General features: G+C 71.0%; 98 protein-coding genes and 4 pseudogenes (1 of these 102 only partly in view). 54 read left to right on the top strand and 48 right to left on the bottom strand.

The window, feature by feature from the left end; all coding sequences use genetic code 11:
* Nucleotides 1–196 precede the first annotated feature (196 nt).
* Complete coding sequence (locus EKG83_RS26375) at nucleotides 197–496, top strand: hypothetical protein (protein WP_033434925.1); 300 nt, start codon at nucleotides 197–199, stop codon at nucleotides 494–496.
* A gap of 462 nt (nucleotides 497–958) precedes the next feature.
* Here the strand turns inward: EKG83_RS26375 and EKG83_RS26380 are convergent, their stop codons facing one another.
* The 9 genes and pseudogenes from EKG83_RS26380 to EKG83_RS26420 all read right to left on the bottom strand — a co-directional run.
* The gene (locus EKG83_RS26380; RefSeq protein ID WP_051766850.1) at nucleotides 959–2299 is read right to left on the bottom strand and encodes a helix-hairpin-helix domain-containing protein; all 1341 of its coding nucleotides are present in this window, start codon (nucleotides 2297–2299) and stop codon (nucleotides 959–961) included.
* Between the two features lie 398 nt (nucleotides 2300–2697).
* On the bottom strand, nucleotides 2698–3132 hold the full coding sequence (locus tag EKG83_RS26385) for a hypothetical protein (RefSeq protein ID WP_153278417.1): 435 nt from the start codon (nucleotides 3130–3132) through the stop codon (nucleotides 2698–2700).
* Complete coding sequence (locus tag EKG83_RS26390) at nucleotides 3125–3376, bottom strand: hypothetical protein (protein ID WP_033434927.1); 252 nt, start codon at nucleotides 3374–3376, stop codon at nucleotides 3125–3127. Before EKG83_RS26390 ends, EKG83_RS26385 begins: the two co-directional genes overlap by 8 nt.
* Nucleotides 3377–3385: 9 nt before the next feature.
* Entirely contained in the window at nucleotides 3386–6430 is a 3045-nt protein-coding gene (locus EKG83_RS26395; protein ID WP_033434928.1) for a hypothetical protein, read from the bottom strand.
* Between the two features lie 97 nt (nucleotides 6431–6527).
* A pseudogene (locus EKG83_RS26400) lies at nucleotides 6528–6899 on the bottom strand (helix-turn-helix domain-containing protein); the annotation flags it as partial.
* A 125-nt stretch (nucleotides 6900–7024) separates the two neighbouring features.
* Nucleotides 7025–7684, bottom strand: a complete 660-nt coding sequence (locus EKG83_RS26405) for a DUF6262 family protein (protein WP_063741512.1) — start codon at nucleotides 7682–7684, stop codon at nucleotides 7025–7027.
* Complete coding sequence (locus tag EKG83_RS48285; RefSeq protein WP_228122210.1) at nucleotides 7681–10269, bottom strand: tyrosine-type recombinase/integrase; 2589 nt, start codon at nucleotides 10267–10269, stop codon at nucleotides 7681–7683. Before EKG83_RS48285 ends, EKG83_RS26405 begins: the two co-directional genes overlap by 4 nt.
* Nucleotides 10266–11411 carry a tyrosine-type recombinase/integrase gene (locus tag EKG83_RS26415; protein ID WP_228122211.1) on the bottom strand — a complete coding sequence of 382 codons (1146 nt, stop codon included), beginning with the start codon at nucleotides 11409–11411 and terminating at the stop codon, nucleotides 10266–10268. Before EKG83_RS26415 ends, EKG83_RS48285 begins: the two co-directional genes overlap by 4 nt.
* A 163-nt stretch (nucleotides 11412–11574) precedes the next feature.
* Nucleotides 11575–13592 (bottom strand): annotated as a pseudogene (locus tag EKG83_RS26420) (PHP domain-containing protein); the annotation flags it as partial.
* A 259-nt stretch (nucleotides 13593–13851) separates the two neighbouring features.
* Here EKG83_RS26420 and EKG83_RS26425 point away from each other — a divergent pair.
* Entirely contained in the window at nucleotides 13852–14241 is a 390-nt protein-coding gene (locus tag EKG83_RS26425) for a hypothetical protein (RefSeq protein WP_033434930.1), read from the top strand.
* 529 nt (nucleotides 14242–14770) lie between these two features.
* Here the strand turns inward: EKG83_RS26425 and EKG83_RS49155 are convergent.
* The 3 genes from EKG83_RS49155 to EKG83_RS26440 all read right to left on the bottom strand — a co-directional run bounded on the left by EKG83_RS49155 (nucleotide 14771) and on the right by EKG83_RS26440 (nucleotide 19670).
* On the bottom strand, nucleotides 14771–17881 hold the full coding sequence (locus tag EKG83_RS49155) for a tetratricopeptide repeat protein (RefSeq protein WP_153278418.1): 3111 nt from the start codon (nucleotides 17879–17881) through the stop codon (nucleotides 14771–14773).
* Nucleotides 17882–18306: 425 nt separating this feature from the next.
* Complete coding sequence (locus EKG83_RS26435; protein ID WP_033434931.1) at nucleotides 18307–18834, bottom strand: hypothetical protein; 528 nt, start codon at nucleotides 18832–18834, stop codon at nucleotides 18307–18309.
* Between the two features lie 134 nt (nucleotides 18835–18968).
* On the bottom strand, nucleotides 18969–19670 hold the full coding sequence (locus tag EKG83_RS26440; RefSeq protein WP_033434932.1) for a hypothetical protein: 702 nt from the start codon (nucleotides 19668–19670) through the stop codon (nucleotides 18969–18971).
* A gap of 480 nt (nucleotides 19671–20150) precedes the next feature.
* Here EKG83_RS26440 and EKG83_RS26445 point away from each other — a divergent pair, with 480 nt between their 5' ends.
* The 3 genes from EKG83_RS26445 (at nucleotide 20151) to EKG83_RS26455 (ending at nucleotide 22874) form a co-directional block, all read left to right on the top strand.
* Nucleotides 20151–21131 (top strand): hypothetical protein, encoded by a 981-nt coding sequence (locus EKG83_RS26445; protein ID WP_033434933.1) that lies wholly within the window; start codon nucleotides 20151–20153, stop codon nucleotides 21129–21131.
* A 29-nt stretch (nucleotides 21132–21160) separates the two neighbouring features.
* Nucleotides 21161–22105 (top strand): hypothetical protein, encoded by a 945-nt coding sequence (locus EKG83_RS26450; RefSeq protein ID WP_153278419.1) that lies wholly within the window; start codon nucleotides 21161–21163, stop codon nucleotides 22103–22105.
* Between the two features lie 91 nt (nucleotides 22106–22196).
* A complete protein-coding gene (locus tag EKG83_RS26455; RefSeq protein WP_051766854.1) occupies nucleotides 22197–22874 on the top strand; it encodes a MucR family transcriptional regulator in 678 nt (225 codons plus the stop codon).
* 445 nt (nucleotides 22875–23319) lie between these two features.
* Here EKG83_RS26455 and EKG83_RS26460 read toward each other — a convergent pair whose 3' ends face one another.
* The 3 genes from EKG83_RS26460 to EKG83_RS26470 form a co-directional block, all read right to left on the bottom strand.
* On the bottom strand, nucleotides 23320–23844 hold the full coding sequence (locus EKG83_RS26460) for a hypothetical protein (protein ID WP_153278420.1): 525 nt from the start codon (nucleotides 23842–23844) through the stop codon (nucleotides 23320–23322).
* A gap of 796 nt (nucleotides 23845–24640) precedes the next feature.
* A complete protein-coding gene (locus tag EKG83_RS26465) occupies nucleotides 24641–25531 on the bottom strand; it encodes a hypothetical protein (protein ID WP_153278421.1) in 891 nt (296 codons plus the stop codon).
* A gap of 608 nt (nucleotides 25532–26139) precedes the next feature.
* Nucleotides 26140–26670, bottom strand: a complete 531-nt coding sequence (locus EKG83_RS26470) for a hypothetical protein (protein ID WP_153278422.1) — start codon at nucleotides 26668–26670, stop codon at nucleotides 26140–26142.
* Nucleotides 26671–27353: 683 nt separating this feature from the next.
* Between EKG83_RS26470 and EKG83_RS26475 the strand changes: the two genes are divergently transcribed.
* Nucleotides 27354–28604 (top strand): hypothetical protein, encoded by a 1251-nt coding sequence (locus EKG83_RS26475; RefSeq protein WP_153278423.1) that lies wholly within the window; start codon nucleotides 27354–27356, stop codon nucleotides 28602–28604.
* Nucleotides 28605–28741: 137 nt separating this feature from the next.
* Here EKG83_RS26475 and EKG83_RS26480 read toward each other — a convergent pair whose 3' ends face one another.
* Nucleotides 28742–29440 carry a hypothetical protein gene (locus EKG83_RS26480; RefSeq protein WP_033434939.1) on the bottom strand — a complete coding sequence of 233 codons (699 nt, stop codon included), beginning with the start codon at nucleotides 29438–29440 and terminating at the stop codon, nucleotides 28742–28744.
* Between the two features lie 540 nt (nucleotides 29441–29980).
* On the bottom strand, nucleotides 29981–31246 hold the full coding sequence (locus tag EKG83_RS26485; protein WP_153278424.1) for a hypothetical protein: 1266 nt from the start codon (nucleotides 31244–31246) through the stop codon (nucleotides 29981–29983).
* Nucleotides 31247–31751: 505 nt separating this feature from the next.
* On the opposite strand from EKG83_RS26485, the gene EKG83_RS26490 reads away from it, so the two are divergent.
* Nucleotides 31752–32960 (top strand): UDP-N-acetylglucosamine--N-acetylmuramyl-(pentapeptide) pyrophosphoryl-undecaprenol N-acetylglucosamine transferase, encoded by a 1209-nt coding sequence (locus EKG83_RS26490; RefSeq protein WP_228122212.1) that lies wholly within the window; start codon nucleotides 31752–31754, stop codon nucleotides 32958–32960.
* Here the strand turns inward: EKG83_RS26490 and EKG83_RS26495 are convergent.
* Genes EKG83_RS26495 through EKG83_RS26515 form a run of 5 tightly spaced genes read right to left on the bottom strand, consistent with a single transcriptional unit; the run spans nucleotide 32957 to nucleotide 37398 of the window.
* Complete coding sequence (locus EKG83_RS26495) at nucleotides 32957–33454, bottom strand: arsenate-mycothiol transferase ArsC (protein WP_084717072.1); 498 nt, start codon at nucleotides 33452–33454, stop codon at nucleotides 32957–32959. The two genes, EKG83_RS26490 and EKG83_RS26495, sit on opposite strands and share 4 nt — an antisense overlap.
* Complete coding sequence (locus tag EKG83_RS26500) at nucleotides 33451–34641, bottom strand: DegT/DnrJ/EryC1/StrS family aminotransferase (RefSeq protein ID WP_211269277.1); 1191 nt, start codon at nucleotides 34639–34641, stop codon at nucleotides 33451–33453. Before EKG83_RS26500 ends, EKG83_RS26495 begins: the two co-directional genes overlap by 4 nt.
* Complete coding sequence (locus EKG83_RS26505) at nucleotides 34638–35696, bottom strand: ATP-grasp domain-containing protein (protein ID WP_084717073.1); 1059 nt, start codon at nucleotides 35694–35696, stop codon at nucleotides 34638–34640. The genes EKG83_RS26500 and EKG83_RS26505 overlap by 4 nt, the downstream gene beginning before the upstream one ends.
* A complete protein-coding gene (rfbB, locus tag EKG83_RS26510; protein ID WP_153278425.1) occupies nucleotides 35693–36712 on the bottom strand; it encodes a dTDP-glucose 4,6-dehydratase in 1020 nt (339 codons plus the stop codon). Before rfbB ends, EKG83_RS26505 begins: the two co-directional genes overlap by 4 nt.
* 50 nt (nucleotides 36713–36762) lie before the next feature.
* Entirely contained in the window at nucleotides 36763–37398 is a 636-nt protein-coding gene (locus EKG83_RS26515) for a dTDP-4-dehydrorhamnose 3,5-epimerase family protein (protein ID WP_211269279.1), read from the bottom strand.
* Nucleotides 37399–37705: 307 nt separating this feature from the next.
* Here EKG83_RS26515 and EKG83_RS26520 point away from each other — a divergent pair, with 307 nt between their 5' ends.
* On the top strand, nucleotides 37706–38965 hold the full coding sequence (locus EKG83_RS26520) for a helix-turn-helix domain-containing protein (protein WP_051766855.1): 1260 nt from the start codon (nucleotides 37706–37708) through the stop codon (nucleotides 38963–38965).
* Between the two features lie 243 nt (nucleotides 38966–39208).
* Nucleotides 39209–39601, top strand: coding sequence for a hypothetical protein (locus tag EKG83_RS26525; protein WP_153278426.1), 393 nt, complete (start codon nucleotides 39209–39211; stop codon nucleotides 39599–39601).
* Nucleotides 39602–39670: 69 nt separating this feature from the next.
* On the opposite strand, the gene EKG83_RS26530 is transcribed toward EKG83_RS26525, so the two are convergent.
* The 4 genes from EKG83_RS26530 to EKG83_RS48300 all read right to left on the bottom strand — a co-directional run bounded on the left by EKG83_RS26530 (nucleotide 39671) and on the right by EKG83_RS48300 (nucleotide 44299).
* Nucleotides 39671–41839 carry an ATP-binding protein gene (locus EKG83_RS26530; RefSeq protein WP_194282936.1) on the bottom strand — a complete coding sequence of 723 codons (2169 nt, stop codon included), beginning with the start codon at nucleotides 41837–41839 and terminating at the stop codon, nucleotides 39671–39673.
* Nucleotides 41840–41925: 86 nt separating this feature from the next.
* Complete coding sequence (locus EKG83_RS26535) at nucleotides 41926–42765, bottom strand: hypothetical protein (RefSeq protein ID WP_033435936.1); 840 nt, start codon at nucleotides 42763–42765, stop codon at nucleotides 41926–41928.
* 425 nt (nucleotides 42766–43190) lie between these two features.
* Nucleotides 43191–43937, bottom strand: coding sequence for a hypothetical protein (locus EKG83_RS26540; protein ID WP_228122213.1), 747 nt, complete (start codon nucleotides 43935–43937; stop codon nucleotides 43191–43193).
* Complete coding sequence (locus EKG83_RS48300; protein WP_228122214.1) at nucleotides 43922–44299, bottom strand: helix-turn-helix domain-containing protein; 378 nt, start codon at nucleotides 44297–44299, stop codon at nucleotides 43922–43924. The genes EKG83_RS26540 and EKG83_RS48300 overlap by 16 nt, the downstream gene beginning before the upstream one ends.
* 182 nt (nucleotides 44300–44481) lie before the next feature.
* On the opposite strand from EKG83_RS48300, the gene EKG83_RS26545 reads away from it, so the two are divergent.
* From EKG83_RS26545 to EKG83_RS26570, 6 genes are all read left to right on the top strand, one after another.
* Nucleotides 44482–45321 (top strand): radical SAM/SPASM domain-containing protein, encoded by an 840-nt coding sequence (locus EKG83_RS26545; protein ID WP_051767078.1) that lies wholly within the window; start codon nucleotides 44482–44484, stop codon nucleotides 45319–45321.
* A 27-nt stretch (nucleotides 45322–45348) separates the two neighbouring features.
* Nucleotides 45349–46221 carry a phosphotransferase family protein gene (locus tag EKG83_RS26550; protein ID WP_033435938.1) on the top strand — a complete coding sequence of 291 codons (873 nt, stop codon included), beginning with the start codon at nucleotides 45349–45351 and terminating at the stop codon, nucleotides 46219–46221.
* A 309-nt stretch (nucleotides 46222–46530) separates the two neighbouring features.
* The gene (locus EKG83_RS26555) at nucleotides 46531–46926 is read left to right on the top strand and encodes a cyclic nucleotide-binding domain-containing protein (RefSeq protein ID WP_051767079.1); all 396 of its coding nucleotides are present in this window, start codon (nucleotides 46531–46533) and stop codon (nucleotides 46924–46926) included.
* A gap of 657 nt (nucleotides 46927–47583) precedes the next feature.
* On the top strand, nucleotides 47584–49821 hold the full coding sequence (locus tag EKG83_RS26560) for an ATP-binding protein (RefSeq protein WP_084717217.1): 2238 nt from the start codon (nucleotides 47584–47586) through the stop codon (nucleotides 49819–49821).
* 145 nt (nucleotides 49822–49966) lie between these two features.
* Nucleotides 49967–51775: a hypothetical protein gene (locus EKG83_RS26565; protein ID WP_228122215.1), complete on the top strand. Its 1809-nt coding sequence runs from the start codon at nucleotides 49967–49969 to the stop codon at nucleotides 51773–51775.
* 201 nt (nucleotides 51776–51976) lie between these two features.
* Nucleotides 51977–52465 (top strand): hypothetical protein, encoded by a 489-nt coding sequence (locus EKG83_RS26570; protein WP_153278427.1) that lies wholly within the window; start codon nucleotides 51977–51979, stop codon nucleotides 52463–52465.
* Nucleotides 52466–52499: 34 nt separating this feature from the next.
* Here EKG83_RS26570 and EKG83_RS26575 read toward each other — a convergent pair whose 3' ends face one another.
* Nucleotides 52500–53063 carry a hypothetical protein gene (locus tag EKG83_RS26575; protein ID WP_033435941.1) on the bottom strand — a complete coding sequence of 188 codons (564 nt, stop codon included), beginning with the start codon at nucleotides 53061–53063 and terminating at the stop codon, nucleotides 52500–52502.
* A 94-nt stretch (nucleotides 53064–53157) separates the two neighbouring features.
* Between EKG83_RS26575 and EKG83_RS26580 the strand changes: the two genes are divergently transcribed.
* On the top strand, nucleotides 53158–53451 hold the full coding sequence (locus EKG83_RS26580) for a hypothetical protein (protein WP_153278428.1): 294 nt from the start codon (nucleotides 53158–53160) through the stop codon (nucleotides 53449–53451).
* A 749-nt stretch (nucleotides 53452–54200) separates the two neighbouring features.
* Complete coding sequence (locus tag EKG83_RS26585; RefSeq protein ID WP_033435943.1) at nucleotides 54201–54719, top strand: hypothetical protein; 519 nt, start codon at nucleotides 54201–54203, stop codon at nucleotides 54717–54719.
* 15 nt (nucleotides 54720–54734) lie between these two features.
* Here EKG83_RS26585 and EKG83_RS26590 read toward each other — a convergent pair whose 3' ends face one another.
* From EKG83_RS26590 to EKG83_RS26625, 8 genes are all read right to left on the bottom strand, one after another.
* Nucleotides 54735–56858 (bottom strand): ATP-binding protein, encoded by a 2124-nt coding sequence (locus EKG83_RS26590; protein ID WP_153278429.1) that lies wholly within the window; start codon nucleotides 56856–56858, stop codon nucleotides 54735–54737.
* 122 nt (nucleotides 56859–56980) lie between these two features.
* Nucleotides 56981–57838, bottom strand: coding sequence for a hypothetical protein (locus tag EKG83_RS26595; RefSeq protein WP_051767101.1), 858 nt, complete (start codon nucleotides 57836–57838; stop codon nucleotides 56981–56983).
* An 870-nt stretch (nucleotides 57839–58708) separates the two neighbouring features.
* A complete protein-coding gene (locus EKG83_RS26600; protein WP_170191995.1) occupies nucleotides 58709–61423 on the bottom strand; it encodes an nSTAND1 domain-containing NTPase in 2715 nt (904 codons plus the stop codon).
* A 241-nt stretch (nucleotides 61424–61664) separates the two neighbouring features.
* Nucleotides 61665–62261: an IS630 family transposase gene (locus EKG83_RS26605; protein ID WP_153278430.1), complete on the bottom strand. Its 597-nt coding sequence runs from the start codon at nucleotides 62259–62261 to the stop codon at nucleotides 61665–61667.
* Nucleotides 62186–62725: a winged helix-turn-helix domain-containing protein gene (locus tag EKG83_RS26610; protein WP_033436072.1), complete on the bottom strand. Its 540-nt coding sequence runs from the start codon at nucleotides 62723–62725 to the stop codon at nucleotides 62186–62188. Before EKG83_RS26610 ends, EKG83_RS26605 begins: the two co-directional genes overlap by 76 nt.
* 61 nt (nucleotides 62726–62786) lie before the next feature.
* Nucleotides 62787–63613, bottom strand: a protein-coding gene (locus tag EKG83_RS26615) for an IS5 family transposase (RefSeq protein WP_153278431.1) whose coding sequence is annotated in 2 segments (ribosomal slippage) — nucleotides 62787–63259 and nucleotides 63259–63613 — 828 coding nt in all. Because the reading frame shifts where the segments join, the coding sequence is not laid out codon by codon here.
* A gap of 72 nt (nucleotides 63614–63685) precedes the next feature.
* The gene (locus tag EKG83_RS26620) at nucleotides 63686–64975 is read right to left on the bottom strand and encodes a tetratricopeptide repeat protein (RefSeq protein ID WP_153278432.1); all 1290 of its coding nucleotides are present in this window, start codon (nucleotides 64973–64975) and stop codon (nucleotides 63686–63688) included.
* 104 nt (nucleotides 64976–65079) lie between these two features.
* A complete protein-coding gene (locus EKG83_RS26625) occupies nucleotides 65080–66687 on the bottom strand; it encodes an ATP-binding protein (RefSeq protein ID WP_051766961.1) in 1608 nt (535 codons plus the stop codon).
* A 503-nt stretch (nucleotides 66688–67190) separates the two neighbouring features.
* On the opposite strand from EKG83_RS26625, the gene EKG83_RS26630 reads away from it, so the two are divergent.
* Nucleotides 67191–67490, top strand: coding sequence for a hypothetical protein (locus EKG83_RS26630; protein WP_033435427.1), 300 nt, complete (start codon nucleotides 67191–67193; stop codon nucleotides 67488–67490).
* Nucleotides 67491–67586: 96 nt separating this feature from the next.
* Nucleotides 67587–69512 (top strand): tetratricopeptide repeat protein, encoded by a 1926-nt coding sequence (locus EKG83_RS26635; protein WP_033435426.1) that lies wholly within the window; start codon nucleotides 67587–67589, stop codon nucleotides 69510–69512.
* 95 nt (nucleotides 69513–69607) lie between these two features.
* Here EKG83_RS26635 and EKG83_RS26640 read toward each other — a convergent pair whose 3' ends face one another.
* On the bottom strand, nucleotides 69608–69949 hold the full coding sequence (locus EKG83_RS26640) for an SgcJ/EcaC family oxidoreductase (protein ID WP_228122216.1): 342 nt from the start codon (nucleotides 69947–69949) through the stop codon (nucleotides 69608–69610).
* A 166-nt stretch (nucleotides 69950–70115) separates the two neighbouring features.
* On the opposite strand from EKG83_RS26640, the gene EKG83_RS48305 reads away from it, so the two are divergent.
* From EKG83_RS48305 to EKG83_RS26650, 3 genes are read left to right on the top strand one after another with little or no spacing between them, the layout of a single operon-like run.
* The gene (locus EKG83_RS48305; RefSeq protein ID WP_211269304.1) at nucleotides 70116–70400 is read left to right on the top strand and encodes a helix-turn-helix domain-containing protein; all 285 of its coding nucleotides are present in this window, start codon (nucleotides 70116–70118) and stop codon (nucleotides 70398–70400) included.
* 57 nt (nucleotides 70401–70457) lie between these two features.
* A complete protein-coding gene (locus EKG83_RS49780; RefSeq protein WP_407690789.1) occupies nucleotides 70458–70655 on the top strand; it encodes a helix-turn-helix domain-containing protein in 198 nt (65 codons plus the stop codon).
* Nucleotides 70580–70948 carry a transposase gene (locus EKG83_RS26650; protein ID WP_051766960.1) on the top strand — a complete coding sequence of 123 codons (369 nt, stop codon included), beginning with the start codon at nucleotides 70580–70582 and terminating at the stop codon, nucleotides 70946–70948. The genes EKG83_RS49780 and EKG83_RS26650 overlap by 76 nt, the downstream gene beginning before the upstream one ends.
* A 334-nt stretch (nucleotides 70949–71282) precedes the next feature.
* On the opposite strand, the gene EKG83_RS26655 is transcribed toward EKG83_RS26650, so the two are convergent.
* Nucleotides 71283–71966, bottom strand: a complete 684-nt coding sequence (locus EKG83_RS26655; protein WP_033435424.1) for an HNH endonuclease family protein — start codon at nucleotides 71964–71966, stop codon at nucleotides 71283–71285.
* 726 nt (nucleotides 71967–72692) lie between these two features.
* Between EKG83_RS26655 and EKG83_RS26660 the strand changes: the two genes are divergently transcribed.
* The 4 genes from EKG83_RS26660 (at nucleotide 72693) to EKG83_RS26675 (ending at nucleotide 78104) form a co-directional block, all read left to right on the top strand.
* On the top strand, nucleotides 72693–74129 hold the full coding sequence (locus tag EKG83_RS26660; protein WP_170191971.1) for a (5-formylfuran-3-yl)methyl phosphate synthase: 1437 nt from the start codon (nucleotides 72693–72695) through the stop codon (nucleotides 74127–74129).
* Nucleotides 74126–75244, top strand: coding sequence for a hypothetical protein (locus EKG83_RS26665; RefSeq protein WP_033435422.1), 1119 nt, complete (start codon nucleotides 74126–74128; stop codon nucleotides 75242–75244). The genes EKG83_RS26660 and EKG83_RS26665 overlap by 4 nt, the downstream gene beginning before the upstream one ends.
* A 122-nt stretch (nucleotides 75245–75366) precedes the next feature.
* The gene (locus EKG83_RS26670; protein ID WP_153278434.1) at nucleotides 75367–77091 is read left to right on the top strand and encodes an endonuclease/exonuclease/phosphatase family protein; all 1725 of its coding nucleotides are present in this window, start codon (nucleotides 75367–75369) and stop codon (nucleotides 77089–77091) included.
* A gap of 65 nt (nucleotides 77092–77156) precedes the next feature.
* Nucleotides 77157–78104 carry a carboxymuconolactone decarboxylase family protein gene (locus EKG83_RS26675; RefSeq protein ID WP_033435421.1) on the top strand — a complete coding sequence of 316 codons (948 nt, stop codon included), beginning with the start codon at nucleotides 77157–77159 and terminating at the stop codon, nucleotides 78102–78104.
* Between the two features lie 137 nt (nucleotides 78105–78241).
* Here EKG83_RS26675 and EKG83_RS26680 read toward each other — a convergent pair whose 3' ends face one another.
* Both EKG83_RS26680 and EKG83_RS26685 read right to left on the bottom strand, forming a co-directional pair.
* A complete protein-coding gene (locus tag EKG83_RS26680; RefSeq protein ID WP_153278435.1) occupies nucleotides 78242–78511 on the bottom strand; it encodes a hypothetical protein in 270 nt (89 codons plus the stop codon).
* Between the two features lie 132 nt (nucleotides 78512–78643).
* Nucleotides 78644–79813: an IS701 family transposase gene (locus EKG83_RS26685; protein ID WP_211269302.1), complete on the bottom strand. Its 1170-nt coding sequence runs from the start codon at nucleotides 79811–79813 to the stop codon at nucleotides 78644–78646.
* A gap of 10 nt (nucleotides 79814–79823) precedes the next feature.
* Here EKG83_RS26685 and EKG83_RS26690 point away from each other — a divergent pair, with 10 nt between their 5' ends.
* The gene (locus tag EKG83_RS26690) at nucleotides 79824–80819 is read left to right on the top strand and encodes a hypothetical protein (RefSeq protein WP_153278436.1); all 996 of its coding nucleotides are present in this window, start codon (nucleotides 79824–79826) and stop codon (nucleotides 80817–80819) included.
* Nucleotides 80820–80968: 149 nt separating this feature from the next.
* Nucleotides 80969–81748 (top strand): IS5/IS1182 family transposase, encoded by a 780-nt coding sequence (locus EKG83_RS26695; RefSeq protein WP_033435418.1) that lies wholly within the window; start codon nucleotides 80969–80971, stop codon nucleotides 81746–81748.
* Nucleotides 81749–81815: 67 nt separating this feature from the next.
* Here the strand turns inward: EKG83_RS26695 and EKG83_RS26700 are convergent, their stop codons facing one another.
* Complete coding sequence (locus tag EKG83_RS26700; protein WP_051766957.1) at nucleotides 81816–83186, bottom strand: helix-turn-helix domain-containing protein; 1371 nt, start codon at nucleotides 83184–83186, stop codon at nucleotides 81816–81818.
* Nucleotides 83187–83393: 207 nt separating this feature from the next.
* Between EKG83_RS26700 and EKG83_RS26705 the strand changes: the two genes are divergently transcribed.
* The 14 genes from EKG83_RS26705 (at nucleotide 83394) to EKG83_RS26765 (ending at nucleotide 97351) form a co-directional block, all read left to right on the top strand.
* Nucleotides 83394–83936, top strand: coding sequence for a DUF4254 domain-containing protein (locus EKG83_RS26705; RefSeq protein ID WP_170191970.1), 543 nt, complete (start codon nucleotides 83394–83396; stop codon nucleotides 83934–83936).
* Between the two features lie 5 nt (nucleotides 83937–83941).
* Nucleotides 83942–84250: a hypothetical protein gene (locus tag EKG83_RS26710; RefSeq protein WP_033435416.1), complete on the top strand. Its 309-nt coding sequence runs from the start codon at nucleotides 83942–83944 to the stop codon at nucleotides 84248–84250.
* Nucleotides 84243–84593: a hypothetical protein gene (locus EKG83_RS26715; protein WP_051766956.1), complete on the top strand. Its 351-nt coding sequence runs from the start codon at nucleotides 84243–84245 to the stop codon at nucleotides 84591–84593. Before EKG83_RS26710 ends, EKG83_RS26715 begins: the two co-directional genes overlap by 8 nt.
* A gap of 361 nt (nucleotides 84594–84954) precedes the next feature.
* The gene (fxlM, locus tag EKG83_RS26720; protein ID WP_033435415.1) at nucleotides 84955–86220 is read left to right on the top strand and encodes a methyltransferase, FxLD system; all 1266 of its coding nucleotides are present in this window, start codon (nucleotides 84955–84957) and stop codon (nucleotides 86218–86220) included.
* 9 nt (nucleotides 86221–86229) lie between these two features.
* Entirely contained in the window at nucleotides 86230–86436 is a 207-nt protein-coding gene (locus tag EKG83_RS26725) for an FxLD family lanthipeptide (RefSeq protein ID WP_211269301.1), read from the top strand.
* Nucleotides 86437–86519: 83 nt separating this feature from the next.
* A complete protein-coding gene (locus EKG83_RS26730) occupies nucleotides 86520–89573 on the top strand; it encodes a lantibiotic dehydratase (RefSeq protein ID WP_033435414.1) in 3054 nt (1017 codons plus the stop codon).
* Entirely contained in the window at nucleotides 89570–90793 is a 1224-nt protein-coding gene (locus EKG83_RS26735) for a lanthionine synthetase C family protein (protein WP_033435413.1), read from the top strand. Before EKG83_RS26730 ends, EKG83_RS26735 begins: the two co-directional genes overlap by 4 nt.
* Entirely contained in the window at nucleotides 90775–92949 is a 2175-nt protein-coding gene (locus EKG83_RS26740; RefSeq protein WP_063741544.1) for a thiopeptide-type bacteriocin biosynthesis protein, read from the top strand. The genes EKG83_RS26735 and EKG83_RS26740 overlap by 19 nt, the downstream gene beginning before the upstream one ends.
* Nucleotides 92950–93320: 371 nt before the next feature.
* On the top strand, nucleotides 93321–93827 hold the full coding sequence (locus tag EKG83_RS26745) for a hypothetical protein (RefSeq protein WP_033435412.1): 507 nt from the start codon (nucleotides 93321–93323) through the stop codon (nucleotides 93825–93827).
* A gap of 270 nt (nucleotides 93828–94097) precedes the next feature.
* On the top strand, nucleotides 94098–94220 hold the full coding sequence (locus EKG83_RS49160; protein WP_265590287.1) for a hypothetical protein: 123 nt from the start codon (nucleotides 94098–94100) through the stop codon (nucleotides 94218–94220).
* A gap of 232 nt (nucleotides 94221–94452) precedes the next feature.
* On the top strand, nucleotides 94453–94827 hold the full coding sequence (locus EKG83_RS26750; RefSeq protein ID WP_051766955.1) for a hypothetical protein: 375 nt from the start codon (nucleotides 94453–94455) through the stop codon (nucleotides 94825–94827).
* Nucleotides 94828–94960: 133 nt separating this feature from the next.
* Entirely contained in the window at nucleotides 94961–95839 is an 879-nt protein-coding gene (locus EKG83_RS26755) for a hypothetical protein (protein WP_153278437.1), read from the top strand.
* Between the two features lie 193 nt (nucleotides 95840–96032).
* Nucleotides 96033–96884, top strand: a complete 852-nt coding sequence (locus EKG83_RS26760) for a hypothetical protein (RefSeq protein ID WP_033435411.1) — start codon at nucleotides 96033–96035, stop codon at nucleotides 96882–96884.
* Nucleotides 96881–97351, top strand: coding sequence for a hypothetical protein (locus EKG83_RS26765; protein WP_153278438.1), 471 nt, complete (start codon nucleotides 96881–96883; stop codon nucleotides 97349–97351). The genes EKG83_RS26760 and EKG83_RS26765 overlap by 4 nt, the downstream gene beginning before the upstream one ends.
* On the opposite strand, the gene EKG83_RS26770 is transcribed toward EKG83_RS26765, so the two are convergent.
* From EKG83_RS26770 to EKG83_RS26785, 5 genes are all read right to left on the bottom strand, one after another.
* Nucleotides 97267–98085 (bottom strand): sigma factor-like helix-turn-helix DNA-binding protein, encoded by an 819-nt coding sequence (locus tag EKG83_RS26770; protein WP_033435410.1) that lies wholly within the window; start codon nucleotides 98083–98085, stop codon nucleotides 97267–97269. The genes EKG83_RS26765 and EKG83_RS26770 overlap by 85 nt on opposite strands.
* A 1-nt stretch (nucleotide 98086) precedes the next feature.
* A complete protein-coding gene (locus tag EKG83_RS26775; RefSeq protein ID WP_153278439.1) occupies nucleotides 98087–98383 on the bottom strand; it encodes a hypothetical protein in 297 nt (98 codons plus the stop codon).
* 839 nt (nucleotides 98384–99222) lie between these two features.
* Nucleotides 99223–99825 carry a tyrosine-type recombinase/integrase gene (locus EKG83_RS26780; protein ID WP_228122942.1) on the bottom strand — a complete coding sequence of 201 codons (603 nt, stop codon included), beginning with the start codon at nucleotides 99823–99825 and terminating at the stop codon, nucleotides 99223–99225.
* On the bottom strand, nucleotides 99738–101498 hold the full coding sequence (locus EKG83_RS48310; protein WP_228122218.1) for a tyrosine-type recombinase/integrase: 1761 nt from the start codon (nucleotides 101496–101498) through the stop codon (nucleotides 99738–99740). Before EKG83_RS48310 ends, EKG83_RS26780 begins: the two co-directional genes overlap by 88 nt.
* Nucleotides 101495–102610 carry a tyrosine-type recombinase/integrase gene (locus EKG83_RS26785; RefSeq protein WP_322746691.1) on the bottom strand — a complete coding sequence of 372 codons (1116 nt, stop codon included), beginning with the start codon at nucleotides 102608–102610 and terminating at the stop codon, nucleotides 101495–101497. Before EKG83_RS26785 ends, EKG83_RS48310 begins: the two co-directional genes overlap by 4 nt.
* A 107-nt stretch (nucleotides 102611–102717) precedes the next feature.
* Here EKG83_RS26785 and EKG83_RS26790 point away from each other — a divergent pair, with 107 nt between their 5' ends.
* From EKG83_RS26790 to EKG83_RS26815, 6 genes and pseudogenes are all read left to right on the top strand, one after another.
* Nucleotides 102718–103788 carry a hypothetical protein gene (locus tag EKG83_RS26790; RefSeq protein WP_051767105.1) on the top strand — a complete coding sequence of 357 codons (1071 nt, stop codon included), beginning with the start codon at nucleotides 102718–102720 and terminating at the stop codon, nucleotides 103786–103788.
* Between the two features lie 29 nt (nucleotides 103789–103817).
* Nucleotides 103818–104102: a DUF5983 family protein gene (locus EKG83_RS26795; RefSeq protein ID WP_033436046.1), complete on the top strand. Its 285-nt coding sequence runs from the start codon at nucleotides 103818–103820 to the stop codon at nucleotides 104100–104102.
* A 480-nt stretch (nucleotides 104103–104582) separates the two neighbouring features.
* Nucleotides 104583–106418, top strand: a complete 1836-nt coding sequence (locus tag EKG83_RS26800) for a ParB/RepB/Spo0J family partition protein (RefSeq protein ID WP_033436045.1) — start codon at nucleotides 104583–104585, stop codon at nucleotides 106416–106418.
* Between the two features lie 165 nt (nucleotides 106419–106583).
* Nucleotides 106584–106829 (top strand): hypothetical protein, encoded by a 246-nt coding sequence (locus EKG83_RS26805; protein WP_033436044.1) that lies wholly within the window; start codon nucleotides 106584–106586, stop codon nucleotides 106827–106829.
* 14 nt (nucleotides 106830–106843) lie between these two features.
* A pseudogene (locus EKG83_RS26810) lies at nucleotides 106844–107071 on the top strand (transposase family protein); the annotation flags it as partial.
* A gap of 265 nt (nucleotides 107072–107336) precedes the next feature.
* The gene (locus EKG83_RS26815) at nucleotides 107337–107612 is read left to right on the top strand and encodes a hypothetical protein (protein ID WP_033436051.1); all 276 of its coding nucleotides are present in this window, start codon (nucleotides 107337–107339) and stop codon (nucleotides 107610–107612) included.
* Between the two features lie 130 nt (nucleotides 107613–107742).
* Here the strand turns inward: EKG83_RS26815 and EKG83_RS26820 are convergent, their stop codons facing one another.
* From EKG83_RS26820 to EKG83_RS26830, 3 genes are all read right to left on the bottom strand, one after another.
* On the bottom strand, nucleotides 107743–108885 hold the full coding sequence (locus EKG83_RS26820; protein WP_170191998.1) for a transporter substrate-binding domain-containing protein: 1143 nt from the start codon (nucleotides 108883–108885) through the stop codon (nucleotides 107743–107745).
* A 427-nt stretch (nucleotides 108886–109312) separates the two neighbouring features.
* Nucleotides 109313–110284, bottom strand: a complete 972-nt coding sequence (locus tag EKG83_RS26825) for a restriction endonuclease (RefSeq protein WP_033436050.1) — start codon at nucleotides 110282–110284, stop codon at nucleotides 109313–109315.
* A gap of 174 nt (nucleotides 110285–110458) precedes the next feature.
* Nucleotides 110459–111220 (bottom strand): transposase family protein, encoded by a 762-nt coding sequence (locus EKG83_RS26830; RefSeq protein ID WP_153278442.1) that lies wholly within the window; start codon nucleotides 111218–111220, stop codon nucleotides 110459–110461.
* Nucleotides 111221–111280: 60 nt separating this feature from the next.
* On the opposite strand from EKG83_RS26830, the pseudogene EKG83_RS49785 reads away from it, so the two are divergent.
* The 6 genes and pseudogenes from EKG83_RS49785 to EKG83_RS26860 all read left to right on the top strand — a co-directional run.
* Nucleotides 111281–112066, top strand: a pseudogene (locus EKG83_RS49785) (DUF4192 domain-containing protein); the annotation flags it as partial.
* Between the two features lie 283 nt (nucleotides 112067–112349).
* On the top strand, nucleotides 112350–112895 hold the full coding sequence (locus EKG83_RS26840; RefSeq protein WP_033435689.1) for a hypothetical protein: 546 nt from the start codon (nucleotides 112350–112352) through the stop codon (nucleotides 112893–112895).
* A gap of 452 nt (nucleotides 112896–113347) precedes the next feature.
* Nucleotides 113348–113734 carry a hypothetical protein gene (locus EKG83_RS26845; protein ID WP_153278443.1) on the top strand — a complete coding sequence of 129 codons (387 nt, stop codon included), beginning with the start codon at nucleotides 113348–113350 and terminating at the stop codon, nucleotides 113732–113734.
* Nucleotides 113735–113833: 99 nt separating this feature from the next.
* Nucleotides 113834–114181 carry a hypothetical protein gene (locus EKG83_RS26850; RefSeq protein WP_033435687.1) on the top strand — a complete coding sequence of 116 codons (348 nt, stop codon included), beginning with the start codon at nucleotides 113834–113836 and terminating at the stop codon, nucleotides 114179–114181.
* Nucleotides 114182–114246: 65 nt separating this feature from the next.
* On the top strand, nucleotides 114247–114903 hold the full coding sequence (locus EKG83_RS26855; RefSeq protein WP_051767031.1) for a Crp/Fnr family transcriptional regulator: 657 nt from the start codon (nucleotides 114247–114249) through the stop codon (nucleotides 114901–114903).
* Nucleotides 114904–115140: 237 nt separating this feature from the next.
* On the top strand, nucleotides 115141–115343 hold the 5' end (the start) of the coding sequence (locus EKG83_RS26860) for an ATP-binding protein (RefSeq protein WP_051767030.1). It continues 1279 nt past the right edge of the window; only the first 203 of its 1482 coding nucleotides appear in the window; it begins with the start codon at nucleotides 115141–115143; its stop codon lies beyond the right edge, outside the window.

Consider the following 115343-nt stretch of genomic DNA (forward strand, 5'->3'; position numbering starts at 1 on the left):
GGGCATACCATCACCCCCGCGCAGCGACCCACACCGCACAACTACGGTCACAGCCGACCACCCGATACCGCGATCACGGCCCGCGCAACTTCCGCGAACCGGCCGACGACCAGGCACGACACCCGGAACACACGCCACTCCGCCACGTTGCAATTCCCTCTCGACGTGCATCAACACGCACATCCGATAGGGAAGGATGCCTCCCGGCCACGTCCGGGCGTTCCTCACCCGTGCCCAGGTCGCCGCCGTCCTGGGCGTCGACACCGACCAGGTCGACCGGTGGGCGGTCGACCGGAGCATCCACACCGGGGACGCCGTCTCCCCCGTCAACCCCGAGAGCACCGGCCGGTACGTGGCCGCCCGCTACCGCGACGGCAACCTGCCCTGGCCCGGTCCGGACATGATCGAACCCTGCTACGTCGGCATCGCCCACCTCGACGAGCGCGTGCCCCGACCCGACTGGGCCCGCGTCGTGCCGGCGTTGCGCAACGTCTGATCCCCGGGCCGGCCCCGAACATCGGAATGCAGCTCCGTCGTGGAATGCAGCTCCGTCCTGGTGATCGCGCGGCCGGTGACGAGCCCAGTCCCGGCCCGTCACCGGCCGCGCACGCCGAGTCCGGCCGGTGTGCTGGAACACGGCCGGGTGCCGGCCGCCGCCGTCGCCGAGGCCCTTTGCGGGCACACCGCGACCACCACGGCGGCCGCGACAACGGTCCGAGCTCCACCGACGGCGCTCGGAGCGCACGGGCCGGCGCCGGGACGGTGATCCGCGACCCGCCGACGGCCAGGAAAGCTCCGGGCGTGAGGCTGCGGGCGACCTTCCTGCCGCTGTCGCCGGCCGGACGGTGACGCGCCCCGGCCTCCGAGCACCGGCCGGCGGCCCTTGTCCCGGCCGCGACGGCCTGTCGACCGGGTGGGTCGGGGCCGTCGTCGTGCCCTCCGCGTCGACACCGGTCGTCTACCGGAAGTTCCTCGCCGTCGTGCCCGCCGCGCGGGGATCGAGCAGACGCAGTTGGTCGGCCAGTACGCCGAGCGGTCCGCTCGCGGTGTCGAGCATGCCGCGCACGAGCAGGGCGCCGGCGTCGCGGGCGTAGGGGCGGCTGGCACGCCACAGGCCGGGGCCGACGGTGACGTTGAGCATGCCGGTCTCGTCCTCCAGGTTGAGGAAGACCACGCCGCCGGCGGTGGGCGGCTGTTGGCGGTGGGTGACCGCCCCGGCGACGAGCACGCGGGTGCCGTGCGGGAGGTGGCGCAGCCGGTCGACGGGGACCGCGCCCAGCGTGGCGAGGTGGGCGCGCAGCAGCTCGACCGGGTGGCTGTCGGGGGTGATGCCGGTCCAGCGGATGTCGGCCGCGACCAGTTCCCACTGCGACATGCCGGGCAGCGCCGGTGCGCCCGCCGCGGCGGTGCCGGGCAGCGTGCCGGGGGTGCGTTCGCGGGCGGCGGCGCCGGCCTGCCACAGCCCGGTCCGGCGGTCCCCGGTGAGCTCGTCGACCGCGCCCGCGCTCGCCAGGGCCTCCAGGTGGGCGGTGGACAGGTCCGCGCGCCGGGCCAGCTCGCCCAGGCCGTGGTAAGGGCCGTCGGCCTGGCGGGCGGTGACGATGCGGTCGGCGGCCGCGTCGCCCAGGTCGCGGATCGCGGCCAGCCCGAGCCGGACCGCCTGCCCGCCGCGGCTGTCGGGATGCGGGTTCAGGGTGGCGTGGGCCAGGGCGGTGTTGACGCCGGCGCGCAGGATCCGCACCCCGTGGCGGCGGGCGTCGGCGACCAGCGACTGCGGGGTGTAGAAGCCCATCGGCTGCGCGCGCAGCAGCGCCGCGCAGAACGCCGAGGGGTAGTAGAGCTTGAGCCAGGCGCTGGTGAACACCAGGTGCGCGAAGGCCAGGGAATGCGACATCGGGAAGCCGTACCCGCTGAACGCCTTGACCTGGCCGAAGATCCGGTCGGCGAGTTCGCCGGTGACGCCGTTGCGCGCCGCTCCGGCGTAGAAGCGCTCGCGCAGGCGGTCCATCTTCGCCGAGGCCCGTTTGGAGCCCATCGCGCGGCGCAGTTCGTCGGCCTCGCCCGGGGTGAAGCCGGCGACGTCGATGGCGACGCGCATGACCTGCTCCTGGAACAGCGGCACGCCCAGGGTGCGGTCCAGCGCGTCGGCGAGCAGCGGGTGCTCGTGGCGCCACGGCTCGCCCCGGCGGCGTCGGAGGTAGGGGTGTACCGAGCCGCCCTGGATCGGGCCGGGCCGGATCAGCGCGACCTCGACCGCGAGGTCCCAGAACGTCTCCGGGCGCAGTCGTTTTTCAACCACCGGCGGCAGGGGCGTGCCTCCGACGTGGACTGTAGCGACGCGTACATGTCAGCCAAGTAGATGTCGCTCGCACGGCGTGTTGTCGTGTCGAAGTCGGTCACACCGCAGCGGTCGAACGAGCCGTGCAGTTGTGTGACCGCCGCGCTGGCAGCGCTGTAGAGCCGCTCGCAGTCGGCGAGGGTGGCCTCACGCGCAGCACCAAGTCCGTTGTACCTGGCGTTACCGGATCGTTGTCGCGTGCTGCGGCGACTGCGGCGTCACGCCAGGTGCACCACGCCCGGTCGCGCTGTGGTCCGGCAGCAGCGAGTGGGTGCGGGTCGCCGACGGCGCCGTAGCAGTGGCCGCGCAGCACGGTTTCTGGCGGGTGTCCTCCCTGCTGGCCGGTGGGCCGGTGCCGGTCACGGACCCGGCGCTGCGGTGAGGGCGGCCAGCACAGCCACCAGTCCGCAGATCGTCGCGACGGTGACCACCCCGAGGCCCACGTTGATCACCTGCTGGCGGCGCCGCGCCGCCCTTAGGAACTGCTCGACTACGTCGTCGTAGTCGTCGGGGCTGATCGCGAGGCGCTGCCCTCGCACCGCCCAGGAGAACAGCAGGGTAGCCGCCAAGAAGGCGAAGCAGGCGATCGCCAGTAGCACCGCCTTCCAACCGGCGAAATTCGTGCCCACCTTCAGGAATCCGGCCAGCGACAGCAGCACCCCGATCGCGGTCATCGCAGTAGTCGCCATGATCTTCGCGAACCCGGTGACCACGTCGTTGGACGTCTTCATCAGGTGCCAGGCGAAGGCCCGCTTGTCCTCGTCGTCATGCCCGACCGGCAGCACCTCACTCATCGGTCGTGTGGATTACGCGGCGGACCAGGTACGGCCGGCGCCAGGACGCCGACGGTGGCGAGAACGCCAGCTTCGCGGCACCGTTGCAGACCTCGCAGCGCAACCGCAGCGGGACGGGCGCGGGCAGCGTGCCGCCGCCGGTGTCGAACCCGAAGACCGGCGAGTTGTTGCCGGACACAACGACCTGGTGCGGGTGCCCGTTGAGCTCCACGTCGACCGTGCAGACGGTCTCCTCCGACGCCATGCGCCCTCCTCAGCGGCCTTCAAGGGTGGCCGCGAACCGATCGTAGTAGTCGATCGAGCCGAGTTCTGGTCTGCGGCGCAGCAGCGACCGGATCAGGTTCACCGCCCGAAACACCAGCGGGCGGTGGCCGGTCCCGTCAGGGGAGCCGTCGATCCGCACGGACAGATCCTGCCGCTCCTGATTCGTCGGCGTGTGTCTCCGCTGCCGCCGCACCTCGTAGGCGTATAGGCTGCGAAGCTGGATCGACATGGCGAGATACAGCTCATCAGCGCTGTCCTGGGCGGCGATGCCGTCGAGGAAGAACGCGTCGGCCTCCTCCTCGAGGGCGAGCGCTTCCCGTGCGGTCCGGGCGCCCGCCGCGTGGCCGTGGTGGGCGTGCCCGATCTCGTGGGCGATCACCCATTCGAGCAGGGCCCGTTGCCGGGCGCGTGCCTTCGTGGTCAGGACCGTGGCGGCCGCCTCCCACTCACTGCCAGCGAGGCTCTTCTGGATGATCGCCTCCTCGGCATCCCAGGTGAGTTCACCGGCGTTGAACAGGTCCTCCAGGTATGACAACGAGCAGACGATCATTTCGGACTCCGGGACGTACACGCAGCCGTGCAGGCCCGCTAGGTGGCCCTCCGGATCGGACTGGTAGAAGTAGACGTCCAGGCTGGCTCCGGGAACCGGCTGGTTGATTCGGGCTATGTCGTCGAACCGCGACAGCGCCGACCAGCGGTCGAGAACCGGCCCGAACACGGCCAGGTCGGGCAGCTGCCAGACGCCACGTTCGTGGTAGTGCGCGATCACTTCGCGCCAGGGCGCCCCAGCCGGCAGGCCCGGGCCGCCGGTCAGCGGGATCGACGCGATGCGGTTGGAGCGCGTTCTCCAGGCGTCCGCCTCATAGTCTCCAAACACCCGGCGCCCCATCAGCGGGTCGCCGCGTCTCGCGCCGGCGAGCGTGTCGATGAGGGCGTCGCCGAGCGCTTTCCATGTGGTGGGGATGAGCAGTCGGTGGATGTCCTCATCGGGCGCGCCGAGCCCGCGTAGGGTCTCGGCGAGCCCGGCCAGGTCCTTGTGCCGGGCGGGAGCCACCGTTTTGCCCGGCCACCGGGCCGCGGCCCGGCCAGCGGCAACGGCGGCGTGCCCGAGGCCAGCCCAGTCGTCGAAGCCGTCGGCCCTCCACGACGTCACCGTCTTGCGGGCGGCACCCCAGCGGTGTTCGCGGATTGCGCAAGCCACAAGGATCCGCTGCAGGGCGATTCGCTCGTCGTCGTCCATCTGGGTCTCCGGATCGGTGAGCATCCAGTTCGCCCGGTCGGCGGCGGCCGCGAAGTCGTCGAACAGGAACTGCGACTCGACCATCCCGCGGTTTACGTCGAACGCCACGTGGTCGTAATCGCCGGCGACGCCTCGCGCGTCCACGTCCATCTCGAGGACCAATCGGTCGGCGACAGTGGCGTACATCAGGGCGTCGCCGCGTTCCAGTTCCCGGAACACCGACGACAGCTGTTCGAGGGCGTAGGCCATGGAGACGATGTCATCGGTCGCGCGGAAGTCCTCGACCGCCCCCCGGAAGTGGTGCACTGCGGTCGGGAAGTCATCGTCGTAGTCATGGGCGAAGATGCCGGCCCGGAGCCGGAGTAGGCCGCGCAGCGCGCGGCTGCCGACCGCCGTGAGAAGCTGATGCGCCTCCCGGAACGCGGCTCGGGCGGTGTCCAGGTCACCCTGCTTCGAGCTGACCACCCCGAGGTTCACCAGGTCGTATGGCCGCCGGCCTGGCGGGCTCCCAGGTGTACGACGCTCGGCGAGTTCCTGGGCGATCTCGCGTTCGGCGGCCTGGTTCCCAGCCTGGGCCTGTGCGGTCAGCAGCAGTTCGAGGGCTCGGTCCCGCAGATAGCCTCGATGTCGTCCGACCAGCACGGTAAGCTGCGGAATGCCGGTGGTCTCCGCGAGTTCGGCCCAGTCCGCGTAGGCCGCCTCGACCCCGCGTTCCGCGGCGTCGGCGACCAGCCCGACCCTCCAGATCTCGTCGTCGGGCGCACGCCGGCGTAGCAGGTCCAGCGCGGCCTCGCGCCCAGCCATGAACACCTCGGTGGGTGCGGCCAACAGGATGTCGCGGGACGTCTCCAGATCCGGTGCGCTGACCGCCGCCAGCAGGTGATCCTCGGCGGCCGGGGTGCCGTGTTTCACCGGGTAACGTCGCTGCGCCTCGGTGGCCGCCGCCTCGATTCCGTGCTCCCAGGCGTCCTCGAGGACTTGGCCGTGCGCGTCGAGGACCGCCAGTTGCGCGGCCGTGTACCGGACGTCGCGCTTCATCCCGGCCAGGATATCGCCGGCCAGGTCACCACCAAGTTCGTCCGGGTACGCGCGGTGCACCTCGGCCGCCGCGGCCCAGGTGGGCGCGGACAGGAACGCCTCCAGCGCCTCCAGAACGAGGAACTCGCAGGTCGCGAAGGCGGCCGCCTGCCCGTCCTCGGTCGCCCGGACCACGAGATCCCGGACCGCGCGGACCACCCGCCGGCTATCCGGATTCGATAGGACCTCGACCGCCTCGTCCAGCCGGTCCCGGGTCCACGGGTCGCGCAGTAGGTCGAGGTGCCGGCGGATCGCGTCGCGCCGGGCCGTCCAGGTGCGCGCGTCCAGCAGCAGCCAGCTCAGCAGCTCATTGGCGGTCGGCTCGTCGGACGGCTCGTCGCGCGCGGCGAGCAGGCCGGTGACCGCGAGGTTGGCCGCGTTCTCCGCGCGGGTCAGCGACGCCTCCGCGAGCATCGCGTCGGCCTCGTCGCGCCCGTTCACCCCGATCCACAGCGAGAACCGCAGGTTCGTGTCGTCGACCGCCTCGTCGGGATGGAACAGCTGGTAGTGGGCTTGTTCGTCAGGGCTCAACGGCAGGCCGAGCAGGAAGAACCGGGCATCACGGCGGCGGAACTCGGCCTCGATCTCGGCGAGCCGATGACCGGCGGCCATCAGGTCGCGCAGCCGGAGTGCGACGAAGACGGCACCGGGGTGGCCGAGTTCCTCGTACTCGGCGCACAGCAGTCCAACCTCGCTGCTCAGACTGCCGCCTGTCACCAGCTCAACATATCGAATAGGTCAGTGGAAACCATGGACGACGTTGAGCACCGTCTGCGCCAGGTCACGCGCCGACGATTTGGTGGATCCGGGCGCGACCGGGCCACCGGGCGACGATCCGGCGGGCACACGGTTGTTCTCCCCGGTCGGGTCGAGGAACCGGCGGCCGTTGAGCCCGAGTGGTCCAGGTGTCGGCCGACGGTACGCACCGACACCGCCGTGCCCTCGGCGGCGAGTTCCAGCGCGATGCGACGGGCCGACCATTGGCGCTCCCGCCGCGGCCGCTCGATCCGGACTACCACCGCGGCCGGTGCGGCGGTGGGCTGCCTGCGCGGAGCACTGGGACGGTCGGGCAGCCCGGCCTCGTCGAAGCGGCGGTAGCGGTTGACCCATTTCGAGGCGCACTGCCGGAGATGCCCATCTCGGCCGCGACATGGGCGATGGGGTGGGTGCGGCAGCGTTGCACCAGGCGGTGGCTGCCTTCGACCGATAGCGGGGCGTTACCGTGAAGCGTGGACGGGTCTTTCTGCTCGGCGGATGTATTGGTCGCACTTCCATCCTGCCGCCGAAAGACCCGTCCCCTCGTGTCAGCCCTTAACGGCCGTCACCGACGTCATCACGCGCAACATCAGCAGTCCGACCTGACCGTTGGAGGCCGATTCCGGGCATGTCCGGGATCTCGTGGTGGAGCAGGCGTGCCTCCAGGTCGCCGAGCCGGCGGTCGAGGAAGCGGTTGTTGGAGCGTGCGGCTTCCAACCGCTCGGTGAGTAGTCGGTTTCCGTCGTCGAGTTGCCGGACCTGTTGTGCGAGCGCGGTGTTCTCGGTGACGAGTCGGTCGACGGTCGCCTGTGCGTCATGTGGGGCGAGGTCGCGGATGTGGCCCAGCAGTTCGGCGATCCGCCGGCGTTGCAGGGTGATCTCACGATGCGCGGCGGTCAGGGCGTCCTCGGCGTTGAGTGCCCGTTCCCGCCAGGACGATTCCGCTGTCCGGTCGTGGGTCTCGGTCGTCGTTCTGTGCCGTGCGCCAGCCGTCGCGATCGCGGCTTCGACCAACCGGCGTGCTTCGGCGTTCTCGTAGAGGAAGGTGCGGGAGACGCCCGCCCGGGTGGCGACTGCGCGGACGGTGACCCGGGAGCCGTCCTTGCGGATCTTCCGCAGCGCCTCCTCGACGTCGCGGAGCAGGCGGCCAGCGTGCTGGCGGCGTGCCATCACGGCGGCGGCGGTACGGTCACCGTTACGGGTCGCGCCGGTCATTCCGGAACCTTCTGACTGTTGTCGTGGTCAGTGGCGAGGTCGGCGGCAGGGAAGGAGGTGCTCCAGACCCGGTTGAAGAAGTCCTGCGGACGGCGCATGTCCAGGGAGAGGGCGTCGTCGAGCAGACCGAGCGCGGCCAGGGCCTTCTCGAGTCCATCGATCGCGCGACCGGTCGGTGCGAACACCTGGTGCAGGTAGTCCGCGGTGGCGTCGTCGGGGGCGCGTTCGGCGATAGCTCGCCACTGTTCGCGTTTGCGCCGCCAGTAGAGCAGGTCCGCGCCGGACAGCACGAACTTGTCGCAGTTGTGGCAGTCAAGATTCCACGGGCAGCGGTGACCCTGGACCACGGGCTGAAAGGTGCAGAATCCACCCTCGGCCGGAGTGCTGCGTCTCGCGAGATCCACGGCGAGAGCTTCGGCGCGGGCGCGGTCCATCGGCTCGATCCCGGTGGACAGCGCTTGGCCGGGGATGGGTGAGCCGGGGCCGGTGACCCAGACATGCTGGAGCACGTCCTCGATCTCGGACAAGGCGATCTTGGCGTACCGTTCGGTCATCCGTTCGGAGACGTGGCCGAGGTATCGGCGGATGTGCGACAGGCCCGCGCCGTGGCGCAGCAGGGCGGTGGCCAGGGTATGACGTGCCTGGTGGGCGACGAACCCGCCCAGATGCAGCCCGTCCATCCAGATCCGGAACGCTCGGTAGAACCAACTGTAGTCCAACGGCTTGGTGCCGAAGGGATTGCGGATGGGGGTGGGGAACAGCGCCAGGCCGGCGCGTTCGTCGACGCTTGGGTGGCGACCGTGGCGTTGGACGAACGCTGCGAGGGTCTTGCGGCGGCGTTCCTCCAAGCGGGCGTGCACCGATTGCGGAATGCGGATCGCCTCGTCGTAGTGGCCGATCTTGGTCTGGTCGTGCCACAGCAGCGGCAGTCCGTGGTGGACCTCCACGCACTCCAACTTCAGCCCGATCACCTCTCCGCAGCGGCGGCCGGTGGCGACGAGGGTCTCCCAGACGTCGCGCAGCCCTCGGTCGTCGGTGTCCAACGCGTCGAGGCGGTCGAGGTTGGCGGGGTCAGCCACCGCCTTGGCGACGTGGTCGGGGAACGGCCGCCGCACCCTGCCCCCGCGCGCTCCGGTCGCCGGTACGGCCACGGCGAACTCCCGGTCCAGACGGATCTGCTCCAACCGGCCCTGATTCCAGGCGTTGGTCAGCAGCCGGCGCAGGGCGTCGAGCACATCGGCGCGGGTGCCTGCGGTGACCAGGGCCGGTGTGCCGTCGCTGCGGATCAGCGCCGGGGAGGGTAGGCGGTCGCGTTCGCGGCGCCGGTAGTCGGCGACGAACCGGTCCATGTGCCCGGCCCGCAGCAGCGTGGGGTCGTGCCCGCCCTCGGGCGCGTCGCCGGCGAGGAACGCGCCGAGTTCGACGCAGGCCCGGCGCATGCGGTCGAACGGGCCTCGCTGCGGGCATTTCGGCGAGCGGAGCAGGGCCGCCATCGCATCCCAGCACAGATCCCGGAGCCAGCGCTGCGGGATCGCGGTGAGGCTGAAATGACTGGTGTTGCGACGGAACCGGACTCCGAAGTGGTCGGTTTCGATGAAACCCGCCTCGCGGGTGTCCTCCACGGTGAAGTAGACCAGCCGCAACTCGTCGAGGATCTCCCGCGCCACGGTCCGCGCGTAGGGGACGCAGTCCGCCAGCTCCAGGTCGACCAACGTCGTCACTTGTGCCTGCAGGCAGGCGTTGGCCAGCGCCTGCACCCACGCCAACGGCCACGTCGAGCGTGCACCGTCCTGGTGGCGGAACAGCCCCCACCTGATTTCGGCCGCGACCAGTGGATGCAGCCCCAGCAGGTTCGCCTGTCCGGGCACCGGCTCCACCGGCGCCCGGCGGCACCACTCACGGAACGCCGCGCGGTCCACGCAGGAGATCGGGACCGGCCTGCCGCAGCTCTCGAAGTACCGGAACCACCTCGCAGGGATTGCCATCCCGCCGGGCCGCCCGGCGCGTCCGTAGGCGCCCTCGTGCCAGCGACACAACCTCAACGGCGACCAGGCCAGATCCGGGCACGCGGCGGCCTGGCAGTCGCCGTAGCCGTCGAACGCGGCCTGGTCGACCAGCCACTGCTCCAGCGTGACCTCGGGGTGCTTCGGGGACCAGTGCCTCCACCGGTTGTAGTGCCGGTGGCAGAGGCGGTGGCCGTTGCTGCGGGCCGGGCGGACCAGGCAGATCCGGCACGGCACCTGCCCCACGTATCCGGCCGCCGTCAACGGCTGCGCCGTCAGCAGGAATTCGGCCCGGCCGGTCCCGGCGGCCCGTGCCTGCCGCCAGAGCCTGCCGTGCTCCCAGCAGTGGTTGAAGTTGCTGGTCTGTTCGTTCGGTCGTTCGCATCCGGCGACCACGCACATCCACCGGTAGGTGGGGTGGTCGGGTGGGAACCGCACGAGGTGCGGACGCAGGAGCGGGTCGAACGACGGCGCGGCGATCAGCGCCGTGAGCAGCTCCAACCGGTCACCGGGAAGACGATCCCTCTGAGGATCGCCGGGGTTGCGCAGCAGGTTCAGTCGCACCGTCGACGTGGTCGTCACCGCTGCCCCCAGACCGTGCGCAGTGCCGCGTCGAACGCCAGATCGTGCAGATCCACATGGGCGTAGATCTCGTCCACCATCGCCGTTGATGCCCACCCGCCCGCCTCGCGCGCCACCACCAGGTTCCCGCCGCTGGCCTCCAGCACCGCCGTGGCGAAACTGTGCCGGAACATGTGTGGCCGGACCCGGCCCAATCCCGCCCTGCGGCCCGCACGTCGCAGCATCCCCCGCGCAGCCGCGGGAGCCCACGCCTGCCCGATACCCGGCCCGGCCAGTTGTACCAGCAGCAGTTCGTGCCCGGCGGCGACGGTCCGCCGTTCCCCGACGATGTAGTCGAAGTAGGCATGCACCATCGCCGGACTGACCCGCTTGATCAACCCTCCGATGACCGTGCCGTCCTCGACCGACCACGGCACCCGACCTTTGGCCAGCGCGTCGTTGGGGTTGTCGTGCCGGCGGCACACGTGCACATGCGGCGACCGACACTCCCCGCACGCCGCGTCCGACCTCAGATGGAGGTCAGCCAGGTGCAGCCCGCACAACTCGCCGATCCGTAGACCGCCGTCCGCAAGCCACTGGACCACCAGCCGGTCCCGCGCATAGGTCAGGACCGGCAGCAGCTTCTCCTTCGCGCCCTCCGGCAGCATCTTCGGGTGGCGTCGTCGCACCCGCTGCGGCGCGAGAGGGTTGGCCGCGACCCGTCCTGTCACGTGGCCGAGCAGTCGGCGGCGCCGGTCCGCGCGGGTCGGCAGGCGCGACCGGTCCAGCTCCTCGGCCAGCGCCCGGTTCACTCCCGACTTCGCCTGCTCCAGGTAGAAGCCCTTCAGACATGCCGCCGCCGTCGACAGCGCGCTGTCCCCGTACGGACGCTTGCCCACCCGCCACGGCACACCGAGCGGACCTGGGATCTTCGCCCCGACCGCGCCCATGTACCGCTCCAGATCCCGCAACGTCACCCGTCCCGGCGCAAGCCCTTCGCGCACGCACCACCGCAGGTGGTCGACCAGGCAATACGCGTAGGTGCGCTGGGTTCCCGACCCGTCGTGGAGCGCCAAGAACCGGTCGGCACCCTCGTGCACCCGACCGTCCGCCTCCACGATCGTGAAGGACTTCCACCCGACCGACCGGTCGACCGACTGCACCCGCAACTGCCCGACCACCAATAGCCGACGTCCCACACACGCCTCCATCCCGGGGACGCCCGCACACCACGCACGTCCCGTACCAAGTCGGTAAAGAGGCACGCTGGCTTGAGGACAAGCCGGTCCGCGAACGTCACGAACACCCCAACGGGTGGTCGGAAAACAGTCGGGGCAGGGTGGACATCTGGGCCCGGCTCTCCACCTGGAACACCCCGACGGTGTCGGCGTCGCACAGCATCGCGTAGACGGCCGGGTCGGCGAGGTCGAGGCGTGCGAGGTCGACCCGGACGCCGTGGTGGGCGGCGATCAGGTCGCGGGCGTAGCGGACCGCGGAGAGCATCCCGAGCCCGAGCAGGTCGAACTTGACCAGCCCGGCGGTGGCGCAGTCGTCCTTGTCCCACTGCAGGACGGTCCGGCCCGGCATGCGCGCGCGCTCGACGGGGACCACCTCGGCCACCGGCCGGTCGCAGATCACCATGCCGCCGGAGTGGATGCCCAGGTGCCGCGGGAACCCCTCGATCCGGGCCGCGAGGGCGAGCACGTCGGCGGGCACCGGCGGCACACGTCCCGCCGCGCCGTCGCGCCCGGCCGCCGGCGGCGCGGCGGCGGCGTCGCGCACGGTGCCCCACGAGTCCGCGGTCCTGCTCCAGGCGTCCCGGCTGCCCGGCGGGTGCCCGAGGGCGTACGCGGCATCGCGGATCGCCGAACGGACCCGGTAGGTGACGACGTTGGCGACCTGGGCGGCGTGACGGCGGCCGTACTTGCCGTAGACGTACTGGATGGCCTGCTCGCGCCGGTCGGACTCGATGTCGAGGTCGATGTCGGGCGGTCCGTCCCGCCCGACGCTGAGAAACCGCTCGAACAGCAGGTCCCAGCGCACGGGGTCCACGTTGGTCACGCCGAGCGCGAAGCAGACCGCCGAGTTCGCCGCGGACCCCCGTCCCTGGCACAGGATGTCGTTGCGGCGGCAGAAGTCCACGATGTCGTGCACCACCAGGAAGTAGCCCGCGAAGTCCAGGCGCTCGATGACGTCGAGCTCGTGCTCCAGCTGCGCGTGGGCACGCGGGTCGGCATCGGGCGGCCCGTACCGCTCGCGGGCGCCGGCGAGGGTCAGCGTGCGCAGCCAGGACACCTCGCTGTGGCCCTCGGGCACCGGGAACGGCGGCAGCCGGGGCGCGACCACGCGCAGGTCGAACGCGCACTCCATGCCCAGCACGGCCGCGCGGGCCACGGCACCGGGGTAGCGGGCGAACCGCGCGGCCATCCGCTCCCCGGAGCGCAGGGCGGCCTGCCCGTGCGGCGGCAGCCGGCCCGCCATCGCCTCCAGCGGCAGCCGTGACCGCACCGACGCCAACGCCGCCGCGACCCGTCCGGCCCGCGGCTCGGCGTAGTGCACCGCGTTGGTCGCCACCACCGCCACCCCGACCTCGGCGGCCACCGCCGCCAACAGGTCGTTGCGCACCGAGTCGCCTGGCTGCGCGTGGTCGACCAGTTCCACCACGACGTGGTCGCGGCCGTACCGGTCCACCAGCGCGTGCAGCCGCTCGGCGGCCGCGGCCGGGCCGTGCTCGGCCAGGGCGCGGCGCACCGCGCCCTTGCGGCACCCGGTCAACACCAGCACGTGCCCCGCCAGCTCGTCGACCACCTGCTCCGGGTCGTAGACCGGCACCCCTTGTCGTCGCCGCGCAGGTGCGCGTCGCTGATCACCGAGCACAGCCGTCGGTACCCCTCCGGCCCGCGGGCCAGCACCAGCAGGTGCTCACCCGCCGGGTCCGGCACGCCGGTGCGCGGGGCACCGCCCAGGCCCAGCTCGGCGCCGTAGGCGGTGTGCACGCCGAGGTCCCGGGCGGCCTCGGCGAAGCGGACCACGCCGTACATGCCGTCGTGGTCGGTCAGCGCGACCACATCCAGGCCCAGCCGGGACGCCTCCTCCACCAGCTCCTCGGGATGGCTCGCGCCGTCGAGGAAGCTGAAGTTGGAGTGGACGTGCAGCTCGCCGTAGGGCACCCGGGCCAGGCCGGGCTCCTCGCGGGTCACCCGCCGCCCGGCCAGGTCCTGCGCCCGCACGTACCCGTCCCGGCCCCGCGGACCCGGCGACCGGTGCCCGACGGCGTCGACCCGCCCGGACAACGCCCCCGCCGGCTCGCTCCACGGCCCATCCGGCCGGCTGTCGAAGCCCACCGCACACCTCTCCCCCGACGACAACGCCGAGGGGAAGCCGGCATCCGCTGCTCGACTGGTCGAACACCAGTACGAGCGCGATTCTCACTCGCAAGGAATGCCGGTGCAACCGCTCCGTCTCGCGGACCACCTGCGCCGGACCCGGCCGCCTCCGGCCGGGTCCTCTGCTAACGTCGTGCGCGAACTCGCTCCCCGCGCCGGCGGGGGACAGGGCGCGTGCCGCTTCGCCGCGCCGCCGTCCCCACCCCAGGAGCGTTAAGTGGACGACCACGACACCACCGCCCCGAGCGTCGACCAGGACTTCTTCCTGCGCCCGGTCGAGGAGTGGACACCTGAGCAGTGCACGGCCTTCGGCGACGGCCTCGCCGACTGGATCGCGGGCCTGGTGAAGACGGGAACACTGGAAGCGCACGTCGCCACCCTGATCGTCAACACCGCCTCGCCACGCGAGTACGGGAAGCTCGTGCGGGTGCACACCGCCACAGCCCTGGCGCTCGGCCCTGCCCGTGCACGCGACTACCCGTCGCCGATGGTGCACGCGGGCATGGAGATCCTCCCCGCCCTGAACACCGCGAGCTCGCGCTCGCACCGGATCGTCGCCAGCCTCATGCAGGGCTTCTTCGCTCGCCAGTCGGAGTCGTCCGGCTGAGCGCGGTGTCGACACCAGATCACCGCGTGGGTGCACCGGGCCTGCCGATGCCGTACGAAGATCGGCTCTGATCAGGACGCGATCCGACGGTATGCCTCGACGGAGCAGTGGATTCCGCCGTAGGCGACATGATGCGGGCTGCCACCGAGAAGGGGCCAGGAGTCGGCCAAGGCGCGGAAGAAGTCGCCGACAACTGGACAGACCCCCTTTCGGTTCGCCGGTGTAGATCAGCAAGTGCCTTGCGTAGTCGCGGAGGGCGTCGTGGGCGAGCGGTTCATCGGGCAGTGGCCAGCACAGCATGAGCGCGCGGTGCGGGCATCAGGCCGCGACCCCCTGCCCGCCGCGCTCGACCGGGTGGTACCGGGGCCCGGCCGCGCCGTGGCGTTGGCCCTGGAAGTCGCGGACTGGCAACCGGACAGTGTTGCAAACCTGCGCAATTCTCCAGCGCGCAGTTGCGTTGGTTGGCCGAGCTCGACAGCCTTCCGAAGAGGAATCGTTGATCTGTCGGTGGCACCTGTCCGCTGGGGTCCTACCGGCCGGGGTCGTCGCGCTGGTCGGGCATGGAGGGCTGTGGTGCGTCGTCCCGGGTGGTCGCGGCGCAGTCGTCGACAGGCTCGGCGGCCAGGTCGAAAGCCACCGCGTGCTCGTGATGGCCTGTCAGGTTCAGGTCTCGGCGTAGTTGCGCCGCGGCGCGCTGGTAGCGCGCCTCGTACAGCTCGGGGTCTTGTTCGGCGCATTCCCGCCATAGCGTCACTGCTTCGTGTTGTGCACGAAGCGCACCGTCGAGGTCTCCCATCTCGCTCAAGATGACGCCGAGGCTGTACAGCGAGTGGGCCCGGTCGGGGCGGTGGCGGTCGGACTCGGCCTCGACCTCGGCCTCGGCCTCGGCCAACTCACGGTAGATGGCCACGGTCTGCTCGATGGCGGTCAGCGCCTCCCGCGCCCGCCCCACGTCCCGCAAGCAGATGCCGAGGTTGTACAGCGAATCGGCCAGGTCGGGGCGGTGGCGGTCGGACTCGGCCTCGACCAACTCACGGTAGATGGCCACGGCCTGCTCGACAGCGGTCAGCGCCTCCCGCGCCCGCCCCACCTCGCCCAGAATGGCGCCGAGGTTGTGCAGGGAGCTGGCCAGGTCGGCGCGGTGGCGTTCGGGCTCGGCCTCGGCCTCGGCCAGCACACGTCGGATGGCCACGGCCTGCTCGACAGCGGTCAGCGCCTCCCGCGCCCGCCCCACCTCGCCCAAGATGGCGCCGAGGTTGTGCAGGGACCTGGCCAGGTCGGCGCGGTGGCGATCAGGGTCGGCCTCGGCCAGCACACGGCAGTGATCCACGGCCTGCTCGGCGACGATCACTCCCTCCCGCGCCCGGCCCACCTCCACCAAGCAGGACCCGAGGATGTGCAGAGACCTGGCCAGGTCGGCGCGGTGGCGATCAGGGTCGGCCTCGGCCTCGGCCAGCACACGTCGGATGGCCACGGCCTGCTCGGCGGCGGCCAGCGCCTCCCGCGCCCGGCCCACCTCCACCAAGCAGGACCCGAGGTTGTGCAGTGACACGGCCAGGTCGGCGCGGTGGCGATCAGGGTCGGCCTCGGCCAGCACACGGTAGTGATCCACGGCCTGCTCGGCGGCGGCCAGCGCCTCCCGCGCCCGGCCCACCTCCACCAAGCAGGACCCGAGGTTGTGCAGTGACACGGCCAGGTCGGCGCGGTGGCGATCAGGGTCGGCCTCGGCCAGCACACGGTAGTGATCCACGGCCTGCTCGGCGGCGGCCAGCGCCTCCCGCGCCCGGCCCACCTCCACCAAGCAGGACCCGAGGTTGTGCAGCGATCGGGCCAGGTCGGCGCGGTGGCGATCAGGGTCGGCCTCGGCCAGCACACGGCAGTGATCCACGGCCTGCTCGGCGACGGCCAGCGCCTCCCGCGCCCGCCCCACCTCCACCAAGCAGGACCCGAGGTTGTGCAGCGATCGGGCCAGGTCGAGGCGGTGGCGGTCGGGCTCGGCCTCGGCCAGCACACGGTAGTGCTCGACGCGGAGACGGGCTTGGGCCAGGGACAGGTACGGCAGCTCTGGGATGTCGTCCAGTGTGATGAGGCGCGTGCGCAGGTCGCTGTCGGTGCCGTAGGTGTCGATCAGGGCGGCGAGGGCGTGGTCGAGGGTGCGGCCGGTGACGCCGGTGGCCAGGACGGCGGCCAGCGCGTCGGGCAGAAGGTGTGGTTGGCGGGTGAGCAGGGCGGTGAGGTGGTCGAGCGCGTCGGGGAAGCTGCTGTGGGCGCGGGCCAGCACCGGCGCCACGGCCGGGACGTCGTCGTCGCGGAGCAGGCTCGGGGTCCGGGTGAGGGTGTCGAGCACCAGTCGTTCGCCGACCAGGTGGGGCCGCAGGTCCAGACGGTGGTCGGGGCCGGGCGGGTAGCGTCGGTGCGCCCAACGCGCCACCGCGACCCGCGACTCGCGTGTGGTGTCGTGGGAGAACTGGGGCACCCGGCGCAGCAACTCCGCCGCCAGTTCCACACCCGCTGCCGGCAGCAGCGCCAACACGGCCACGGCCTCGGCCAGCACCTCCACATCACAGCCGGCCGGCAACCGCGGCAGGTCGGTCTGCCAGGAGCGCTGCTCCAACGTCACCAACTCGGTGACCAGGTCGGCCAGTGACCAGGTGCGGATGCCGCTGCGCCCCAACACCGCCAACAGCGCACGCGCGTGCAACACCAACGGGGTGTCCCCGTCGGCGCCGACCGGCCGGTCGGGCAGATCCGGGGCGGGCACACGCCACGCACGCGCGTAGGCCCGTACCGCCTCGGCGAACCACCGCTGTCGGTCCGATGCCTCGCCGACCGGGGCCAGCACCTCCGCACGGGCCACCCGGGGCCGCACCTCGTCCGACAACAACCGCAGCGCCGCGTCGGTACGCGCCAGCAGCAACACCCGGAGCAGGTCCGGATGCCGCACCGCGCCGGTGATCAGGGTTTCCAGGGCGGATGCCGCCACGCGGTCGGCGTCGTCGACGATCACCAGCGTGGGATCCCCCGCGGCGGCGGTCCGCTCCACCACACCGGCCCCGTCCCCCACCAGACGACCCGCCACCCACCCCGCCGGCAGCGCCTCCGCCACGGCCAAGGCCAGGCGGCTCTTGCCCACCCCCGCCGGACCCGTCACCACCCGCACCACGTCACCTTGCGGATCCGGGGCGACGCACCACGCCAGCAGATCCCCACGCACCGTGCTGCGTCCCCACAACGGGGTGGGGGTGAACGGCGCGGTCAACCACCCCACCACCGCACCCACCCCCGGCACCCGACCATCCGGCCGCACCGGGGATCCCTCCGGCACCGGGGATGCCGGAGGCGGCGGCCGCAACACCCCCAACAACTCGTCACGGGCTTCCCGCAGGTCACGCCGGTCCCGCACCGCCTGCCACACCGCCAACCCCACCTGCACCAGCACCAGCACCAGCAGGCCGGCGGTCCACGCCCAGGAGAACTCGTCGGTGGCCAGGTTGGTCACCACACCCGCCCCGGCCGCCACCGGCACCGACACCGACCCGTGCCACACCCGCAGCACCCACAACCGCCTCACCCCCCGACTGTCGCAGACACCCCCACCCCCGTAACCAGAAACCACGCCGAGCCACCCGAACCGACGCACACACGACAGACACCACCCCCTCCAGCCCACCTCTTCCCCAGGTCAACGCCCACATACGATCGTCTGCGGCGCCGCTGTGACCGGCAGCCGGGCAGTGTTCGAAACCTGCGCGGTGCCTCGGCTGCCGCGTCCTTCACGCCCGATTGGCGAGGGTCCGCAGGCCACCTCGGAGGAAGTACTTCGCATCCCCGTCCGCGCGGGAGGGTGTCGCGGTCGGCCCGCGACGGTCTGACTGGCGACCTGGTAGCTGGGACGGGTTGCCGGTGGTGGCCGGTGCGGCCACCGGTGCCGGGTACGGCGTGGACCCGTGTCTGCCGGGGGCGGTGTCGGTGGTGATCGGCTTGCCGGACTCGCCGGTTGTCGTGGAAGCCGTGTGTTCCGGGAGTGTCGGGACGAGGTGGTCGAGAAGGGGCGGGACGATGGTGTCAGCGCTGTGTTCCGGCCCATTCTTCGACACTGCGGAACACGTGGGGAAAGGCGACGATCGTATTCTGGAAGTCGGAGACGACCGGGACATCCTGGTTCGCGATGCGCAGCTCTTCCGTGAATACGGCTGCCAGCCAGTGCGGCAGGGGCGCGTCGGGAGCGAATCCTGTTACCGGGAGTTCGTCGGATGGGGCTGTGCCCGTGTCGTTCACGGGTTCCAGGACCATGATGACCTTCGCCCGCCTGTCGTACTCGCCTCTCATGACCTGGAGCCACATGTCGGACACGGGGACGGGTGCGAGGCGGTGGTCACGGGGCTCGGATCCCCGCTGTGGGTTGGCGATCGCCGATGTCCCCCGGGCGATGGGGGTGATCGCGGTCGCCCCGTCTTCGCGCAGGATCTGTTCCACGAACGGCAGGTGCGAAATCTCTCGCGCCGTATCGGTGTGAATGACCAGCACGGGGGTGTCGTAGTCGAATCCCATGGTGCGGGTTCTCGTGACGAAGGTCAGGTATCCGATGGTCATCGGTCTCCGATCGTATCGGCGAGGAATGGTGATGGGGTGTGCGGTTGTTCGTCGGTGAACCTGTCGGCGACTTTACCGGGGAACGCGGCGCCGGACTGCCCCGGGAATCGCGTCTCCGGACGCGGCCGGGTCGCTCACCGTTGACCGTCTTCGGTGCCGGGCGGTGCGCTGTAGGCGTTGCGCAGGTCGTCCACGAGCTGTTGCCGGTCCGGGGTCAGCGGGTGGCGGTAGAACCTGTCGGGGCGGAACGTCATCGTGGACCACAGCACGCCCTGCTCCCCGTCCCGTCCGTCACGGACGTAGAGGCGCAGCCCTCCCCTGTGCAGCGGCCCGCCGAGCGGCACCTCGACGGCGTCCGCGGGCGGCGTGTCCGACGGTTCGCCGTCGAGGGGGCCGCCCATTTCGGCCTTCGCCACCAGGCGGTGGATCTCGTTGTCCAGGATGCGCCTGTCCCTCTCCTTTCGCTGCGCCCTGCGTCGCGCCTCGGCCGCCGCGTCGGCTTCGGGGTCCTGCGGTCCGAGGAACGCGGTGACCTCGTCCTCGGTGGCGGGGCGGACGCGGGCGGCGTAGACGGTTCCGCGGTCGTCGCCGACGCCGAACGAGAGGCCGTCGGACTTCCAGTACTCCTGGGCGACCTCCAGCGGGACGACGTATCCCACCAGCTTGTCCTCGTCGACGGGGGCGTACTGGCGGGGAGTGGTGAAGTCGGGGTGCTGCGTCTTCCACCACCACACCTTCGTGACCTGCCCGACGACGTAGCGCGTGCCGCCGTTGCCGGATCCGCGTGTCACGATCATCTCGCCGGGGCCGGCGACCAGATCCTCGGGCTTGACCATGATGTTTCTCCTGGGGAACGGAAAGCCGGAAACCGCACCGCCGCAGCGGCGGGTCGCCCGCGACCGGCACAGGCGGTTCACCCGCGCGGTCGCGGTGGTCGGCGAACACCGGAAGCAACCCGCGTCGCGGGGCCGCCGTGCGCCCGCAGTGCTCGCAGGCCCCGACCTGGACCTCGCCGAACGTTCGGGCCACGGTCTTGCTCCGTGCGGAGCGGGACGGACGGAACGCAGCGTGCACTGCCCATCCCCGCGGGCGCGGGGTTCCCGGCGGACGCGCCGGGCGAGCCTCGATCCACCCCGTGTGCACGGGGAACACGCCGGGGACCGTGCCGAACGCGACGGCCCTCGACGATCGACCCAATCGTACCTGTGGGGTACTGTCAAGGTTGTCTGTAGGGTACCCTACAGACAACCTTGAGAGTACCCGAGAAGAGGTGTCGGGTACTCGGGGCCACGAGTGGTCACCTCACCGGAGGGTTCATGTCCGCAGCGTCGATCCACCTCGCCGTCAGCGCCGTACTGCTGCGCGAACTCCTGGCGTCGGGCAGGGCGCGTGACACCACCTCCGAGCAGGCGGCGCTGGTGCTGTCCGGACGCGGATTCGTCGTCGAACGCCATCAGGTCTCCGGGAACGGATTGCGTGACGGGATGAGCGGTGCGCTGGTGTGCACCGCGCGCGATCTGCTTGTCGGCGCCGGGACCGATGCCGACGACGACGCGGTGGTCCGGTGGGCGCTGGACAGGTTCGACGGGCTGCGGGTGCCCGGCGAGGACGGCCGCGCCGACCCCAGGTCCGACGAGGACGTCGTGGTCGGCCGACCCGAGGGCGCCGGTGCCCGGCTGACCGACGGCGAGGACCCGCGCGAGTGGGTCCGCGGCTGGCTGTGGACCGACCGCGCCCGCGGGCGTCACCTGGTCGACCTGCTGTGGATTACCGCGGCCGGGCGCTACATCGAGTGTCCGGCGGCGCTGGCGGTCCGGTGGGAGCCGGACGACACACCCCCCGCCCACGACACCGACAGGCCCTGGCGGTGGATCACCCCGGAGCAGGCCGCCCGCACGGTGTTCGAGGCCGAGCGCGACACCCGGGACGAGCTGGCCGACGATCCCAACCACGCGCCGCAGTACCGGGTGGCCGAGCACGAACTGCCGCCGCTGCTGCGCGCGGCCCGCCTGGCCGGCCGCCTGGCACGGACGCTGCCGGTGGTGCCGGCGCAGACGCTGGTGCCCGCACACGGCGGCGCCCTGACCGTCCTGACCGACCCACACCTCCTGGTCGCCGCGGAACACGACCTCGCCGTGATCACCCGCCTGGTCCGCGACGTGCTCCAGGCCGACCTCGGCGCCCTGCGCCGCCGGCAGATCGACGAGCTGGTGGAGCGCACCGGTTCGGTCACCGGTGCCGCGACGCTGCTGGGCGTGCGGCCCAACACCCTGTCCAGGCAGCGCAGCGGCCGCTGACCGACACCGTCCGGAAGGAGGGCACCCCGATGCCCCCACACGAGGACCCCGTCACGCCACCGCCCACGGAGACGGTGACGATGGCCTGCCGCCACCAGGTCGAGATGCCGGCCGCCGACGCCGCCCGCTGGGCCAACCGGGATCCGGTCACCGGCACGGTGACCGGCAGCAACTTCCTGTGCCACACCTGCGGCGACGCCCGGCGCGCCCTGGCCGGGCAGCTGGTCGAGCAGGTCGTGGCCGCCGGGTACCGGGGCCTGCGCGGCACCCCCGAGCAGATCGAGCGGGCCCTGCCGGTGCGCGAGCACGTGCTGGCCTGGGCCACCCGGGTCGCCGAGACCATCGACCGCGACGTGACCCGGGCGCGCGCCCGGGCCGAGCGCACCGGCAACACCGACCACCTCGACCGCCGCCAACGCGCCCGCGAACTGCTGATCACCGCGCCGGCCCGGGTCCGCGACGCCGCCTGGTACCTGCGCTACCGGGGCGCGCTCACCCGCGGCGACACCGGCTCCCTGCTGCGCGACCTGGTCCTCACCGCCGAGGAACGCACCGAGATCGGCCGCCGCAACCTCGACGGCATGGCCGAGGTCACCGGCGGCATGTGGCGACTGGACAACCTCTCCCGCATGAACCACATCCCGACCTCCGCCGACCCCGCAGCCGACCCCGCAGCCGACCCCGCAGTCGACCAGGACGGCGACCTCGACCACGGTCCGGACGGGGACGACGAGCGCGGGGACCGGCGGCACGCCGAGGAGGACCGGCCGCTCTTCACCGCCGAGGAATGGTTCGACCACGGCCGTGATCTGCCCGCCGAGCTGACCGCGGACAGCACCGACGCCGAGCTGATCGCCTTGGCCGAAGCGCAGGAACGCCTCGCCGCCGCCCTGGTGCCGCATCGCCGCGCAGTGCTGGCGGGTGCTCTGTCCTACCTGCGCGCCCAGCGGTCGCGGCGGGCCCGATCCGGCTGAACCCGTACAAGGTCGATTCCGAGGAGTACGAACTGGTGATGCGGACGCGGCAGCGGGTCCAGGAGATGCTCGGCGCCCCCGAGGAGGGCTGATGCGGTACGGCGAGGCGGATGGGAGCGGCCGCTACGGGATCGTGGACACCGACGCCGACGGCAATCTCATCTGTCACGAGTGCGGGCAGGCGTACGCGTTTCTGGGTCGCCACATCCGCGCGCACGGGATCGACCCCGACATCTACCGTGAACGGCACGGGCTGGGCCGGGGGACCGCGCTGGCGTCGCAGTCGATCCGGTCGGAGATGCGCGAGGTCGGCAAGGCGAAGGTGGACGCGCCCTGGTGGCCGAAGTTCAAGGCGGCGGGCGACGCCGCCATGCCCGAGCGTCAGCACGCCGCCCGTGCCGCGCACGCACAGGGAATGCGCCCGCAGGTCCGACGCATGAGGCAGGAGGGTGCGCGCGAGTGGTTCGGCCCCGCCAACCTCGCCCGCCGCAATCCTACGGTGTACACGTGCACGGTGTGCGGTGCGCAGTGGTGCCGTCTCGGTAAGGGCAGGCCCCCGACGCTGTGCTCGGACGCCTGCCGCGTCCGGAAACTGGGCTGGGATCCCCGCGCGACCCGCACCACGCTGACGCGGCCCGCACAGGTGGACTGGACGGTGTCGATCCCGGAGATCCGGGCGCAGTGGGTGGAACCCGAGGAGATCGCCGAGAAGATGGGCCTGTCCCGGTCCACGGTGTATCGGGTTCTACGGCAGGAACGCGCCGGTTGAGGGCAGCGCACTGGTCGGGCCGCCACCAGGACCGACCGACCGTGGTGCGCCCGGAGGGCCGCCTGTGCCTCCTCGCGCAGGCGGGGTCGACACCGGTCGATGCCTCTCCGGCACCGCGTGAACCGATGTCCGGCCAACGCACGCGCCACCCGCGGCGTCGGGCCGACACCGACTTCGGGAACCGCGGCCACCGCGATCAACGCGGCCTCCAGCGGGGTACCCGACTCCGTCAACTCGGCATCCGGCTCGGGGGCTGCACGCCGCACCCCCGCGACCCCCGTGTGGTGACCGGCGGCACGGCGGCCACGGTGCCAATGTGGCTGCCGCTCGCACGGCACCCCGACCACAGCGGACATCGGAGCGAGCCTGGACGCCGGGCAGCCGGCAGGCCGGCAGTCGGTGGCCACCGCCGTCCCGGCACAGCCTGTTCTCACCCGTTGTCGCGTCAGGCATCGGAGTCGCCGGTGCGGCGCCGGTGACGGGCCCTGATCAGCGTCTGCGCCAGGTATCCGCCGAACTCGTCCACGCCGGCGGTGCCGGCGTCGTCGAGGCCGGCCACGGCATGGGTGGCGGCGGGGTCGTCGAGGAACGGCAGCGCCTCCGGCTGACCGCGCAGGGCGCCGGCGGCGCGCATCTCCGGGGCGCGGGCGAGGGTGCGGTGGATGAAGTCGACCAGTGGCCCCGGGTACCCCAGACGCCGTTCGAGGATCTGCCACTTCCCGTCATCCTCGCCGACCCAGGCCGTCAGCCGCTCGGCCAAGGCCTCGACGGAGACCTGGTCCCACCACCACATCAGGTGCTCCGTGGAGTAGGTGACCCGGTCGCCTTCCCGCCGGCCGTCCAGGACCTCGATCCCCTTCCCCGGACCCCAGTCGAGGCGACGGGCGGCGCGGGCATCGTCGAACGCCCGGCGGTAGCGCTCGGGATCGGCTCCGTGGTCGTCCATGAACTGCTCGTAGGTCTGGCGCATCGTGCTGGTGCTCCTGTTCGGGTAGAGGACGGGCATGGGCCGTGCCGACGTCGCCGTCGGGCCGGTCGGACACCGAACCGGTGAAGGCGGGACGGGGCCGGAGAAGTCGCCGGTGGTCGGCTGCGGCATGCGCGGCTGTCGCCGGCGTGCCGGGCGACGCGGCCGGCCGGCCGGGCTGGTGCGGTGCGGTGTCCGGATCATCAGGCAACGCGCCGCGCAGCAGACCGGGCCGCCACGGTTCCGGCGGGGGCCGGCCGGTCATCGGCGGTCGAACGGGTTTTCGCCGCCCCAACCGTCCACGCGCACGCCGGGAAACCCCGGATCGGCGGCGAACGGGGTGGTGTCGGGCAGGAAGCGGCACGGTGTCTCCGGGCACGGGAAGTCGACGTGACGGCGATACCCGGCAGGGTGCCGAGCTCCGCTTCGTGGTCACCCCCGCGTGCGCGGGATCAGGTGCCGTCGGTCGCGCCGGAGGCGGCGTCGAACCCCGGGCGTCCCCGCGTGCGCGGGGTAGGTAAGGCCGAGGCGGCAGACTACCGTCCCAGCGCCGATCGGGGGCAGCGCCCTTCGGCACCCCGACCGGCACTCAGGTACCGGCCCGCGCGTCGCGTCCCCACACAGCGGTGTCTCCCCCGCAGGTCGGCTGCACGTCGCCGGAGCGTCGCCCGGGGTCGAGCCACCGCCGGTCCGGCTCGCGATCCCCGCGAGGCGACGACGCCTCGAACCGCGTGGGCGCCCCCTCCCCTCCCCGCTCGGCGGTGGCGCCCATGGTGCGCGGCGCCGAGCGGGGGCCGGTTCAGCGTGCGTCGTGGTGTTCGCCGAACGCCGCGGCCAGCTCGCGGTACAGCGCGTCGCGCTCGGGAGTGATCGGCAGGCAGTGCACGCCTTGGAAAGTGTGGTTCTCGACGTAGAAGACCTGCTGCTCCTCGTCGCGGTAGAGCGTGCAGCTGCCCTGGTGGTACAGGCCGGGCTCGTCCACCCGGGCCGGGGGCCTGACGTGGGGCTGGGCGTGCATCCGCCGGTAGACCAGGTGCAGTTGGTCGTATGGGTGCTCGCGCAGCGGATAACCGACGTCGTCGCGGCCGGTGGTCGAGTCGAGCTCGGCCCGGAAGCGGGCGCACAACGTGTTCTGTCGGGCGGCCTCGGCCTCGGCCGCCAGCAGCGGCGCGGCTTCCTGCTCGGTGGCGGGACGGACGAGGGTGTAGGCGATCGCCAGCTCGTCGCCCGGGTCGCCGAAGCCGGTGAACGTCGTGCGGGTGAGGACCGGGACCGCGATCGCCGAGCGGGTCACCACGACACCGGCGGCGTTCCCGGTCTCGGCCAGGCCGCACAGCGGGTGCTCCTCCCACCGGAAGGGCCACCAGCCCCGGTCGTCGACCCGCCAGGCCACCCGCACCGGCTCGCCGGCGGGCAGCGCGCCGATCTCCCAGATGCCCACCAGGGGGCGCGGGTCGGCCGGGTCGACGGGCAGCGCCGGGCTCTCCGGGCACCGGTCGTGCCGGGCACCGACCCGGCGGCCGGCGTCGATCCGGTCACCGTCGCCGGGCCACACCAGGTAGCCGCAGTCCACGCACCACGACATCGTGTGCTCGTTGGTCACCCGCCCGACGACGCGCAGCGTCACCCCGGGCGGCGGACCGGGCGGGCCCGCGGCGGGCCGGGGACGGGCGGAGGAGGGATCGGACACGGCAACTCCCGGGTGCGCGGGCGTCCACGGGGACGCGCGAGGACGGCTCGGATCCGGTGACCGGCCGGCGCGGTCGCGGCCGGCCACCACCGTGGCGTTGTGATCCTCGACGGGCCCGCAGCACCGCTGCCGGGTGTCGCTGCGCACGCCCGCACGACGGCGCGGGTGGTGCGCTGCCCAGGCTAGCGGGCGCCACCGACACCCAGGCCCGCTGCGCGCACCCGGGCAGGACCCGGCGTCACCCCGTGCAGGCCGCGGCGGCGGCGCGGGGTCGTCCACCGGCCCCGGTCGGACCGGTGTCCGTGCGAGGGCCGGCGGCCCTGCTCGGGGTTCACCACGCCCGGTCGTCTCCCGCGCGTCGGTCACCTCGACGTTCCGGGGACGCCCGCGACCCGTCACAGGATCGCCGCGTACCCTCGCGGGTTCCGCCGGGCCCGGGAAGGCACGCCGTCGGACGGATCGACGGCCGCGGCGTCACGATCCGCACCGGCGGGTCCTTCACCGACGGCGTGGCCACCGGGACCCGGCCGGCGCCGCCCCGTGTCGAGTGAGAGACCGGTCCGGGCGCGGCCGGCGTCCAGGCGCCCCGCCCCGCGGTTCGGGTGCTGTCACAGGCTCGTCGCCCAGTGGGTCAGCGGGGGCGCTGTGTGCAGCGTGAGGCGGTAGTAGGCGTCGCGGACGTGGCGGGCGCGGTTCTCGCCGCACCGCAGCAGGCGGCGGATCGCGTTGCGGGAGGGGGCGCCGTCCACCAGGAAGAGCACGCCGTCGGCGACGGCCTGTTCCACGACCGCGAGCCGCTCGGCCAGCAGCCCGTCGTCGGCCGCGTAGAAGCCGTGGGCCCGCACCAGGTCCGCGATCTCGCGGGCCCCGTGGTCGAAGACGGTGCGGCCGCCGTGCACGCGGTCGGCCACCGCGTAGATCTGGGCCCGCAGGTAGTTGCTCCGGCTGATCGCGATGACCGTCTCGGGGGTGACCGCATGCGACTCCAGCGGGCGCCAGCCGAGGCTTTCCGCGATGACCTGGGCATGAACGCACAGCAGGGCCGCGATGTCGGTCACGGCGCCGGTGACCGAGCGGCGGTCGCGGGCCACGTCCGACAGGACTGCGGAGAACATGTCCACGGGAAATCTCCGCAACATGGGAAATCCTTCGTACACCGGGAGAGGAATTGCCGACAGGGAGGGATGCTAACCCCTCCCGTCGGCGTCGGAAAATCCGACCCGGACCAGTGCCGCAACCGGACCCAATTCACCCGACCCACCCCCTGACCTGCCGTCCGGACGGCACGTGTCCGTAAATCAATATGGTGCACCATGCGTACACAATGCACCCTATTCGAGCCCGTGAATGGCGGAGAAACGGAGGGCGTCCCGGCTGCCCGACCCGGCGGGACCACCGCGTGGCGAGAACGGTCGGGCCCGCCCGTCGACCGGTGTCGACGGGCGGGGTCACCGCCGCCGTCGTCGTCGCGGCACCGGTTGCGCGGTGCGGCGTGGAAGGAGCAGGGCGCGGCGACGCGGGCGGCAAGGGCGGTCCGCCGGGGTGGCCGAGCGGAGGACGCGGCGGCCGGACCGGGTGTTCGTGGGGGATCACGCGGTCTACCGGCGGGCGCGTCGCGTGCCCCGCCCGGGTGAACACGTCACTCGTCAGGGCAGCGACATTCACAGATCGGGCACCCACCGCCGTCGCCGCCGGGGGGTGGATTGGGCTGCCGGGGTTGCGTTGCGCCCGAGGTCTTCCGCGTTTTCCCGGCACACGCCAGGCTTCGGCGCTGCACGGTCGTCGCCCGCGACGGCCACCGGACGAGAGCAGGCGGAATTCCGTGCGAACAGGCAAAACCGGCAGGATCGCGGCGGCGTTGATCGGCACCCTGGCCTTGCTGGGCGCTACGGCGTCCACCGCGGGCGCGGCAGCCGGGCCGGTCGACGTGCGGCTGCCAGTGTCCCCGGCCGCCCGGGCGGCACAGTCGACGCCGATACCCGTCGCGTCGAGCGCGGCCACGGGTGCGTGCACCGATCACGCCGACGGCAGCAGGTCCTGTGTGGACTACACCCCGCATCCCCGCGCGGGGACCGATGACGGGCACCGGCACGTCGGCATCCAGTCGACGTGGTGCGACTCGTTGAACGCGGGCACCTACTGGGTCACCCGTACCGAGGGCTGCGTGCACGGCGGCGTGTTCACCTACACCCTGCGCAACAGCTCGGGCACCGAGCTGGGCAGGGCGGTGATGGACTACGAGCAGGAGACCCTGCTCGGCACCACCAGCCTGGACTGGGGCGACGACACCGCCCTGACCCCGACCTCGGTCACCGGCGCGCTGCTCGGGCTCACGGTGACCGCGACCGCGAACTGCGCCGGCTGCACCGTCGACGGCAACGCCACCTGGGGTGGGCTGATCGTGCAGGGCGACACCCTCCACGGCGGCGCCGACTTCGGCGCGCACCCGGCCGGGGGCGGCGTGGTGAACGTAACGACCGGTTATACCATGATTTTCGCGATGCCCGGCGCCGGCCCCTCCAATCCCGTGCCGATCCCCGGGCCGCCCACGCTGCGCTGCGACAGCCAGGTGGGCAGCGCGGCAGGCTGTGTCTTCTCGGCCGCCCGGCCGGTGCTGACGCTGTCGCTGTCCAACCCCGCGGTCGGCCAGGCCGCCGCGGCCTACCTGTGGACCCAGCTCTACCGCACCCCGCAGTGGGGCACCCCGGCCAGTCCGCTGCACCGCGAGGCCGACCCGGCGGTGCAGAACGCCAACCGCGCGGCCACCTGCAACTCCACCTTCGTCCCCAGCACGGCCTACAACCCCGGGGACTCATGCGACGAGTTCCCGTTCGCCGCGACCAAGGAATCCGCAGCCCGGCTGGGGTATCCGGGCAACACCTGCGCCGAGATCCACCCCTACCTTTCGGGCGGGGACTGGTACGTCACCGTCGTCTCCCCCGGCACCAACCCGTGCGTGCGTGCCCATGTCGAGGAGATCGTCAACGAGACCGCCGGCGGCCGGGTGGGGTTCCTCGCCGTGAACGCGCGGCTGCTCGACGGCGATCCCTACGAACTCGACGTGACCGCGTAGGCTTCGGCGCCGTCTCCCCCGCCTCGGGCCCGCCCGTGTCCGGCGACCGCCCCGTGGGCCGCGCACCGAACCCGACGGCACCGAACCCGACGGCACCGAACCCGACGGCACCGGCCCCGGCGAGGTCGGATGCGCGGTTACTGCGGCAGGCGGGCCTGCGCGGTGCCGCCGGGGAAGGGCCCGGCGTCGACAGCGGGGTGCGGGCCCCGGCCGGAGGCGAGTGGCCTGAGCGGCCCCGCCGCAGCCGCGCTGGACGGACCGGGGGTGTGCTCGAACGGCAGGCTGTGGAGCTCGACGCCCAGCACCGGCGAGTCCGGATCCTGGGCGTCGGGATCCACGCCGGTCATCCGCGCGGCGACGCCCAGCGCCGCGGTCGTGTCGAACGTGTCCAGGGACGCGCCGTGGGCGTTCATCGCCTCGACCAGTTCGCGGGTGTCGGCGCCGCGCGGCGCGGGCCGCCCGGTGCGGGCCACTGCCAGGATCTCGCCGTCGACGGCGTGCAGCACGCGCACCCCGGCGGGGGTGCCGCCCACCGCCAGCATCCGGCCGCCGCCGATGGTCACCGCGCGCGCCACCGGCTCCCGCACGCCCTCCAGCGACCACGTCTCCCACACCAGCACCGACCCCGGCCAGCCGGCCCCGGCCGGCACCTCCGGCTGCACCCCCAGCCGGACCCGCCCCGGCGGGATCTCCTCGCCGGCCCACACCAGCCACTCCCGGCGGCCCATCGACCGCGGCGACGAGACCGCCCCGGCCCCCCACCGGTCGAGCAGCCGCTCCACCGGCACGCCGGTGACCACCGAGACCATCACGTGGTCGACCAACCCCAGCGACACCGTGCTTCCTCCTCGCTCGCCGACGCCCCGGCGGGCGCACCGCAGACGAGGACAGCACACCGTCACGCCGGCGCGCACCGTCCGCGCCGTGGCTCACTCCATCGGGCGAGCGTCGTCGGCCGCCCCCCGCAGCCGCCCCTCCAGCCCCGCCGGCTCCGGTGACCGCAGCCGGCCGACGACGTCCCGGCGGTCCGACGGCACAACGCGGGCGGAGCAGGCTCCACACGTGGCCTGCGCAGGGACCAGGCAGGCCCGCCGCAGTCACAAGCCCCAGACGCAGTGCGCGCCGTGCCCGTCGAACGCGGTGTCGAGCTGGTCGTCGGTGGCGTGCTCGTCGGTGCCCAGCGACGCCCTCTCCCCACCCCCGTCAGGTCGATGGCGGTGTGGAAGGCGTGCGCCAGCGCCGCGTAGACCTCGGGCTCCACCTCGGCCGGCAGCGTCACGGTGATCGTCCTGTCGCCCACCCCACGAGCGTGCCGGCGCCGCGCGAGGAGTTCACGGCGTCGGACCGCCGGGGCGAACCCTCGCACTCCGACGCGATCACGCCGGCAGGGTGCGCTCGTCGAGCAGCCACAGCTGGATGGGTGTCGGGCCGGGTGCGGGCGGCCACGTCCGGGGCTCACCGCGTCCGGTCACCTCCCGGGCGTCGATCACCTCGGCGTCCGGGGACGCCAGCAGGTCGGCCACCGCCACCCGCGGGCGCAGGACCTCGACCTGCTGCCGGATCGCCGCGTCCACCCGCGGGTCGTGGCCGGCGCCGGACAGGGAGCGGGCGTCGAGCAGGCCGGTGCGGCGGGCGAGTGTGCGGACCGCGTCGTGCAGCGAGGTGCCGGTGAGCGGCAGCGGCAGCGGGATCAGGCCGTCGGCGCCGGGCCGCGGGGCCTGGTCGAGCACCAGGCGCAGCTCCGCGGGCCGGCCCGCGCCGTCCCACTCCAGGTGGGCGAACCACCCGATCGGGCCGTTCGGGGTCTCCAGCGTGACGTAGTAGCAGCGCACCGCGGGCCACCGCCGGACGAGGTCCTGTGGGAGGGCGTCGGAGGCGGCGGCGACGCGGTCGACCAGCCGGGGGTGCGGCAGCAGCACCGGGCGGCGGCCGGCCCGCCAGGCCCCGACGGCCGCCAGGATCGCCGTGGCACGCGTGAAGTCGGCCAATCCGGCGGCTCCCGGGCTCACCGGGTAGTCGCCGCCCAGGATGGCGGCGACGCGGCGGAGGGGCAGCCAGCACCAGCCCGGCCAGTCCCCGCCCTGGTCGGCGGCGTGGTCGAGCAGCTCGAACACGCCGGGGAACCGCTGCGCCAGCTCGTGCTCGACGGTCGCCAGGCGCGACGCGGTCGCCTCGTAGAGCGGGCCCAGCCATGCCGAGGCGGCCGCACCGTCGACCGTGTCGGTGGGCGGGGCGTCGGCGGCGGCCGATCCGGTGCGGCCGGGCACCGACGGCTCGACCGCGTCGAGCAGGCTGCGGAACAGCAGCACGTCGGTCTCGGTGAGACCGGCCGGGGTGGTCGCGGTGACCACGATCGTGCCGTGGATCGGCTCGTCGGTGCCGTCCAGTGCCCGCAGCATCAGCCGTGCCATCGGGTTGGGGTCGGCGATGTTCTCGGCGCCGCGCAGGCGGTGGAGCAGGAAGTCGCCGTCCGGGCTGTGGACCGGGCGGACGGCGACCCCGTCGCCCGGCCCGGTCGTGGCTTCCAGCACCGTGCGGATCTGCCCGCCGAGGTCGGGTTCGTCGGCGGTCTGGTCGGCGTAGTCGAGCACGGTGAGCTTGCCGCCGGGGGTGATCGCGACGTAGAGGTGGGGTCGGCTCATGAGGATCTCCTGGTCCACGCGGATGACCGGGCGCGGCGTGGACGCGGCAGGGCAGGCTCGCGCGCCCGTGACGGCCCGGGGGCCGTGCGGCGTTGAGATCCTCAGCCGGGTCGTGGACCCCGCTGCTGTCCGAGGTCGGTGACGATCCCCGGGGAGGGCAAGTCTAGGCGAGGGCGCCACCGACGTGATCGGGCACGGCGGCCCGCGGTCCGGTGTCGGGGCCGTGGTGGACCGGACTCGACGACTTCCCCGTCCGGACCGCCCCGGGGCGTGGGCGTCGGTGTCGGGTTTCTCGCCGACCTGCCGGCCGGTGAGGCGTGACCGTGGCGGCGGGGGCCGCCGGGACAGAACCGGGATCGACGGTCACCGGATCGGGTGACACCGGAGGAGATGGCGCCGGCCCGGCTGCTGTTCACGGCCCTGCGGCCGGGTGCGCGGTGTGCCGCCGGGACGGTGGCGGACGCGTCGTGTGGGAGGCTGCGGCGGCCGTGGTTGCGAGGGGCGGGTGCGGGAGGATCGTGTGCAGGGCGGGCGGCTCGACGGTGCGGCGGGGTTTCGGCTGATCGTCTCCGGTGGCGGCACCGGCGGGCACGTGTACCCGGCATTGACCGCGGTGCGGGCGCTGAGGACGACGCTGTCGGCACGGTCGCAGCCGGCGCCGGAGGTGCTGTGGGTGGGCCAGGCCGACAGCCTGGAGGCGCGGGTCGCGGCCGAGGCCGGCATCCGGTTCGCCGCAGTGGCGGTGGGCAAGATCAGGCGATCGCGGAACCTGTTGCGGCTGGTGTCGCGGGAGAACGTGCGGGACATGGCGCGCGTGCCGCTGGGCGTGATGCAGGCCCGCGCGCTGGTGCGCGAGTTTGAGCCGGACGCGGTGCTGGTCACCGGCGGCTACGTGTCGGTCCCGGTCGGCATGGCGGCCTGGTTGACCGACAGCCCGCTGGTGGTGCACGAGCAGACGGTGCGGTTGGGGCTGGCGAACAAAGTGCTGGTGGGAACGGCGGCCGGGGTGGCGCTCTCCTCGCCCTCGACGCTGGACCTGCTGCCCGCCGCGGCGCGGGCGGTGGCCGTGGTGACGGGCAATCCGGTGCGGCCGGAGGTGCTCACGGGCCGGGCGGAGGCTGCCGCGCGCTGGTTGGGGCCGGGCTGGTCGGCGGCGTTGCCGACCGTGTACGTCACGGGCGGGTCGCAGGGCGCGGCGCAGATCAACGACCTGGTCGGCGGGAACCTGGAGTGGCTGCTCGCGCGCGCCAACGTCGTGCACCAGTGCGGTGCCGGGCACGAGGCGCGGTGGCGGGAGCGGGCCGCCGGGGTGCCGCCCGAGCCGGCCGCGCGGTACTTCCCGGTCGGCTATCTGGGGGCGGAGTTGCCGGATGTGCTGGCGTTGGCCGACGTGGTGGTCTCCCGCAGCGGCGCCGGGACGATCGCGGAGCTGACCGCGCTGGGCAAGGCGGCGGTGTACGTGCCGCTGCCGGACTCGGCAGGGGACGAGCAGGCCCACAACGCCCGGCACCTGCGGGACCAGGGGGCCGCGCTGGCGCTGCTGGAGGACACCTCCGCGCGGGCGTTGCGCGACGCGGTGGAGCCGCTGCTGGCCGATCGTCTCCGGCGGGAGGAGATGGCGCGGCGGGCACGCGGGCTGGGGCGGCCGGACGCCGCGGACAGCCTGGTGCAGGTGGTGCTGTCCGCGGCGTCGCGACCGGCGAAACGCGCCTAGGGCAGATGCCCGGCGGCGGCCTCGATGGTGCGCACGCAGGCGGTGAACGCCTCGTCGTCCTGCCCGAACGGGTCGGGCACCTCCCGGCCGCCGAGGTAGAGGACCGGTTCGGCGGTGATCCGGGTCCGCTCCGGGGCGGCGGCGAGCAGGTCGCGCAGTGCGGCGAGGTTGGCGTTGTCCATCGCGAGCACGACGTCGGCCCAGGCCAGCAGGTCCAGGGTGACGGTCGTGCCGCGGTGGTTGGCGAGGTTGTAGCCGTGGCCGGCGGCGGCGATCATCGCCGGGTGGGCGGGGTGGCCAGCCCACGTGTCGCGGATGCCGGCGGACCGGACCTCGACGGTGTCGCCGCCGCGGCGGGCGAGGACGGCGGCGGCCACCGGGCACCGGCAGTGGTTGCCCAGGCACACGGTGAGGATGCGCCGCGGCCGGACCGGGGACCACGCCGTCGTGCCGCCGCCCGCAGCGGCGGTGCCGTCGGCGCCGCCGGAGGTCACGGCAGTGCTCCGGACGTGGTGCGCAGGACGTCGTGCAGGGCGGTGACCACGGTGTCGACGTCGTCGACGGTCAGGGCCGGGTGCAGCGGCAGGCTCAGGATCTCCACGCCGGTGGCCTCGGTGACGGGCAGCGGGGTGTGCCAGTCGGCGAAGGCGGGTTGCAGGTGGTTGGGCGGGTAGTGGACGCCGACGCCGATGCCGCGGGCCTGCAGGCAGTGGAACACGCGGTCGCGGTCGGGCACGCGGACCACGCAGTGGAACGGGACGGTGTGGTCGATGTCGAGGTCGACCAGCCGCACCCGGTCGGGCAGGGCCAGTTCGCCGAGGCGGTCGCGGTAGGCCCGCCACAGCCGGTCGCGGCGGTCGGCGACGAGGTCGAACCCGGCGAGCTGGGCCAGGCCCAGGGCGGCGTTGAGGGCGGGCAGGTGGGCCCGCATCCCGAAGCCGGTCACCGTGTAGCCGGTGGACCGGGCGCGGTCCCGGTGGTCGGCGTCGATGGCCAGCCCGCGCAACCGCCGCACTCGGCGCGCGTCCTCGGGGGTGCGCGGCACCACCGCGCCGCCCTCGCCGCAGGTGAGGTTCTTGACAGGGTCGAAGGAGAAGCACGTCAGCAGGCCGGTGCCGCCGACCCGCCTGTCGCCGTGGTGGGAGCCGAAGGCGTGGGCGGCGTCCTCGACCACGGTGATGCCGCGCCGGTCGAACAGCTCGTGCAGGTCGGCCAGGTCGACCGCCCGGCCGCCGTAGAGCACGGGCACCACCGCGCGGGTGCGGGGACCGAGAGCGGCGCGCACGGTGGCGGCGGTGACGCACAGGGTGTCGGGGTCGATCTCGGCGAAGCGGGGGTGGGCGCCGGTGGCGAGCACGGCTTGGACGGTGGCGCAGAACGTCTGCGAGGGCACGACCACCTCGTCGCCGGGGCCGACGCCGGCGGCCAGCAGCGCCAGGTGCAGCGCGGCGGTGCCGGTGGCCACGGCCACGACGTCGGCCACGCCGAGGAACCGGGCCAGTTCGCGCTCGAACCGCTCGGTGCGCGGCCCGTGGCCGAAGACCCCGTCGGCCAGCACCGCGTGCAGGGCGTCGAGTTCGGTGCCGTGCAGGTGGGGACGGGCGTTGCGGGACACCGCCGGCGCGGTACCGGCGCCCGAGGCGGTCGTGGAGGCGCCGACGGCGGCGGGGGTGGCGGTCACGACAGGCCTCGATCGGCGGTGGACAGGGTCTCGATGTACTTGGTGAGGGTGCGGCCGGGGGTGTAGGCCATGCGGTCGTGGTCGACCGGCCGGCCGAACAGGCCGGCCAGCAGTTGGCCCACGAGGTCGGCGCCCGCGGCCTCGGCGAGGGGGAACCCGCCGGCGACGCGGGCGTTGACCTCGGTGATCAGCACCCGGTCGTCGTCGGTGACGAAGCCCTGCGCGCAGCACGCGCCGACCATGCCCAGTGCGGTCAGCGCGCGCCGCACGGTGTCGGTGACGGCCGGGTCGGCGAAGGTCCGCGACACCATCGACAGGCCGCCCTTGACCAGCAGCCGGTACCGCAGGACCACCGACGCGGTCGCGTCGTCGTCGACCAGGCAGTCGGCGGTGAACTCGCGGCCGGTGACGCGCTGCTGGACGATCGGGTCCTCGACCAGTTCGCACAGCGTGGCCGCCTGCAGCGGGTCGGCGCAGAAGTGCACCCCCCGGGCTCCCTGCCCACGGCGGGGTTTGACCACCAGCGGCATCGGCCCGGGGATCAGGTGCAGGTCCTCGGGCAACCACGTCGCCGGGCCCGGCACGCCGTGCCCGGTCATGACCTGGTGGAAGCGGGCCTTGTCCACGCAGGCGAGCACCGTGTCGCAGCCGGGCAGCCAGGTCCGCACGCCCAGCCCGGTCAGGGCCTCGCGCAGCGCGACCAGGTGCACCAGCTCGGCTTCGACGGTGGACAGGATCGCGTCGGGCCGCAGTTCCCGGCACAAGGCCAGCAGCGCCTCGGGATAGCGCGGATCGTCGGCGCGGACCACGACCCGCGCGGTGGTCCCGGGCAGCGCCAGCCCGACGGCCAGGGGCTCGGCGTCGACGACGACGACCTGGTGACCGCGGGCCAGCACGCCGCGGGCCAGGTCGAAGCCGGGCACACCACCCACCCCGGTCACCAGCACCCGCGCCACCCCGGCGGCACGGGACGCCGCGGTGCCCGGGCGGGACGCCCCGGCGGCGGCCGGGGCGGCGATGGACGTCCCGCCGGTGGTGGCGGTGGTGGCGGTCATCGGGTCACCCGCCCGGTGACCAGGTGTCCGGCGTCGGGCTGGGCGGCGTGCGGGTCGCGCGGCACCGGGGCCCACCGGTCGGGGTTGGCCCGATACCAGTCCACCGTCTCGGCCAGCCCTTCCCGGAACTGCTGTTCGGGCCGGTACCCGAGTTCGTCGGTGATCTTGTCGATGCGCATCGGGTAGCGGATGTCGTTGCACGTCCGGTCAGGCACGCAGGTCACCAGGGCGGGGTCGGCGCCGGTGAGCGTCAGCAGCAGACCGGTCAGATCGGCGGTGGTCAGATCGGTGCCGCCGCCGATGTTGTAGACCTCGCCGGCGCGGCCGTGGCGGCGCACCAGGTCGATACCCCGGCAGTGGTCGGCCACGTACAGCCAGTTGCGCACGTGCTCGCCGCTGCCGTGCAGCCCGACCGGTCGGCCCCGGAGCAGGCGGGTGGTGAACAACGGAATCATCTTCTCCGGGTGTTGGGCGGGGCCGTAGTTGTTCGACGAACGGGTCACGCACACCGGCACCCCGTGGATGCGGTGGTAGGACAGGGCGACCAGGTCGCCGGCGGCCTTGGACACGGCGTAGGGCACCGTCGGGCGCAGCGGGGCGGACTCGTCGGCGCTGCCGGTGGCCAACGGGCCGTAGACCTCGTCGGTGGACACGTGCACGAACTTCGCCACGCCGTGCCGCGCGGCCGCGTCGAGCAGCACCTGGGTGCCCATCACGTTGGTGGACAGGAAGATTCCCGGCTCGGCGAACGAGCGGTCCACATGCGACTCCGCCGCCAGGTGCACGACCGCGTCGTGCCCGGCGACCACCTCGTCCACCAGGGCGGCGTCGCGGATGTCGCCCCGGACGAAGGCGCACCTGGGCGACCGCAACGCCTCGCCGAGGTTGCGGGTGGACCCGGCGTAGGTCAGGCCGTCCAGGACGGTCACCCGCCGCACGTCCCGCGCGCGCAGCAGGTGTGCGACCAGATGCGAGCCGATGAACCCGGCGCCTCCGGTGACCAGCACGGTATCCATGATCGGGTCCTCCTTGTTCGGGTGGGTGACGGGCGCCGGCGGGGCCCGGGTCAGGCCGTCGACCGGTGGTGGACGGGCAGCAGCCCGCTGTCGCGGGCGGCGTGCAGGCCCGGCGCGCAGGCGTCGCGCTCGGACAGGATCGGCCGCGGCGACGAGGGCCAGGCGATGCCCAGTTCGCGGGCGAACGGGTGCACCGTGCGTTCGGCCTCGGCGACGTCGGACGCCGTCCCGGCGGGACCCCCGAGCAGGTAGGCCACCACGGTGTCGTCCCCCAGCGCCAGGCACGCGTGTCCCAGACCGGCGCCCAGGTACAACGCGCCCGGCGTGTCGCCGTCCAGGCGCCGACCGCGCCACCGGCCGAAGCCCGGCGACCCGACCCGCAGGTCCACCACGACGTCGAACACCGCGCCGCGCAGACAGGTCACGTACTTGGCGGTGGCGAGGCTGTACTTGATGCCGCGCAGCGCACCGCGCCGCGACACGGTCGCGTTCGCGCGCGTCACGGTGACCTCGCGGCCGGTGGCCCGCCGCACCGCCTCGCCGTCGAACCAGGCGTGCAACACGCCCCGCGTGTCCCGGTGCGACGCCGTGGACAGCCACCGGGCATCCACCGGACCCCACGGGTCCACCGACGCCCCGCCCCGGCCACCGGCGGCCGCGACACCCCGCCACCGCGCCCGGAGCACGCCGTGTCCTCGCCTCGCATCGCGGTCCTCCCCTCCTCCGGCCACACCCCGCGCCCACGGCGGGCGCCCCCTGTCGGTCGACAGGGGGCGCAGGCCGCGGCCAGGGGGCCGGGCCCGCGGTGAACCGTCCCGGAAACGGGACGTCCCGAAATTCCATCGACCGGAGAAAACCGCCGGTCCGATCGGCCGTAACGGCAAATACACTCGAATACCGCTCGACAGTGCCCGCCCCACGGTCGACCCTCAAGCGAAGTGCCGAATTGGCACACCGCCCACCATCGGCCACCGGCCGCGAAGGGCAGGCACGATGTGCCGGATCTGCCGCGCCGCCGGCCGCGGCGACTACGCCCAGGTCCTGCGCCTGGCACGCGAACTTCGCCACCTGACCCAGGGCCGCTTCGCCTCGCTGATCGGCACCGACCGCACCGTGGTGTCCCGCTACGAAACCGGCGCCCGACCGCTGCACGACATCACCGTCCTGAGGACATGCGCGCGTGTTCTCGACCTTTCGGGTGATCTCTTCGGCGTCGGCGCGGTCAATACGCACGACCACCACGAGTCGAATAGTGTGTGCCCACACCGGGCGACGGGAGACGACGTGGACCGCAGGGCCGTGCTCAAGACCCTGGCCGTACTGACCGGCGCCTCCGTGCTGCCCGTCCCGGCGGTCTCGGCCGCCGAACCCCCGGACGGCCTGCCGACCCTCCGCGCCGACCTGGCCGCCGCCCACGCCCTGTTCGACGCCGGCCGCTACACCACCCTGGCCGCGGCCCTGCCCCCGCTGATCAGCCGCACGGACCACCTGCGCCAGACCAGCACCCCCGGACAGGCCCGCGACCAGGCCACCGGAGCGCTCGCCCACGGCTACCTGCTGGCCGGCTACCTGGCCAACAAGCTGGGCGACTACCCCTTGTCACTGCTCCTGGCCGACCGGGCGCGCACCCACGCCGCCGACACCGGCGACCTCGTCCTGGCCGCGGCCGCCACCCGCGAGATCGCCGTCGCCCTGCGCCACACCGACCACCACCGCGCCGACGCCGCCCGACTGCTGACCGACACCGCCGACGCCCTGCCCACCACCAGGCAGGACCACCTCGCCGCCCGCGGGTCCCTGCTCGTCACCGCCGCGCTGGGCGCCGCCCGCCACGACACCCCCCGCACCGCGCACGCGCTGTTCGCCGAAGCCACCACCCTCTCCCGGCACCTACCCGCCGACACCCCGGCGGGCACCACCTTCACCGCCTCGCAGATGCCGCTCTACCGGATGGCCCTGGGCAACGCCCTCGGCGACTCCGCCGCCGCCCTGCACGCCGCCCGCAGCCTCACCCTCGGCCTGCTGGGCACCCCCGAACGCCGCGCGCGGGCCTACGAGGACTACGCCCAGGCATGGCACCTGCACGGCAACCCCGCACGATGCCTGACCGCGCTGCAGACCGCCGGCCGCCACTGCCCCGACGGCCTGCGCCGACCGAAGATCACCACACTGGTCGAACGGATGCTCGACCAACCCCACAGCCCGCCCGGGCTGCCCGCGTTCGCCGCCCGCATCGGCATCGACCTCTCCTGACCCGACCACCCGCCGCCCGAGACACCGTCCGGCCCGCGGCTCGACGGTGACCCGCACCGCCACGACCTCTCCGCAGGCGACGGCCCGCACTTCGCGGCCGCCCCCGAAACGGCTGATCGACGTCCCAGGCGGACTTTCGTTAAGCGGTTCACGGTCATGGGCGAACGGCAAGGGAGCGCCCGTCGTTGTCCGAAAGGCTGTGTGCCCACCAGGACGGCCGTGGTGGACGGCTCGGGTCGGATCATGGGCGAGAACATCCGGGTGAACGAGGAGCAAGCCGGTCAGGTAGACGATCGGCGGGTTCGCGGGTTCGCGGGATGCGGCGCCGCGTCCGATCCCGGCGTTCGCCTGACCTCGACCCGCACCCGCGCTCGAATCCGCACCCCGACACTCAGGCCAAGTGCGACCGCAGCGCCTCCGATTCGAGCCGCTGGCACCCGCTGCCCGGTCGTCGCGGCACCAGCTTCTCCCCCCCGCCCGCAGCGCCATCACCTGCACCGGGCCATGCCCGGCGGTTTCGAGTTCGTCGTGGGCGCGCGGGTCCGCGCGCACCTGGTCAACCACGGCGGCCGCTCAATCATGTCGATCGTCGTCGGTTCCGGACCGGGAGGACATCGCCTGGTCTCGCCATCCTAAAACCCCGCCAGCCCAGACCTGTCGGCCACAGCAACACCCGCGCACGCATGCGCGGCGCCCCCGCGGCGGTCAGGTGGTCGCGGGACCCGAACCGGCCGGGCCGTCGAGTTCGTTGAGCTGTTGTTGGACGCGGTCGGCGTCGGTGTGGCGTCCTTGTTCCCGGTACAGCTCCAGTGCCTCCCGCCACACGGTGCGGGCCTGCTCGTGCTGGCCGAGGGCGGCGTGGGGATGGCCCACGCCGTCGAGGGTGTCCGCGACCGTGTAGGCGTTGCCGAGGCCGCGGTTCAGGGTGAGGGCGTGGTGGTAGTGGTCGAGGGCCTGGTGGTGGTCGCCGGTGTGGTGCGCGATGTAGCCCAGGCTGTCCAGGGTGGCCGCCTCGCCTGTGGGGTTGTGGTGGTGTCGGTGCAGGGTGAGGGCGGCCTGGCAGTGCTCGCGGGCGGTGTCGAACCGGTCCAGGCGCGCGGCGTACCAGCCCACCGCGTTGAGCGCGCTGGCTTCCCACACTGGCTGATCGAGGGCGCGGAAGAAGGCGACGGCGTGGTGGGCGTGCTCCAGGGCCTGCCGGTCGTCCCCCCGTCGTCCCCAGGCGTACGCGAGCACCCGGTGGGCGTGGGCCTGTTCGTTGGGGTCGTGGTGGCGCAGGGCCAGGTCGAGGGCCTGCTCCAGGTGGGTGGTGGCCAGTTCGTGCAGGCCCAGCAGGGAGTAGGCGAGGCCGAGGTGCCGGTGGGTGCGGCGGTGGGTGGCGGGGTCGGGCAGGTGGTCGGCGGCGTCCAGTGCGGCCTGCCACGTGGTGACCTCGTCGTGCAGGTGTCCTCGCCGGTGGTGGAAGGTGGTCAGGTTCCAGGCGAGGTGCCAGACGGTGTGGTGGTGGCCGAGGGTGGCGGCGGTGCGTTGGGTGGCCAGCAGGGTGGCGTGCTCGGCGTCCAGCCAGGCCAGTGCTGCGGCGGTGTCGGGCAGCGGGTGCGGGTGCACGCCGGGCGCGGGCGGCTCGGGCCGCACGAGCGTGTCGTGGGGGGCCAGGAAGCGGTCGGCGGCGTGGGCGGTGTGCAGGTGGAAGTCCGCCACCCGGGTCAGGGCCGCTTCCCGCACGTGCTCGGGCAGGGTGGTGTGGGCGGTGTCCGCGGCGTAGGCGCGGACCAGGTCGTGCATCGCATACCGGCCGCCCGGCCGCCGCTCCAGCAGCGACGCCTCCTCCAGCGCCGTCAGCGCCCTACGGGCGGCCGTCTCGGCTAGCTGGGTGAGCGCGGCGACGGCGGACAGGGTGGTGTCGGGACCGGGCGTGATGCCGAGCAAGGCGAACAGGGTGCGCTGCTGTTCGGTGAGGTGGCGCAGCGACCAGGACAGGACGGTGGGCAGGCTGGCCTCGGGGTCGTCGGAGTCCAGGGCGTCCAGGCCGAGGTCGCGCAGGTCGGTGACGTGGTCGTCGAGCAGGTGGGGGTGGGTGCGGATGCGGGCGGCGATCAGGCCGAGGGCGAGCGGGAATCCCCCGCACAGGCCGACCAGCTCGGTGACCGCCGCCTGTGTGTCGATGGTGGCGGGGGTGTCGCCGAGGGCGGTGGTGAGCAGGGTGCGGGCCTCGGTGTCGGTGAGCACGTCGAGGTGGACGGGGCGGGCACCGTGTCGGGCGACGAGGCCGCGCAGCCGGTCGCGGCTGGTGATCAGCACCGTGCAGGTGGCGCCTCCGGGTAGCAGGGGCTGGACCTGTTCGGCGGTGCGGGCGTTGTCGAGCAGGACGAGCAGGCGTTTGCCGGTGGTGTGGGTGCGGTAGAGCCCGACCCGGGCGTCCAGGTCGGGGGGTTGGCGGTCGCGGTCGATGCCGAGGGCGGCCAGGAAGTCGCCCAGCACGTCGACGGGGTGGCGGGGGTCGCCGGGGCTGAAGCCGCGCAGGTCCACCGCGAGGTGGCCGTCGGGGAAGCGGTGCAGGTTGCGGTGGGCCCAGGTCTGGGCCAGCCAGGTCTTGCCGATGCCGCCGGTCCCGCCGATCGCGGAGATCACCGCCGTGCCACCGACTCCCCCGATGTCGTGCCCGACCGGCGAACCGGTGAGGGCGCGGTCGAGCGCGGCGAGCTGGTCGGCGCGGCCGACGAACCCCACCGGCCGCGGGCCGAGCTGCCGCGGAGTGGGCGTGGGCGGCCGGGGCGGCGGGTGCACGTGCAGGCCGCCGGTCACGTTGCCCACCGCGGTGCCACCGGTGCCAGCGGTGACACCGCCGTGCACCTGCTGGCCGGTCGTGCCCATTCCGGAAGGCCAGCTGGTGGGGGTGCTGCCGGTGTCGGGTTGGGCGGGGTCGGGCGCCGACGCGGTATGCCCGCGGTCCGTGTCGGCTACCGGGGGCCCTCCGGTCCGCCCGGCGGTGGTGCGCCGAAGGTGAGGTGATCGCCGGTGGCGGCGCCGATGGTGATGCCCGTTCCGCTGCCGTGCACGCCGCCGGTGATGGCCACGGCACGAGGCCCGGAGACGCCCGTCACCCCCGCGTCGTCGGTGGCGGGCGCGGAAGGGGCCGCTTGGCCGCCCGAGGCGGGGTCGGGCGGCTCGGAATCCGCCGGTTGCCGGTCGAGGACGGCGGGGTCGGGTGGGAAGGGGTGGTCGGGCAGCGCGATCCAGGCCGGCTCCCGGAACTCCTTCGTACTGGCCTGGACCGGCCGGAACGTGGCAGGGTCCAGGGTGGCGCAGTGCCGGACGACCTCGTCGAACACCACCCGGGACACGATCATCGCCAACACGCCGGGCGAGTCGGCCAGGGCCTTCTTCAACGGCGGCGCGTCGACCAGGCGGAACGCGGCGGTCAGCGAGCTGGAGGTGACCCCGTGCTCGTCGAAGGCGACCTCGACCGCGTGCACCGCCAACCGCAGCCGCACCCGCGCCGCGCCGGGGCTGGTGGTGTTGTGCCCGCGCACCGCCCGCGCCAACGCCTCGGGCAGCACCTCCACCAACGGCGCCTTCGGAAACTCCGGCGGGACCAGCACGAACAGGCCGTCGCCCCGGTCCTCGTGGTGACAGGCATCCCACGGCACCCCCGCCGCCGCCAACGCCTGACCGACCACCTCGTACAGGCCCGCGCGGGTGCCCTGTTGGTGGCGCAGCGTCCGGTCGGGGGCGCTGAAGCGTTCCACGTCGACCAGGACCATCGTGCGGTGGACCGCGTGCCGACCCGTACCCGCCATGCCGACCCCCTGAGGGCAGAACCGCGTGGTGCGCCGATGAACCACGGTTCTACCGACACGCGTGGGCGGCGTCCGCGTCATATGACGCACCCGTCGCCCGTTCGGCCGCACGAGACCACCCGACCGGGCGACATCGCCACGACGACCCGCGTCCACCCCGGACCACGGTGCGGCCCCGCCGGCCTGGTGGCCGGGCCACCGCACCGCCGGTGCCCGCGCCCGGTCCGGCTCCGTCGACCGGTCCTTCGACCCCGCGCCGGCGGTCCCGCACGGCGAGGACGTCGTGCTGTGGCTGTGGCCCGAACGGGCACGGCGCCCGCCGGCCCGGACGAACCGTCCTTCCGCACCACAGGCCCCGGGGGTGCCGGGGGTGTTCGGTGCCGGCACCGCGTGTGTGGCCGGCGGCATGATGCTCCGGGCGCGGTTCAGCCGGTCAGGCCGAGCCAGCCCGCCATCTCGGTCAGCTCGGTGTTGGAGCGGTGGTGCCGGCTGACCAGGACCGCGGCGGTGGAGCGGACCATCGGGTGCAGCCGGGTCTGCTGTGGTGCGATGCTCCGCGCGGTGCCCAGCGCGGTCAGGCTTGCCGCGCGGTCGCCGACGAGCAGGTGGGCGCGGGCCAGGTCGATGTAGTGGTGCCCGCGGCGGGTGCGGGGCATCGTCCGAACCGGTGTCCAGGACTCGGCGGCGGTCAGGGCGGCGGGGCCGTCGCCGAGTTCGACGTGCGCGGCCACCTCGTGGCTGGTGCTGTTCGCCGGTCCGAACGTCAGCCCGTGGTGCACCCGGTCGCCGGGCAGGCGTGCGGCCAGCTCGCGCGCGGCACGCAGGTGCCGGTCGGTGGTGTCGGTGTCGTGGGCGCGGGAGGCGAGGGTGACCGCGCGCAGGTGCAGGCTGCCCTGGACGACCAGCGCCGCGACGGCCGGACGTCGCCCGCGCAGTTCGCCGTCCAGCTCGGCGGTGGCCGCCTCGACCAGCCGCAGGCCGTGCTCGTAGTCCCCGGCGGTCTGGAAGCCCTGCACCCGTGCCCACTGCGCGAGCGCACCGGCGAGCGGATCGCCGGTGCGGGCGGCCGCGCGGGCAAGTTTATGTTCGGTGGCCTCGGCCAGATCCGGATAGCCCAGCCGGTGCAGCAGGCTGTGGGTGACGTAGTAGACGCTGGTCAGCAGCCGGTACACCGACGGCCGGGGGCCGCATCACCGCGACGACCTCGGATTCCAGCTCGGCGGGCGGGCGCGGGGCCATCTCGGCGGGCAGGTCGTAGTGGCGCAGCACCGTGCGCAGGGCGTCGACCGCGCGGTGGGCGGGCTGGTCGTGGTGGTGCCCAGTGTAGGGCTGACCGTTGATCGTCTCGACGGTGCTGGACAACGCGCGCGCCGCGGCGGCGATGACGGCGTGGGTGGGGGACGCGTTCCCCACGCTCGACCTTGTCCAGCAAGCTCATGGAGAAGTGCATGCGTTCGGCGAGTTGGTGCTTGGTCAGTCCCTCGGCCACGCGCAGGGACCGGATGACCTCGCCCGGACTAGTCTCCCGCGGCATCGACGACCTCCCGTACCGGCGGCCGTGCAGCCGGGCCGCTTGTGTGTCTTCTGTGTGCGTCTACCGTCCCTGCTCTGCCTAGCGTGGCCCGTGACTGTTCCGCACCACAACCCCGAGCGGCACCGGGCGGGCCCGGACGGCCGACCGGCCGCCGCTCGACACGACTCGGGAGGAGCACCCCCATGACCACGGTCGAAACCACGACGAAGCCGAAGCTGTCGTTCCTGGCCCTGTACCTGACCGACAAGTGCCAGCAGCGGTGCACGCACTGCGCCACCGGCTCCTCACCGGAGGGCACCCACGGCACCATGACCACCGCGGACTGGAAGCGGGTCCTGGACCAGGCCGCCGAACTGTGGGTGCGGCGCGTGCAGTTCATCGGCGGCGAGCCGATGCTCCACCCCGGGCTGGCCGAGCTGGTCGGCCACGCCCTGGGGCACGCGCTGGAGGTGGAGGTCTTCTCCAACCTGGTGTGGGTGCCCGAGGCGCTGTGGCCGATCCTGTCCCAACCCGGGGTGTCGCTGGCGACCAGCTACTACAGCGACCGGCCCGAGCAGCACGCCGGGATCACCGGCGTCGACACCCTCCCGCGGATCCGGGCCACCATCGCCAGGGCCACCGGGCTGGGGATTCCGCTGCGCGCCGGCGTCATCGACCTCGGCGTGGGCCAGCGCTTCGAGCAGGCCACGCGCAACCTCGTCGACCTCGGGGTCCCCTCGATCGGTCACGACCGGGTCCGCGCTCTCGGCCGCGCCGCCCCCTGTACCACCGGCGGGAGCAACGCGGCCGAGCTGTGCGGCCGTTGCGGGGACGGGCAGGCCACGATCGCCCCCGACGGGCAGGTCCGCCCCTGCCTGTTCGTCACGTGGGCCACAGCGGGGAACGTGCGCGAGCGCGGCCTGGGCGAGGTCGTCGCGGCCATGCCCGGGGTGCGCGCCGAGCTGATCGCCCAGGGCATGCCCACTACCCTGGCCGGCAACTGCCAGCCTGATGGGAACTGCTATCCCTACAACGACCGCTAGAACGACCAGCAGACGAGGTGGTGCGCGGTGGACGCGGAGCAGGACCCACGGGTCCAGGACCGGGAGCAGATGCGCGGCCATCTCCGGCGCGCCGCGCACCACTTCGGCGTCACCCTCACCGGGCCACCGGTCGAGGGCGAGAACCTGCGCTCGCTGTCCGCCCCGGTCCGACACACCACCGCTGGCCCGGCGTGGCTGCGGGTCGGCCGCGAGTACCGCAAGTGGATCGACGACGCCGAGACCGGCGACTTCTGGACCGGCATCCCCGACGCCTCCACCGCCTTCCCCGACCTGCCCCTGCCCCGCGTGCTCGACTCCCACCTCTCCGACGACCCGGACGGGCAGCGGCGGGTCCGCGCCGACCTGATGACGCGGCTGCCCGGCCGGGCGCTGTCGGCGGACAAGGCGCTGCGCACCGATCCCGAACTGCCCGACGCCTGGTGGAACGGTCTGCGCGCCGGCATCGACACCCTCCGCGCGACGCCCACGACCCGCTACGCCACCCCGGCCGCGGACCCCGGATGGCGGGTCCGCGAGGTCTTCGGGGACCGGGTGGCCGAGGTGTTCGCGGTGACGGCCCGGGAGACCGCGCACGGCGACCTGCACTACGGCAACCTGCTCGGCCCCGACCTGGGCATCCTGGACTGGGAGCTGTGGGGACAGGCCCCCGCAGGGCACGACGCGGCCACGTTGTTCCTGTTCGCGCTGCTCGTACCGCCCGTCGCCGCGCGTGTCCGCGAGGTCTTCGCCGACATCCTGGACACTCCCGCCGGACATGCCGCCCAGGTGCACGTGGCCTCCCGCATCCTGCTGCCCGCCAAGGCCGAACACCACCCCGACCTCGCCGCGGCGGTCCGGGCACAGCTACAACCGCTGGTGGCCACCGCCGCAGCAGCCTGACCCCGCCGCAGACAGCCGACCGCTCCCACGATGCCGGTGGAGAGTGGAGGCCACCTTCAGGGTGCGCGCGCGGCGATGTCGGTCCGGGATCGAGGGCCGTCGCCGCCTCGGTGTCACCGTCGGCGAACAGCCGGTACCGTTACTCCACGGCTGCGGGCTTCACCTTCGGCCGCAAGGTCCCCAACAGGTCTCACTCCATTGGGGGGCAACGACCGGCAGGCCGGCGCCGCACCGGACCGCACCCGGTGAGGTGTGATGATTTCGTCGTTGAGCCGTCCGCTGGGACACACCCGACCAGGGGGTGGAAGCGTGATCGGTGAACGGCCGCACCGCGGACTGCTGGGCCGCCTGTCGGAGCGCGCGGTGAACGCGCTGCTCGACTCGGGCGGGGAGGCGGCGTACGAGCCGGGGCAGGTGCTGCTGCGCACGGGCGACGACGGCACGCACGTCGTGCTGGTGCTCACCGGCGCGGTCAAGGTCCAGGCCGACGACGAGCTCACCCCAGCGCTGCTGGGCGTGCAGTCCGCCGGCGACCTGGTGGGCGAGATGGCCGTCCTGGACGGCGGACCCCGGTCGGCCACCGTGGTGACCTGTGGCCACGTCACCGCGCGGTTGATCTCCCGCCGCCAACTCCAGGTCCTGCTCCAGGAGCACCTCGAGCTGCTGGTCGCGGTGGCCGTGTCCACCGCCGAGCGGATCCGCTGATCAGGGCTCGGTGGACGCCACCAGCAGACCTGTGTGACCCGGTTGCCCCGCACAGGCGATCGGGATCGGCGGGTGCGCGAGCACCGGCTCGGCGCCGGCCGCCGGAAGGGGGCGAGGTCGAGTGGTCGGACTCGACGCGTCGGGCAACGTCCGGCCCGCTCCGGTCGGCGACGGTCAAGGGGCACCTGGGGTTCAAGTCGTGATCGGGGTGAGGGGCAGGCGTTGCTGCGGGACTTCGACCCGGAAGTGGTCGGCTTGGCCGGTCGGACGCTGCGGCCGGTGTGGCCGGAGAGCACGGCGTCGGGCCGGTGATGGCGTTCGCACGCCCCGAGGTTGCATCGCCCGTCGTGTCGAGGGGAGGCGGTGCCGCTGGCGGGCTCGCGGCTCGACGAGTTGGTTCACCGCAGCGGTCGTGGGCCGGCCTGCCCGTCGCCGGTGTCCGGCGGGCGATCTGCGAGGCGTCCTCGGAGTGTCAGGGGCAACGGCGTCGTTCACCTGTCAGTGGCGCGGCGTCGCAGTGGGTCGATACCGGGTTCGGCGGAGGCGGGCATCGCGGGGCGCGGTCGGGTGAATTTCGCCGTTGCCGCCCTGACGACTGGTGCTGTGGTGCCACGCTGTGCGCCGTCAGCCGACGACACTACCGGGAGGTGGCATCCGGTGAAGACTCCCAAACCGGAACAGCCCTCCGGCCCCGCACAAGTCCGCAACACCATGCCGGGAACTGCGGATGTGGTGTTGCAGGCCGGTGTGGTGCACGGCGACGTGTCGCTGGGCGCCGATCCCCTGCCGCCCTGGTCGGTGGTGCCGCGTCAACTGCCCGCCGGGCCGGGTCTGTTCGCCGGGCGCGCCGAGCAACTGCGCACGCTGGACTGTGCTCTGACCGCCGCCGCGTCGCATGATCCGGGCACGGCCACGCCCGATTCTGATTCCGATGTCGCATCCGCCGCCTCGGCGATGGGTGCGACGGTGCTGGTGTCGGCGATCGGTGGGGCCGGCGGCATCGGCAAGACCTGGCTCGCGCTGGCCTGGGCTCACCTCCGGCTGGAGCGGTTCCCCGACGGGCAACTGTTCGTGGACTTGCACGGCTTCAGCTCCGCAGGCGAGCCGGTGGAACCGGCGGTGGCGGTGCGCGGGTTTCTCGACGCTCTGGGGGTCAACCCCGACCGCATCCCGACCGACCTCGACGCGCAGGCAGCGTTGTACCGCAGCCTGGTCGCCGACAAGCGGATGCTGGTCGTGCTGGACAACGCCGCCACCTCCGAGCAGGTCGTGCCGCTGCTGCCCGGCTCGCCGACCTGCACCGTGCTGGTCACCGGCCGCCACCGGCTGGCCTCCCTGATCGACCGACATGGCGCCCGGCACCTGTCCCTCGGCGTCCTGGACCGCGACGAGGCCCGCGCGCTGCTGACCGCCCGCCTGCCCGACCGCGTGGCCGCCGACTCCGACGCGGTGGACGAACTGGTGAGCCTGTGCGGGGGCCACCCGCTGGCCCTGGCGATCACCGCCCGCACCGCCGACGCCCGACCCGCCGTCCCGTTGGCCGAGGTCGCCGCAGAGCTGCGCGAACTCGGCTTGGAAGTGCTCGACCACGACACCGACGCCGCCGCCAGCCTGCCCACTGTGCTGTCGTGGTCCCTGCGCTATCTCACCGACCAGCACCGCACGTTGTTCGCGTTGCTCGGGATCGCCCCTGGTCCGGACACCACGACGGCCGCCACCGCCGCCCTCGCCGACCTGTCCCTGACCCCAGCGCGCAGGGCGCTGACAGCGTTGGAGGACGCATCGCTGCTGGAACGGCGGGCGGGCGGACGCTACGCGATGCACGACCTGGTCCGCGCCTACGCCGCCACCACCGCCCAGGGTCTGCCCGAGCACGTGCGGAAGGCGGCCCTGGTGCGGGTGGGGGACTTCCACCTGCACACCGCCTTTACCGCTGACCGCCTCCTGGATCCCCACAGCCCGTCGCTGCCGCCCGCCCCGCCCGCACCCGGCGTCCGCCCGCATCCGCTACCCGACCCCGCCTCGGCGATGGTCTGGCTGGAGGCCGAGTACGCCACCCTGCTTGCCACCCAACGCACCGCCGCCACCCTGGGACGCCACCAAGTCGTCCTGCACATGGCCTGGGCACTGAAGACCTTCCACCTCCGGCGGGGACACCTGCGTGACGCGCTCGCGGTGTGGCGGGCCGCGTTGGACGCCGCGGTCCACCTACCCGACCCCACCGCCCTCGGGCGCGCCCACCGGACTCTCGGGCGCGTCTATGCCGCCCTCTTCCTGCACAAGGACGCCATCCGGCACATGGACCGGGCGCTGGATCTGGCCACGCGCCACCACGATCACACTGAGCAGGCACACACCCACCGGGCACTCGCTCACGCCTGGAAGCAGAAAGGTCGCGACCGGCTCGCCCTGGATCACGCCCGGAACGCCCTGGACCTCTACCGCACCCTCGACCAGCCGACGTGGGAAGCCGACGCGCTCAATCTGGTGGGATGGTTCACCGCACGGCTCGGTGACGTCACCGCCGCCCGCGACCACTGCCACACCGCCCTCGCCCTGTTCCGGCACCATCACAGGCCCGAAGGCGAGGCGACAGCCTTGGACAGCCTCGCCTTCATCGCCCACCGCACCGGCGACCACCACCAAGCCCTCGACTACTATCACCAGGCACTCGTCCTGCACCGCCGCCACGCCAACATTCAAGAGGTCGCGAACACCCTCGACGGCACGGGCCATCCCCTCGCCGCCCTCGGCCACCATGACCACGCCCGCGAGGTATGGCGGGAGGCCCTTCAGCTCTATCAGGACCAAGGCCGAGACGAAGAGGCCGCGCGCGTCCAACAGGAACTCGACAACCTCGACCACACCCGCTGCCCCGCAACTGACAGTCGGTGACGCTTTCCTGCTGACACACGGTGACAGTTCTCAAGTCAACGAGCTGACGCCTCGCACGATCCGCGACGCCGCCGTTGCGGTGTTTTCCCCGGCGGTCGCGGCATGGCAGCCGGTAGGCCGCCGGTCCTGCTGATATCAGGGACGGGTGGACCAGGAGCGGATCCCGCCGAGGCTGCCGGTGGACAAGTTGACCGAGCTGGAGCGGACGGTGCTCGACGCCGCCCGCCTCGGCGAGCCGGCAGGGCTGTTGGACCGCCGGGTAGACGTGGAGGAGCTGGCGGTCACCGACGACCCCGGCCTGTGCGTGCGGGCGGAGCTGATCCGGGACCTGCTGCTGGGCCGTCACGGCGAACTCGACCCCCGCGGCGTGCTCATCGCGGGTGTGCGGGTGCTCGGGCTGCTGGACCTGGACCGGGTCACAGCGGTCACCGGGCTGGCCCTGGTGGGCAGCGCGCTGCCCGACGGGTTCACCTGCCGTCACGCCAGCCTGCCCGAACTCGCCCTAGACGAATCCCTGGTGTCGGGGGTGTTCGCGGTCGGCCTGCTCATCGAGGGCGGCCTGTTCCTGCGGGGTGCTGTCGTACGCTCCGACGGCGAAGCGGGTGGGGTACGTCTGTCCGGCGCCCACATCGGCGGGGCGGCCGTGTTCGACGGCGGGGAGTTGGTCAACAGCAGCGGACCCGCTCTCTCCGCCGAGCACCTGCGCACCGAGGGCAGCTTGTTCCTGTGCGCCACTGTCGCGCGCGGCAACGGCGAAGCGGGTGCGGTACGCCTGCACAGCGCCCACATCGGCGGACAGGCCGTGTTCGACGGTGCGGGGTTGGTCAACGACAGCGGACCCGCCCTCAACGCCGAGTACCTGCGCACCGACGGCTCCCTGTCCCTGCGCACCACTGTCGCGCGCGGCAACGGCAAGTGGGGTGCGGTACGCCTGCACAGCGCCCGCATCGGCGGACAGGCCGTGTTCGACGGTGCGGGGTTGGTCAACGACAGCGGACCCGCCCTCAACGCCGAGTACCTGCGCACCGACGGCTCCCTGTCCTTGTGCACCCACGTCGACGACGACGGGCATCGGCGCAACGCCGTCATGCGCGGCAGAGGTGATGCGGGTGCGGTGAGCCTGCACAGTGCCCACATCGGGGGACAGGCCGTGTTCGAGGAGGCGGTGATCGCCGACAGCGGCGATGGGCCGCTGATCGTCCTGGCCGAAGCGCAGGTGGACGGGCTGCTGTTCCTGCCCGCCACGGTGGTGTGTCCGCAGGGGCGGGTGGAGGCCGGGGGCCGGTCCTGCGTGGCCAGCGCCAGCCGGACGGTCGTGGTGCGGGGTCTGGTGTTCCCACGTCTGGGGGGTGTGTCGTGGCGGGAGTGGCTGCACCTGCTGGTCCACCACACCCCGGAGTACCTGCCCCAGCCGTACCAGCAGTTGGCCGCCGTGGAGCGGGCCGCCGGGCACGAGGGCAACGCCCGCCAGGTGCTCATCGTCCAGCAGGAGGACCTGCGGCGCCGCGCGCCCGAGGCGCTGGGCGGCCGACTCGCGCGCCTGCGGTACCGGCTGTGGGGGTGGCTGGGCCGCTACGGCTACCGCGCGCACCGTCTGGTGCTCGCCCTCGCCGCGGTCCTGGCCCTGGCCGGCGGCACCGGCTACACCGCCGGCCAGATCACCACCGGCCCCGGCACCGACCATCACACCGCCGAACGCGTCCGGCCCCCGCTGCCCGCCGACACCACGATCCCGGCCGGGACACCGTGTTCCACCGTCGAGTTGATCGGCCTGGGCATCGACCGCGGCCTGCCGCTGGGGGTCACCGGGGTGCGCGCCCGCTGCGACCTCGACACCTCCACCACCGCCGGTCAGGTGTTCACCATCGTGCTGTGGGTGTTGCAGGCACTGCTGTGGGCGCTGGCCACCCTCACCGTCGCCGCCTACACCAGCCTGATCCGCAAACCCGCCTGAACCGACGCCACATCCGGGATCCCCGCCCGCCCGGCGGTACCGCCGGGCCGACCCGTGCCGGCCGGTGCAAGGCTCGGGTGCCGTTGCGAATGCGCCGTTCGGGTGATCCGGGGAGGTACCGCCGACGCCCTCCAGGAAATTTGTCATACTGATATGACAAATTTTCTGGAGGGTGCTGTAACCTCTTCTCCGACCCTGGTCGTGCCGGATCTGGATGCCCTGTCCGGCCGGGAAAAGCCCACGCTGACGCAGACCCGGGCGTACTGGGCGTTCGTGCGCGACCTGGACGGCCTGCTGCCCCACGGGTCGCTGCGCGTCTTCGTCGACCCCCACGAGGCGTCCTGCTCCCACCCAAGCTCGCCCGACTCATCGAGCAGCAGATCAGCCAACCCGACCACTTGGCGGTGCTCGACCCCGTCCTCGAACCCAGGATCCGCTACCTGCTTGCCGGGACGGCGCCCCGGCAAGCCGCGCTCCGTCGCCGGACTCAACCGTCTGCTCAACCAGCACGGCTTCCCGGTCACCAGCGCCCGCAACACGGCGATGATCGAAGCGGTCGCCGAACTGCCGCCCACCATCATCAGCGACCTGTTCGGCGTCCACTCCAAGACCGCCCATGCTTGGGCCAACTACGCCCAGGACAGCTGGGCCGACTACCTCGCCGCCCGCGCGACGCCACCTCACCACTGAAGCACTGCGCTGCCGAAAGCCGCGTGTCCTGCGACTACGAACCGGTCAACCACGCCAGAGCCGGCTGGGAGATCCAGTTCACCACCAAGCCCAGAACGAAGGCAGCCACCAGCGATCCTCCGAACTGCATCCACGTCAAGCGGGACTGCCGCGCGAACTGCCGCCCGACCAGGCCCTCGATTGCCTTCGCCTGCTCGGCGTTCAACGACGCCAACTGCTTATACCGTTCCGCATCCGCCTGATGCTGCTCCAATAACCGGATCCGGGCAGCCAGCTCGTCGCCGAGCTCGTCAAGCAGCTGCGCGGCCGCAGACAGGTGATCCCGAGCTTGATCGGCACGGTCCGAGATTCCCCGCTCTTCAGCCCCTGGCACCGTCAAGGCGGAACGCGAGATCAACCTCGCCAGGGTGATAGCGAGGAACGCGACCAACGTCCCCGCCACCGCCCAGGCACTACTGGACAAGGCAGGCACATCGCCTACGTTCCTTGTCACGGCGTTGACCACCACCGACACCGCCACCGAAACCACGACCACGGTGATCGACGCCGTTATGACCCGCACGGTCCTGCCACGCTGAAGGCGCTTCTCGTCAGCCATGACGCAACAGCATGACGGCGTCGCAAGCCGAGCAATCATCAAGGTGTCCCCCTGCTGGGGCTGTGGCATTGCGCAGGTTCCAAACACTGCCCGGTTGCCAGTCGTGCTGGAGATCAGCCGCCGCGACCAAGGTGGCTGGCCCTACCGCCACGGTGAGGTCGTCCGCGTCACCTGGACCACCGGCCACGACCCCGCCTGGGACGCCGCCGAGGTCCCCTGCGGCCGCGACCTCGGCGACGGCCGCGTCTCCGGCCTGTCCTACATCCTGCACGCCGGGCGCCACCGCGAGGACAATCCGGACTGGGAGGGCCACGACGGCAAGCCCGAACATCTCGTCCGCTACGTCGCCGTGGTGCGCCCCGCCACCCCCGACGAAGCCGCCGGGTAGGCCGACGGCCGCGCCGCCGAGGCGGGGCGTCGACTACCGTCACGCCGGACGGCGCGCCCTGCGGCACGCGTGCCGGGCCGTCGACCGGCGGGCGCATCCCGAGGCAGCCCGACCGGCTCCGGTCACCGACGACGAAGGAGAGGGCGGCGGGGTGAGCCTGACCGGGCAGCTCTACAAGGGCAGGCTGAGCCGGTGGTGCGAGAAGATGTTCGTCGGCACCGACACTGTGGTCAAGCAGGTCCGCTCGTCCGTAGCCGGGATCGCGTCGGTGACGCCCGCGGGCCGGGTCGACGACGTGCACTGGGCCGACGTCGGGGGCGCGTTCGGGCAGCGACTGGCCGACCTGGTCGACCCGGCCCCGCCCTACGGCGCGATGCTCGGCATGATCCACACCTGGTGGATGACCTGGTCGCAGGCCCACGCCCAGGCCGCCGCCTACCCCAGCCACGCCGAACTGCCCGCCCCGCAGCGGCGGCGGGCGCTGTCGCTGCGCCGCACCCCAGACGGATGGATGGATCTCGGGGCCACCACCGACTGCGGGCCGGTCGACCGCGAGGCCGAGGCGGTGATGGTGGAACTGCTGGAACGCACCCGCACCTACCAGGTTGAGCACGCACCGCACGGCCGGTGGGGCACCTCGCCCGGCGTCGAGGCCGGGTTGGCCCGGTCGGCATGGGTGCTGGCCGCGTGCGAGGGCATTCACCGCTCCGGGAAGATCGACCCGCGGCTCACCTCCGTGCTGGCAGGCGGTGGCGGTGTCCGGGAACTGCGCGCCCTGGCCGACGAGTCGGTGGTGGCCGAACTGGTCGCCCTGGCCTCCCCGCGCCCGCGAGCAAGGGCTGGTCGAGAAGCTGCGCGGCACCGCCGACACCCTCGGCCACCGCGACGTGCACACGCCGCTGGGAGTGGCCGCGCCGGTGCTGGTCCCCGACTGGGCGGACGGGGACCTGCTGGTCGGCCCGGCCGAGGCGACCATGCTGGTCGACGTCAAGACCGTCGTCACCCTCGCCGACCCGCGTCGGGTGGCCGGATGGTGTTGGCAGATCCTGGCCTACACCTGGTTGGACAGCCTGGATCTGCACCGGATCAGGTCGGTGGGTCTCTACCTCGCCCGCCACGGCGTCCTGGTCGCCTGGAGCGCCCGCACACTGGCCGGCGCGCTGCTGGGCGACAACAACCCCGGCCGCGTCGACCAAGCCCGCCGCGAGTTTGTCGAGGTCGCCACCCAGGTCATCCGCGGTAAGGGTGGTGTGTTACCGATTGCGTAGAAGCGGGATCGACCTTCAGGTGTCGTCAAGGTCGTCGAGTTGGCGTTGGACGCGTTGGGCGTCGGCGGTACGGCCTTGGTCCCGGTACAGCTTCAGCGCCTCCCGCCACACCGCGCGGGCCCGCTCGTGCTGACCGAGAGCGACGTAGGAGTGGCCTGCGTGGTCAAAAACTTCTGCGGCCAGATAGGTGTAGGCGAGGGTGCGGAATATGATCATAGCCTCCTCATAGTGGTCGACGGCTTGCTGGTGATCACCGACGTGGTGAGCGATGTAGCCGAGGCTGTCTAGGGTTTGCGCCTCTCCAGCCGGGTTGTGATGGTGTCGGTGCAGAGTAAGGGCGGCGTGACAATGGATGCGGGCGGAGTCGTACTCGCCTAGGCGCGCGGCGTACCAGCCCACTGCGTTGAGCGCGTGGGCTTCCCGCGCTGGTTGGTCGAGGCTGCGGTGGAGGTCGAGGGCGTGCCGAGCGTGGTTTAGGGCCCGTCGGTCATCTCCCGTCCTTTCCCAGGCAAGCGCGAGTTGATGGTGGGCGTGTGCCTGTTCAGTGGAGTCGTGGTGCTGTACGGCGAGGTTGAGTGCCTGCTCCAGGTGTTCGGTGGCCTGCTCGTGCAGGCCCAGTCGGGAGCAAGCACGGCCGAAAAGCCGGTGGCCGCGGATGAGAGTGGTGGGGTCGGATAGGTGTTCGGCAGCATCCAACGCGGCCTGCCACATGGCGAACTGGTCGTGCCGGTGCCCCCGCCGGCGGAGGAAGGTGTCCAGGTTCCAGGCGAAGTTCCAGACGACGTGATGGCGGCCGAGGGTGACAGCGGCGCGTTGGGCAGCCAGCAGGGTGGCATGTTCGGCGTCCAGCCACGCGAGTGCGGTCACGGCGTCGGGCAGTGGGTGCGGGCGGACGTCGGGCGCGGGCGGGTCAGGTGGCAGGAGCGGGCGGTGGGGGTCCAGGAGGCGGTCGGCAGTGTGGGTGGTGTGCAGGTGGAAGTCCACCACCCGAGTCAAGGCGGCCTCGCACATGTGGTCGGGCAGGTGGTGGGCGGTGGTGGCGGCGTAGGCGCGGACCAGGTCGTGCATCGCGTACCGGCCGCCGGGCCGCCGCTCCAGTAGCGATGCCTCTTCTAGCACCGCCAGCGCCCTGCGGGCATCCGTCTCGGACAGGCCGGTGAGGGCGACCACGGCGGGCAGGGTGGTGTCGGGTCCGGGCGCGATGCCGAGCAGGGCGAACAGGGTGCGCTGCTGTTCGGTGAGGTGGCGCAGCGACCAGGACAGGACGGTGGGCAGGCTGGCTTCGGGGTCGTCGGAGTCCAGGGCGTCCAGGCCGAGCTCGCGCAGGTCGGCGACCAGGTCGTCGAGCAGGTCGGGGTGGGTGCGGATGCGGGCGGCGATCAGGCCGAGGGCGAGCGGGAATCCCCCGCACAGGCTGATCAGTTCGGTGACCGCCGCGTGCGTGTCCGGGGTGGTGGGGGTGTCGCCGAGGGCGGTGGTGAGCAGGGCACGGGCCTCGGTGTCGGTGAGCACGTCGAGGTGGACGGGGCGGGCACCGTGTCGGGCGACGAGGCCGCGCAGCCGCTTGCGGCTGGTGATCAGCACCGTGCAGGTGGCGCCTCCGGGTAGCAGGGGCTGGACCTGTTCGGCGGTGGCGGCGTTGTCGAGCAGGACGAGCAGGCGCCGGCCGGTGGTGTGGGTGCGGTAGAGCCCGACCCGGGCGTCCAGGTCGGGGGGTTGGCGGTCGCGGTCGACGCCGAGGGCGGCCAGGAAGTCGCCCAGCACGTCGACGGGGTGGCGGGGATCGCCGGGGCTGAAGCCGCGCAGGTCCACCGCGAGGTGGCCGTCGGGGAAGCGGTGCAGGTTGCGGTGGGCCCAGGTCTGGGCCAGCCAGGTCTTGCCGATGCCGCCGGTCCCGCCGATCGCGGAGATCACCGCCGTGCCACCGACTCCCCCGATGTCGTGCCCGACCGGCGAACCGGTGAGGGCGCGGTCGAGCGCGGCGAGCTGGTCGGCGCGGCCGACGAACCCCGCCGGTGGCGGGCCGAGCTGCCGCGGGGCGGGCGTGGGCGGCCGGGGCGGCGGCGGGTGCACGTGCAGGCCGCCGGTCAGGTTGCCCACCGCGGTGCCGCCGGTGTCCGCGGTGACACCACCGTGCACCTGCTGAGCGGCCGCGCCCGTTGCGGTGGACGGGCCGGTAACAGCGCCGTCGGTGGTAGTGCTGTCGGTGGTGGGGGCGGGGTCGGGCGCCGACGGGGTGTGCCCGGTGTCGTCCTCGTCGGCTACCGGGGGTCCTGCGGCGGCGGCCCCGCGGACGGGCCCGGTGGGGGTGATGAGTGGCCGATGGTGACGTGGTCGCCGGTGGCCGCGCCGATGGTGATGCCCGCCCCGGCGCCGTGCACGCCGCCGGCGATGTGCACCCCGCGTGTCCCGGTACCGCCGTCGGACGCCCGATCGCGGTCGGTGCCGGTCGCCGGGCGGACGTCCGGCGGGGTGGTCGGTGTCGTGGGGTCGAGCGGATGCCCGGGCAGGCCGGGGGCGGCGGGCGGGTGAGGTTGGTCGGGCAGGGCGATCCACGCCGTGTCGTGGAACTGTTTGACCTCGACCTCGACCCGGCGGAACAGGCCGGGGTCCAGGGTGGCGCAGTGCCGCACGACGTCCCGGTGGATCAGGTCGGAGACGATCATTGCAACCACGCCCGGCGAGTTCTTCAGCGCGGTTTTGAGGGCGGGGGCGTCGAGCAGCCGGAACGCGTCGGTCAGCGCGGTGGAGGTCACGCCGTGCCCGTCGAAGGCGACCTCCCCGGCGTGCACCGCCAACCGCAACCGCACCCGCGCCGCGCCGGGGCTGGTGGTGTTGTGCCCGCGCACCGCCCGCACCAACGCCTCGGGCAACACCTCCACCAACGGCGCCTTCGGAAACTCCGGCGGAACCAGCACGACCACGCTGTCACCGCGGTCCTCGTGATAGCAGGCGTCCCACGGCACCCCCGCCGCCGCCAACGCCTGACCGACCACCTCGTACAGGCCCGCGCGGGTGCCCTGTTGGTGGCGCAGCGTCCGGTCGAGGACGCCGAAGCCCTCCACGTCGACCAGGACCATCGTCCGGTGGACCGCGTCGTGCCGACCCGTACCCGCCATACCGACCCCCAAGGGCAGAACCGCGTGGTGCGCCGATGAACCACGGTTCTACCGACCCGCCTTGGCGGCGTCCGCGTCATACGACGCACCCGTCGCCCATCCGGCCGCACGAGACCACCCGACCGGGCGACACCACCACGACGACCCGCGCCCCCGGACCACGACGCGGCCCCGCCAGCCTGGTGGCAGGCCGCCGCACCGCCGGTGCCCACACCCGGTCCGGCTCCGCCAACCGGTCCTTCGACCCCGCACCGACGGGGGTTCGTCCGGCCCACCCCGCCCCCGACGCGGCAGGGCCGGGTCGCACGCGCACGGTGCCGCCGCGCTCGCCGACCACGAACCCCTACTGGAGGACGGCACGACCCTGGACGAACTGCTCGCCGAGATCCCCGACTACACCGCGCCCGACCGGTTCGGCGGACGCCGCGACGGCGACCGGCTCCACTTCCCCGACGCCCGGACTGCGCAAGAACTACGGGCAGCCATGCATCGCCTACTCACCGGAACTGCGCATCGCACGGACGGGCGCCTGACCAAACAGAACCTTTGGAAGGAGGCCGGAGTCAGTCGGGCCACCATGAACCGCGCCCGCACGATTCTTGCGGAATGGGACGCCCACGTCGCCCAACACAGCACTGGCGACTCCGAGCAGACCCGCCACGACAACGAGATTCAAGAGCTACGACGCAGAATCGCTGATAAGACTCGCGAGTGCAGCGATCTGCAACACCGATTGGACGCCGCGACTAGTGCGATCACTGCACTTCATCACGACAATACCCTCCTGCGACAGGGGCTTGGTCAAAGTGACACCAACATCACCTCCCTCAGGGAGTATATGAAAAATTGATCAACGGGCGAGCGGTCAGGTCATGTAGTCGAGCGCAGTTGCGTAGAGATCCCACAGGCTCTGGCCCACGCGCGGATATACTTACCTGCCGAAAGCGTGGTCGATTCCGCCCACTCGGCACCGAGCGTATCTCTGTGTGCGATCCCAAGCGATAGCGGAGAAAGGCCAGGATTCGCCTCTAGCGCGGCAAATGCTTCGGAAATACCTCGCTGTCGCTCCACGATCGCGCGAAGCCGTTTTGGCTCGATCGCGCCGTGTGAGAAAACAGTGCTGTCGGACAGAGTGATGCGTTCACCGTCGTCCGTCTCGACCAGGCCGAGTGTAGTTAGATCGCGGACACCTGTCGCAAATCCGTTTCTAGAAGGACGGGCGTGTCCCGTTGGGTCGAAGAGATGCATCAGGAGTTGCAAAGCAGGCCCAGGGTTCGCGTTGGGAAAAGGGCTTCGTACACGAACCGGCACTGATCCACTCAGGAGGCGGCCGAGAGGCTCGCTGTCGTTTTCGGATGGCCTTTCCATCCCATTCGACAGAAGGCGTACTAGACCGGCGTACTCCATCCATTGACAGAAGGAGCGCGCGTATGTAACCCAACTGTCGCTTTTTGCTGACACTGCTCTGAATTCGCCGGAAAGTGTAGACGCAAACTGGTGAATGGAGACAGTACCTTCACGGGCGATCATGTCCGCAGCCAGCTTGTACATCTTATGTCTGCGCAAAGCCTGGGAAACTCGCGCCCTGATGGCTTCTTCCTTGTCCGAAGAATTCATCAGGTCCGCTTCAAGCGTGACGCGGTTTGACTCCGAGGTCAATACGCCAAATTGGCGGAGCTCGCGAGAGTAATTGAAGATGACCGTTGGTGTTGTATCCAGCCGTGTTGCTGCGTCGGGGACCGAAATACTGCCGCCTTCAGCGACTACCACACGCAACAGGCGACCGGCACCAAGAGGCGCATAACGGACGACATATGAATCCTCGATCGCGACACTGCCATTATTGAGGTAATCACGAAAGGTGTCCCAGTAGACGTCGATTGTATGACCGACCTGCACCACTAGGCGTTGATGAAGAAGACTGTCGAGTACTGTACTGGTCGTCGCATCGTAGTCTAGATCAGATAGGACCACTGGCGCGGCCTGGGCGATGGTTCGGAGAAGAGATTGTTCGCTGGGATTCAGGCGGGCGAGATCGCTTTCGAACAAACCCCGAGCGTTCAATGCTTGCTTAGCTAGATCATCCTGTTTGATGCCACGAGCAACTTCTGCGATTATGTGAGCGCCGAACTTCTTGAATAGCCATGGCAGGCCCTGTGAGTTGTACTCGCGAAGCCTCTGCCTAAGCTCGCGATTGAGTTTACTGCCGAGTGACTTCTCAAGTCGTCGTAGAAGCGCCTCGATTTCGCGCGGTCCGAACGGGTCGAGATCGAAGACCGACGACGCGTCGCGGATGTCGTTGCGGAGCCCGAATGGGTAACCTTCGGTCCACGCGACCACGTCGGTTTTCCAGGAGAAGCTAATCGTCAATGGTGCGCTTATCTCACGAATTAGATATGTGAGATCGCGAAACTCTCGGGTGAGGTCCGTGTTCCGGAAGACGTTCTCGAACTGATCAAAGGCAAGGAAGATCGGTCGAGCGGGAGAAGCCCATGTGGCACGTTTGAGGGTTTCCACAATGCTTTGCAGGCTGCTGAATGCGGTTTGGGACGGCAGTTCGATGACTTCTCTTTCGACTGCCTTCCTGATCGTCCTTTCCATTGCGGCAGCAACGAAGTCGGAACGTTCTGCGGTTCTTGAGTCGAATACCATGCCGACTCCGCCGACTTTTTCAACTTCCTTCTGCAAGTGCAATACAAGCGAACTCTTGCCCCAGCCGGACTTGGCGTTGATTACAACTGACCCGGCCGTAAGGCGCCCCTTCATCTTTTCAAGCAGTGACTGGGCGAGAGTTTTCCGTCCGATGAAGAACTCTGGTGCCGCTGGAAGTTGATACTCAAAGTCGGACGTACTGCCTTGAACCTCAACAATTTTCGGCAATGAAGGAACATGAATCGGAACTGCTCCTGCTTCATGGCCTGCGCGTACTACTGGAAGACCTTTAGAAAGGTTCTTCTCTATCAACCGAACAATAGGGAGTGGAACATCTTTATTGCGCGCCCATGTCACCCATCTGGAGCCTCCTCGCGTATCCGAGTCCAGCTCGCACGCAGCCAGAACTACCCCATGTTCCGTGATTACGACAGTGGGGTCTGATCGGATTTCGGGCCCGTCTTCCCATCTGGGTAGCACATCTGCCGCTTGCAGCAGTTCGCAAATCTCGTACGAGCCAAGGTAGCGAAAACCGGGAAAGGTAGCTTCGGCTAGCTCGGCTTGCTCTTTCGCCTCGGGTGTCAGGCGGGGAAGTGCGATGAAGAGCCCTTTGGTCTGCTTATCCTTAGCTTGAGCTAGAGAAAACTTTCCAATGAAAGTCATCAATGGTGGCACTCGAACGTTGGAGCTGTATGCTTTGCATTCACAGATTAGCTGTTCGCCTGTGACTATGTTGCGAGCTCGGACGTCCAGCTCTATGCCTTCGCTCGTGGGGTTCAGATTTTCTGGGTGAGGATCACTGTATCCCTGTGTTGCAAGAAGCTTCGCGATAAACTTCTCGAAGAGGTGACCGCGTTTGTTGGAGATCTCGCTTGTCGAAGTACCCTCTGCGAGAACGACGACGGCGGCGGTGTCAACAGTGATCTGGTCCACCATCGCAGGGTACGCGACCTCGGGCTCCGGGGGAATGGTGGGATGTCAGGCAATGCGACCACGATCGGCGTCGGCGGCCCCAGGGGGTGCAGGCTTGGAGGATCTGCTGAACGAAAACGTCGACGACGAAATTCTGACATGTCGGGCTAGACGCTTGATGATGAATCGTGTTTCGGGTCTAAGTCGTTACTTCCGCAATATTGCGGACTTACTGATCTTCAATTCGTGGTGTCGAATGAGGTCAGGTGGGGTGGAGTCGGAGTCCGGTGCCGATGAGGCAGCCGTCAATGAGGTCGTTGCGGTACTGGATCTTGCGTAGGCCCTGCCGGACCGTCCGGACGAGATGGTCGACGGTGGTGAACGCGACGTTGGACAACCAGCGGCGTCGCAGTACCGACCAGATGCCCTCGACCGGATTGAGGTCCGGTGCGTAGGAGGGAAGGCGGTAGGCGGTCAACCAGTCCGTGCTGTCGATGAAGGACAGCATGTCCTCGGAGCGGTGGGTGGGAAGGTTGTCCCAGACCAGCACGATCGGCCCGCCGAGCTGGTGATGGGCGGCCACGAGCAGGTCGCGGTAGTCGGTCCAGGCGAAGCTGCGGCGCCCACCGACTCCGTCCAGTCGGGGCCGGTAGATTAGCCGCGATCGCTCGCCCGGCTTGTAGCAGGCCAGCGCCGCGACCGACATCCGGCGCCGTGCCCCGGCGCGCACCCGGATCACCGGTGTGCGACCGCGGGGCGCCCAGGTGCGGGAGGTCGGCGGCGTCATCGACATCCCGGCCTCGTCCTCGAAGACGACCCAGGCGTCGAGCGCCGCCGCGGTGCTTCCACCTGCGGCCACGTGTCCTTCACCCACCCCGCAACCGCCTGGTCGTCGCGTTCCACCGCCCGCCGCACCGGCACCTGACGCGTCCAGCCGTGCCGCCGTAGCAGCAGGTGAACCCCCTGCACGGTGTAGGCCAGGTGGAACCGGCGCCCGATCACGGTTTTGAGCCGTGACAGCGTCCAGATCTGATCCGGCCAGCCGTGCGCCATCGGCCCCTTGTGCAGCTCCCGCTCCAATTGCGCGAACTTCGCCTCATCCAGACGGGGCGACGACGCCGGGCCGGCCGAGGCCAGCGCCCGGGAACCGCCTGCGACCCAGGACCGTCGCCAGCGCTGCACCGATCGCACAGTGACCCGCAAATCCTTGGCGATCACCGCATTGGCCTCGCCGTCGGCGAACCGCTCGGCCGCCTGCAGGCGCAGTCGTTCCCGGAACTCCCGCCGTTCGTCGGTCAGCCCGCCACCCTGCGCGTACCGCATCCCACCGGCATACCGCAACGATCAAGACCTGTCAGCACCCGGCGACAACACGAATTGAAGATCAGTAACGCAATGACTGGTGGCGTTGGAGTCGGCGCCAGCAAATGATCGAGCAGGCCAGGCTGAGGAAGGCTTCGTGGATGTCATCGCGGACCTCCCAGCGGATGCGCAAGCGGCGGAACCAGTGCAGCAGCGCCAGCGCCTGCTCGACCACCCACCGGTGGACGCCCAGCCCGGAGCCGTGCTCGACACCGCGGCGGGCGATGAATGGCCGGACGCCCTTGGCGCGAACCTGCCTTCGATAGGTGTCGTGGTCGTAGCCCCGGTCGGCGTAGACGCGGTCGGGTCTGCGCCGTGGACGTCCGCGTCGCCCGCGTACCGGCGGGACGGCGTCGAGCAGCGGCAGCAGCTGGGTGACGTCGTTGCGGTTGGCACCGGTCAGCGTCACCGCCAGGGGCACACCGCCGCCGTCGGTGATCAGGTGGTGCTTGGAGCCCGTTCGGGCGCGGTCGACCGGGCTCGGCCCGGTTTTGGGCCGCCCTTCACCGCCCTGATCGAGGAGGAGTCCACCGCCGCCCGGGACCAGTCCAGCGCCCCGGCCGCCTGCAACTTCGCCAGCAGCAGCTCGTGCAGCCGCGGCCACACCCCTGCCTCGGTCCAGTCCCGCAACCGCCGCCAGCAGGTCATGCCCGAGCCGTAGCCCAGCTCCTGCGGCAGGAACTCCCACCGGATACCCGTGTAGAGCACGAACAGGATGCCGCACAACACCTTGCGGTCGTCCAACCGCCTACGTCCGGGGTATCGGAAGCGCCGCTCGACCTTGGGCAACAGCGGCTCGATCAGCTCCCACAGCTCGTCCTCGACCTCCCACGGTCGACGCCGGGCCACACCAACCTCCTGCCGGACAACACCCCACCCGACAAGATTGAAGTATAGACAAGATCATTCTGTTAGGAGTTCTTAATCCGGCGATTCCTTGTACACCGAGCGCTCTAGCGACATCGCTTCGTCGAGGCAAACCAACCCTCGCGGCAACGCGCCTGCCTTCACCAACGCGATGCCGAGCGCCTTCAAAGGCCGGACGAGTTGCGGCCGGAACCGCACGAGATCTTGCTCAACGAGATCACGCGAGATCCGTACCGCTTCCTCGGCCGCCGTCAAGGCCTCGGCAATCCGCTCCAATTGCAGCAGTGCGACCGCGAGGTTGCCGAGCGTGGCCGCCAACTGGTCGCGCGCGGCGACCGAACCGAGGGGGCAAGCCCTCAAGAGTTCGACCGCCGTCTGTGATTCGACCACCGACGCGGACCAGAGATCCAGCTTGGCCAGCCGGTTCGCCAGCGCGTTATGCGCGGAGGCCAGCTCGGCCCGGAAGGTGCCTGGGTCGTGCTCGGCGAGCACCCGGTACACCTCGACCGCTTCACGAGCCGGGTCCAGCGCGTCAGCGTACCGCTCAGCCTTGGCTAATGTGCTCGATAAGCGATAGAGCGCATGCGCGAGGCCGCGGCGATGCGCATCGGGGATGCGGTCGACCAGGCGGCGCTGCACAACGACAGCCTCCGCGGCGGCGAGCATCGCCTCGGTGGGTTGCCCCAGGTCCAGCAGGTCGGCTGCCAGGCTATCCAAGGACTTCGCCAGACCGGGCTCGTGGGCTGCGGCGTCGTCCTCGACCAGTCGACGCCGCAGCATGACGGCCTCGGAATTCGCAGCGAACGCCTCGGTGTACCGCTCCGCCCCAGCCAGGACGGAGCCGAGCGTGTGCAGAGCTCGGACCAACTGCGGCAGGAACGACGCCGGGTTGATGTCGACCAGGTCTCGATAGCGGGCAACCGCCTCAAGGGCGGCCGCCTGCGCTTGCTCATGCCGTTTCAGTCGGGAGAGATTGCCCGCTAGGTTGTTCAGGGATAGGGCCAAGTCGGCGCGGTGCACCTCCGGACGTGCTGCGACGAGCACTCGTCTGACGCCCACCACCTCCTCGTTCGCCACCATGGCCTCCTCGTGCCGTTCCAACATGCTCAACTGGACGGCGAGGTTGTGCAGGTACGTTGCCACGACGTGCTCTTCGATGGAATGCGCGTCGCGGACGAGCCGCATCACCTCTTCTGAGGTGGCGAGCGCCTCGACGTCGCGTCCCAGCAGCGACAGGCACGTGGCCCGGCGGTCCAGCATCGCGGCGAGGTTCGGAAGGTTCGAGTGGAACGTGTCTCCGTCGTCGACCGACGTGCGACGGAGAATGGCGATCGCCTCGTCCACGGACGCCAGCGCATCGCCCCACCGTCCCAGTTCTACCAACCACGCCGCCCGGGAGTACAGCGCGCTTGCCAGGTATGGGTCGAGCACGCCTGGAAATGCCTCATTCAGCACGCGTCGGACGCGCAGACCTTCATCGACCGCCGCCAACGCCTCCGTGTACCTGCCCGCGTACCCGGCCCGGTTGCCCTGGGCGACCAGCAGCGCGGCGTAGGTGGCCGGGCTGCCCCAGCGGCGACGCGGTGCCGGGTCAGGCGGCTGGTCAGGTCGGCGATGCCGGTGTCCAGATCGATGTGCCGCTCCTCGGGCAGCACCGCTTCAACCGCGTTGAGCACCGTCGGGTCCAGGCCGTCCAGCTCGGCCAGTGCGGACAGCACATCACCACCGGCGAGCGCGACGTGCGGATGCGCGCGCAGCAGCGGAGCCACTTGGCGCTCGACCAGGTGCGGCCACCGGCGCGCGGCTTCGATCAGGGTGGTCGTCGCGGAGCGCAGCGCCTCGGTGGGCACCGGCGGGTCTTTCGTCACCAGCAGCTTCGGTACCGCCGAAGCCCATGCGTCCGGCTCGTGCCCGGCGACGTCGTGGCCAGGCATCATCAATGCTAAGAAGTCCTCGGCGAGCCGGTCTGGGTAGAGGGGTTCGAGGACGGTGTCCGGGTCCGCCGCCGGGTAGCAGCGCGCGTGGTCCTCCAGCACGTGGTCGACCGGTTCGGAGGGCGAGGGCACACCGAGCTCGCCCAGCACGGCCGCAGCGTCTCGGTAGGGCAACGCGCGGGTTAGGATCGCGGTAAATACGGCCCGCGCCATGGTCGCAGGCCGAATGGCCGAGCGCCCAGCGCGGTGCAGGCGGTCCCAGTAGGCACGTTCCCGGTCGAGCAGGTACGCCGATAACTTCGATGGCTCCTCGGGCGCCCGTACACCGCGGCGGTGGGCGTCCACGGCCACCAGCGCCGCCATGTGGACCGACAGCACCAGCGCGAAAGAGTCCTCGGCGAGACTAGCCGGACGCGGCCCACGGTATGCGTCGGGCACGCCAAGCACCTCCGCGAAACGGTCACGCGCCCGATCGAACAACGTCTCCCGATCGGATGCGCCGGATGCCAACGGTCCAAGGCGCAGCTGCCCCGTAGCGAAGCCACGGTCCGCGAATCCGTGTCGCACAGCGGCCCACCAGCCAGCCGACCGGGCAACGAGCAGCAGGCGCACCGGCACCGCACCCAGGTGCGTGGCCAGCGCCAAGAGGTCGTCCACGGGCCAGCGTTCGGCATAGTCGACCACGACCAGAGCGCCCGTGCCCACCTCTTCCCAACCTCGGTCCGCGAGATGGCCGTCGCCCACGTGGCTTGCCACGCGCACCGGCCAACCCGATTGCGCACACTCCTCGGCGAACCGGGTCGCCAGCCTAGTCTTGCCCTGTCCACCGGGCCCATGGACCAGCAGGATCGCGCGTTCCCTGCGGTCGTCCCGCCACTGCCGCAGCTCAGCCAACTCGGCATCGCGCCCGGTGAACTCAACGACCCTGCGGTGAGCCGCGAGCAGGTGGCTGGGTGGCAGATCCGCGAGCGATTCGCGGTCGACTGGGCGCACGACGTCTAGCCTGTAACGCGGAGCCACATCAGATGAGTAGTGGTGTACACCGCCATGGATGACGCCCGCCTGAACCACCGACCCGATCGACGCGGCCCGAACATCGTTGACTACCTCAGGCTCCGCCATCCGAGTGACTGTATCGACGGGCCTTGTGGGCTTCACCGCAAAAGGGCGGCTCAGGACGTCTGAGCTTCCCTCGATAACCCGAGGTGGTTGTTACCGGTAGTTTGTTGACAGTGGAGTATGAATGTGGCAGGCCGTGAGGGGTAAGGTTTTCGCGCCTGTGCGAGGTGCGTCATGACCGCACGTCGTCCGTGTCCGCTGGCTCCGGGTCCGCTGGAAGACTATGCGGCCCGTTTCGACGAGCCGCCGGTCCACAGCAGCGCGGCGAAGCGGATGGCGTCGCGGCGCTGTGTGGCGTCGGCGGACTCGACGACCACGGTCACCAGGGCCGGGAGTACCAGGCGACCGCGGTGAACGCGATCACGGTCAGGGTGATCCACATCATCGGTAGGAGTCCTTCCTCGATCTTGCTGGGAGTGGTCGGCCGAGGGGTCGAGTGACCCTCATTCGGCCAGTTGCATCACCACTTGACCTTCGGATGATCACGGCGAGGTGAGCTGGGTGCGGTGAACTGGGCGAGCGCCGATGCACTCGTCGCACTCACCCTTGGCGAGAACTACCTGTTCGTGGCCACCGACGCGAACCCCGACAGCGTCAACGGCACGCTGCAGCGGGTGTTGGCCGAGGCGATCACCCGACGTGCTCTGTTCCCGGCACCGGCCCTGCGCGCCGCGCTACCCCCGTCGACCGGCGCGGGCGAATCGATCGTGCCCGGTCACATCCCGCTCACCCCGGCGGACCTGGAGGGTGCCGACGCGGTCGTCTTCATCGCCGACACCGACGGGAAGCGGCACCAGTACTGGTAGGCGCTCTCGCTGCGACGGCAGCGGCCCGCGTGGGAGGATGGCGGGCCAGTGCGGCGAGCCGGTCAACGCCTTGGGGTCGCAGGAGGTAGTTCGCCGATGGTCAACGAGTTCTCGGGTACCGCGCACGGTCCTGTCGTGCAGGCCGGGCGCATCGACCACCTCTCGGTGCACTACCGGCCGCCCGCCACCCACCTGAGGCAGCTGCCGCCCGCGGTCGAACTGGTCGGCCGCGACACCGAGCTCGCCGAACTGCGTTCGCTGGCCGACACCGCAACGACCGCGATCGGTGTCGGCGGGCCGCGGTGGGCCGGCAGGAGCGCGCTGGCCGTCGCGTTCGCGCACGAGATCGCGGACCGCTACCCGGACGGTCAGCTCTACCTGGACCTCAGGGGCAACCGGCACAACCCTCTGTCGCAGGAGGAAGCGCTGCGGTGGGCGTTGCGGTCGTCGGGACTGGCTGCGGAGGACGTACCCGATGATCCGTCACACCTCGTGTCCGCCTACCGCAGCGCGCTCGCCGACCGGCAGGTGCTCGTCGTGCTCGACAACGTCGTCGACGAGACCACGGTCGACGTGTTCACCCGGCCCGCCGGGCTGGTGCTGGCCACCGGCCGGGGCGCGCCGCTGTTCCCGCGCGGTGTCGCCAAGCTGCACGTGCGCCCGCTCGCCCTGCCGGACGCGATCGCCCTCCTGCGCCGTGAGGCGGACTCCGACATCTGCTGGTACGGGGACAGCGCCGAGCGGCTCGCCCGGCTGTGCGGCGGCCTGCCACTGCCGCTGATCGCCGTGGCCGACTACCTCCGCCGCACCGCGTACTCACCGCGCGGGCTCGCGGACCTGTTGGCGGACGGCCGCGTGCCGCTGTCGTCGTTGTCCGCCAACGGGGTGTCGCTGGGCGACTCGCTGGCCGTGTCCTACCGCCGGCTGCCGGAGGAAGCGCGGCCGGCGTTGCGCCGGCTCGGTGTCTTCCCCGGTGCGACGGTCAACGACCGGGCCGTCCAAGCCGTCATCGGTGATCGGGCACCCGATGCCGTCAAGCGGGCGTTGATCGCCGAGGGCCTGCTGGTCGAGCACTGGCGCGGCGGCACCACCGAACTGCCCGCGCCGTTCCGGTCGCTGGGGCGGGAGTGGCTCACCGACGCCGACGGCCCGGCCGATCAGGTCCTCGACCGGATCCTGGACCACTACGTCGACGCCGCCGAGTCGGCCCGGACTGCGTGGTTGGGCGAGCACCCACCGGGCACCGACGGCCGGTTGTCCGAGATGGTCCGGCGGACCAGCCGCGGTTTCTTCCTCGGTGAAGCGGAGAACCTGCGGTCCCTGGTGGAGAGCGCGGCGACCCGTCGCCTGGACGCCGCCGTGGGCCTGGCCCTGCCGCTGCTCGAGTACCTGACGAGGCAGGACGAGGATCTCCAGGCCGTGCACGAGCCGCTCTTACGCGCCATCACCGATCTTTCGGGTGACCACCGGAACGCGTTCGCCCTCCTGGTTCGGCTGAACGAGACGTACTCGCGGATGTCCCGGCCCGCGGAAGCCGCGGACTGCCTGATCGAAGCACAGCGCCTCGCCCGTGCCGCCCACGACGACGAGCTCGAGACCCGGGCCACCCGATTGCTGCTCACCGCGTTCGAGACCAAGCTCGCCCTGGCCCGGGAGTCCGGGGACCGGGAGTCGATCGCGAACAGCCTCGTGCTGGTCGCCAGCGCGCACCACGACCTGGACAACCCGCGGTTCGCGCGTCAGTTGCTGTTGGAAGCGCTGGACTTCTACCGGACGACCGACGACGTGCCCGAGATCGCCGATGTCCTGGCCGAGCTGGGTGACGTGAGCCGCGAGGCCGGCCACCTCGCGGAGTCCGCGCAGTTCCTGCGGGAGAGCGTGCGCCTGTTCGAGCAGATCGAGGACACGGAAGGGCTGGCGCTCGCTCTAGGGAGCCTGTCCGACACGTTGACCGACCTCGGCCTGCACGACGAGGCCGCCGCGCTGGCACGCTCCGACGAGCTGATCGACCTCGACGAGTAGGGGGTGTCCGGCAGATCGGGTTCAGTTCGCCCGTTCGATCGGTACGGCCGTGTTCTAGTTAGCGGTCAAAAGCCACCGGCCGTCTTCCTTGGACATCACGTACATCGGGGTGCCCCGCCCTCCTCGGTCACCGGCTCGCCGTCCGGGAAGAAGTACCGCTGGCGGACTTTGGCCGCGGCCACGTCCGGCCGGATGAAAAGCACGTGCACGACCTCGTACGACGGAACGAGGTCCTTCATCGCGCCGGGCAGCACCTGCCAGGTGAAGGCGGCGATGGCGTCACGGCCGATCAGCAGCCTGCCGGCCGCGGTGGTCCAGATGGCGTCCTCGCGGAACAGTGAGACGAACTCCTCGACCAGTTCGTAGCGCTGGGCGTGCTCGACGGTGGCGACCACCTGCTTGATGGCGTGGATCTCGACATCGGTTGCGCTGTTCATGACACGAACGTAAAATCTCGGCCATACTGGAGATCAACTGGATGTGGCCGGGGCGACGGCAGAGCCCCTGAGCCTGCCGACGACTTGCAGGGCACTGACTACCGATCTTCAATTCGTCTTGTCGTTGGGTGCTGACAGGTCTTGATCGTTGCGGTGTGCCGGTGGGATGCGGTATGCGCAGGGTGGCGGGCTGACCGACGAACGGCGGGAGTTCCGGGAACGGCTGCACCTGCAGGCGGCCGAGCGGTTCGCCGCAGGTCAGACCAACACGGTGATCGCCAAGGAGCTGCGGGTCAGCGTGCGGTCGGTGCAGCGGTGGCGTCGACCGTGGGCCGTAGGCGGTTCCCGGGCGCTGGCCTCGGCGGGGCCAGCCTCGTTACCCCGGCTGGACGAGGCGAGGTTCGCGCGGCTGGAACAGGAGCTGTGCAAGGGGCCGATGACGCACGGGTAGCCGGACCAGGTTTGGACGTTGTCGCGGATCAAGACCGTGATCGGGCACCGGTTCCATGTGACCTACACGGTACAGGGCGTGCACCTGTTGCTGCGACGGCACGGCTGGTCGCCTCAGGTCCCGGCCTGGCGGGCGGTGGAACGCGACGACCAGGCGGTCGCGGGGTGGGTGAAGGACACGTGGCCGCAGGTGGAAACACCGCGGCGGCGCTCGACGCCTGGGTCGTCTTCGAGGACGAGGCCGGGATGTCGATGACGCCGCCGACCTCCCGCACCTGGGCACCCCGCGGTCGCACTCCGGTGATCCGCGTGCGTGCCGGATCCCGGCGTCAACTGTCGGTGGCCGCTCTGGCCTGCTACAAGCCCGGCGAGCGATCGCGGCTGATCCACCGACCCCGACTGGACAAAGCCGGTGGGTGCCACAGCTTCGCCTGGACCGACTACCGCGACCTGCTCACCGCCGCCCACCACCAGCTCGACGGACCGATCGTACTGGTCTGGGACAACCTGCCGTGCGCCACGAGGCGCTATGGAATCGAGTGGGGGTGAAGGGACTCCACCGCTGGCCAGTCGCAGTTGGCTGGTGAAGCTGAGGGCAGTCGCTGCGTGGGAACGCATGTGGTGGCGGGAAGCAGCCCTGACAAAGTACGGGACGGGTCGGCACTGTCAGACGGCTCGGGTCCGGCGAGCAGTGAGGAGAAGGTGTGTGCTCCCCGCGCAGGCGGGGATGGTCCCTCCAGCTCGATCCGGCTGCTGGCGCCGGTTCCGTGCTTCCCGCGCAGGCAGGGATGGTCCCCGCCCTGAGAGGCAGTCTGACCAGGCGGGGTGATTGCTTCGATATCAAATGCAGTACGCGGGCTGCGGCCCGCTCGCAGGTCCGCGATCAGGATGGGGTTGTGACGCGTGCCGGTGTGGTGGTGATCGGTACGTTGGGGCAGTCGGCGGCGTGGTTGCGCAGGGTGGTCTGTTCGATGGTGTCGACGTGGAGGCCCCAGCGGGTTTTCACGGTGACCCAGTCGGTGATGTAGGTGCAGCGTGCCGGCGGGTGTGGGGGCATCCACTGGGCCGGGTCCTGGTCGGCCTTGGAGCGGTTGGATCGTGCGGTGACGGCGACGAGCGCGCGTGATTCGCCGAGGTCGTTGGCGTAGTCGCGTCGGCGTTGCGCGGTCCAGTCGAACGCGCCGCTGTCCCATGCCTCGGCCAGGGGCACCATGTGGTCGATGTCCAGGCCGCGGGCTTCGGTGACGGTGACGTCGTCGTAGTAGGAGTACCAGGTTCCGCCGGCGATGGTGCAGGTTCCGGTGACCTCGGGCGGTGTGACGGCCTCGTCGAGCAGGACCTCGGCTCGGGTGCTGCAGCCGTCCTGATCGGCGTCGATCCAGTGCTTGAACTTGGTGCGTTCGTAGCCGTCGCGGATCTCGTCGGCGACGGGCAGCGCCTCGACCGCGTCACGTAGTGGGACTGTCCGCGCGGCCGCAGCAGGGTCTGATGCGGCCTGTGCCTGGACGGGTGTGACCGCCACGCACGCCGCGACGACTACGGCGACTGTCCCTGAAAACCGCTTCATGGGGGCTCTCCCGCTGGATGAGAAAGGTTGTCCGTAAGCCAGTGGTGCCGCTCATCGGCCACGACCGGGAGCGGACTGTGGGACGGTCGTTCGAAGAGGATCGCGAGGCGATCCGACGGCGTTGCTGACGAGTCGTCAGCTCGTGCTGTCGGGGCGGACCTGTCGGCTTTCCCCGGGTATGGGCGCACACCGTCGGACAGTGCGTCGACCAGTCGTTGTCGATTCTCTTCGCATACAAGCAGAGCCGCTCCTGTCGCTCTAGCGGTGACGGTCGATTCCAGCCGATCGGGTCGGGTGGTCGGCTGGAGGAGTCGTATTCGCAGGGCCGCCGGTGACACCGTGCGGTCTGCGCTGCGGCCGGCACGCATCCCGGCGGGCAGTCGCGTCGATGCCTGTCTCGGGTCTTCGTGTGCCGGTCGGTGATGGGTACCGGGGTGGCGGTGAGGGCGTGGCGGGCCGCTCGCGTCGTCCCGCCGACGCGTGATGCTCCCCTGGCAGGTGATCCGGTCCAAAGCCGGCTTACCGCCCGTGGTGGGCGCCGGTGTCCCGAGAGGGATTTCGGAACACGAAGGCATGGCCGGTCCGATGTCGTCTTGGAATCGGCGGTGGCGGTTGCTTGCATCGGGTCGAGGTTCGGATTCGGATGGAGGGGTGTGTTCGGCGATGGTGGACGCGAGGCAGGACGATGCACGCGATCGGCGGCACAACAGGAAGTTGTTGGTCAGCGTGTTCGATCCGCAGGAGGCGCGGGAGGCGGTGTTGGGTGGGGCGCGGATCGTGGACAGCGAGGATCCGCGCAGCGCGTTGGGCAACATCAAGCCCCAGGCCATCATGGACATCTCCGACGCGGTGCTGAACTACACCCGTGATCAGGAGGTGCAGCTGAGCACCAACATCGGTGAGGACCAACTGCTGTTCCGGCGTACCGACAGCGGGCACGCGGTGGAGAAGTCGCCGTACGAGATCGCGGGCAAGGCGTCCCAGGCGGCGCTGGGGGTGGCGGTGTCGATGGGCACCCGGGTACACCCGTGCAACATCATCAAGGTCGGTTTGGACGGGATGCACCTGCCGGTCCTGGGGGACGTGCTGACCGAGGTGGTGCGCACGCTCAACCGGACCGAGCAGTTCAGCCACAGCCAGGTGATGTCGGTGTTGTTCGCGCAGGACCTGGCGCTGTGGCGGGAACGTCGGGACAACCCGCTGGTGGTACGCGAGCTGGTGGCGCTGCGGGAGTTCTCCCCGGTCACGGCGGCCTCGCCGGTCGAGGGCACGATCGACCTGCTGGACTACTACCAGTATCTGACCGGTCCCGACGGCGGGCCGCTGTTCCCGGAGCGGCCCGACCTGGAGCAGTTGATCGAGGCCGGTGTGCTGCCGGAGTGGTCGGACACCACCAGGGTGAAGATCAACGAGCCGTTCCCGCACTCGGAGTTCGGCATCACCCCGGCCGAGCGGACCGACCGGGAGGCGATCAAGAACATGGTCGACGCGACCGCGGCCGCCGGGGCCGACGGCATCATGCTCGACACCAGCATCCTGTTCAAGGTGGCCAGGGTCGGTCTGGTCGACACCACCGAGCCCACCGGAGGAGACGGTCCCTCCATGGTGGACTTCAACCGGTTCGACGTCACCGGTACCGGACCGGACGCCCTGGTGCGCGCGGGCATCCTGTCGGTGGAGGACATCAGGTTCTTCGTGGACTACTGCCACTACCGCGGGGTCGAGGCCAACCTGGCCGGGTCGCTGCAGAGCCACCAGGCCCAGCAGCTGTGGCGGCTGGTGCCGGAGATCGACCAGGTGTCCACGCGCGGCGGCGGGTCGGCGATCCTGCTCGACCCCTCCCGGCCGCCCGCGCAGGACGATCCGGTGGCCTCGCGGCGCGACCAGGTGATGATGCGGCAACTGGTGCGCGGTCTGGTGCCCCCCGAGCAGGGCGGCTACCTGTGGCTGCCGGAGAAGATGCGGTCGGTCGACGGCGTGGACGAGGCCGTGGCCCGGTTGCGGCAGAGCTTCCCCGACATCGGCTCGGTGTTCTGGGCCGACCCATACGGCCGGTTGACGCCGGTGCAGCCGCGCGTCCCCGAGAGCGGCACCCTGACCGCGGTACTGCGCCAGGCCGACCTCGGTGACGGCGACCGCCCGGTCGAGGTGGCGGCGCCGTGACCGACACCGCGACCCCCGCGCCGCTGCTGCTCACGCTGGAGGGCACTCCGGACACCGAGACCGGGTACCCGGTGCCGGAGCGGCCGATCATGAAGTTCGCCTGGCACACCGGCGCGTGGTTCGACGTGTTCGAGTTGCACACCGCGCTGATCAAGTCCGACCTGGCGCGCGCCCAGGCCGAGGGCCGCGTGGTGGTCTACCTCAGCTGCCCGATCAGCTCCCGCGGCGGCGGGTACTTCGCCACCAACGTCGACATCGCCCACCACACCGCCCGGCGGCTCACCGAGCAGTGGGGCGAGCGCTTCTTCTTCCTCAACCCGGCCGCCTACCAGCTGGAGTCCCGTCAGGGCACCGGTCTGATCACCCGTCACATCGCGGCCCTGCAGGACAAGTACCCCGGCCTGACCCTGGAGCAACTGCTGGCCCAGGCCCCTCCGACGGGCGGGGACTACATGCGCATGTGGTCGCGGGTGCTGATCGAGGACGACTACCTGGCCGACCCGGCCCGCAGGGACCTCAAGCTCGGCGGCGCGTTCGACGCCTACTACTTCCTCGGCCCCACCGACGCGCGGGAGTTCTTCTCGCTGCGCAGCGGCGGCGAGTCGCTGACCGACCGGATGGAGGGCTACTTCGCCCGCCGCTACACCACCGACCCGCAGTTCTACCTCGACTTCGGCACCGTCGACGACGGCGCGGGCGGGCGCCGCCCGCTGGATCCGAGCCGGCCTCAGGACGCGGTGGTCTACGAGGCGCGGCGCCGGAAGTTCCTGGTCTATTACGGCACCCGGGTGAGCACCGCGTTCAGCCTGGGCGCCCACGACGAGTGGAACATCCACCACCGCCTCAACCAGGCCCGCCGTGCCGACCCCGCCTACGGTGTCGGCGAGGAGATGGCCGGGTTCTTCGACGGCCGCCAGTTCAGCCTCGCCGAGACCGAACAGGAGACCCTGCCCGGTTACGAGGTCCTCGACGCCGGTGCGCGGGCGCGGTCGGCACTCGACGGCGCGACGGCGCCGGTCCTGCCCCAAGCTGAGGTGGCGTGGCCCTACGGCACGCTGTCCGAGCTGGTCCTGCCGCGCGAGCCGCTCGACTCCACCGCTCAGGCCACCCGGTGAGGGCGTCGTCGCTCTCGCGCGGGGCGCTCGTTCTCGGCGCGGTTCTGGTGCTGCTGTGCCCACCCTCGGCCTCGGCCTCCGTCGGGGCTTGGGCAGGTCCGCCGCGGGCACCGGTGGTCGACGTGCACGACGTGCAGGGCGCCGGGCACCGGTCGCCGCTGGCAGGACAGCGGGTGACCGTCGCGCGGGGCGTGGTCGTGGCCGCCGACGCCCGCCGCGGGGTGTTCTGGCTGCACTCGGTCACCCCCGACCCCGACCCGGCCACCTCCGAGGCCGTCCAGGTCGCCGTCGACGTGCCCGTCCCGCATGCCGGTGACCTGGTGCGGGTCTCCGGCGTCGTGCAGGAGCACCGCGACGGCGGCGACACCCCCACCAACGCGAACCTGTCGGTGACCCGCATCGGCGCTCCGGCGGCGGTGGCCGTGGTGGGCCGTCACCCGGTGCCCGCGCCCGTCCCGTTGGGCAGGTCCGGCCGGATCCCGCCGCGGGAGGTGGTCAAGGACGACGTGGTCGGCGACGTCGAGCACAGCGCCGCGTTCGACCCCGACACCCAGGGCCTGGACTTCTACGAGTCGTTGGAGGGCATGCCCGTGCGGGTGGACGAGCCCGTCGCGGTGTCCCCGGCACTGGAGTTCTCCGGCGGCAGGCGGGTCACCGTCGTGGCCGACGCGGGTGCGGACGCCACGACCCTGTCCGGTCGGGGCGCGCTGCCCGCGCGGGAGCACGACCCCAACCCCGAACGGCTCGGTCTCGTCACCGGGCCCGTGCCCGACGCCATCCCCGCGGGCATCGACGTCGGCGACCGGCTCTCCCCGGTCTGCGGTGTCCTGGACTACCGGTACGGCGCCTACGAGATCGTGGCCACGTGCTCCTCGACCCGCCACCCCGCGGGCCTGGTCCGGGAGACCGCGCGGCCCACAGGAGCAGACGAGCTGGCGATCGCGACGTTCAACGTGGAAAACCTCTCGGCAGTGTCACCGGCCGAGAAGGTCGCCGAGATCGCGCGCACCATCACGACCCACCTCGCCTCCCCCGCCGTGGTCGTCGTCGAGGAGGTCCAGGACGACGACGGGCCGGCCGACACCGGCGTCACCACCGCCGGACGCACCTGGCAGAGCCTCGTGGACGCGATCGCCGCCGCCGGCGGCCCGCGCTACGACTTCCGGCAGATCGACCCGCTCGACGGCACCGACGGCGGCGTGCCGGGCGGCAACATCCGGGTCGGATTCCTGTTCCGCACCGACATCGGGCTCTCCTTCGTCGACCGCCCCGGCGGCACCGCGACCACACCGGTCCACGTCGCGCCGGACGGCACGCTCACCATCAGCCCCGGACGCCTCCAGCCCGACCACCCCGCCTTCACCGACACCCGCAAGTCACTGGCCGGGGAATTCACCTTCCGCGGCACCCGACTAGTGGTCGTGGCCAACCACCTGAGCTCGCAGCGCGGCGACGACCCGACCTTCGGCCGCTTCCAGCCGCCCCGCACACCCAGCCGCGTCCCGCGCGGCGAGCAGACCGCCGTGCTGGGCGAGTTCGCCCGCGAACTACTCGACAGCGACCCGCACGCGCGACTGGTGCTCGCGGGCGACTTCAACGACACCGAGTTCTCGCCACCGCTGCGGACGCTGCACAACCTCGGTCTGACCGACCTGCCCGCCACCCTGCCCGAGGGTGAGCGCTACACCTACATCTACCAGGGCAACGCCCAGGTCCTCGACCACATCCTGCTCAGCCCGCACCTGGCCGCGAACGGCTACGACTACGACATCGTCCACGTCAACGCCGAGTTCGCCGACCAGGTCAGCGACCACGACCCCCAACTGGTCCGGCTCACCTTCCCCTGACCACCAGTCGCCACCGGTCCCCGCACGAACCACCCACGCCCCAGCCCTCCCGGAGGACCGAACCGATGACCGACGAACTCGTCCTGCCCACCACCGGCACCCGCGTGCCGCCACTGCCCCGCGCACGTATGAACGCCGAGGTGGAAGCGGCCTACGAGCTGAGCATCGCCACCTGGGGCATCCCCAGCAACCTATTCCGCACCATGGCCCACCACCCCGCCCTGGCCATCACCGAGGTCCCCTACGCCAACTCGGTCATCTTCGACGCCGGTGTGCTCACCGACATCCCCAACCCCGACACCGACCAGGGCGGCACCGTCCGCTACCCCACCTCGGGCTTCCTCGACCGGGTCACCAAGGAACTGGTCATCAACGTCGTCAGCCTGCTCAACCGCAGCCGCTACTCCATCACCCACCACACCGTCATCGGCTACAACACCCTCTCCGAACTCCTGCCCGACCCCGACCCCGACACCCGCGCCCAACTCGCCGAGGCCATGCTGCTGCACCTGGTCGACGACCAGGGCACCCCCACCTTCGACCGCCCCGGCGCACCGCCCTACACCGACCTGCACCTGGCCTGCCTGCGCCTGGCCGCCGCCACCCAGGCCAACCCCCACGGCATCACCGACGACCAGGTCCGCGACACCCACCGCACCCTGCTCGACCACGCCCCAGCCGCCATCACCGCCCACGGCCTCGACCAGTACCCCGGCACCGACACCCCCGCCTACCACAACGCCTACGCCACCGGCATGCTCGTCGAACTCACCTGGCTCACCGTCCACTTCAGCGGCCTGCTCAACGTCTGGTTCACCGTCCTGCACACCTTCGACGAAGCCAGCGTCACCGACGACGAAATCGACTTCATCACCGTCTACAACACCACCGTCCCCGCCACCATCCGCCGCCGCAACAACGCCCTCCTCGGCCCCACCGGCTGGGGCGACCACCCGCTCAACGGCACCGGACCGCAGTCGGCCGTATCGTCCGTCGAAGCGCTGACACCGTGATCTTGCGGGCTGTCCAACTGCCGGTTCTGTCGCTGTTTGATCACGCAACCAGCGGCAGAACCGCTCGTTTGCCAGACCCTGGTGCCGCGGACGACTCGTTTCAGGCCCTATCGGAGCGTGTCTGGACAGCTTCCGAGCTACCAGGGGAACCTCACGTGGTGCTGCGCGGTGGTCAATGCCTCGTCCAACACCATGTCCGGCTCCAGGTCCAGGACGGTGCAGAGCTGGACGACGCGGGCGATGTCGAGGGACTCTCCGACCTCGTAGTGCTCCAGGGCCGCGACGGTCAACGGGTGGCGCCGTGTGCGACGGTACTTGGCGGCCGGTCGTGACGAGATGACGCCGTGGCCGGCCAGGGCCTCGGCCAGTTCCTGCCGGGTCCACCGGCGTTGGTCGCGTGCCCGCAACAAGCTCTTGCCCAGGGCTTGACGGGCCTTGCCTTCGTCGCCAGCGTGGTACTGCGGGCGGGACGAGTCAGTACGGTCGCGGCCGACACAGCCCTCGGATCGCCGCGGTCGAGAAGGGCGGCAGCGCCGGCCTCAGCCGGTCGCCTCGCCCTCGGTGGGCGACGCTTCTCTCTCCCCGGCTCGCACGCGTGACCGCGAGGAATGCCTGTGCCAGCATGCACATCGTGACGTGCCGGTACCACGGAGTCCACTTGCGACCTGGTAGGCGCCCAGCCCGAGCCGGTCCTCGCCGGTCCTGTTGTCCTCCTCGATCCACCACCGCACCCCGGCGGCCCGGACCATCGCTGCCATCGGCGTGGCCACCGGCGCGTGGACGAGGAAGAACTCGATGTCGTAGGACGACGGCCGACCCTTGCGCTTGTGCATCTGCTTGGAGCGCCGGATCAGCAGCGTGTGGTCGAACCCGGCGGCCGGAGGCTGCTCCTTCACCGTCACCGCGTGCATCGCCCAGTCGTGCCACCGGGCCCCTCTGCCGCCCTCGCCCGCCGAGCGCCGCTCCCACCGGTGCTCGCCCGACCGCAGGACGTCCTGACAGCACAACGCCTTCCTCCGCGCGTCGACCAGCGGCAGATCCGCCGGGACCGCCATCACGTACGCGATCGCACCTTCGTGGCAGAACGCGCGCAGACCCGGGTCACGGCCGTAATCGGAGTCCGCGGCGAACCACCCGAACGGCACCCCCGCGGCGACCAGACGCGCCAGCATCCCCCGCACCAGCGCGGGTTTCGACGCGAATCCCCGATCCGGAGGCACTCCCGCCCTCCGGCACCGTGCCGGGTCGGAAGTCCACGACCGGGGTAAATACAGCTCGCGGTCCACGAACGCGTGCCCGGCCTCGGTCGCGTAGGTCAACATCGGCGCGAGCTGGCAGTTTTCCGTCCGGTCGGTCACCCCGCAGTGCTGCGGCGCCACCCCGACACTCCGGTCGCCCTTCTTGACCACCAGGGTGTCGTCGGCGACCACCACCGCCCCCAGACCCGCCACCACGTAGTCGCGCACCCGGTCGCGCAACACCTCGACGTCCCACACCGCACCGTCGAGCAGGTGCTCGGCCGGCCGCGGCGTGGCCAACCCGGCGTGCTCGGCCAGGCCCCACGAGTTCTTCCTCGGCACATCGGCCAACAGCGCACGCACCATCAACCCGAACGTCGCCCTCGGCTCCGGACGGTTGAACAACCAGCCCAGACCGTCGGTCAGGGCTTCCAGACCGGCGTCCCGGCCGGCGATGTCCCGGACGGTCACGGGAGTCACCATGCCAGGGGATGCGTCCGGTCAACCAGACCGGCTCATGATCTCGGAATATAGCACCGGGCAGGAAGCGCGGATGCGTTCGGCGGAGCCAAGTTCAGACGATCGGCCGTCGCGAAAATCCCTGCCGGATCAGCAGTATCCGTACGGTGGCGCTCACCCAGCCACGACCGACCATCAGGGCGATCCCTACGTGCCGGGAGGCGTCATGCTGAAAGGAATATGTCGAGCCGCCACAGCTTTGATCATGTCCGTCGTGGTGATTCTGCCAATCAGCGCGCGACCGGCGCGGGCGGCTATCGACTGGACAACCGTGGTGGCGGCCGGCATCAACGCGCTCAGCGCCTACCTCACGTCCAGCAATACCGCGGAAGCGATCAGACAGGCCACCACACAGATTCTGGCAGCGGTCAACGGGGCCAAGACGGACATCCTGGCGGGAATCGAGACGATCGCCGTCGCGGAGGCACGTGCCTGCGCCAACCACGCGGTGATCGAGTTCATCGACATCGAGCGGATGACGCCGGACAACATGCAGCGATTCGCCCAGGACGCGACGTGGTGCACCGTCTCGATCATCAGCCTGCTCCCCGCCGTCACCGGCAAGGCCCGGATCGATCAACTCGGGTTCGCACTCAACGTGGTCGGCCCGATCGCACTGAATGCCAGGGCGCGGACCGGGTTGACCACGTCCGCGCTTGAAGCGAGCCTGCACGGCGCGGAAAACACTCTCGTCTCAGCCATCACCACAGATTACTGCTACATTACGTCGTCGGACATCGATCCGGAACTCCCCACGCCGCGCGACGGAGACCCGATCGATTGGGACATATGGTGCGACGCGTATTACGCGTATCTCGGTTTGGGCTATAATTACGTCCTCAATCTTCCGTGGCCCACTCTGCCTTCCGACGCGGACATGGCAGTCGCGGAGAACATGGCGCTTCGGAACACCAGCAGGGCCATCGCCATCAGTGTGCTTCCCCTATTCCGTTACTGAACGTTTTTCATCCTGGTCGGGGTGCATTGGCAGGCACGGGATGTGGGCCACAAACCGGTGATCGTCGGCGTGTCGGTGCCGCAACGGGATGAAGCCCCTGGCAGGAGGGCTGTCGACCAAGATCAGTCCTGTTGCACCGAGGGCTTCACGTGCTGTTCTACCGTGCCGCGCTGCCGTTGTCACATCGGACCCTGAGCTTCGTCTCCGGCCTGGTCCGCGCCCACCGCCGACGGTCCGGCTCGGTGTGGCGCAGGCTCGACCCGAGGCAACAAGCCCTGCTGGTGCTGGTGTACCTGCGCAAGGGCGAGACCTTCGCCGAGACCGGCGCCGGGTTCGGCGTCTCCACCGCGACGGCTTGGCGCTACGTCAACGAGACCGTCGAACTGCTCGCCTCGCGGGCACCGACACTGCGGCAGGCGTTGCGGTCGGCGAAGCGGCGGGGAACGGCCTACGTGGTCATCGACGACACGCTGATCCCGATCGACCGCGTCGCCGCCGACCGACCCTTCTACTCGGGCGAACACCGCATGCACGGGGTGAACCCGCAGGTGATCGCCTCGCCGGACGGCACGATCCTGTGGGTGTCCGGCCAACTGCCCGGCAGCACCCATGACACCGCGGCCGCCCGGATTCGGCACATTCTCGCCGCGCTGCGCGAGGCCGGGTTGATCGCCGTGGGCGACAAGGGCTACCACGGCTACGACGACACCGGTGATCACGTCATCACCCCGTACAAGGGCAGGAACAAGCCCGAGTCGCAGAAGGAGGCCAACCGCGCCCACGCCCGCCTGCGCGGACCGGGCGAACGCGCCAACGCCCAGCTCAAGACCTGGCGCGTCCTGCGCAAGCTCCGCTGCTGCCCCTACCGCGCCGGCCGCCTGGCCAAGGCCATCCACGTCCTACAGAACCACGAAGTCGCCGCAGGATGAAAAAGGTTCCGTGGTCCGCGGACGGGTGGCCGCTTGCAAGTCGATGGTGCTCCTGTGCCGATGGGAGTCAGGCGGCCGAGCGCAGTAGCTGGATCTCATGGTGAAGTTGCTGCACGTCGCTGGCGCTCGTGTGCCGTCCGGCCTCCTCCTCCAGCGGCTTGAGGTGATCGAGCAATCTGGTCGACTGCACGGCGCGCACGGCGTCGAGGGCTCGGACGCCGAGCTCGCCCCCGGCGGACAGGTCACCCTCCGCCAGCGCGCACGTGGCCAGCCAGGCGAGGTTGAACGCGCGCTGACGGATGCGGTCGGCCGGGGCTTCGTCGAGTGCGCGCTGGAGACGTTGCATGGCGGTGGCGCGGTGTGCGGCGTCGGTGAGGCCGAGGTGGCTGTGGATGCGGGCGGCGCTGGTCTGCAAGGCGGCGTGGTCGAAGAATCGCAGGAATTCCTGGTGCTGGTCGTCGGTGGCGTGGGCGTATTCGTCCTCGGCGCGGCGCAGGGCGGTCATGGCCTGCCGGGTGTCCCCGAGGTGGGCATAGGCCAGCGCTTCGTGGGTGAGCAGCAGGGAGACCGCGACCGAGGAGTGTGAGTCCTGGGCCGCGATCTGGCCGAGTTGGAACAGCTTGAGCGCTTCGGCCGGGTCGTCATTGTCCAGGGGAACACGTCCCAGGTGGTAGAGCACGATCGCGGTGTGGGCCGCGTCGCCGGCGTCCTGGGTGTCGCGGACGGCCTGGCCGAGCCAGCGCCGGGCGTCGCCTTGCAGGCCGAGGTCGTGCGCGGTCCACCCGGCCAGCGTCTTGGCTTCCGCGATTGCCGACAGCAGCCTGGTCCGGACGTCGTCTGTGGCCGAGGCGTTCAGCAACGACTGCGCCCAGTGAGTGTGGGCGAGGATGGCGTTGCGGCAGGAGCCGCCGCCGTGCGCGGCGTCGTAGGAACGCAGTGCCGCGGTCAGGGCGCGCACCTGGACGACGTCGGTCGCGCTCAGGCGCTCGGGTACCGGTGTGGCGGTCGTACCCACGGTGAGCAGGTCCAACTCGGGTTGTGTAAGCGCCGCCCCCATGACGATCTTGCTGATCAAACCGAGGAACCCGCGACGTTCGAGCATGAAGTCGTCCTTCGTGCGCTGGGGACCGGATGAGACCGCCATGGCCTGGACCGCCTCGCCGGTGTACGCCAAACCCATATAACCCCGAGGTATACCCAAGCCATCGGCGATGCGCTCCAGCACGTCGTATGCCTGGACCTGACGCCCGTTGACGATCGCCGAAATCTCCGACTGGCCCTGCCCCGTACCGGCGGCGATCTGTCGCTGGGACACCCCGACCCGCCGTAAGAGCCGGTAGACCCGACCGATGTCCCGCTGGGCCAGCGCTGCGCGCATCTCGTGGTCATGCCACACGACCGGATCGATCGGCCGGTCGTCGCCGCTGCCGACGTTCATGGACCCTCCCGCGGCTCGTTCACCGTCACCGTAGCGGCACCCGCGGTCGATGTACTGCTGTGATCAGCCAAGCTGATCAGCCCCGCTGATCGGCGGCCGATCAGCGATGCACGACAGCTCCTCGTCTTCCGCCCGCCCGCAGAAGTGCGGCACCGTCGAGGACGTCCCGCTTGACCTGCCCTGACGCTTCACCCGGAGGTGGACGCCGTGGTCACCGCGACACTGCACCCGAACGACGCGCTGCTGCTGCCCACCGGGCACGACATCCTGCGGAGCTTCGGCGCCGAACACCCGACCGACGACCACCCCGTGCTGGTGGTGGTCACGGTGCCGGCCCGCCGCCACCGGGAACGGGCCGAAGCACTCCAGACGGCCCACGAGACCCAGGCAGGCGACGCCGTGCTCGCGACCTCCGCTCGGGTCCTGATGGACTGCGCGCAAGCCCGCGCGACCCTGATCGGGCAGATCGACCGCTGGGCCGCCGAGACGGTGTCCGAACCGTCCACGGCGGCCCTGCTGCACACCGAGACCCTGGGCCGGCTCGTGGACCGCATGGCCACGACCTGGGCGTGCTGGCAGCAGCTGCACGCGGGCATGCCCGCGTCGCGCCGCGTTCCGGTCGGGCACCCCACGCAGGCCGCGATGGACGAGGTCGCGGCCCTGTCCAACGCCTACGACGACCTGCCGGTCGACCTGCGCAGCGGACGGCGACGACTGCCCACCACAGCGCCTGTCATCGCGGACCTGTAGCCGTCATGGCCGAGCAGTGGCGCGCGATCGTGGCACTGCCCGTGGCCGCGAACAGCCCGCTGGGCCGGGCCGGCGACGCCGCCGAGGCCGTCACCACCCACCTGCCGCCACCCGAAGAGCACGCACGCTGCGCGGTGTGTCGCACCCGGCCGTGGCCCTGCGACCCGTTCGACACCGCGGTCCGCGCCCTCGCGGCACTCGGCATCCCTGTCGGCTACCTCGTGCCGCTGGACCTGCACCCGGTCCTCTGGCCGCCCGCCACACCGACTTCCGACCAGCCGACCTTGGACATGCCGGGAGCCCTCGATGGATGACATCCCGGCCGCCGGCTCGCACGGCGGCATCACCGACTACCTGGACTACCTCGACCGCCTGGTCAGGCTCGGCGACGACGCCACCAGAGCGTCGCTGCTGAACGGCGAGCTGCCGAAGTTGGTGGCGACCGTGCGTGATCTGATCGAACAACACCGGCCCGACTCGAAGGGCCGCTGCCCCTGCCATACCTGGTGGCGACGCGGTCGCACCCCGAGTTGCCGGGTACGGGCCACCGTCCACCGGCACCTGATCGCCGTCGAGCCGGCCGCGCCCCGAAGCAGCGCGGCTCGACACGCCACCCCCGCCGACCAGACCACGGGCGCGTCGTCGGCGGGCCGCTAGAGGTGGGGAACGTTCGCGGCGTTCCCCGCCTCCCGGACCACCGTGCAAACCGGTCGCGGAAGACGCAAGTCCCAGCGGCGAGGTCCGCGAAAGACAGTCAGTTACTCGCAGTTCTACCGCAAGATTGCGGACAGTAATCATGGCGATACGGTCAACAGAAGCCGACCGACCACATGAATGAGCAACACTCACATTTTGTTTGCGCGGACACAGAACCATCAGGCGCGGCACCTATCGAGCCGGCGGCGCGCGGTCACCGGTTCTCTCGGAGAGTTATCAGGCCGATACATTGAGTGAACGTCGGTTGGTCCTGTGAGGTCGGCGGCTACACGACTACGAGTACGACAGCTAAGGACATTTCGTGACTGGAACGACGTCGGGCGAACGAGCTACCGAGCTGCGCAACCAGACCGTCGACGCGCTCAAGGACGCGGGCACGATCGTCTCTGCCCGCGTCGAGGCGGTGATGCGGGCGGTTCCCCGTGAGACCTTCGCTCCGGAGGCCGATCTCGACGCGGTCTACGAGCCGTGGAACGGGCTGGTGACGAAGCGCGACGAGAACGGGCGGGCGGTGAGTTCGCTGTCCGCGCCGGATGCGCAGGCGCACATGCTGGAGCAGGCCCGGATCGAGCCGGGGATGACCGTGCTGGAGATCGGTTCCGGCGGCATGAACGCCGCCTACCTCTCCGAGATGGTCGGACCCACCGGCCGGGTGACGACCGTCGACATCGACCCGTTCGTGACCGAGCGGACCTCGCGGTTCCTGGATCAGGCCGGATACCCACAGGTCACCGTGGTGCTGGCCGACGCCGAGCACGGCGTGCCGCAGCACGCGCCCTACGACCGGATCCTGGTCACCGTCGGGGCGTGGGACGTGCCGCCGGCCTGGATCGACCAACTGGTCGACGGCGGCCTGCTCGTGGTTCCGCTCAAGGTCATGGGGCTGATGCGCACCGTGGCCCTGGTGCGCGAGGGCGATCGGCTGGTCAGCGAGTCGGCCCGACTGTTCGGGTTCGTGCCCATGCAGGGTGTCGGCGCCCACGACAGCACCGAACTGGCGCTGCGCGAGGGCGCGGTCAGGCTGGTCTTCGACGAGCAGGCCCCGGCCGACCTGTCCCGGTTGGAGGGCGTGCTGGAGTACGAGCCGCTGGTGGTGGACAGCGGCGCCGGGCTCCGTCTGGGAGAGCCGTGGGCGACCATGCAGATGTGGCTGGCCACCACGGTTCCCGGGTTCTGCCGCATCCTGGTCGACCGCGCGGCGAACGAGGCGTCGCCCCGGCCGTTGGGCGGTCTCCACACCGGGATGGCGGCCGTCGACGGCGCCAACCTGGCCTACGTGGCCTCCCGCAAGCTCGGCGGGCAAGAACTCACGCTGGAGGTCCATGCCTACGGCCCGGCCCCCGCGGCCCTGGCCGAGCTCGTCGCCGAACAGCTGCGGGTCTGGGACCGTGATCACCGCGGCGGCCCGGGACCGCAGTACCTCGTCTACCCGGCGACCACCCCCGACGAGCGGCTGCCGGCGGCGGACTTCGCCGTCGCCAAGCGCCACAGCCGGGTCCTGCTCTCCTGGCCGCGGCCCGCGAACACCGTCGGCAGCGACGTCCTGCACCACCCCAACCACCAGTAGAGGAGAACCGTGACCGTGGTAGCGACCGGCCCGTCCGGCGGTGCGACAGCGCTGCTGGAGGCGCCCTCGGAGGACGAGTTCGAGCTGGACATCCGCCCGGTGCTCTCGCACCAGGCGGTGCCGCACGGCAGCAACTGCCCCACCGACGACGGGTGTGGCATCACCTGCGCCAACGGCGCGAGTGCGTGTACCTCGGAGGGCAACAACCAGTTCTGATCAGCACCTCCCTTCCGGCTCTCGGTGGTCTCCTCCGACGGCCGGGAGGGACGTGCGCCCGACATCGGCTCGAGGGGGCGATCGTGGGCTTGGCGGCAGGGTGGCGGTGGGGCGGCGTGGGGCTGCTGCGGGTCAGTACCGACCCCGGCGACCTGGACCTGCCCGACGATCTCGACCTCTCCGACACGTCGTCCGCGTCGGCATGGATGGCGCGGGTATGGGACCGGGAGGACATCCGCGCCGCGCTCGGCGCGGTCAGCCCGGCCCTGTGCCACCGGATCGACGCCCTCCTCGCCGCCCCCCGCCGCGACGCCTCCTCGGTCTGCCGCGCCGCCACCGCGCTGGCGGCCTACCTGCTGCGCTGGCAGCGGCGCCCGACACCCCTGGGGCCGCTGGCCGGCATCGGGCCGGTGCGGATCGGCGGCCCGGCCACGGTCCGGACCGGCAGCGGGCACCGCCTGTCGGTCCGGGCGGACGCCGGCTGGCTGGCCGGGGTGACGGCCAGGCTGCACCGCTGCCGGGCGCTGCTGGAGCGGCTGCCCGTGGTGGCGAACAACGCGGTCCACGTGCGGGGCGGGCGACTGGTCGCGCCCGGCCTGCCACCGGACGACGCCCCGAGCGCCGAAGCGCTCACCGAGGTCTCGGTGCGCGCCACGCGTCCCGCGGTCGCGGCGCTCGAGGCCGCCACCGCGCCGATCACGCTCGGCGACCTGCGCCGGCAGTTGGCGGACCGGTTCCCGACGGCCGCCCCCGCGCAGATCGACACCGTCCTGCACGGCCTGGTCGACCAGCAGTTCCTGATCACCGCGCTACGCGTCCCGATGACCGAACCCGACGCGCTCGACGCGCTGTGCGCCGTACTCCACGCCGCCGACGCGAGCGACATCCCGGAGATCGCAGAACTGGTCGCCGAGCTGTACGGGATCCGCGACACCCTGACCGACGGGGTGATCGTCGCCGTGCCGACGGGGGTGGCCGACCGGATGACGGCGATCGCCCCGGCGCAGCGCACACCGCTGCTGGTCGACACGATCGCCGACTGCGAAGCCGTGCTGCCCGAGGCGGTGGCACGCGAGGCCCGCGACGCGGTGACGGTGCTGTACCGACTCTCGCCCCACCTGGGCGGATCTCCACCGTGGCGGGAGTACCAGACCGCGTTCCGCGCCCGGTACGGCACCGGCGCACTGGTCCCGGTCCTGGACCTGGTCGCCGACAGCGGGCTGGGGCTGCCGGCCGGCTACCTCGGCTCCGGCCGCGAGCGCGGCCCCCGGCAGCTCTCCGAGCGTGACGACACGCTGCTGGCCCTGGTCCAGCAGGCGACCGTGACCGGCGACGAGATCGTGCTCACCGACGACCTCGTCGACCACCTGGCCAGCGCACCCCTGGACCCGCGACGATTACCGGTGCGCACGGAAGTCGCCGTCACCGTCCGCGCCGACAGCCCGCAGGACATCTCCGCCGGGAGGTTCGTGCTGGAGCTGACCGGCACCCCGCGTCCGGCCGCCAGCATGGCCGGACGCCATGCCCACCTGCTTGCCGAGGCCGACCTCGCCGAGATCCGCCGCACCTTCCAGGACCCCGGACCGGACACCGTCACGGCGCAACTGTCGTTCGCCCCGCGCTGGCGGCGCAGCGAGAACGTCGCCCGCACGAGCATGCTCGCCTCGACCGTGATCCCGATCGCCGAGCACCGCGCACCCGGTCCGGGCGTGATCGACCCGGCCGATCTCGCCGTGACCGCCGAGGCCGCGGACCTGCACCTGATCCAGATCTCCACCGGCAAGCGGGTCATCCCCTACGTCACCAGCGCGCTGGAGGCCGCCCACCACACCACGCCGCTGGCCCGGTTCCTCTCCGAGGTCGCCACCGCGTGCCTGCCGACCTACGGCGCCTTCTCCTTCGGCGCGGCCGGCGCGCTGCCCTACCTGCCGCGCATGCGCTACCGCCGCACCATCCTGTCCCCCGCCCGCTGGCGGATCAAAGCCGACCAGTTGCCCGCCCGCGGCGCCAACGAGCACCTGTGGAACGCCGAGCTGGCAGGTTGGCGGGCGCGCTGGCGGGTCCCCGACCACGTCGCCCTGGTCGACCACGACCGCGTGCAGCCGATCGACCTGCGCCACCGTGCCCACCGGATGCTGCTGCGCGCACGACTGGACCGCGGCGGTCGCCTGGAGCTGCGCGAGTGCGCCGCCCCGGACGAGCTGGCCTGGATCGGCCGCGCGCACGAGGTGCTGCTGATCCTGTCCCGCCCCCAGACCCCGGCCCCGGCGACGCGCATCACGACCCCGCAGCCCGTCGTCGATGCCGCCGACCTTCACCTACCGGCGGCATCACCGGTCCTCGCGCTGCGCCTGCACGCCCACCCCGAGCGCTTCGACGACATCGTCACCGACCACCTGCCGGCCCTGCTCGACTCCTTCGGCCCGCCCCCGCCGGCCTGGTGGTTCCACCGCCACCGCGACCTCAGCGACCACCGCGCCGGCCAGCACCTCGCGCTCTTCCTGCACATCGCCGACCCACGGCTGTTCGCCGACGCCGCCGGGCACACCGCGGCCTGGGCCCGGCGCCTGCACCGCGACCATCTGGCCTGCGGCCTCACGATCGCCGACTGGCAGCCGCCGACCGGGCGCTACGGCCACGGCGCCGCCCTGCACGCCGCGCTGCGCGGGTTCGCCGCCGACTCGGCCGCCACCCTCGCCCAGATCCGCGCCACCCGGGCCGCCGGACTGCGCCCCCAGGCCATCACCGCGGCCAGCTTCCTCGACCTCGCCACCGCCCTGGCCGGGGACCCCGCCGGCGGGCGGGTCTGGCTGCTGCGCGAGATCGGCCGAACCGGCGGTCATCTGGACCCCGACCTGCGCGACCAGACCATCGCCCTGGCCGACCGCCTCGGCCCGCTGGCCGACACCCCGGCCGGCCAGGCGGTCATCCACACCTGGAGCCTGCGGGCACAGGCGATGGCCGACTACGCCGCGGCGCTGTCGCAGCAACGAGACCCGATCAGCGTGCTGGAGCCGCTGCTGCACCTGCACCACCTGCGCGCCGTCGGCGCCCACCCCGCCTCCGAAGCCGTCACCGGCCGCCTGGCCCGAGCCCTCGCCCTGTACCGGCATGCCCACAGCGGAGCGACACGATGACGATCACCGTGGGTCTGGCCCACGCCGCCGACCATCACGCCCGGTTGCTGCGTCTCCCGCCGCCGAGAACGCCGGGAGACGGCTGGGCCGCGCAGGACCTCGCCACCGGCAGCGCCGGCATCGCCCTGGTCCACATCGAACGAGCCAGGTCGGGACTGGACACCTGGCAGACCGCGCACGCCCACATCCGCGACGCCGCCGCCGTGCCCCTGAGTGACCACGACTCCGCCGCCCTGTTCCTCGGCGCACCGGCCCTGCTCTTCGTCCTGGACGCCGCCGCCGGCAGCAGCGACCGCTACCGCACCGGCCTGGCCGACCTCGACGCCCCGGTCGCCCGACTCGCCCACCGCCGCGTCCGCACCGCCCTGGCCCGCATCGTCGCCGCGCGACCGGCCACCTTCGACGAGTACGACGTCTTCTCCGGCCTGTCCGGACTCGGCGCCCTGCTGCTACGACGTGCCCCCAACGGCAGCGCCCTGGAACAGATCCTCACGTACCTGGTCGCGCTCACCCGACCACTGACTATCGACAACGAGGTCCTTCCCGGCTGGTGGGTCGGCCACGACCCGCACCGCCGGACACCACCGGGACACCGCGGCCACGCCAACCTCGGCGCCGCACACGGCATCACCGGCCCTCTGGCGCTGCTCGCCCACACCGCCCGCCGCGGCATCACCGTCGACGGACAGCACCAGGCGATCGCCGACATCTGTCACTGGCTGGAGCACTGGCGACGCGAAAGCGATGCCGGACCCTGGTGGCCCGAACACCTCGACATCACCGAACTGCGCACCGGGCGCACCCGACAGACAGGGCCTGGCCGACCCAGTTGGTGTTACGGCACCCCCGGCGTCGCCCGCGCCGGGCAACTGGCCGCCATCGCCTTGGGCGACCGCATTCTCCAGGACCACTACGAGCTCGCGTTGCTGGCGTGCCTGGGCGACGACCCCCAGCTCGCGCGGCTCACCGACGCCGGGCTCTGCCACGGCCTGGCGGGCACTTTCCACACCCTCTGGCGCGCCGCCGCCGACGCCGCCATCCCCGCTCTGCGCGAGCAGGTGCCGCGCCTGGCCGAGGCGTTGCTCGCCGCAGCCGCGCGACCGCACCAGAACGGACCCGGCCTGCTCAACGGCACCGCCGGCATAGCCCTGGCGCTGCACACCGCCGCCACCGACACCGCCCCGAGTTCCGGATGGGACGCATGCCTGCTGATCGACTGACCCCGGCATCCTCCCCGGCCGAAGCCGCCATCTGGCGCGTCCTGGCCGGAGACGACCTCGACACCACCGCCGGGACGTCCGGACTGGACCCCGATGAACTCGCCGCTGCCACGGCGATCTACCGCCAGGCCGGCCGCGACGCCCTCTCCGCCAACCAGACCGGCTCCTGGCAGCAGGTCTACCTCCGCTTCCCGGACTGGACTCGCGCCGAACACAGCACAGCAACCCACCTGCTGCCGGTACTGACCCGCGCCGAACACAGCGGCGCGATCACCGAGTGGTGGTTCATGCGCAAACACCCCTGCTGGCGACTACGACTGCGTCCCGGCCACGGGCACGACGCGATCACCGAACTCACCACCACGCTCGACGAACTCGCCGCAACAGGCCACATCGACGCCTGGTGGCCCGGCCTCTACGAAGCCGAGACCGCCGCCTTCGGCGGCGCCGGCGCCCTCGACGCCGGGCACCGCCTGTTCACCGCGGACAGCCGCAGTGTCCTGGAACTCGCCGCGGCCGGTGGAACCGGGCTGGGACGCAGGGAACTGTCGATCCTGCTGTGCGGAACGCTGATGCGCGACGGCGCCACACTGGAATGGTACGAACGCGGCGACGTCTGGGACCGCGTCAGCGCCGAACGCCCCCTGCCCTCCGACATCGACAGCGACAGAATCGCCGCGATGGCGGAAAATCTGAGAACCCTCACCCTCGCCGACACCGCCCCCGACGGACCACTGTTCACCACGGGCGGACCGCTGGCCGCGCAATCCGGCTGGGCAACGACGTTCCGCGACACCGGCCGCGCCCTGGCCGAGGCCAACCGCACCGGACACCTCACCCGCGGACTCCGCGACGTCCTCAGCTACCACGTGATCTTCCACTGGAACCGCCTCGGACTCACCGCCCGCACCCAGGCGATCCTCGCCCACTCGGCCCGTCACGCCATCCTCGGCCCCACCGGCCACCCCGCCGCGCCACGCACCCCGAGCCCGACCCCCGCCTTCTCAAATCCGGTATCCGCGCCCGGCCTGGATCAGGCCGTCATCCGCTTCCCGCTGATCCAGCAAGGCCGCCATTTCTGCGGCGACCTGCCCGCACGCGTCGGACTCGTCGAGGAACACGCGGCCAACAGCACCCGCTACGACGACGCCGACAGGCGCATCAACGACGCGTCCGTGGCCTGGAACCTCGCCGCCCTCATCGCCGCCGACTGCGCCATGCCCGACCTGGCCGAACAATTCTGCCTCGCACAGTTCGACGTCTTCCACCAGTCCTGGCCGCTGTCCGGCCGCATCGCCATCGCCGGCCTGCAACCGCTGGTCAACCTCGCACGACTGGCCCAGCGCACCGGCAACCCCCAACACTGCTACGACACCCTCGTCCAGGTCGATCACGCCGTCCGCTCCGGCGGCACCGTCGACGTCGCCGGGCGGACGATCCCGTTCGACTCGTTCATCGCCCCCGGCGGCGACCGCGACCCCGTCGAGGCGTGGCTACGTCGGACACTGCGCGAAGACGGAACCCGCGCGCTCGCCGCCACAGGCGACTGGGACAAGGCAGCCGACCACGCCTCCGGCTACGACGACACGCCGGAACTGCTGCACGAAGCACGCCAGACCCGCATCATCGCCCTCGCCCGCGCCGGACACCGCGACGACGCGCTCCGCCTCATCGACACCGCCACGACCACCCACCCGTGGCACCACGCCATCGCCTCCTGCCTTCGCACGTACGCCGACATCACCACCGGACACCACGATCCGACCACGACCAACACGCTGATCACCAACGTCCAAGCGGCACGCACGGCAGCGGCCGACCCGGTCATGACCCTGTTCCGCATCCGGCTCGGCCTTGCAACCGCACACCTCGCCGCGACAACCCACCAGCGAGAGGCCGACCTCCTGCGCATCGAAGCCGCAGACGACGCCCACCGCTCCGGCAGCGCCTACGCCGCCCGTGAGGTGCTCGACGACCACGCCGACAGGCCATCCTCGCCATTACGGCATGTGATGGCATTGAAGAATCTCGCCGCATCAGCCGGACTACAGCAAGGAACGATCCCAAAACAACTCCGAGGTCGGCTGCGTACCGCCACCCAACAAGCCGCCGGCGTCCTGAACCGCACCCTTACGATGGCAGACACTTTCAATTAAGAAATAGTTTAGCGAGCATTATTGCGGTCCGCCTGCGCAGGACCTGCTGGCCGTGCCGGTTTACACGTTGGCCGCCGCTCAAGGAGCACCGCAGGCTCCGAACACCTGGTCGGCGGGACACGCACACTCTGCGGTGCCGCGGGGCTGTGGGGCAAGCCACCAAAAGAGGTGGCTTGCCCCACAGCCCCGCGGCACCGCTTGCCGAGTGTGCCCCACCGACCAGGTGGCTTCGCCGAGCGATTCGACTACATCATGTCATTCCTCATCGACCTGCGGGCGAGTCGGCAATCCGATCAATCGCCTTCGTAGCCGCAAGCCACCGAATCGAATCAACCGGGGCGCTCCATTTCACATCGACCCGGAGAACGTTCATGTCCCACACCCCGCAGTCCGCCAGGATCGCCCCACCCGAGATCGTCGCCTCCATCGCCGCCGTCGTCGACTACAACTGGGACGCCGAGCAGGCCGACCACCAGGAGCAGTCTCCGCAGGACCGGCCCGGTCATGTCTTCGACGCGCTGACCGCCATCCGAGGCTGGCTCGACGCGGTCGACGACCTCACCCAGCTCCACGAGACCGCCAGTACCGACGCGGACCGCCACCGCTACACCCTGACCCGCTTCTACCGCCGCGGCGAGCACACCTTCCGGGTGCGGATCGAACGCGACAGCTACAAGATGCAGTCCTTCGCGGTGGCCGAGGTGCTCGACGCCGACCGCAAGTGGTCGAACGTCGTGGGCAACGACTCGTCGAACTGGTACGACAGCACCTCGCCGTGGGGTGAGAGGGGCACCGGGGGTCACGAGCCCGGCTTCACGACGCTGCGGCGCCTCTCCGACGCGTTGGCGCGCGAGGCGGCAGTGATCGTGCCGGCCTGACCTGCCCGGCCCACCCGGACACCACGCACAAGACCGCCTCGGCGGGACCTTCGACAACCCGGAGCCCTGGGCACCGTCGTGCCCGGTGGGGCGCCGCCCAGCGTGCCCCGCCGAGGGGCGGGGTGTCCAGCAAAAAGCGCCGGACACTCCGCCCTTCGGCGGAGCCGCGCGGCAGGCGCACCACCGGACCCGGTCGGTGGCCACAGCGCCCCGACGGACGTCCGAATCCGCTTGCATGTCAACACTTTCGCCTTCACATCAGGCACTGCCATGTCCACAACACTTCGAACGAGAGCTGTCACGACGACCACGAACGCCGTCGTCGAGCGCGACACCACCACCGGTTCGCCCGAGGTGACCGGCTGGCTGTTCTTCGGCTGGGCCAGTTCCTGAAGCCCCGGCGCACCGGGGCCGCGACCATGCGTTCCCCACACCCGCATGTCCGGTAGGGCCTCGGCGCACGGTGCCGGGACCTGCTCGCGCGAGCTCACGGTGCGTCCCGCGCCCGGCGGAGGCGCCGCACTCTGCACCACCGCCGCAGCGAGTCGCACCGCCGGGTACGGCGGAGTAGCACGGATGCGCGATGGCGCGGTTCCGATTCCCTCTATCCCACCAGGAGTTCCGCATGCCCACCACAGTCCCGGAGCTGCGCGACGTCGTCGGCTTCGTGCTGGAGCACGCCGACAAGAACGCCCTGGACCACATCACGCAGGCGGTCAAGTCGCGCCACGACGTCCTGCGCGAGAAGGCCGCGGCCGAGATCACCGAGAACGCGACGGTGACCATCCGCGGCATTTCGCCGAAGTACCTCAACGGCCTGTCCGACGTCGTGAAAGAGATCATCCGCGGCCGCGGCAAGCCGCACGCGACGGTGACCCTGGACAAGGCGTCGACGGACACGTTGGCGTTCTCCTCGACCAAGTTCGGCCACCTCGCCGGCCGCACCTCCTACGACCTGACCGGTGTGCCGCTGAGCTGCTGCGAGGTCGTCAAGAGCTGACTGCCGGCCCCCGTTGTCCGCCTCACCCCGGTGCGGAAGGCCCGGCGCTGGCTCCCGTGAACCGGTGCCGGGCCTTCGCGCCGTCCCGGGCCGGTTCACCGGCCCGACTTTCCCCGATCCCGAGGAGGATTTTGTGAGCACCGTCCGTGCCGAGGCCCGCACCCGCTGGGTACACACCGGCATCGAGGCGCCCTACTCGTTCACCGTCACCGGGTTCAACGAACTGGAGACAGACCGCGGCGTGGCCTACAGCGCCGAGCTCGTGCACCCCGACCTCGGCGTGGTCGGTCGCATCTCCAACCGGGGCGACGGCGGACCGACAACCTTCCACGCCGACGACCGCACCCGGTTCGGCGAGCCTCACCTGGAGGAATTCCTGCGGCGCAGCGTCCAGGACGGCGAGCCGATGGCCACCGGCTTCACGGGCCTGGAGCATCTGCTCGACGAGATCATCGACGAGGCCGAGGCCACCCGGCTCGTCGCCGAGATGCGCGCCAAAGGCCAACTGCTCATCCGCAGCCACCTGCCGCGCCAGACGGCGAGCCGGGGGCCGCAGCGCGGCGCCATCCTGGCCTACAGCCGAATCGTCACCCGCCGCAGCGATCGCGAACGGCTGGCCGCCACGCTGGTCGACAACCCGCCGGTCCGCCTCGACGAGGGCGCCTACTGGGAGTGGTTCACCGGCGAGGACTGGGTCCGCATGCCGGGCGCGCTCCCGCTGTCCCCGCGGCAGAGCGCCGACCGGCTCCGGCGGATCGGGCAACTCGCCACCGAGCCCGACCGACCCGTCACCGCCGTGCCGTTCGACGACGGGCTCTTCCTGTTCGGCACGCCCGCCGCACACACCACACTGGTCGGCGACCGTGTCCGCACCGTCGACACCACCCGGTGGTGCGTCTGCCGCCGCCGGCAGCGCGTGGTGGCGTTCGAGCGGTGGAACCGGGGCGTCCTGGAGGAATCCGGCACCGTCCACGCGGCGAAACGCTGCCGCCGCCTCGTCCGGATCGACTGACCCCCACGCCTCGCCCGGCTTCGGCTCCGGCCAGGGCGTCTCCAGCGCATCACCGCCTTCGACGGCCCGGTGCCGGTTCCTGCGAACCGGCACCGGGCCGTCGCGCTGTCCGGGGCCTTCCCACACGCCCGTGCACGCAGCGACCAGCCGTGCCGGGCCCGACCCGAAACCGAGCACGAAAGGGCTGTCGACCATGACCACGTCCACGACCGGCACCGGCACCCCCGCTTTGACCGCCGAGCCGGACGTTCCGACCACCCGCCACGACTACGCCGACGGCACCACCGTTATCGGCACCGAGAAGAACACCCGCGCGCGGCTGCTGCGCTCCTCGCGGTACCACCGGCCCAAGCATGGCGACATCGACCTCGTCGAGCGAACCCCGACCGGGCCGGGCTACACGGTCGCCCGCGCCATCGACGAGGCGATGCACACGGGCTCCCGGCACCACCCGGTGACCGCGGGCAACCGCATCGGGCAACGGGTGGCCGAGCGGCGCGCGGTGCGGCGTCGGCTCGGCGGCCACGGTGCCCTGGAGACCTACGTCGACGAGCACGGCCGCCCCGGCGAGCAGTCGGTGGCCGGTTCGCCGCAGGGTCAGGTACGCGAGCGGGTGTTGGCCGACGCGGTCGAGTCGGACGAGAAGATCGCCTACCGGAGGAACCTCTACGCCGCGCTCCAGGCCGAGGGCAGGGCATCCACCGCGGGCGAGGGCACCGTCGTCACAGGCGACTGGATGTCGGTGCGCGGCCGCGGGTACCGAGTGCGGCGGGTCGACACCGGGACCGTCGGCGTCGTCAACCATCTCACCGCCGCGCCCGAGCCGGGCGGGCCCGAGCACACCGACACCACCCCGCGCCGCGAGGTGCGTGAGCACCGCACCGGGCAGATGCCGACGGGACTCGTCGAAGCACACGAACCCCCCGGCACCGACCGGCTCCGTCTGCACCCGGCGGACTTCCGGGACGCCGGGCACGGTGACGGCCGGAGCCCTGGCAACGGCGAGGGTGACGCAGGCCCGGGTGATTCGGGCGGACCGGCATGACGGTCCCCCTGCCCACCTCGCTGGAGCACCCGCTCGGCAGCCGCGTCGACAAGCAGTTCGCGCTGGAGACCGTGTACCGGGCGCAGGCCGCACTGGGTCTGGTCCGCCCGTCCCCGTCCCCGGCGCCACCATTGGCCCTGTCCCGCGATGAACCCTCGCCGCAGGTGGTGCTCAACCTCGGCCTCGGCGTGGATTCCGGTGCGATCGCCGCCCGCTACATCACCGACCCGTCCAGCCGGGACTTCGACCTGCGGAACCTGGCAGTGATCACCGCGATTATCTGCAGCCCGTTTGGTCCTGCGTTAGTTGAACAGGGGCTTTGCGTCGTGGACATGTCCACGACGCAAAGCCCCTGTGAGTTGACCTTGCAGTTACCCGATAGTCAACTTGCGAACGAAAGGCGCGATCCCCAACTGATCTCGCGCACTCGGTTCAAAACTTCCGCCGAGTTGACCAGACCAAGCTGATCACGCAAAGTTTTGAGAGCTATAGACTTGCTCGCCCGGACCGCGTTGCTGTCGATGCCCAGGATTTTCGCGATCACGCGCGGCTTCAACCCATCGGCGGACAGGCGTAGCACTTCTGCTTGACGCTCCCCCAGCCCCTGAACGGCCCGGGCAAGTTCGTTGCGCCCCTCCGGAGGGTTGACTACAGATGCGTTCTCCGCTTCGTGACGAAGATCGAGTTGGAGTGCAACCTTTCGGAAAGCGGAGTGGATCTCTTTCTGGGACTTGCCTGTCATGTCGGCCACTTCGATCAGCTCGTAGCCGTCAAGGAAGAGTTCCAGGGCGTCGGCCATGTCGGGCGCGACCCTGGCGGCCACCCCCAGGAGGTGGAGCTTCTGTGCATGGTCGACAAAAGGGTCATGGACAAGCTTGCCCGGTTCGACAACCTTGAATTCATCCCAGGAATCCACCGGGATTTCCATCTTGTGGGCGCGGTAATAGTCAACCGCCGCATTGGCTGCCACCTTGTTCAAGTAGGCCCACAGGTCGAGAATATCCTCCCTCTGCGCAGGGGTGAGTCGGGTAAAAAATTTAGTCATCGCATCTTGAACAACATCGCCGAGGTCGTTGTAAGGAATCTTGCCGCGCAGGCGTGCGAGAAGCATGCGGACCGTCAAGCGCCAGAACTGCTCCTCGTCGCCCACTTCGTAGTCCGCCGTGATCGCGAGGCCGCGCGAGAACTCGACCAGCGTCATCTCAGACAGCCCCCTTCTGACTGCGGCCGGGCCAATAGAGGGGCGGAAGAACGAGGGCGACGAGCGCCTGGACATCCTGCGGATCCCACTTGGACAGCATGGCGAAGCCAATGACCGCAAGCAGGGCGGCCCCGCGGGTGAACTCGCGCAGCGTCTCGGCCCCGTGGGTGACCTGCCACCGAGCGTCAAGAGTGGACGTTCCAGCCTTTTTCGCAGCCGGTCGCTTGCGCGGGTCTTCCACGCCGGAGCGCAGAGGCGGCTTCGCGGGATCGTTCGACCCCGTGTGGCTATTCGACAACGTTGAACCTCCAGGCAGAGGGTCCCGCCGCTCAGCCTCCGGCCAAAGAGTTCGGAGCGGCGGGTCCCTGACGCACTCGGCGAGCGCCGAGCGTCACTCAAGGATGCCCCATCACGCCGCTGCCATAAAGTCAAGAAAAACGTGCCCGCATGTGACGATAGTAACACCACCGCGGTTTAACGTTCCGGAAGGCAACATCCGTCACCATTGCGCGAACCGGGAGAACACCCGGTTCAACGCGGGGCCTCGACCCCGCAAGCAGGAAGGTCGCTGCCCAGCCTCCGGCCAAGAGTTCGGGGCAGTGGATCTTTGACGCACTCGGCCCCACCGGGCGTTCGACGAAGGACGCCACGACGGAGTCGGACTGTGCCGAGACGGTGGTCAGGCCCGCGAGGGTCTGACCACCGTTCCTCGTCATCGGCGCGACGGGATGACGGGCGGTGTCATCAGAACCGTCCTGGTTCGGCCTGCAGACGGCGTAGTTCGGCGTAGAGCCGTTCGAGTTGCTGCTGCTGCGCGGCGTTCTGCTCAGTGAGGACCTGGACGCGGCTGCGGAGCTTCGCGTTCGCGCTCAGCGATGCCGCTAGGCGGACCTTGAGTGAGCGTTCGGTCGCGGCGGCGGACCGCAGTGCGGGTGCTTGTCGTCGGCGAGGCCGCGGAGTCCGGCGAGTAGGTCGGGCTGGGTGTAGAGCCAGGACCTGGAGACCTCCGCGGCAGTGGCCAGCGCCGCGACCGTGACCGGTCGCCCTGATATGCGTAGATCCAGCAGGGCGTTCTCGGCGCGTCGGCGGGCGTCGGCGCTGCGTTTGGCGGTGGCGGCGGCGAGGTGGTGGGTGTTGTCAGCTCGGGTCATCGAGTTGGGTGATCTTTCCGCCGAAGACGACTTCGCCGTCGTCGCAGCTTTCGCAGGTGGTGATGATCTTGTCGAGGTTGTCCAGGATCTTGGTGTTCTTCTCGGCGATGCGGATGTGTCCGGCGGCCTTGGCGGTTTCGATGATCTTCAGGGTGCGGCCTCGTTGTTCCCGGTGGTGTGGCAGGAACTCGGGGGCGGTGAGGAACATCGGGCAGGTCAGGCAAGGGTTGGCGTGCTCGCAGTCGCGGATCAGCGGCAGGCCGCAGTAGCCGTTGGGCAGGGTCTGCTTGGCTCGGCCGAGGCTGATGCGGGTCCAGGCGGCGTTGCTGAGCGGGTCGCTCTCGGTGACCTGGATGATCTCGCCCTGGGAGTTGACGGTGACGGCCTTCTCCCACTTCTCCCGGACGGTCTTGTCGTGCAGGCGGGCGTAGACGGCGGTCATGGCCGGTGACATGTGGTCGAGCAGCTTCTGGACGACGTGTTGCGGGACGTCGTTGTTGATCAGGCGGGTGCCCAGGGTGTGGCGGAACTGGTGCGGGGTGATGTGGACGTGGTCGCCGCGTTCGTCGACCAGCTCGATGGTCGCCAGCCAGGTGTTGAGGTGCTCGACCCAGGTGCCGCGGGGCATCGGTTTGCGGCCGTGGGGGTTGTCGGTCCGGCGGGGAACAGCAGCTCGCAGCCTGCGGGGAAGCGTGCGCGGACCCGGTCCTGCTGGGCGTGGATCAGCGTGACGAGCTTGTCGACGATGGGGAAGAACGCGACGCGCCCCTGCCCTTTGTGGTTGACCCAGGCCAGGTAGGGGGCTCGCGCGTCGTCGCGGACGACGCAGTCGAACGGGAGCCGGATCGCGTCCTTGGACCGCAGCCCGCAGGCCATGACAATGCGCAGGACGAGCTCGTCCTGCGGGTCGGGGAACCTGGTCAGGTTGGCGTCGTCCTCGCACTGACTCATGATCACTTCGCTGAGGAAGCGGGGCTTGGACGGCGGCGCCGGCGGACCGTCGCCGGGGACGATGACCGCAGTGCGGGGCAGTCGTTCCTCCCAGCCCAGGCGGTGGACGGTGGAAAGGAACACGCTGACCGCGCTGATCCGGTGTTTGCGGGTGGCGACGTGGACCTGTTCCTCGTCCATCGAGGCGAACCACGCCTCCAGCAACTGTCGGGTCAACCGCTCGGGTTCGGTGCAGTCGTCGGGCCCGCCCGCGGCGAACTCGGCGAACTTGCCCAAGTAGCGCACTTGCGCGACCAGGCTGCCGGTGGCGCTCTTGGTGGTGATCATCCGCCGGGCCCAGCGCTTGGCCAGCGCCCGTAGCCAGGGCTGCGTAATCGAGGTGAATCGCAGGTAGCGGGGCGTGTTCTCCGGAAGGCGTCCCAGTCTGCGCAGGTCCCAGGTGTCGCGGTCGTATTCGCGTTCCCAGGCGCCGCCGGCGAGCAGGGCTTCGAGGTGGTAGCGGATGTCGGTGACGAAGGTCAGCGCGCTGTTGGTGCCCCGCTTGCCCGACGGGCCCTTGGCCTGCTTGCGCCAGGCGTCGTCGTCGAGGTCGAGCATGCTGGCGACCTGGCTTTCCCGGATCCAGGTCACAGCCTGCTGGATCGCCCGCAGGCAGGTGCGGCGGTCACCGGCATCGGCGCGGCGTTGCAGCCCCAGGCCCAGCTCCAGCCGGATCTGCTGGGACAGGCCGCGCATGTCCAGCATCGGCTCGCCGCGGCCGGTGGCGCAGGTGACGTAGGTCTGCAGGTCGTCGGGCTTGCCCGCCGTCTTCCAGCGGGCGTGGTGGCCCGCGCAGAACCCGGCCTTGAAGTCGGCGTTGCGCTCGCAGCCGACGAACCGGCAGGGCGCCTCCCCGCGAATCGACGGCGTGTAGGTGATCCCGGCCGCCCATGCGGCCGCGTCCGGTCGTCCCGCCTTGGCCCAGAAGCCGCGGTGCCGGGCGCAGAGGCCGATGTGCCCCCGTGCCCGGTTGCAGCCCTCGACCAGGCAAGCCGGGAAGCTCACGGTGTTGCGTTGCCCCGGCCCCTGCAGCGGCGCCCACTGCTCGATGTCGGGGCTGCCCGCCCTGGTCCAGGCCGTCTGGTGGATCGGGCAGAGCCCGACACGGCCGTAGTTCAGCGGGCGGCGGCAGGCCGGCACTCGGCATCGACCTGCGGTGAACACGGGGTCGTCGGGGTCCGGTCGGAACACCTCGACGCGGAACTCCATGCGGACGGTCTGCAGCAGCAGCGCCAGCAGACCGGACCGGTGCGCGGGAACGGGGACCGTCATGCCACCGGTCCTCCGTCCAGGACGCCGCTCTCGGTCAAAATCCGGCGGTAGTCGCCCAGGGTCAGGTGCGAGTAGATCGACTTCGTCGTCTCGGTCGACTCGTGCCCCAGCAGCTCGGCGACCACCTCGATCGGGGTGCCGGAGCGCAGCAGCCGGGTGGCGTAGGTGTGCCGCAGGGCGTGCCAGGTCAGGTCGTCGACGCCGGTGCGCTTGCGCAGCCGCAGCTCCAGGTCGGCGACCGCGCTGTAGGTCATCGCCGCCCCGCGGTGCCCGCGCCAGAGGTTGACGAACACGAAGTCGCTGTCCAGCTCGCCGAACTCGACGTCGAGGTAGTCGGCGTAGCGCTGGAACAGATAGCCACGGACCGGCACCGACCTGGCCTTCATCTCCTTCACCCGTGCCAGGTTCGGGTTGTCCTCCCGCGGCACGACGTGCACGGCCTCCTCGGCCGGGTCCAGGTCGGCGTGCCGCAACCCGAGCGCCTCGCCGATGCGCAGCCCGGACTCATAAAGCAGGGTCACCAGGAACCGGTCCCTCAACCGCAGGCAGGCGTCCTGCAGCAACGTGACCTCGTCGTCGGACAGCTCCCTCGGCCGTTTCCTCCCGCCCGCGGGCAGGCGCAGCGGACTGTGCTCGACCGGTCCGCGCATCGTGTGCGCGAGCACCGGCAGGTAATCGCCCGTCGCATGCCGCGCACCCGGTGTCGCTCCTCCCAGCACCGCCTTGGCCGAACCGCGCACGGCATGGAACCGGTAAAACCCGGCCAACGCCGCCCGCTTGCGCAGCAACGTCGCCGCGTCCAACGCCGACGGGCTGCCGGGCAGCACGAACACGCCCGGCTGCCGCAACTCCACCGGCCGCCGCAACCACGCGACGAACTGCGCCAAGTCCTCCAACTCGACCTCGGCGAAGTCCTGCCCGCGCTGACCAAGCCAGACGAACAAGTCCTTCAGGTCCTGCGCATACGCCTTCACCGTCGCAGGTGACTTGCCCCGAGCCACCAGATGCACCAAATACGCCTCGATCGGCGCCACCGGCAGAGCATCCTCACCGACCACCGTGTACGACACCGACGTCTCGCCAGCCAACCGCTGTACCCGCACCGACACCACTCTCGTCAACGACAGGCCGCCACAGCGTCCACGACGGACCGCCCACGTAGGACTTCGACACGCTGACTACACCACTGACACCATCGAATGAACTGCAGATAACCGGAATGACCGGCCAGGAGTGGCCGGCCACCCGACGCCTGGTCGAGCAGCACTTGCTCCCCCTGATGGCCCGGGCACGGGTCCGCTACATCCAGGTCGCCCGCCGCGGCCCACGCGAGGCCGACGGGGTGGAGATCCTGTCCGACACCCGCACGCCCGACCGGCTGTACCCGGTCGGCGCCTGGACCCTGGCCCACGAGATGCTCGACGGCGGCACCGTCCCGCAGACCACCGGGGACAGGCTCTGCTCCCAGCACTTCAAGGCGTGGCCGCTGGACCTCGTCATCGCCGAGCTCACCCGGGGACGCCCCTACCGACAGGTCATGGGCTACGAGAAGGGCGAACAGCGCCGCGCCAAGCGAGACAAGGAGTACGACACCGAGCTGCGCACCGGCGTCTACCCGCTGCGCGAGTGGGACGGGGGATGGGACCGCGCCCGCGCGCGGGCATTCCTGCGGGAGACCTTCGGCGTCGAGTGGATCAAGAGCGCCTGCACCTACTGTCCGTTCGCTCTAGCAAATGAAGCTGGTCGGGTGCAGACCACGGCCCGGTTCATCGAGGAACCCGACGCCGGCGTGCTGGCCCTGGTGATGGAGTTCACCGCCACCGCGCTCAACCCCACCCAGGGGCTGATCAAGGGCGAACGACTGCTGTCGCTCCTGCGGGCCTCGGCCGGCACCGCCGCAGTGCTCGCCGCGTTCGAGCGGATGCTGACCAGCCTGCCGTGGGCGGTCTACGACGTACGGCGCACACTCTCGCCCCGCTCCGACGGCAAGGTCAACTACGCCCGATCGGTGCGCATTCTCGACGTCGGCACGCCCGAGCAGATGCGGGCACGGCTAGACCAACGCGCTCGGCTCGCCCAGACGCCGCTGACCGTCGGCAATCCGGCGTTTCCCGACGACGCCCACCCCAGAGCCTGGCTTCGCCACCGCGAGCCGCAGCTTCTCGCGGAGAAAAAGACAACAGCCGAGCAGTTCATCACCCTCGCGCCGGCGACCGCGATCGACAAGACCGGCCCCACCTTCCCCGCGGCCTGGACCGACGCCTCGCAACTGGACCTCCTTGCCGGATGAGGCCCGCCCTACACCCCCTGGATCCAATCATGTCCCAGTCCGCCATCCGCACCTTCCTCGACCTGTCCACCAGCCACCTCCGCGAGCAGACCTGCCTGCAGCTCGACGACCACGAGGGTGTCGTCGCACACAATCTGCGGCACGGCTGGCTGCTGTTCGTGCCCGACCCCGCCGACGAGGCCGCCTCCGGCGACATCGACTGGCCCGACGAACTCGTGCCGATCGTGGAGCTGGCCCAGGCCAGCGGCTGTTCCTACGTGCTGTTCGACGCCGACGGCCCTCAGCTGGACGGTCTGCCCGTCTTCGACTGGTAGGCCGCGCAGCACCCATTACGGTCCGCGCGGGCGTGCACGTTCGGGGCTGCCACATCGTCCATGGCGGCCTCCGGACGGACGGAGGCGGCGGTGATCGACCCGGATCCATGCCCCGTCGGCCTCGGCAACAACACCGACCCGGTTCCGGTCAGTTGCGCGTCCTGCCCTGTGGATCCATCGGAGTGCGGCCTCGCCCAGGCGAAGTGCATCGAGGACCGCCCATCCGTCCCGCGCGGACCTCGGTGCGCGGGCCGGCGGGTTCGGTGGGCGCCGCCCAGCGTGCTCCACCGGGGTGGGGGTGTCCAGCAGAAAGCGCTGGACACCCCCACCCCGGCAGAGCCACGCGGCAGGCGCACCACCGGACCACACCGGCCCCACATCCCCACCGGCACAACACCACTTTCCCCTCACCATCAACACATTCCCGCACCCACACCAGGGCACAGCCATGCCCACAGCACCCGGAATGAGGCCATCACGATGACCGCTACCGTCGACACCGCCGATTACAGCACCGCGCCCGACCTGATCACCATCGACCAGGTCACCACCGACACGCCGACCGTCTACCCCTTCGTCCTGCACAGGGTCGACCCGCGGAGGCTGCGCGCGGACGGCAACAGCCGCGTGGTCCGCGACATCCGCGAGACACGGCCCGAGCTGGTGGCCTCCGTCGCCGAGCACGGCGTGGACCCCAAGGTCTCGATCATCAACGTGGCACCGGACCCCGACGGCGTCCTCGCGGTACTCGTGGGCTTCCACCGCCACGCCGCCGCCGTCGCCGTCAAGGAACGCGAGAACCCCGACCTCACCGTCGACCTCCTGGTCCACGCGCCCGGCACCAGGCGGGAGGTGCTGGTGGTCCAGGGCATCGAGAACATCCACCGCAAGGGCTACACCACGGCCGAAGAGGCCCAGCTCTACGGCCAGCTCGCCCTGGAAGGGATGGCCCCCGAGACGATCGCCCGCGAGCTGAGCCTGCCCGACGAACGGATCAAGGCCGGACTCGCCGTCGCCGCCAGCACCCGCACCCGGGCCGCCGGCAAGGCCCTGCCCACCGCGGACATGCTCCTGCTGTCCCAGCTGGCCGAGTTCGGCGACGACGAGGACGCCCACCAGAGGCTCGTCGACGTCCTGACCACCCGGCCTCACCAGTTCCAGTGGACGATCGAGCAGCTGCGCGACCGGCGCGAGCAGCAGGCCATGCTGGCCCGGGAGACGCAGAAGTTCACCGACCTGGGCTACACCCTGGCCGACGACGAGGACGACCTGCCCGACGGGGCCGAGCGCCTCGACGCGCTGTGCGCCGGCGACGGCGTCGACCCGCTGGACCCCGCCGGGCACGCCGACTGCCCGGGACGCGCGGTCTCGGTGTGGGTGGACGGCGACCTGGAGGCCGAGGTCGTCCACTACTGCCTCGACTACGCCACCCACGGCCACCGCACCCTCGCCTCGGTGCGGATCGCGGCCGCCGAGGACCGGCTGCGCGCCGAGGGCGTGCCGATCGTCGACCCCGCCGCCGACGGCGTGGTCCCCCTGTCCCGGCTGCTCGCCGACGGGCAGGCCCAGCACGCCCTCACCGCCGCCGACCACGCCGGCTGCCCCGGTCACGCCGCCTACGTCATCGACATCCCCTTCCGGTCGACCACCGACGTCGGATACGTCTGCACCGACCACGCCGCGCACGGCCACGTCCTGCGTTTCGCGCCGAGCGCGCCGCAGCCCGAACGCGACGCCGCCTATCAGACCGGCGAACGCAAGCGCGCGACCGCGAACAACCGGCTGTGGCGCGACGCCAAGATCGCCCGCCGCAAGTGGCTGACCCAGTACTTCACCGACTGGCGCAAGCGCAAGGCCACCGCGCTGCCGGCCCGCCTGCAGCACTGGCTCGCGCTCGCCCCGGTACTGGCCGGCGACTACCTCGCCGAGTCCGCGCCCGCGCACGCCTACGCCTACGCCTGCACCCTGCTCAAGCTGGGCGAACCCAAGGACCACCGCCGTACCAACAACCCGATCGCGGTGCTCCTGCGGCGCAAGACCACCACCGAGACCCAGGCCGTCCTGATCCGTCTGGCCCAGGTCGTCGGCGCCTGCGAGGCGCACTGGAACGCCAAGTACACCGAGAACGCCGACGCCAGCTGGCGCTCGCCCAGCGACGACACCCGCTTCTACATCGAGCTGCTGCAGGCCCTGGGCTACCCCCTCTCCCACATCGAGCAGGTGGTGCTCAACCCCGCCCTCGACCACGAGAAGTGGCCCCACCTCGCCCCTGTCACCACCGGCGACAAGCAGATCGGCGACCAGCAGGCGGCGTGACCACCGCATCCCCCGGTCGGTTGGGCCCGCGCCTGCCTCCCTGCGCGGGCCCAACCACCCCGGTGTACCCGACCACCACGGGCTCCCGGCCCGCCCCACCCGCACTGGCTCAGTCCGCAATCCCGCCCAGTCCACCCGTTCACGTCGAACTCCGAGGAGACCACCGTGATCGCTGACTCATCGTCGATTCCGTCACCGTCCGGACACACGCTGTTCGACCGGAAGCAGACGGTCCGGGTGGACGACCCCGGCGACGTCATCGTGGTGCCGATGCCGGGTCGCGACCAGGGTCAGGATGGCCTCGCCCTCGGCGTGACCGACCAGGGTGTCGAGAAGTCCTCCGGTCGATACCGGTTCGGCGGCGACGTCGGAGATACTGAGCCCTTTCCAACCTGGCGGTGTGAGCGATGACCGTGGTGGAGACATACCGAGGCGCCGGCGGCCCGATCCGCGTCCCCTATCGCGGCAGGTGGCACAACCTCTCGCCCGGTCAGCAGGCGGCCAACCGCTCGCATGCCCGCATCCGCGCCCTCGGCGAACGAGCCGTCGCCACCCTCAAGACCTGGCGACTACTACGCAGACTCCGCTGCTCCACCACCCGCATCACCGACCTGACCCGAGCCATCCTCGCGCTTCACCTCAACGCTGGATGAGGTTGGAAAAGGCTCACTACATCAATCGCACCACCGGTGGAATTATCGACATCAGCCCATACCGTCTCGAGCTGCTCCGTGAAGTTCTCCGGGTGGGCCAACGCCCCGTGCGTATGACGTACCTCCAACCTGGCCGCGTCTACTACCCCCGTTGTCGCCATCGCCTCAGCTGGGGCCACTGGTGCTAGCAATTCACCAGTCAACTCGGCCCAGTCGTTATCGGTCTCGTACTGCTGTGGGTCATGCTCGGTGGCGAGGTGACGCTATGAGCTGCGCCGTACTGACGCCACCATCGCCCTGGGACAACATCCCATCCCTGTGCTCCGTCGCTGACCTGCGCCTGACGGAGCACTACGAACTGGACTATCGCCTCACCGCTACCAAGGCACTCACTACACCAGTCGACGGCGACGAGACCGCTGCCCGCCGCTGGACGAGCTATTACTGCACGGTCTGTCGGGCTGACTTTACGAGCCGCCTCCTGGCCTTCGCCCATCTGGCCGACCTGGCGCACCGCCTGGCCGAACTGCCCGACCCATGAGGCGCGAGCTGCTACCGCCCGAGATCGGCATTGATTGAGCCGTTCCAAGACCATTCATCACCCGGCGGCTCTCACCCACCTACCGGACACCCAGAATCAGCTCAGACCGCAGACTCCGTCGGAGAGCGCCTTAGGACGTCGTGGGCTCTTTACAGTGGGCCGGGTCCGTGTGGACAGGTTTACGACCATTCGGGCTTACCCCGAGGGGCGCCAACTCGTTGGCGAACTCGCTCTCCCATGACGTCCGGATAAATTTATCGAGGAAAGCGCTGATCTGTTTGCACAGTTCTGGGCTGTGGTTGGGGAGACCGATACCGGAGATCTCATCCCGCGATAGGTTCTCGATTACCCTATAGGTACCTGGCGGATAACTTCTCGGTGCGCTTGCAGCGTATGCCTGCAGAATGGTGTAGTCGGTCGCGACGGCCGTGACCGGATTGCTAGGATTGACCAACTGCTCCATGCACTTATCCAGGTTCGGATCAGTGTTCTGCACGCGCAGACCAATGGCCTGAATCTGCGACTGAAAATTGTTTGCCGTGACACCCCTCGTCATGCATACAGCTGGCTCCGCCGCTGCCAACTCGTCTTTTGCCGCAGTCGACACAAGGAAACCCGGGTGATCAAGGAAGTACGGACCAGCAAAGTCGACGTCTTTCTTCCGCGCGTCAGTGATGCTGTAATTCGAGATCACCAGCTTGACTCTACCAGCACGGCCGGTCTTACGGTCGGGCAATGCTTGAGCGCGCTCCGATGGGTCGATGGGTACGAAGTTGGGCGTAAAGTCGAATTCCTTCGCCAGGGCAAAGGCGAGTTTGATATCGAACCCGCTATAGGACTGACCACCCTCATCCTTACTCCACCCTGGAAGCTTGCCGTTAATTCCGATGTCGATCGTGGTGTGCGCCTTGAGGTATTCCAGTGGGTCGGGTTCACCGTCAGCTGCGGCGCTAGTCGGACTGAACTGCACGTAGCCGAACACGACGAGAGCCGGAACAACCACCGCGGCGGTCCACGCGATCCAGGTCCGCCGGGGTGCCGGAGTGACGTTCTTCTGTTCCGATCCCTGCTTCAGACGAAGCGGCAGCACAGCCAGGATCAGAGCCGCTACGCCGATCGGCACAGCCATCACAGTTGCCAGGTTGGCGCCCGAGGGCAACAGCAGGAGCAGCGCAGTTAGCAGCACAGTACCCAGCACAGCGGGGCCAAGCCAAAACAACTCAAGCCGTAACCGACTCGGCCTTGACGGCGTGCTGCCGCCCTTTTCGTCCATTGTCATGCTCCGTATCTCAGAAAGGCTGTGCGCCCCGACGTAACGCGATGTCCGGCGCAGCCCAGGGTGTCATCAGGTACATGATCGGATACTTACGCAACACGGTTGCCAATGTGATCAAATCCTTACCAATCCGTTACCGTCACCGTCGCAGCATCCGCAGAAATAGTATTTACGGTTAGTCACACACCGTGCACATCGGTCCATAGAGAGAACGGTATCGGCCGGAGAATTGGGCCGAATGTTGGAATCAGCGCCTGCGACTGGATCTCACACCAATGTTGTGCTGCTGACCTCCGCTGTCACCCCCGTCCCGTAGTTGCCGGGAACCAACTACCATGCAGGCTCTCAGTCCCCGGACGCGCGAGTGTGCGAATCCCCCGACCGCGATCTCAACCAACCGGGGACTGAGTCATCTCACTGCCGGTCAGGCCACGCCGTCCACGTTCGGTCGGTACAGCGGCCTACGGTCGACCATCGCGACCCGGGTCTTGACCCGCAACCACTCCGCGAGATCGCCCTCACGCTCCAGCAGGTAGACGATTTCTCCCAGCTCCGCCAAGACGATGGTTTTCTGCGCCAGCACGGTGCGGCACTGGTCGATGCTCGTGGCGGCGAAGCCGGACGCGGAAATGATCAGGCCATGAACGTCGGCGCGGCTGTACACCCGGACGAGGTGCTGCGACACACCGTCAACCCCGAGTGGCTTGTTCCACCACTTCACCTCAACGAGGTACGGCTGGTTGTCCAGCTCGATGAGGCCGTCGATCTGCTCGCCGATCTGCCCACCGTCGGTGATGTTCAAGGTGAAGCTGTCGCGAACGCCGAGGCCGTCGAGCTTGAAGATCTGGTTGAGCAGGCGTTCGAGCTCAAGCCCGCGCTGGCGTGGGTCCGTCATGCTGAACAGCTTCGTGAGCTGGCGGTACAACTGCTGCCGCTGCTCGCGCTTGCGCTGCGCCGCAGCGGCGGCCTCACGCTGGGAACGCAGGCGCTCATCCCGTTCCCGGTCACGTTCCTGCTGCATGCGGACGAACGCGTCCTTGACGCTAACGAGCTGGCGGACCTTGGCCACCAGTCCCTGCGCTTTAAGCGCCTCCTCCGACCAGCAGGTCGAGAAGTCCTCCCACTCGACCACCCGGCGAACGATCTCGCGGCGAGCACGAAGTCCGGAGTCGCCCTCCTCGTTGACTCGGCCGAGGGCCGTCCGCGCGATGTCGTACTTGGTGATCGAACTGCGGTCCGCGGCCACCCGACGCTGCACGTCGGCCAAGTGTCGCTCGTCGACGCCGCAGGCCCGGAAGAAGCGCACCGTGTCTGGCTTCGACCGCTGGAGCAGCGGGATGGTGTCCACCAGCAAGCTGAACAGGTCGGGTGGGTAGTGGTACGGATCGCTCGCCATCGATCACCTCAGCACGGGTTGTGAGCCCGTTATCTTCTCACGCGGCCGATGAGCCCTCAGCGCGACACGACCTAGGGGGGTGCCCCGACGTCACCGACTCGCTGACCCGACCCAGGGACGCCTGACAAGGCCCTGAGCGCCACGCTGAATGCCTACAAGGAGCCTTTTCCAACCTCATCCAGCGTTGAGGTGAAGCGCGAGGATGGCTCGGGTCAGGTCGGTGATGCGGGTGGTGGAGCAGCGGAGTCTGCGTAGTAGTCGCCAGGTCTTGAGGGTGGCGACGGCTCGTTCGCCGAGGGCGCGGATGCGGGCATGCGAGCGGTTGGCCGCCTGCTGACCGGGCGAGAGGTTGTGCCACCTGCCGCGATAGGGGACGCGGATCGGGCCGCCGGCGCCTCGGTATGCCTTGTCGGCCCAACACGGGATGCCGGCTGCGGTGCGGTCGTCGACGATGCCGTGGGCGCGTGCTGCGGTCAGGTCGTGAGCCGAACCGGGCAACGCGGGCGAGGTCCACAGCAGGCGTCCGGCCGGGTCGGCGAGGACCTGGACGTTCATGCCGTGCCGCTTGTGTTTTCCCGAGTAGTACGGCCGGTCGGCGGCGATCCGGTCGATACGGAGCAGGGTGCCGTCGAGGATGACGTAGGCCTTGCGCGCGGCGATCCGGATCGCTTCGGCCAGGTACGGTGCCAGTGCGGCCAGGAGTTCGACCGCTTCGTGGACGTAGCGGCAGACGGTGGCCAGGCCGATGCCGAACCCTGCGGCCAGGCGGCTGTAGGTGTCGCCGCAGCGCAGATGGGCCAGCACGAGCAGTGCTTGACGGCCACTGTCGAGTCTGCGCCACCTGCTGCCGATCCGACGACGATGCGCGGCCAGCTGGTGAGCGAGGAACTGCAGGTGTGAACCGGACAGGTCGATCGCGGATGGGTAGACAAGCACTCGAAGCTCCTGGCGATGGCCTTGCTCTTGGTCGAGAAGTCATCTACCAGGAGCTTCGTCATGTCTCCACCACGGTCATCGCTCACACCGCCAGGTTGGAAAGGGCTCAGTATCTCCGACGTCGCCGCCGAACCGGCATCGACCGGAGGACTTCTCGACACCCTGGTCGGTCACGCCGAGGGCGAGGCCATCCTGACCCTGGTCGCGACCCGGCATCGGCACCACGATGACGGCCCACCTCATGCCGCATTGATCAACGCGATCGCGCGGAGGTTCGCCGAACTGGGCGTCGACGTCGCGGCCTTCTGGACGACCGGCATCGCCGAGGGCGCCCGATGGAGCAACTACCACGCTCCCTCCCGGACCGGCGCCGTCGCCGACCCCGCGTGCTCCCCGGCAGCGGCTGCCACAGCGATGCAGGGCCGGCGGACCTTCGCCAGCCGAGCCGAGCTCGTCGCGACGTTGGAGCCGGCACCCCAGGAGGTTCTGCACCGCCGCGAAATGCTGCTCCTCGGCCTTGCCGACGCCGGGCGTCCTGCGGCTTCGGATGCCTACCGCCTGGTCGCCGACCACGTCACCCGTGCCGACCTGCGCACCGAGGCGTTGACCGACACCGAGATCGCGCAACTGGCATACGCCCTCGGTGACCTGGAAGTCCGCGACGCCTGCCTCGGGTTCGCAGCCACCGACCAGGCGGCCGCGGCCGAACGGCTGTGGACGGAGCTGACCCGACAGTCGCCTGTACCCGAACGGGCACAACCGGCCGTGTTGCCGGCCGTGTCGGCCTGCCTGCGCGGCGGCGGACCCCTGAGCCGCGTGGCACTGGATCACGCGCAGGCGGCGTCTCCCGGCCATCGTCTCGCCCGATTGATCCGTCAAGCCCTCGACACCGGACTTCCGCCGGAGAGGTTGCGTTCGTTGGCCGAGCAGGCCCTGGCCACCGGCCGGGAATGGAGCCAAGGGCGCCCACACCTGACCCGAATCCAGTCTGCGACCACCCGATCGATCTGCCACGCCTTGGCCTTCGGCCGGGTCCGCACAGTTCGGTGCTTCCGACAGGCCCGCACGCCCACACCATCGCCCGTCCGCCGCTTCCCGCCTACCGCCGCCGTACCCGCCAGGAGGTGCCGTGTCGATCACCGCCGCGCTGCGTCCGACCACCCGCCCGCGCTGGATCACCCCGTACGACGCCAGCCGCTGCTACCTGCTCCCCGACACCGTCGAGTGCAACATCCCGCGCCGGGGCGCGGCCGGCGAGTGCGGCGCCTGGGACTGGGCCCGCGGGCACCTGGTCGAGCTGCACTTCCGGCTGGGCGGCGCGCCGGCGGCCCTGTACTACCGCGACCTGGTGGCCCCTCACCCGCACGACGCCCTCGGCGTCGCGCCGCACCTGCCGGTCGGCGTCGAGGTCACCGCCCGACTGCGTACTCGCGAGGACCGGCTGGTCACCGTCGTCTCCCGTGTCGAGTCCGCTCCCCACGGCCCGCGCGGCGACCACTGGCAGGTCACCGTCGACGGCGAGATCCCCACCGATGCCGACGACCCGGCCTTGCACGGCGAGCACCGCTACCCGCCGTCGCTGCCGTTCCTGGCATTCCTGGTCGACCTGCACCTGCAACGCACCTCGCCGCGCCCGACCGCGCCGGCGATCACGCTGCGTAACCACCCTGCGTGACCGGCCCCTCACCCTCGAACGCGGAGCCGTCATGCCTCCCGTACCGACACCGCGCCCCTGCCCGAACTCGCCCACCGACCACACCATAACCGGCGAGCCGCAGCCCGTGGATGACGCCGCCGTCGACGACGCCCTGCTCGACCTGCGCCGCCGGCAGATGGTTCGCCGGGCGTGCCTCCACAGGAGGGTGAACCAGCCGCCCGTGATGTGCGACCACCGGCCGCCACACGACCTGCGGTGAGCACCTGGATGGTCCTGCCTCGAAGCCAGTAGTGCCCAGGAACGGAACCCCGTCCGGTGGTGGTGCGTGGACGGGGACATGGCAGCGGGAACGCCGCCACGCTCCAAGGGCGCCTTCGGCGTCGCTGCGCGAGGCTGCGCCCCCTTTCCGCGCGGTGGCGTTCCCGCTGGTGCCCCACCCGTCCACGCACCACCACCAGACGGGAGAACCCATGCCTGTTTGCGGAAACCGCGGCCGTCACCCCGACGGCAAGCCGGTCGCACACGCCAGCGTCGACGCGGTGCGCGCCTGCTGCCTGGCCGACGAGGTCTGGGCGTGCCAATGGCTGGTTGCCCGCTTCAACCACGAGGACGGTGAGGAGTACGCCGCCGAGTGCGGCGGGCTGTCCTGGCACCTGCCCGACAATCGCGGTCACACCTGCGAACACGGCCACGACCACATCCACGCCGACGTCCGCGAGCGCGAGGGCTGGGACTACGCCGCCGACCCGGACGAAGCCGGCCTGCTGGCCGGCCGCGACGTCCACCCCGTGGCCATGAACGGCGGCGCCATCGAGATCAACCACCAGGCGATGCGCTACGCGGCCTCCTTCGCCTGACCCGGCACCCCAGCTCGGCGGCCGGTGACCCACCCACATGTCGGAGGGGCACCGGCCGCCCTGTCGCGTCCTCACCGCCGACACCGAAAGGTCCCGATCATGAAACCGACCAACTCCACCGACACCGTGGAACTCACCTTCGCCGACGGCCGCCGCATCGCCGTCCACACGATGATCGCGGATCGGGTCCGCGGCATCGACGCCGACGGCGACCTGCTCGTCCCGCTGGGTGAGCCGGACAACCCGATCCACCACGACGACGGCACCGAGTACCTCATCGCCCTGACCCCGTGCTGCCACGCCAGCGGCAAGGGCTCGGCCATGGCCGAGGGCGGCGTGGTCTGCCGCTCCTGCCACGACGAGGTCGACAGCAAGTACGCGGGTCCGGGCACCCTCGCCCTGGCCGTCACCGCCGCCACGCCCGAGCCGCCCAACGCGTCGGGGTGACCACCCCGCCGGATCACTGATCCGTACCCGCCCTCCGCGCCCGGCCGACACACCAGGAGTCCACGATGTCCACTACCGGCCTGCCCGCAGACAACCCGATCCTGTCCACCCTCGACGCCGTCGGCGAGACCTCCGAGTTCCCCCGCGGCCACGTGATCTTCTCCGAAGGCGAGCCGGGCGACCGGCTCTACGTCATCCGGTCCGGCAAGGTGAAGATCAGTCGCACCACGCCCGGTGGCCGGGAACACCTGCTGGCCCTGTTCGGCCCGTCCGACATGTTCGGCGAGGTGTCGATCCACGACCCCGGCCCCCGAGGGTCCACCGCCACCACGGTGACCCAGGTGCAGGTGCTGAGCATCGACCGCCCCGCCCTGCGGCAGTGGATGGCCCACCGTCCGGAAATCTCCGAGCAGTTTCTGCGCGCCCTGGCGCGCAGGCTGCGCCGGACCAACTCGATGCTGAGCGGGATGATCCTCAACGACGTGCCCGGCCGGCTGGCCAAGGCGTTGCTGGAACTGGCGGTGCGCTTCGGCAGCCAGGAGGCCGGGCTGCTGCGGGTCACCCACGACCTGACCCAGGAGGAGCTCGCCCAGCTGATCGGAGCCTCGCGCGAGACGGTGAACAAGGCCCTGGCCGACTTCACCCACCGCGGCTGGCTGCGCCTGGAGGGCAGGACCGTGCTGATCCTGGACCCGGACCGCCTGGCCCGCCGGGCGAGTTGACCGGCCCCGCACAGCTGCAGCAGCACCAGCGGGACCCCGGTGTGGCCCTCACCCGACTCCCGGGCACCCCCGAGCAGCGCGGGCTCGGCCGAGTCGGGAACGTGCCGGCGAGGCCTTCGACCGGCTCGCGCGACACCGCGGCAGCTCCCGGACGAGGCCCCGACATGGGGTGTCCGACCCCCTCAGCCCTGGTACTCCGGGCCGACCCCGAACAACATCACCTCTGGGGAGTTCGTCATGTCCACCGTCCACACCGTGTCCCTGCGTGGCCTGACCGGCCAGGTGTCCACCCTCACCGCCACTGCCGGCGACGGCCCGCCCGAGATCCTGCTCACCGGCGGCAACGGCCGCGGCCAGCGCGAGCTGCGCGACCGGGTGCACGCGGCCCTGGCCAACTCCGGCCGGCCGAACCGGAACCGGCGCATCGAGGTGCACCTGGG

The organism is Saccharothrix syringae (genome assembly GCF_009498035.1).
Taxonomy (GTDB): domain Bacteria; phylum Actinomycetota; class Actinomycetes; order Mycobacteriales; family Pseudonocardiaceae; genus Actinosynnema; species Actinosynnema syringae.

What these genes read in the sequence shown, in the direction of transcription:
- EKG83_RS26825 (WP_033436050.1), bottom strand. Translation starts at nt 110,284, where the DNA reads ATGGCGAGCGATCCGTACCACTACCCACCCGACCTGTTCAGCTTGCTG.
- EKG83_RS26455 (WP_051766854.1), top strand. Translation starts at nt 22,197, where the DNA reads ATGCGGTACGGCGAGGCGGATGGGAGCGGCCGCTACGGGATCGTGGAC.
- EKG83_RS26760 (WP_033435411.1), top strand. Translation starts at nt 96,033, where the DNA reads ATGACCACGTCCACGACCGGCACCGGCACCCCCGCTTTGACCGCCGAG.
- EKG83_RS26745 (WP_033435412.1), top strand. Translation starts at nt 93,321, where the DNA reads ATGTCCCACACCCCGCAGTCCGCCAGGATCGCCCCACCCGAGATCGTC.
- EKG83_RS26710 (WP_033435416.1), top strand. Translation starts at nt 83,942, where the DNA reads ATGGCCGAGCAGTGGCGCGCGATCGTGGCACTGCCCGTGGCCGCGAAC.
- EKG83_RS26795 (WP_033436046.1), top strand. Translation starts at nt 103,818, where the DNA reads ATGTCCCAGTCCGCCATCCGCACCTTCCTCGACCTGTCCACCAGCCAC.
- EKG83_RS26505 (WP_084717073.1), bottom strand. Translation starts at nt 35,696, where the DNA reads ATGACCGCCACCACCGCCACCACCGGCGGGACGTCCATCGCCGCCCCG.
- EKG83_RS26535 (WP_033435936.1), bottom strand. Translation starts at nt 42,765, where the DNA reads ATGGCGGGTACGGGTCGGCACGCGGTCCACCGCACGATGGTCCTGGTC.
- EKG83_RS26625 (WP_051766961.1), bottom strand. Translation starts at nt 66,687, where the DNA reads ATGGCGGAGCCTGAGGTAGTCAACGATGTTCGGGCCGCGTCGATCGGG.
- EKG83_RS26700 (WP_051766957.1), bottom strand. Translation starts at nt 83,186, where the DNA reads ATGAACGTCGGCAGCGGCGACGACCGGCCGATCGATCCGGTCGTGTGG.
- EKG83_RS26655 (WP_033435424.1), bottom strand. Translation starts at nt 71,966, where the DNA reads ATGAAGCGGTTTTCAGGGACAGTCGCCGTAGTCGTCGCGGCGTGCGTG.
- EKG83_RS26530 (WP_194282936.1), bottom strand. Translation starts at nt 41,839, where the DNA reads ATGGGCACGACCGGCCAGCAGGTGCACGGCGGTGTCACCGCTGGCACC.
- EKG83_RS26435 (WP_033434931.1), bottom strand. Translation starts at nt 18,834, where the DNA reads ATGACCATCGGATACCTGACCTTCGTCACGAGAACCCGCACCATGGGA.
- EKG83_RS26750 (WP_051766955.1), top strand. Translation starts at nt 94,453, where the DNA reads ATGCCCACCACAGTCCCGGAGCTGCGCGACGTCGTCGGCTTCGTGCTG.
- EKG83_RS26690 (WP_153278436.1), top strand. Translation starts at nt 79,824, where the DNA reads ATGCCAGGGGATGCGTCCGGTCAACCAGACCGGCTCATGATCTCGGAA.
- EKG83_RS48305 (WP_211269304.1), top strand. Translation starts at nt 70,116, where the DNA reads ATGCGGTATGCGCAGGGTGGCGGGCTGACCGACGAACGGCGGGAGTTC.
- EKG83_RS26545 (WP_051767078.1), top strand. Translation starts at nt 44,482, where the DNA reads ATGACCACGGTCGAAACCACGACGAAGCCGAAGCTGTCGTTCCTGGCC.
- EKG83_RS26735 (WP_033435413.1), top strand. Translation starts at nt 89,570, where the DNA reads ATGACGATCACCGTGGGTCTGGCCCACGCCGCCGACCATCACGCCCGG.
- EKG83_RS26800 (WP_033436045.1), top strand. Translation starts at nt 104,583, where the DNA reads ATGACCGCTACCGTCGACACCGCCGATTACAGCACCGCGCCCGACCTG.
- EKG83_RS26790 (WP_051767105.1), top strand. Translation starts at nt 102,718, where the DNA reads ATGACCGGCCAGGAGTGGCCGGCCACCCGACGCCTGGTCGAGCAGCAC.
- rfbB (WP_153278425.1), bottom strand. Translation starts at nt 36,712, where the DNA reads ATGGATACCGTGCTGGTCACCGGAGGCGCCGGGTTCATCGGCTCGCAT.
- EKG83_RS26450 (WP_153278419.1), top strand. Translation starts at nt 21,161, where the DNA reads ATGCCCCCACACGAGGACCCCGTCACGCCACCGCCCACGGAGACGGTG.
- EKG83_RS26595 (WP_051767101.1), bottom strand. Translation starts at nt 57,838, where the DNA reads ATGGCGGGTACGGGTCGGCACGACGCGGTCCACCGGACGATGGTCCTG.
- EKG83_RS26405 (WP_063741512.1), bottom strand. Translation starts at nt 7,684, where the DNA reads ATGACCGGCGCGACCCGTAACGGTGACCGTACCGCCGCCGCCGTGATG.
- EKG83_RS26445 (WP_033434933.1), top strand. Translation starts at nt 20,151, where the DNA reads ATGTCCGCAGCGTCGATCCACCTCGCCGTCAGCGCCGTACTGCTGCGC.
- EKG83_RS26575 (WP_033435941.1), bottom strand. Translation starts at nt 53,063, where the DNA reads ATGGCTGACGAGAAGCGCCTTCAGCGTGGCAGGACCGTGCGGGTCATA.
- EKG83_RS26815 (WP_033436051.1), top strand. Translation starts at nt 107,337, where the DNA reads ATGAGCTGCGCCGTACTGACGCCACCATCGCCCTGGGACAACATCCCA.
- EKG83_RS26715 (WP_051766956.1), top strand. Translation starts at nt 84,243, where the DNA reads ATGGATGACATCCCGGCCGCCGGCTCGCACGGCGGCATCACCGACTAC.
- EKG83_RS26485 (WP_153278424.1), bottom strand. Translation starts at nt 31,246, where the DNA reads ATGAGCCGACCCCACCTCTACGTCGCGATCACCCCCGGCGGCAAGCTC.
- EKG83_RS26850 (WP_033435687.1), top strand. Translation starts at nt 113,834, where the DNA reads ATGAAACCGACCAACTCCACCGACACCGTGGAACTCACCTTCGCCGAC.
- EKG83_RS26460 (WP_153278420.1), bottom strand. Translation starts at nt 23,844, where the DNA reads ATGCGCCAGACCTACGAGCAGTTCATGGACGACCACGGAGCCGATCCC.
- EKG83_RS26520 (WP_051766855.1), top strand. Translation starts at nt 37,706, where the DNA reads ATGTGCCGGATCTGCCGCGCCGCCGGCCGCGGCGACTACGCCCAGGTC.
- EKG83_RS48310 (WP_228122218.1), bottom strand. Translation starts at nt 101,498, where the DNA reads ATGACGGTCCCCGTTCCCGCGCACCGGTCCGGTCTGCTGGCGCTGCTG.
- EKG83_RS26820 (WP_170191998.1), bottom strand. Translation starts at nt 108,885, where the DNA reads ATGGACGAAAAGGGCGGCAGCACGCCGTCAAGGCCGAGTCGGTTACGG.
- EKG83_RS26375 (WP_033434925.1), top strand. Translation starts at nt 197, where the DNA reads ATGCCTCCCGGCCACGTCCGGGCGTTCCTCACCCGTGCCCAGGTCGCC.
- EKG83_RS26635 (WP_033435426.1), top strand. Translation starts at nt 67,587, where the DNA reads ATGGTCAACGAGTTCTCGGGTACCGCGCACGGTCCTGTCGTGCAGGCC.
- EKG83_RS26675 (WP_033435421.1), top strand. Translation starts at nt 77,157, where the DNA reads ATGACCGACGAACTCGTCCTGCCCACCACCGGCACCCGCGTGCCGCCA.
- EKG83_RS26610 (WP_033436072.1), bottom strand. Translation starts at nt 62,725, where the DNA reads ATGCGGTACGCGCAGGGTGGCGGGCTGACCGACGAACGGCGGGAGTTC.
- EKG83_RS26440 (WP_033434932.1), bottom strand. Translation starts at nt 19,670, where the DNA reads ATGGTCAAGCCCGAGGATCTGGTCGCCGGCCCCGGCGAGATGATCGTG.
- EKG83_RS26765 (WP_153278438.1), top strand. Translation starts at nt 96,881, where the DNA reads ATGACGGTCCCCCTGCCCACCTCGCTGGAGCACCCGCTCGGCAGCCGC.
- EKG83_RS26390 (WP_033434927.1), bottom strand. Translation starts at nt 3,376, where the DNA reads ATGGCGTCGGAGGAGACCGTCTGCACGGTCGACGTGGAGCTCAACGGG.
- EKG83_RS26740 (WP_063741544.1), top strand. Translation starts at nt 90,775, where the DNA reads ATGCCTGCTGATCGACTGACCCCGGCATCCTCCCCGGCCGAAGCCGCC.
- EKG83_RS26770 (WP_033435410.1), bottom strand. Translation starts at nt 98,085, where the DNA reads ATGACGCTGGTCGAGTTCTCGCGCGGCCTCGCGATCACGGCGGACTAC.
- EKG83_RS48300 (WP_228122214.1), bottom strand. Translation starts at nt 44,299, where the DNA reads ATGCCGCGGGAGACTAGTCCGGGCGAGGTCATCCGGTCCCTGCGCGTG.
- EKG83_RS26470 (WP_153278422.1), bottom strand. Translation starts at nt 26,670, where the DNA reads ATGTTGCGGAGATTTCCCGTGGACATGTTCTCCGCAGTCCTGTCGGAC.
- EKG83_RS26525 (WP_153278426.1), top strand. Translation starts at nt 39,209, where the DNA reads ATGGGCGAGAACATCCGGGTGAACGAGGAGCAAGCCGGTCAGGTAGAC.
- EKG83_RS26855 (WP_051767031.1), top strand. Translation starts at nt 114,247, where the DNA reads ATGTCCACTACCGGCCTGCCCGCAGACAACCCGATCCTGTCCACCCTC.
- EKG83_RS26640 (WP_228122216.1), bottom strand. Translation starts at nt 69,949, where the DNA reads ATGAACAGCGCAACCGATGTCGAGATCCACGCCATCAAGCAGGTGGTC.
- EKG83_RS49160 (WP_265590287.1), top strand. Translation starts at nt 94,098, where the DNA reads ATGTCCACAACACTTCGAACGAGAGCTGTCACGACGACCACGAACGCC.
- EKG83_RS26845 (WP_153278443.1), top strand. Translation starts at nt 113,348, where the DNA reads ATGCCTGTTTGCGGAAACCGCGGCCGTCACCCCGACGGCAAGCCGGTC.
- EKG83_RS26385 (WP_153278417.1), bottom strand. Translation starts at nt 3,132, where the DNA reads ATGAGTGAGGTGCTGCCGGTCGGGCATGACGACGAGGACAAGCGGGCC.